General features: G+C 71.2%; 103 protein-coding genes and 1 tRNA gene (2 of these 104 running past the window's edge). 10 read left to right on the top strand and 94 right to left on the bottom strand.

What is annotated here, in order from left to right; translation table 11 throughout:
• Together CRP27_RS01550 and polA are read right to left on the bottom strand one after the other, a co-directional pair.
• Positions 1 to 1,388, bottom strand: the 5' portion of a protein-coding gene (locus CRP27_RS01550; protein WP_097179021.1) for a DUF885 domain-containing protein. The gene continues 292 nt to the left of window position 1, outside the view; the window shows 1,388 of its 1,680 coding nt (coding positions 1-1,388); its start codon is at positions 1,386 to 1,388; its stop codon lies off the left edge, out of view.
• A 319-nt stretch (positions 1,389 to 1,707) separates the two neighbouring features.
• Complete coding sequence (polA, locus tag CRP27_RS01545) at positions 1,708 to 4,380, bottom strand: DNA polymerase I (protein WP_097179020.1); 2,673 nt, start codon at positions 4,378 to 4,380, stop codon at positions 1,708 to 1,710.
• A gap of 100 nt (positions 4,381 to 4,480) precedes the next feature.
• Between polA and CRP27_RS01540 the strand changes: the two genes are divergently transcribed.
• Entirely contained in the window at positions 4,481 to 4,849 is a 369-nt protein-coding gene (locus CRP27_RS01540) for a PaaI family thioesterase (RefSeq protein ID WP_079238910.1), read from the top strand.
• 29 nt (positions 4,850 to 4,878) lie between these two features.
• Complete coding sequence (locus tag CRP27_RS01535) at positions 4,879 to 5,253, top strand: VOC family protein (protein WP_097179019.1); 375 nt, start codon at positions 4,879 to 4,881, stop codon at positions 5,251 to 5,253.
• Between the two features lie 13 nt (positions 5,254 to 5,266).
• On the opposite strand, the gene CRP27_RS01530 is transcribed toward CRP27_RS01535, so the two are convergent.
• The 8 genes from CRP27_RS01530 to CRP27_RS01495 form a co-directional block, all read right to left on the bottom strand.
• Positions 5,267 to 5,737: a GNAT family N-acetyltransferase gene (locus CRP27_RS01530; RefSeq protein WP_141399650.1), complete on the bottom strand. Its 471-nt coding sequence runs from the start codon at positions 5,735 to 5,737 to the stop codon at positions 5,267 to 5,269.
• 170 nt (positions 5,738 to 5,907) lie between these two features.
• Positions 5,908 to 6,513 (bottom strand): ANTAR domain-containing response regulator, encoded by a 606-nt coding sequence (locus CRP27_RS01525; protein ID WP_079236134.1) that lies wholly within the window; start codon positions 6,511 to 6,513, stop codon positions 5,908 to 5,910.
• A 91-nt stretch (positions 6,514 to 6,604) separates the two neighbouring features.
• Positions 6,605 to 6,685 (bottom strand) — tRNA-Leu (locus tag CRP27_RS01520).
• A 39-nt stretch (positions 6,686 to 6,724) separates the two neighbouring features.
• Positions 6,725 to 7,285 (bottom strand): MOSC domain-containing protein, encoded by a 561-nt coding sequence (locus CRP27_RS01515; protein WP_097179017.1) that lies wholly within the window; start codon positions 7,283 to 7,285, stop codon positions 6,725 to 6,727.
• An 87-nt stretch (positions 7,286 to 7,372) separates the two neighbouring features.
• A complete protein-coding gene (locus CRP27_RS01510) occupies positions 7,373 to 8,548 on the bottom strand; it encodes a GAF domain-containing protein (RefSeq protein ID WP_097179016.1) in 1,176 nt (391 codons plus the stop codon).
• Between the two features lie 47 nt (positions 8,549 to 8,595).
• Complete coding sequence (locus CRP27_RS01505; RefSeq protein WP_097179015.1) at positions 8,596 to 9,012, bottom strand: DUF779 domain-containing protein; 417 nt, start codon at positions 9,010 to 9,012, stop codon at positions 8,596 to 8,598.
• A gap of 99 nt (positions 9,013 to 9,111) precedes the next feature.
• Entirely contained in the window at positions 9,112 to 10,653 is a 1,542-nt protein-coding gene (locus CRP27_RS01500; RefSeq protein WP_097179014.1) for an aldehyde dehydrogenase family protein, read from the bottom strand.
• Positions 10,654 to 10,708: 55 nt separating this feature from the next.
• A complete protein-coding gene (locus CRP27_RS01495; RefSeq protein WP_097179013.1) occupies positions 10,709 to 11,953 on the bottom strand; it encodes an acyltransferase in 1,245 nt (414 codons plus the stop codon).
• Positions 11,954 to 12,045: 92 nt separating this feature from the next.
• Here CRP27_RS01495 and CRP27_RS01490 point away from each other — a divergent pair, with 92 nt between their 5' ends.
• Entirely contained in the window at positions 12,046 to 12,585 is a 540-nt protein-coding gene (locus CRP27_RS01490; protein WP_176505424.1) for an HdeD family acid-resistance protein, read from the top strand.
• Here the strand turns inward: CRP27_RS01490 and CRP27_RS01485 are convergent.
• From CRP27_RS01485 to fmt, 18 genes are all read right to left on the bottom strand, one after another.
• Complete coding sequence (locus tag CRP27_RS01485; protein WP_097179011.1) at positions 12,582 to 13,661, bottom strand: VIT1/CCC1 transporter family protein; 1,080 nt, start codon at positions 13,659 to 13,661, stop codon at positions 12,582 to 12,584. The genes CRP27_RS01490 and CRP27_RS01485 overlap by 4 nt on opposite strands.
• Before the next feature lie 166 nt (positions 13,662 to 13,827).
• Positions 13,828 to 15,273, bottom strand: coding sequence for a pyruvate kinase (gene pyk / locus CRP27_RS01480; protein WP_097179010.1), 1,446 nt, complete (start codon positions 15,271 to 15,273; stop codon positions 13,828 to 13,830).
• Between the two features lie 146 nt (positions 15,274 to 15,419).
• Positions 15,420 to 16,877 carry a glutamate synthase subunit beta gene (locus CRP27_RS01475; RefSeq protein WP_079236142.1) on the bottom strand — a complete coding sequence of 486 codons (1,458 nt, stop codon included), beginning with the start codon at positions 16,875 to 16,877 and terminating at the stop codon, positions 15,420 to 15,422.
• A complete protein-coding gene (gene gltB / locus CRP27_RS01470; protein ID WP_097179589.1) occupies positions 16,870 to 21,387 on the bottom strand; it encodes a glutamate synthase large subunit in 4,518 nt (1,505 codons plus the stop codon). Before gltB ends, CRP27_RS01475 begins: the two co-directional genes overlap by 8 nt.
• A 284-nt stretch (positions 21,388 to 21,671) precedes the next feature.
• Positions 21,672 to 22,670: a prolipoprotein diacylglyceryl transferase gene (lgt, locus tag CRP27_RS01465; RefSeq protein WP_097179009.1), complete on the bottom strand. Its 999-nt coding sequence runs from the start codon at positions 22,668 to 22,670 to the stop codon at positions 21,672 to 21,674.
• A gap of 125 nt (positions 22,671 to 22,795) precedes the next feature.
• Positions 22,796 to 23,560, bottom strand: coding sequence for a tryptophan synthase subunit alpha (gene trpA / locus CRP27_RS01460; protein ID WP_217990689.1), 765 nt, complete (start codon positions 23,558 to 23,560; stop codon positions 22,796 to 22,798).
• A 41-nt stretch (positions 23,561 to 23,601) separates the two neighbouring features.
• Complete coding sequence (gene trpB / locus CRP27_RS01455; protein ID WP_079236146.1) at positions 23,602 to 24,816, bottom strand: tryptophan synthase subunit beta; 1,215 nt, start codon at positions 24,814 to 24,816, stop codon at positions 23,602 to 23,604.
• A 75-nt stretch (positions 24,817 to 24,891) separates the two neighbouring features.
• Positions 24,892 to 25,677: an indole-3-glycerol phosphate synthase TrpC gene (trpC, locus tag CRP27_RS01450; protein WP_097179588.1), complete on the bottom strand. Its 786-nt coding sequence runs from the start codon at positions 25,675 to 25,677 to the stop codon at positions 24,892 to 24,894.
• 16 nt (positions 25,678 to 25,693) lie between these two features.
• Positions 25,694 to 25,933 carry a DUF6704 family protein gene (locus CRP27_RS18080; protein WP_097179007.1) on the bottom strand — a complete coding sequence of 80 codons (240 nt, stop codon included), beginning with the start codon at positions 25,931 to 25,933 and terminating at the stop codon, positions 25,694 to 25,696.
• On the bottom strand, positions 25,930 to 26,646 hold the full coding sequence (locus tag CRP27_RS01440; RefSeq protein ID WP_097179006.1) for a Trp biosynthesis-associated membrane protein: 717 nt from the start codon (positions 26,644 to 26,646) through the stop codon (positions 25,930 to 25,932). Before CRP27_RS01440 ends, CRP27_RS18080 begins: the two co-directional genes overlap by 4 nt.
• Positions 26,643 to 28,187, bottom strand: a complete 1,545-nt coding sequence (locus CRP27_RS01435) for an anthranilate synthase component I (RefSeq protein ID WP_097179005.1) — start codon at positions 28,185 to 28,187, stop codon at positions 26,643 to 26,645. The genes CRP27_RS01440 and CRP27_RS01435 overlap by 4 nt, the downstream gene beginning before the upstream one ends.
• Positions 28,184 to 28,582 carry a phosphoribosyl-AMP cyclohydrolase gene (gene hisI / locus CRP27_RS01430; protein WP_097179004.1) on the bottom strand — a complete coding sequence of 133 codons (399 nt, stop codon included), beginning with the start codon at positions 28,580 to 28,582 and terminating at the stop codon, positions 28,184 to 28,186. The genes CRP27_RS01435 and hisI overlap by 4 nt, the downstream gene beginning before the upstream one ends.
• 7 nt (positions 28,583 to 28,589) lie before the next feature.
• Positions 28,590 to 29,354, bottom strand: coding sequence for an imidazole glycerol phosphate synthase subunit HisF (gene hisF / locus CRP27_RS01425; RefSeq protein ID WP_097179003.1), 765 nt, complete (start codon positions 29,352 to 29,354; stop codon positions 28,590 to 28,592).
• A complete protein-coding gene (gene hisG / locus CRP27_RS01420) occupies positions 29,351 to 30,190 on the bottom strand; it encodes an ATP phosphoribosyltransferase (protein ID WP_079236152.1) in 840 nt (279 codons plus the stop codon). Before hisG ends, hisF begins: the two co-directional genes overlap by 4 nt.
• A 63-nt stretch (positions 30,191 to 30,253) precedes the next feature.
• Entirely contained in the window at positions 30,254 to 30,517 is a 264-nt protein-coding gene (locus CRP27_RS01415) for a phosphoribosyl-ATP diphosphatase (RefSeq protein WP_079238914.1), read from the bottom strand.
• A 56-nt stretch (positions 30,518 to 30,573) separates the two neighbouring features.
• Positions 30,574 to 31,233: a ribulose-phosphate 3-epimerase gene (gene rpe / locus CRP27_RS01410; protein WP_097179002.1), complete on the bottom strand. Its 660-nt coding sequence runs from the start codon at positions 31,231 to 31,233 to the stop codon at positions 30,574 to 30,576.
• 88 nt (positions 31,234 to 31,321) lie between these two features.
• The gene (locus tag CRP27_RS01405) at positions 31,322 to 32,863 is read right to left on the bottom strand and encodes an RsmB/NOP family class I SAM-dependent RNA methyltransferase (RefSeq protein WP_097179001.1); all 1,542 of its coding nucleotides are present in this window, start codon (positions 32,861 to 32,863) and stop codon (positions 31,322 to 31,324) included.
• Positions 32,860 to 33,795, bottom strand: a complete 936-nt coding sequence (fmt, locus tag CRP27_RS01400; RefSeq protein WP_097179000.1) for a methionyl-tRNA formyltransferase — start codon at positions 33,793 to 33,795, stop codon at positions 32,860 to 32,862. Before fmt ends, CRP27_RS01405 begins: the two co-directional genes overlap by 4 nt.
• A 161-nt stretch (positions 33,796 to 33,956) precedes the next feature.
• On the opposite strand from fmt, the gene CRP27_RS01395 reads away from it, so the two are divergent.
• Positions 33,957 to 34,415 carry a DUF4383 domain-containing protein gene (locus tag CRP27_RS01395; RefSeq protein ID WP_176505423.1) on the top strand — a complete coding sequence of 153 codons (459 nt, stop codon included), beginning with the start codon at positions 33,957 to 33,959 and terminating at the stop codon, positions 34,413 to 34,415.
• Here CRP27_RS01395 and CRP27_RS01390 read toward each other — a convergent pair.
• The 16 genes from CRP27_RS01390 to CRP27_RS01315 all read right to left on the bottom strand — a co-directional run bounded on the left by CRP27_RS01390 (position 34,402) and on the right by CRP27_RS01315 (position 53,190).
• Positions 34,402 to 35,607, bottom strand: a complete 1,206-nt coding sequence (locus tag CRP27_RS01390; protein ID WP_097178999.1) for a glycine C-acetyltransferase — start codon at positions 35,605 to 35,607, stop codon at positions 34,402 to 34,404. The two genes, CRP27_RS01395 and CRP27_RS01390, sit on opposite strands and share 14 nt — an antisense overlap.
• Positions 35,607 to 36,662, bottom strand: coding sequence for an L-threonine 3-dehydrogenase (gene tdh, locus CRP27_RS01385; protein ID WP_097179587.1), 1,056 nt, complete (start codon positions 36,660 to 36,662; stop codon positions 35,607 to 35,609). Before tdh ends, CRP27_RS01390 begins: the two co-directional genes overlap by 1 nt.
• Before the next feature lie 281 nt (positions 36,663 to 36,943).
• The gene (locus CRP27_RS01380; RefSeq protein WP_097178998.1) at positions 36,944 to 38,926 is read right to left on the bottom strand and encodes a hypothetical protein; all 1,983 of its coding nucleotides are present in this window, start codon (positions 38,924 to 38,926) and stop codon (positions 36,944 to 36,946) included.
• A gap of 8 nt (positions 38,927 to 38,934) precedes the next feature.
• Positions 38,935 to 40,149, bottom strand: coding sequence for a methionine adenosyltransferase (gene metK, locus CRP27_RS01375; RefSeq protein ID WP_097178997.1), 1,215 nt, complete (start codon positions 40,147 to 40,149; stop codon positions 38,935 to 38,937).
• 5 nt (positions 40,150 to 40,154) lie between these two features.
• The gene (gene rpoZ / locus CRP27_RS01370) at positions 40,155 to 40,418 is read right to left on the bottom strand and encodes a DNA-directed RNA polymerase subunit omega (protein ID WP_022906709.1); all 264 of its coding nucleotides are present in this window, start codon (positions 40,416 to 40,418) and stop codon (positions 40,155 to 40,157) included.
• A 57-nt stretch (positions 40,419 to 40,475) separates the two neighbouring features.
• Positions 40,476 to 41,390, bottom strand: a complete 915-nt coding sequence (gene gmk, locus CRP27_RS01365; RefSeq protein WP_079236159.1) for a guanylate kinase — start codon at positions 41,388 to 41,390, stop codon at positions 40,476 to 40,478.
• Entirely contained in the window at positions 41,387 to 42,271 is an 885-nt protein-coding gene (pyrF, locus tag CRP27_RS01360; RefSeq protein ID WP_255257396.1) for an orotidine-5'-phosphate decarboxylase, read from the bottom strand. Before pyrF ends, gmk begins: the two co-directional genes overlap by 4 nt.
• A gap of 11 nt (positions 42,272 to 42,282) precedes the next feature.
• Positions 42,283 to 45,561, bottom strand: a complete 3,279-nt coding sequence (gene carB / locus CRP27_RS01355) for a carbamoyl-phosphate synthase large subunit (protein WP_097178995.1) — start codon at positions 45,559 to 45,561, stop codon at positions 42,283 to 42,285.
• Positions 45,561 to 46,760, bottom strand: coding sequence for a glutamine-hydrolyzing carbamoyl-phosphate synthase small subunit (gene carA / locus CRP27_RS01350; RefSeq protein ID WP_097178994.1), 1,200 nt, complete (start codon positions 46,758 to 46,760; stop codon positions 45,561 to 45,563). The genes carB and carA overlap by 1 nt, the downstream gene beginning before the upstream one ends.
• Positions 46,760 to 47,302, bottom strand: a complete 543-nt coding sequence (locus CRP27_RS01345; RefSeq protein ID WP_097178993.1) for a hypothetical protein — start codon at positions 47,300 to 47,302, stop codon at positions 46,760 to 46,762. The genes carA and CRP27_RS01345 overlap by 1 nt, the downstream gene beginning before the upstream one ends.
• Positions 47,299 to 48,657 carry a dihydroorotase gene (locus tag CRP27_RS01340; protein WP_097178992.1) on the bottom strand — a complete coding sequence of 453 codons (1,359 nt, stop codon included), beginning with the start codon at positions 48,655 to 48,657 and terminating at the stop codon, positions 47,299 to 47,301. Before CRP27_RS01340 ends, CRP27_RS01345 begins: the two co-directional genes overlap by 4 nt.
• Positions 48,654 to 49,625, bottom strand: a complete 972-nt coding sequence (locus CRP27_RS01335; RefSeq protein ID WP_097178991.1) for an aspartate carbamoyltransferase catalytic subunit — start codon at positions 49,623 to 49,625, stop codon at positions 48,654 to 48,656. The genes CRP27_RS01340 and CRP27_RS01335 overlap by 4 nt, the downstream gene beginning before the upstream one ends.
• Positions 49,622 to 50,326 carry a bifunctional pyr operon transcriptional regulator/uracil phosphoribosyltransferase PyrR gene (pyrR, locus tag CRP27_RS01330; RefSeq protein WP_097178990.1) on the bottom strand — a complete coding sequence of 235 codons (705 nt, stop codon included), beginning with the start codon at positions 50,324 to 50,326 and terminating at the stop codon, positions 49,622 to 49,624. Before pyrR ends, CRP27_RS01335 begins: the two co-directional genes overlap by 4 nt.
• 24 nt (positions 50,327 to 50,350) lie before the next feature.
• Positions 50,351 to 50,827: a transcription antitermination factor NusB gene (gene nusB, locus CRP27_RS01325; RefSeq protein ID WP_097178989.1), complete on the bottom strand. Its 477-nt coding sequence runs from the start codon at positions 50,825 to 50,827 to the stop codon at positions 50,351 to 50,353.
• An 11-nt stretch (positions 50,828 to 50,838) separates the two neighbouring features.
• Positions 50,839 to 51,402, bottom strand: a complete 564-nt coding sequence (gene efp, locus CRP27_RS01320; protein WP_097178988.1) for an elongation factor P — start codon at positions 51,400 to 51,402, stop codon at positions 50,839 to 50,841.
• 96 nt (positions 51,403 to 51,498) lie between these two features.
• A complete protein-coding gene (locus CRP27_RS01315) occupies positions 51,499 to 53,190 on the bottom strand; it encodes an AarF/ABC1/UbiB kinase family protein (protein WP_097178987.1) in 1,692 nt (563 codons plus the stop codon).
• 436 nt (positions 53,191 to 53,626) lie between these two features.
• Between CRP27_RS01315 and CRP27_RS01305 the strand changes: the two genes are divergently transcribed.
• On the top strand, positions 53,627 to 53,821 hold the full coding sequence (locus CRP27_RS01305; RefSeq protein ID WP_097178985.1) for a hypothetical protein: 195 nt from the start codon (positions 53,627 to 53,629) through the stop codon (positions 53,819 to 53,821).
• Positions 53,822 to 53,831: 10 nt separating this feature from the next.
• Here the strand turns inward: CRP27_RS01305 and CRP27_RS01300 are convergent, their stop codons facing one another.
• The 10 genes from CRP27_RS01300 to CRP27_RS01255 form a co-directional block, all read right to left on the bottom strand.
• Complete coding sequence (locus tag CRP27_RS01300; RefSeq protein ID WP_097178984.1) at positions 53,832 to 54,446, bottom strand: deaminase; 615 nt, start codon at positions 54,444 to 54,446, stop codon at positions 53,832 to 53,834.
• Positions 54,447 to 54,511: 65 nt separating this feature from the next.
• A complete protein-coding gene (aroB, locus tag CRP27_RS01295) occupies positions 54,512 to 55,594 on the bottom strand; it encodes a 3-dehydroquinate synthase (RefSeq protein ID WP_097179586.1) in 1,083 nt (360 codons plus the stop codon).
• A 20-nt stretch (positions 55,595 to 55,614) separates the two neighbouring features.
• Positions 55,615 to 56,202 (bottom strand): shikimate kinase, encoded by a 588-nt coding sequence (locus CRP27_RS01290; RefSeq protein ID WP_255257395.1) that lies wholly within the window; start codon positions 56,200 to 56,202, stop codon positions 55,615 to 55,617.
• Entirely contained in the window at positions 56,199 to 57,419 is a 1,221-nt protein-coding gene (aroC, locus tag CRP27_RS01285; protein WP_079236173.1) for a chorismate synthase, read from the bottom strand. The genes CRP27_RS01290 and aroC overlap by 4 nt, the downstream gene beginning before the upstream one ends.
• Positions 57,420 to 57,464: 45 nt before the next feature.
• Positions 57,465 to 58,952 carry an endolytic transglycosylase MltG gene (mltG, locus tag CRP27_RS01280; RefSeq protein WP_255257394.1) on the bottom strand — a complete coding sequence of 496 codons (1,488 nt, stop codon included), beginning with the start codon at positions 58,950 to 58,952 and terminating at the stop codon, positions 57,465 to 57,467.
• A gap of 96 nt (positions 58,953 to 59,048) precedes the next feature.
• Positions 59,049 to 59,492: a Holliday junction resolvase RuvX gene (gene ruvX, locus CRP27_RS01275; protein WP_176505468.1), complete on the bottom strand. Its 444-nt coding sequence runs from the start codon at positions 59,490 to 59,492 to the stop codon at positions 59,049 to 59,051.
• Positions 59,493 to 59,500: 8 nt separating this feature from the next.
• Entirely contained in the window at positions 59,501 to 62,158 is a 2,658-nt protein-coding gene (gene alaS / locus CRP27_RS01270; RefSeq protein WP_097178982.1) for an alanine--tRNA ligase, read from the bottom strand.
• 44 nt (positions 62,159 to 62,202) lie between these two features.
• On the bottom strand, positions 62,203 to 62,385 hold the full coding sequence (locus tag CRP27_RS01265) for a hypothetical protein (protein ID WP_097178981.1): 183 nt from the start codon (positions 62,383 to 62,385) through the stop codon (positions 62,203 to 62,205).
• Between the two features lie 130 nt (positions 62,386 to 62,515).
• Positions 62,516 to 63,145, bottom strand: a complete 630-nt coding sequence (rpsD, locus tag CRP27_RS01260) for a 30S ribosomal protein S4 (protein ID WP_022905490.1) — start codon at positions 63,143 to 63,145, stop codon at positions 62,516 to 62,518.
• Positions 63,146 to 63,369: 224 nt separating this feature from the next.
• Positions 63,370 to 64,746 carry a replication-associated recombination protein A gene (locus tag CRP27_RS01255; RefSeq protein WP_079238921.1) on the bottom strand — a complete coding sequence of 459 codons (1,377 nt, stop codon included), beginning with the start codon at positions 64,744 to 64,746 and terminating at the stop codon, positions 63,370 to 63,372.
• 128 nt (positions 64,747 to 64,874) lie between these two features.
• Between CRP27_RS01255 and CRP27_RS01250 the strand changes: the two genes are divergently transcribed.
• Positions 64,875 to 65,690 (top strand): peptidylprolyl isomerase, encoded by an 816-nt coding sequence (locus tag CRP27_RS01250; protein WP_097178980.1) that lies wholly within the window; start codon positions 64,875 to 64,877, stop codon positions 65,688 to 65,690.
• A 113-nt stretch (positions 65,691 to 65,803) separates the two neighbouring features.
• The gene (locus tag CRP27_RS01245; protein ID WP_097178979.1) at positions 65,804 to 67,036 is read left to right on the top strand and encodes a DUF349 domain-containing protein; all 1,233 of its coding nucleotides are present in this window, start codon (positions 65,804 to 65,806) and stop codon (positions 67,034 to 67,036) included.
• A 202-nt stretch (positions 67,037 to 67,238) separates the two neighbouring features.
• On the opposite strand, the gene CRP27_RS01240 is transcribed toward CRP27_RS01245, so the two are convergent.
• From CRP27_RS01240 to CRP27_RS01220, 5 genes are all read right to left on the bottom strand, one after another.
• Positions 67,239 to 68,201, bottom strand: a complete 963-nt coding sequence (locus CRP27_RS01240) for a bifunctional riboflavin kinase/FAD synthetase (protein WP_097178978.1) — start codon at positions 68,199 to 68,201, stop codon at positions 67,239 to 67,241.
• A 9-nt stretch (positions 68,202 to 68,210) separates the two neighbouring features.
• A complete protein-coding gene (locus tag CRP27_RS01235; protein WP_097178977.1) occupies positions 68,211 to 68,654 on the bottom strand; it encodes a hypothetical protein in 444 nt (147 codons plus the stop codon).
• A gap of 71 nt (positions 68,655 to 68,725) precedes the next feature.
• Entirely contained in the window at positions 68,726 to 69,091 is a 366-nt protein-coding gene (locus tag CRP27_RS01230; protein ID WP_097178976.1) for a hypothetical protein, read from the bottom strand.
• Positions 69,088 to 70,029 carry a tRNA pseudouridine(55) synthase TruB gene (truB, locus tag CRP27_RS01225; protein ID WP_097178975.1) on the bottom strand — a complete coding sequence of 314 codons (942 nt, stop codon included), beginning with the start codon at positions 70,027 to 70,029 and terminating at the stop codon, positions 69,088 to 69,090. The genes CRP27_RS01230 and truB overlap by 4 nt, the downstream gene beginning before the upstream one ends.
• A gap of 28 nt (positions 70,030 to 70,057) precedes the next feature.
• Positions 70,058 to 70,504 (bottom strand): hypothetical protein, encoded by a 447-nt coding sequence (locus CRP27_RS01220; RefSeq protein WP_079236181.1) that lies wholly within the window; start codon positions 70,502 to 70,504, stop codon positions 70,058 to 70,060.
• A gap of 61 nt (positions 70,505 to 70,565) precedes the next feature.
• Between CRP27_RS01220 and CRP27_RS01215 the strand changes: the two genes are divergently transcribed.
• On the top strand, positions 70,566 to 71,468 hold the full coding sequence (locus tag CRP27_RS01215; protein WP_217990673.1) for an A/G-specific adenine glycosylase: 903 nt from the start codon (positions 70,566 to 70,568) through the stop codon (positions 71,466 to 71,468).
• A gap of 9 nt (positions 71,469 to 71,477) precedes the next feature.
• Here the strand turns inward: CRP27_RS01215 and rbfA are convergent, their stop codons facing one another.
• The 12 genes from rbfA to CRP27_RS01155 form a co-directional block, all read right to left on the bottom strand.
• Positions 71,478 to 71,936 carry a 30S ribosome-binding factor RbfA gene (gene rbfA / locus CRP27_RS01210; RefSeq protein ID WP_097178974.1) on the bottom strand — a complete coding sequence of 153 codons (459 nt, stop codon included), beginning with the start codon at positions 71,934 to 71,936 and terminating at the stop codon, positions 71,478 to 71,480.
• A gap of 89 nt (positions 71,937 to 72,025) precedes the next feature.
• Positions 72,026 to 74,872, bottom strand: coding sequence for a translation initiation factor IF-2 (infB, locus tag CRP27_RS01205; protein ID WP_097178973.1), 2,847 nt, complete (start codon positions 74,870 to 74,872; stop codon positions 72,026 to 72,028).
• A gap of 74 nt (positions 74,873 to 74,946) precedes the next feature.
• Positions 74,947 to 75,261 carry a YlxR family protein gene (locus CRP27_RS01200; protein WP_079236184.1) on the bottom strand — a complete coding sequence of 105 codons (315 nt, stop codon included), beginning with the start codon at positions 75,259 to 75,261 and terminating at the stop codon, positions 74,947 to 74,949.
• A gap of 66 nt (positions 75,262 to 75,327) precedes the next feature.
• Entirely contained in the window at positions 75,328 to 76,323 is a 996-nt protein-coding gene (nusA, locus tag CRP27_RS01195) for a transcription termination factor NusA (RefSeq protein WP_079236185.1), read from the bottom strand.
• 173 nt (positions 76,324 to 76,496) lie between these two features.
• Complete coding sequence (locus CRP27_RS01190; RefSeq protein ID WP_097178972.1) at positions 76,497 to 78,248, bottom strand: proline--tRNA ligase; 1,752 nt, start codon at positions 78,246 to 78,248, stop codon at positions 76,497 to 76,499.
• 236 nt (positions 78,249 to 78,484) lie between these two features.
• Positions 78,485 to 79,615, bottom strand: coding sequence for a flavodoxin-dependent (E)-4-hydroxy-3-methylbut-2-enyl-diphosphate synthase (gene ispG / locus CRP27_RS01185; protein WP_079238924.1), 1,131 nt, complete (start codon positions 79,613 to 79,615; stop codon positions 78,485 to 78,487).
• A gap of 57 nt (positions 79,616 to 79,672) precedes the next feature.
• Positions 79,673 to 80,233: a cysteine hydrolase family protein gene (locus CRP27_RS01180; RefSeq protein WP_097178971.1), complete on the bottom strand. Its 561-nt coding sequence runs from the start codon at positions 80,231 to 80,233 to the stop codon at positions 79,673 to 79,675.
• Positions 80,230 to 81,675, bottom strand: coding sequence for a cytosine permease (locus CRP27_RS01175; RefSeq protein ID WP_097178970.1), 1,446 nt, complete (start codon positions 81,673 to 81,675; stop codon positions 80,230 to 80,232). Before CRP27_RS01175 ends, CRP27_RS01180 begins: the two co-directional genes overlap by 4 nt.
• Before the next feature lie 34 nt (positions 81,676 to 81,709).
• Positions 81,710 to 83,044, bottom strand: a complete 1,335-nt coding sequence (locus CRP27_RS01170) for an RIP metalloprotease (RefSeq protein WP_176505421.1) — start codon at positions 83,042 to 83,044, stop codon at positions 81,710 to 81,712.
• 174 nt (positions 83,045 to 83,218) lie between these two features.
• Positions 83,219 to 84,337 carry a 1-deoxy-D-xylulose-5-phosphate reductoisomerase gene (dxr, locus tag CRP27_RS01165; protein ID WP_097178968.1) on the bottom strand — a complete coding sequence of 373 codons (1,119 nt, stop codon included), beginning with the start codon at positions 84,335 to 84,337 and terminating at the stop codon, positions 83,219 to 83,221.
• Between the two features lie 3 nt (positions 84,338 to 84,340).
• Complete coding sequence (locus CRP27_RS01160) at positions 84,341 to 85,312, bottom strand: FKBP-type peptidyl-prolyl cis-trans isomerase (protein ID WP_097178967.1); 972 nt, start codon at positions 85,310 to 85,312, stop codon at positions 84,341 to 84,343.
• A 6-nt stretch (positions 85,313 to 85,318) separates the two neighbouring features.
• A complete protein-coding gene (locus CRP27_RS01155) occupies positions 85,319 to 85,795 on the bottom strand; it encodes an OsmC family protein (protein WP_255257393.1) in 477 nt (158 codons plus the stop codon).
• Positions 85,796 to 85,828: 33 nt separating this feature from the next.
• Between CRP27_RS01155 and CRP27_RS01150 the strand changes: the two genes are divergently transcribed.
• Positions 85,829 to 86,821, top strand: coding sequence for an asparaginase (locus CRP27_RS01150; protein WP_097178966.1), 993 nt, complete (start codon positions 85,829 to 85,831; stop codon positions 86,819 to 86,821).
• Positions 86,822 to 86,873: 52 nt separating this feature from the next.
• On the opposite strand, the gene CRP27_RS01145 is transcribed toward CRP27_RS01150, so the two are convergent.
• The 22 genes from CRP27_RS01145 to CRP27_RS01040 form a co-directional block, all read right to left on the bottom strand.
• Positions 86,874 to 87,560, bottom strand: coding sequence for a hypothetical protein (locus tag CRP27_RS01145; protein WP_097178965.1), 687 nt, complete (start codon positions 87,558 to 87,560; stop codon positions 86,874 to 86,876).
• A gap of 101 nt (positions 87,561 to 87,661) precedes the next feature.
• Entirely contained in the window at positions 87,662 to 89,416 is a 1,755-nt protein-coding gene (locus CRP27_RS01140; protein ID WP_141399648.1) for a zinc-ribbon domain-containing protein, read from the bottom strand.
• Positions 89,413 to 91,899: a transglutaminase domain-containing protein gene (locus CRP27_RS01135; protein ID WP_097178963.1), complete on the bottom strand. Its 2,487-nt coding sequence runs from the start codon at positions 91,897 to 91,899 to the stop codon at positions 89,413 to 89,415. The genes CRP27_RS01140 and CRP27_RS01135 overlap by 4 nt, the downstream gene beginning before the upstream one ends.
• Positions 91,896 to 93,167, bottom strand: coding sequence for a DUF58 domain-containing protein (locus CRP27_RS01130; RefSeq protein ID WP_255257392.1), 1,272 nt, complete (start codon positions 93,165 to 93,167; stop codon positions 91,896 to 91,898). Before CRP27_RS01130 ends, CRP27_RS01135 begins: the two co-directional genes overlap by 4 nt.
• Before the next feature lie 140 nt (positions 93,168 to 93,307).
• Entirely contained in the window at positions 93,308 to 94,279 is a 972-nt protein-coding gene (locus CRP27_RS01125) for a MoxR family ATPase (RefSeq protein WP_097178961.1), read from the bottom strand.
• A gap of 68 nt (positions 94,280 to 94,347) precedes the next feature.
• Positions 94,348 to 100,233 carry an Ig-like domain-containing protein gene (locus CRP27_RS01120; RefSeq protein ID WP_141399647.1) on the bottom strand — a complete coding sequence of 1,962 codons (5,886 nt, stop codon included), beginning with the start codon at positions 100,231 to 100,233 and terminating at the stop codon, positions 94,348 to 94,350.
• The gene (locus tag CRP27_RS01115) at positions 100,206 to 101,618 is read right to left on the bottom strand and encodes a serine/threonine-protein kinase (protein WP_097178959.1); all 1,413 of its coding nucleotides are present in this window, start codon (positions 101,616 to 101,618) and stop codon (positions 100,206 to 100,208) included. The genes CRP27_RS01120 and CRP27_RS01115 overlap by 28 nt, the downstream gene beginning before the upstream one ends.
• A 129-nt stretch (positions 101,619 to 101,747) precedes the next feature.
• A complete protein-coding gene (locus CRP27_RS01110) occupies positions 101,748 to 102,569 on the bottom strand; it encodes a PP2C family serine/threonine-protein phosphatase (protein WP_255257391.1) in 822 nt (273 codons plus the stop codon).
• A gap of 3 nt (positions 102,570 to 102,572) precedes the next feature.
• Positions 102,573 to 103,304 carry a hypothetical protein gene (locus CRP27_RS01105; RefSeq protein WP_097178958.1) on the bottom strand — a complete coding sequence of 244 codons (732 nt, stop codon included), beginning with the start codon at positions 103,302 to 103,304 and terminating at the stop codon, positions 102,573 to 102,575.
• A 55-nt stretch (positions 103,305 to 103,359) separates the two neighbouring features.
• A complete protein-coding gene (locus CRP27_RS01100) occupies positions 103,360 to 103,908 on the bottom strand; it encodes a hypothetical protein (protein ID WP_141399646.1) in 549 nt (182 codons plus the stop codon).
• A 113-nt stretch (positions 103,909 to 104,021) separates the two neighbouring features.
• Positions 104,022 to 104,786: a YaaA family protein gene (locus CRP27_RS01095; RefSeq protein WP_097178956.1), complete on the bottom strand. Its 765-nt coding sequence runs from the start codon at positions 104,784 to 104,786 to the stop codon at positions 104,022 to 104,024.
• Positions 104,787 to 104,791: 5 nt separating this feature from the next.
• Positions 104,792 to 105,055 carry a F0F1 ATP synthase subunit epsilon gene (locus CRP27_RS01090; protein WP_022905458.1) on the bottom strand — a complete coding sequence of 88 codons (264 nt, stop codon included), beginning with the start codon at positions 105,053 to 105,055 and terminating at the stop codon, positions 104,792 to 104,794.
• Position 105,056: 1 nt separating this feature from the next.
• Positions 105,057 to 106,511, bottom strand: a complete 1,455-nt coding sequence (atpD, locus tag CRP27_RS01085; RefSeq protein ID WP_022905457.1) for a F0F1 ATP synthase subunit beta — start codon at positions 106,509 to 106,511, stop codon at positions 105,057 to 105,059.
• A 47-nt stretch (positions 106,512 to 106,558) separates the two neighbouring features.
• Positions 106,559 to 107,461, bottom strand: coding sequence for a F0F1 ATP synthase subunit gamma (locus CRP27_RS01080; protein ID WP_071296243.1), 903 nt, complete (start codon positions 107,459 to 107,461; stop codon positions 106,559 to 106,561).
• Positions 107,462 to 109,090, bottom strand: a complete 1,629-nt coding sequence (atpA, locus tag CRP27_RS01075; protein WP_097178955.1) for a F0F1 ATP synthase subunit alpha — start codon at positions 109,088 to 109,090, stop codon at positions 107,462 to 107,464.
• A gap of 107 nt (positions 109,091 to 109,197) precedes the next feature.
• The gene (locus CRP27_RS01070; protein WP_097178954.1) at positions 109,198 to 109,992 is read right to left on the bottom strand and encodes a F0F1 ATP synthase subunit delta; all 795 of its coding nucleotides are present in this window, start codon (positions 109,990 to 109,992) and stop codon (positions 109,198 to 109,200) included.
• A 2-nt stretch (positions 109,993 to 109,994) separates the two neighbouring features.
• Positions 109,995 to 110,549 (bottom strand): F0F1 ATP synthase subunit B, encoded by a 555-nt coding sequence (locus CRP27_RS01065; protein ID WP_079236206.1) that lies wholly within the window; start codon positions 110,547 to 110,549, stop codon positions 109,995 to 109,997.
• 9 nt (positions 110,550 to 110,558) lie between these two features.
• Positions 110,559 to 110,795 (bottom strand): ATP synthase F0 subunit C, encoded by a 237-nt coding sequence (gene atpE / locus CRP27_RS01060; protein WP_027465781.1) that lies wholly within the window; start codon positions 110,793 to 110,795, stop codon positions 110,559 to 110,561.
• A 67-nt stretch (positions 110,796 to 110,862) separates the two neighbouring features.
• Entirely contained in the window at positions 110,863 to 111,675 is an 813-nt protein-coding gene (atpB, locus tag CRP27_RS01055; RefSeq protein WP_097179580.1) for a F0F1 ATP synthase subunit A, read from the bottom strand.
• A gap of 152 nt (positions 111,676 to 111,827) precedes the next feature.
• A complete protein-coding gene (locus tag CRP27_RS01050) occupies positions 111,828 to 112,307 on the bottom strand; it encodes a hypothetical protein (protein ID WP_255257390.1) in 480 nt (159 codons plus the stop codon).
• Entirely contained in the window at positions 112,304 to 113,530 is a 1,227-nt protein-coding gene (locus CRP27_RS01045) for an MraY family glycosyltransferase (protein WP_079236207.1), read from the bottom strand. The genes CRP27_RS01050 and CRP27_RS01045 overlap by 4 nt, the downstream gene beginning before the upstream one ends.
• Complete coding sequence (locus CRP27_RS01040; RefSeq protein WP_097178953.1) at positions 113,527 to 114,201, bottom strand: L-threonylcarbamoyladenylate synthase; 675 nt, start codon at positions 114,199 to 114,201, stop codon at positions 113,527 to 113,529. The genes CRP27_RS01045 and CRP27_RS01040 overlap by 4 nt, the downstream gene beginning before the upstream one ends.
• Positions 114,202 to 114,237: 36 nt before the next feature.
• On the opposite strand from CRP27_RS01040, the gene CRP27_RS01035 reads away from it, so the two are divergent.
• The gene (locus CRP27_RS01035; protein ID WP_101685994.1) at positions 114,238 to 114,891 is read left to right on the top strand and encodes an HAD family phosphatase; all 654 of its coding nucleotides are present in this window, start codon (positions 114,238 to 114,240) and stop codon (positions 114,889 to 114,891) included.
• A 238-nt stretch (positions 114,892 to 115,129) separates the two neighbouring features.
• Here the strand turns inward: CRP27_RS01035 and prmC are convergent, their stop codons facing one another.
• Positions 115,130 to 115,343, bottom strand: partial view of a peptide chain release factor N(5)-glutamine methyltransferase gene (gene prmC / locus CRP27_RS01030; protein ID WP_255257436.1) — the 3' portion only. It continues 620 nt past the right edge of the window; the window shows 214 of its 834 coding nt (coding positions 621-834); its start codon lies off the right edge, out of view; it ends in the stop codon at positions 115,130 to 115,132.

Here is a 115,343-nt window from a genome sequence, read left to right as displayed (position 1 = left end):
TGCACACCGATGTCGAGCACCACGCGCGCGGCCCGCATCCGCTGACCGTCGAGCATCCCGAGTCGGTCGCCGTCGTCGTCGAGGAACCCGAGCTGCTCCATCAGTCGCTCGGCGTAGAGCGCCCAGCCCTCGACGTGGCCGGACGACCCGGACAGCTGCCGGCGCCAGGTGTTCAGCTCGCCGCGGTTGTAGACGCCCTGGCTGATCTGCAGGTGGTGCCCCGGGACGCCCTCGTGGTACACCGTCGTCTTCTCACGCCAGGTGCCGAACTCGGTGACGCCCTGCGGCACGGACCACCACATGCGGCCGGCACGGGAGAAGTCGTCGGACGGGCCGGTGTAGTAGATCCCGCCCTCCTGCGTGGGGGCGATCCGGCACTCGAGGCGCTTGATCGGGTCGGCGATGTCGAAGTACTTGCCGTCCATCGCCCGGATCGACTCGTCGCTCGTCTCCTGCATCCAGCGCTGGAGGGCGTCGGTGCCGTGCAGGACGCGGGCGGGATCGGTGTCGAGCACCTCGATCGCCCGGGCGACGCTCGCACCGGGCTCGATGCGGTCGGCGATGCGCTCCTGCTCGGCCCGCATCCGCGCGAGCTCCTCGATCCCCCACTCGTACGTCTCGTCGAGGTCGACGACCGCGCCGAGGAACCGCCGGGAGTGCAGCTCGTACGCCTCGCGCCCGACGGCGTCCACCGGGGTCGCCAGGGGCAGGAGCTCGTGCTCGAGGAACTGCCCGAACGACCGGTACGCGGCCGCCGCGACCTCGGCCCCGCGGGCGAGGTCGGCACGGAGCGACTCCGGGACGGAACCGCCGCCTTCGAGTGCCGCGCCGTCGACCAGCTGCCGGAAGACGCCGTCCTCGGCACCGTTGCGGGCGGCCTGCTCGGCGATGAGCGCGACCTGGCGCTTCGCGGGCGTGACGTCCTCGCGCGTGCCCTCGAGCAGCGTCTCCCGGATGCCCTCGAGCGCGTCGGGCAGGGCCTGCAGCCGGCTCGCGATGTCCTGCCAGTCCGACTCGGTCCCGGTCGGCATGAGGTCGAGGATCTCGCGGACGGACTGCGCCGGGCTCGCGATGACGTTGAGGTCGCGGAGGTGGAGCTTCCGGTCGTACGACTCCTGGACGAGGTCGAGCTCGGCGCCGAGGTCGGTCTTCGTCACGCGGTCGACGGCGTCCACCGCGTCGGCCGCGTCGAGGGCGCGCTTCGCTGCTCGTGCGGCGTCGGCGAGGGCGGCGGCGCCGGCGGGCGAGGTGTCGCCGTACTCCCCCGTGCGGCCGGGCACACCGATGTACGTGGCGACGGTCGGGTCGAGGTCGACGAGGGTGGTCACCCAGTCCTCGGCGACACGGTCGACGGCGGACGGCTGGCGGACGGGACGGTCTTCGGTCATGCTCCCGACCCTATCGAGCGCGGCGCGCCAGGTCGCCACCCCGGGGGCGAGACGCCGCGCCTCCCGCGAGACGCCGCGCCTCCCGCGAGACGGCCGGCGGCGCGAGACGCCGCGCCTTCCGCGACACTCCTCGCCGCCGGCGAGACGCCGCCGCTTCCGGCGGCGTCTCGCGGGCGCGGCGGCGTCTCGCGGGCGCGGCGGCGTCTCGCTGCCGCGGCGGCGTCTCGCAACCACGCCCGCGCCCTGGTCCGGACGAAGGACGGACTGGAGGCACGGTGCCAGCTGGCACCGTGCCTCCAGTCCGTCGGACGGTCGCGCGTCAGTGCGCCGCGGCCTCCCAGTTCGGGCCCACGCCCACCGACACGTCCAGCGGAACGCTCAACTCGGCCGCGCCGCCCATCCGGGTGCGGAGGATCTCCTCGACGCGCTCCTGCTCGCCGGGCGCGACCTCCAGGATGAGCTCGTCGTGCACCTGCAGCAGCAGGTGCGACCCGAGGTCGCCCTCGCGCAGGTCCTCGGCGACGCCGAGCATCGCGATCTTCATGATGTCCGCCGCCGACCCCTGGATCGGCGCGTTCAGCGCGGCGCGCTCCGCGTTCTCGCGGAGGACGCGGTTCGGGCTCTTGAGGTCGGGGAACGGACGGCGGCGGCCGAAGATCGTCTCGGTGTAGCCGTCCTCACGCGCCTGCTCGACGACACCGCGGAGGTAGTCGCGGACCGAACCGAACCGGGCGAAGTACTCGTTCATGAGCGTCCGGGCCTCGGACTGCTCGATGCGGAGCTGCTTCGAGAGGCCGAACGGGCTGAGGCCGTACGCGAGGCCGTACGACATCGCCTTGACCTTGGTGCGCATCTCGGGGGTGACGTCCGCCGGCTCGACCGAGAACACCCGCGCGCCGACGAAGCGGTGCAGGTCCTCGCCCTCGTTGAACGCCTGGATGAGCCCCGGGTCGCCCGACAGGTGCGCCATGATCCGCATCTCGATCTGCGAGTAGTCGGCCGTGATGAGCGTCGTGTACGGCTCGGCCACGGCGAACGCCGAACGGACCCGACGGCCGACCGCGGTCTTCACCGGGATGTTCTGCAGGTTCGGGTCGGTGGAGGAGATGCGGCCCGTGCTGCTGCCGGTCTGCTCGTAGCGCGTGTGGATGCGCCCGTCGACGACCGCGGCGTCGAGGGTGTCGACGATCTGCCGCAGCTTCGTCGCGTCGCGGTGCTGGAGCAGCAGGCCGAGGAACGGGTGCGGGTGCTGTTCCTGCAGGTCGGCCAGGCTGGCGGCGTCGGTCGAGAACCCGGTCTTCGTCTTCCGGGTCTTCGGCATCGCGAGCTCGGTGAAGAGGACTTCCTGCAGCTGCTTCGGCGATCCGAGGTTGACCTCGTGCCCGATCTCGGCGAACGCCTGCTGCGCGAGCTCGGCCGCACGCTCGCCGAGGTCGTGCGAGAGCCCGGTCAGCACGGGGCGGTCGATGCCGACACCGATGGTCTCCATGCCGGCGAGGACGGGGACGAGCGGCAACTCGATGTCGTCGAGTACGCGCAGCGAGGACTCGTCGATCCGGGCACGCAGCGCCGTGGACACACGGAGCACGAACCAGGCGTGCACACCGACGTTCACCGGGTCGGTCTCGGGGACGAGCTGGTTCGGGTCCGCCGTCGGGAGTTCCTCGCCGAGCTCCTGGTAGACGAGGTCCGTCAACGGCTGCCCCTGCTTGCCCGGCTGTGCGAGCCATCCGGTGATGCGGGCGTCACCGGCGATGCCGTTCACCTGGATGCCGACCCCCGCGAGTGCCTTGATGGCTTCCTTCGCGTCGTGGAAGTGCTTCGGGGCGTCCGAAGCGAACCACGCCGACAGCTGCTCGTAGTCCTTCGCACCGCTGCCGCCGGGCACCAGGACCGCGTCGTCGTGGGTGGCGATGCCGATCGCGCTGAGGCGGCCGTCGATGACCTCGACCGCGACGCCGTAGCCGTTCGCCGCCTCGGACGCGTTGCGACGCTCGAGCCAGTACCCGAGTTCCTCGTCGATCAGGGTCTTCACCGGCGGCGGGGTCGGCGCACCGCTGTCGACGGAACCCTCCACCGCGCTCGGCTCCGACGGCTCGCCGGAGCCCGCGACCTTGAACACCCGGTCGAGCAGCGTGCGGAACTGCAGCTTCGCGAAGAGCTCGCGCACCGCGGTCTCGTCGAGCGGGCGGAGCGCGACGTCGGCGGGGCCGACGGGCAGCTCGACGTCGTCGACGAGCCGGTTGAGCTTGCGGTTCCGGATCGCCCGGTCCTTCTGCTCGCGGAGGTTGTTGCCGACCACGCCCTTGATCTCGTCGGCGTGCTCGAGGACACCGTCGAGCGAGCCGTACGCCGTGACCCACTTCACCGCGGTCTTCTCGCCGACCTTGTCGATGCCGATCAGGTTGTCGCTGGTCTCACCGACGAGTGCGGCGATGTCCGGGTACTGGTGCGGTTCGATGCCGTAGCGCTCGTACACCTTGTCGCGGTCGTAGCGGGTGAGCTCCGAGACGCCGCGGACCGACGGGTAGAGCAGCGTGACGTCGTCGTTGACGAGCTGGATCGAGTCGCGGTCACCGGAGACGACGTACACCTGGTAGCCCTGCTCGGACCCCTGACGGGCGAAGGTGGCGAGGATGTCGTCGGCCTCGTAGTCCTCCTTCGTGACCGTCGTGATGCCCATCGCCTCGAGCGCCTGCTGCAGCAGCGGGATCTGCCCCTTGAACTCGGCCGGGGTCTCGGAGCGGGTGCCCTTGTAGTCCTCGTACTCACGGGTGCGGAACGAGAACCGGGAGATGTCGAACGCGACCGCGAGGTGAGTCGGCTTCTCGCGCTGGAGGAGCATGAGCAGCATCGAGATGAAGCCGTGGATGGCGTTCGTGTGCTGCCCCTCGCGGTTCACGAAACTGTCGACCGGCAGCGCGTAGAAGGCCCGGAAGGCGAGCGAGTGGCCGTCGATGACCATGAGGGTAGGCTTTGCGGAGTCCGACACCCGGACAGCCTACCGACGCCATCCGACACGGGAGTCCGCCAGCGTGACCGACGAAGCCACCACCACCCGGACCGTCGACGATCGCCTCGCCGACCGCGGCATGGGCGAGCTCGCCGAGAAGATGGGCATGGTCATCACGGAGCTCTCGGCGGAACGGGCCGTCGGTACCATCCCGGTCGAGGGCAACCGCCAGCCGGTCGGTCTGCTGCACGGCGGCGCGTACGTCGTCCTCGCCGAGAGCCTCGGGTCGATGGCCGCGAACGTCCACGCCGGTCCCGGCCGGTACGCCGTCGGCATCGAGCTGAACGCCTCGCACTCGCGGAGCGCCACGAGCGGCCTGGTCACCGGCACCTGCACGGCGCTGCACCTCGGCGGCACGCTCACCACGCACGAGATCGTCCTGACCGACGACCAGGGGCGGCGCTGCTCCACCGTGCGCATCACCAACATGATCCGCGAGGCCCGCTGAACCCCTCGCACCGAAGCAGGGAGTCCGTCATGGACTGGAAGATCGAACTCATCATGGTCCCCGTGAGCGACGTCGACCGCGCTCGCGAGTTCTACGAACGCATCGGGTTCACCATCGACCACGACCAGCGCGTGTCCGACGAGGTGCGGTTCGTCCAGGCGACCCCGCCCGGCTCGGCGTGCTCGATCGCGTTCGGCGAGGGCATCATGTCCCCCGACGTGGCGCCCGGCTCGCTCAAGTCCATCCAGGTCGTCGTGCCCGACGCCGACGAGGCCCTCGCACACCTGCAGGGACTCGGCGTCAACGCGGTCGGTGTCGACGAGATGGCCTGGGGACGGTTCGTCTTCTTCACCGACCCCGACGAGAACGCCTGGACGCTCCAGCAGCTGCCCGCCCGGAGCTGACCACCGGACCGGTTCAGTCCTCCGGCGGGCGTTGGAGCAGGAGCCGCGCATCGCCGAACCCGAGCCGACGGTAGAGCGTCTCGCCGTCGACGCTCGAGTGCACCGACGTGCGCTCCACCCCGAGGTCGTCGGCAACGTCGAGCAGCGCCGTGACCAGCCGCTTCGCGACGCCGCGGCCGCGCAGGCCCGGGTGCACGTACACGGTCTGCACGTCGGCGGTGCGGCGGCGCCCCGGGCGGTCCGGTGTCGGTGGCCGGGCGACGAGTCCGAGCCACGCCATGCCGAGGACACGGCCCTCGTGCTCCGCGACGACGCAGCGGTGCGTCTCCGGGTGCGCAGCGGCGAAGGCCGTCATTGCCTCGCGGTACGCCTCCGGGCTCACGCCCGGCGTCGCGCCGCCCTCCTCCACGCTCCACCGCCATCGCAGGTCGGCCACCGCGGGCATGTCGTCAGGCCTGGAGGCACGGATCACCACGTCGTCCACGACCCCAGTCAAGCAGGTGGCCGGCCCGGTGCGCGCCCGGACGACGTCTGCGCGTGGTCCAGCGCGCGCACATGTCGCCACGGTGCGCGGTGCACGCGGGAGGCGCCTGGGAACGCAACAGCGCCGCCGGACACCGGGTCCGGCGGCGCTGCGTGAGCGTCGGTGAGCGACTACTTCTTGGCGCTGAGCTGCTCGATGATCGCCTTCGCGACGTCGTGCATGGTCAGGCGGCGGTCCATCGACGCCTTCTGGATCCAGCGGAACGCCTCGGGCTCGGTGAGGCCCATCTTCTCGTTGAGCAGCCCCTTGGCGCGGTCGACGAGCTTGCGGGTCTCGAAGCGCTCGACGAGGTCGGCGACCTCGGCCTCGAGCGTGATGATCTGCTGGTGCCGCGAGAGGGCGATCTCGATCGCGGGCAGCAGGTCGTTCGGCGTGAACGGCTTGACGACGTAGGCGAGGGCGCCGGCCTCGGTCGCACGCTCGACGAGGTCCTTCTGGCTGAACGCCGTGAGGAGGACCACCGGAGCGATGTGGTTCTTCGAGAGCTTCTCCGCCGCGGAGATGCCGTCGAGCTGGGGCATCTTGACGTCCATCACGACGAGGTCGGGACGGAGGTCGGTCGCGAGCTGCACGGCGGTCTCGCCGTCACCCGCTTCGCCGACGACGTCGAACCCGTTGTCGCGGAGGATCTCCACGATGTCGAGGCGGATGAGCGACTCGTCCTCGGCGACGACGACGCGACGGGGTGCTGGTGCAGTTGCTTCTGTGTCACTCACAGTCAGAAGCCTACTAGACCTCGGAAGTCACAGTTGTACGAGTGGCGGGACGCCTGGACCGGAACTGTCCCGCGCGCCGTGAGCCGCGTTGTACGAGTGGCGGGACTCGAACCCGCACGCCGTGAAGCAGAGCATTTTGAGTGCCCCGTGTCTACCATTCCACCACACTCGCAGAGGACACCAGGCTACAGGAGCCGCGACGGCCTGACGATCACACCGGGGCGAGGGGGACGTGCGTGCCCGTCGGCAGCTCGACGTCGATCCGGTCGCCGCCGCGCACGGTGCCACCGGCGACGACGACGCTCATCACGCCGCCCTTCCGCTCGACGGTGCCGTCGTCCGCGCGGCCGAGGACTGCCCGGAGGAGCCCCGGCTCGAAGTCGTTGATCTGCTGGCACGGGTTGCGGAGGCCGGTGACGCGGACGACCGCGTCGTCGCCGAGCCGCAGGAGCGTGCCCTCCGGCAACCCGAGCAGGTCGACGCCGCGGGTGGTGACGTTCTCCCCCATCGCCCCGGGTGCGACGTCGAAGCCGTCCTGCGCGACCTCGTCGAACACCTCGGCGTGGAGGAGGTGCACCTGCCGGAGGTTCGGCTGGGACGGGTCGCGGGCGACACGGGAACGGTGCTGCACGGTGGTGCCGGCGTGGGCGTCGCCCTCGATGCCCCAGCCCTCGACGAGCACGATCTCGTCGACGACCGGTTTGCTGAAGCGGTGGGTGCCGTCGCGGCTGACCGACACCACCCTTGCCTGGTCCTGTGCCCCGTTGATCATGCTCCGACGCTACCGTGTGGCTCCGCCCTGCGGGAGGCGCAGTCCGCCGGCCGACCGGTCGACGCGAGTCGTGCCTCCAGGCCGTCGTCACCGACCTCCGAGCGCCTCGATCGCCGCCACGAGACCGGCCCGTCGCGGCGACCGCCGCGGCAGCACCGCGAGCAACGCTCGCAGCACCTGCTCGTCGGCACCGCCGTCCGCGGTGCGCGCCCACGCCTGCAGGGCGTCGGCACCGCCGTCGGCGACGAGCGCCTCGCGGAACCGGAGCCGCACGCGGTCGCGCAGGTCGTCGACGCCGGGTGACGCCGATCCCGGCAAGACCGGTCCGGTGTACCCGTCGACGGCCTGGAGGCGCGCCCCGCGTTCGAGCGCGGACAGCACCGCATCGACGTCGGTGCGGATGCCGTCGAGGCGGTACGGCCGCGACGTCAGGGTCGCGCCCGGCGCGTGCTGGGCGAGGACGCGGCGCAGGCGCACGACCTCCGCGCGCAGGGTGGTCACCGCGCGGCGGTCGCCGTAGACGGCGGCCGCGAGGTCCTCGGCGGCGAGCCCGGCGGGCGTCGACGCCAGGACGGCCGTGATCTCGGAGTGCCGCTCGGAGAGCCGGACCGCGTGGTCGCCGGTCCGGAGCGTCGCCGTGTCCGATCCGAGCAACACGAGTTCGGAGCCGGGCAGCGCCCGCGCAGCAGGACGCCGGGGGTGCCGCAGCGCCGCGAGGGCGAGCTCTGCCTCGGCGGCCGCGACGGTGGCGGTCAACAGTGGCAGCGTGTGCCGCTCGACCGCCCGGTCGTCGCCCGTGATGTCGACGGCTCCGACCACCTGTCCGGTGACGTCGCGGAGCGGGACCGCGGTGCACGAGAACCGCTTCACGGCGTTCGCGTAGTGCTCGTCCGACCGGATCTGCACGCCACGGCCGAGCCGGAGGGCCGTCCCCGGCGCGCTCGTCCCGGCGCGGTCCTCCGCCCAGTCCGCGCCGGCGACGAAGCCCATCGCCTCGGCCGCGCGCCGTGCGCTCGACGCGCCGTCCACCCACACGAGCCGCCCCGACGCGTCGGTCACGGCGGCGATGCACCCGGCGGCCCGGACATCGTCGAGCAGCAGCCGGCGGACGACCGGCAACGCTGTGCCGAGCGGGCCCCGTTCCCGCGCCGCCTCGAGTTCGTCGCCGTCGAGCGCGAGCGCCGGGACGCCGTCCGGGTCGACACGGGCCGAGCGCTGCCAGGACTCGGCGACGAGCGGGCGGATCGTCCGGGGTGCGCGCATGCGTCCTCCGTCCGGGTCGGCCCGCCGCGTCGGTGCGTCGGGTGCCGTCAGCCTACGTCCGCCGACGTGCGCGGGCCAGGGGCTGCTGGCACCAAGCCGAGATCCGCGAGCTCGGCGTCGTCGAACATCCGGGAGCGGGTGAGGAACCGCTTGCCCTCCGGCACCTCGACCGAGAACCCTGCACCGCGACCGTCGACGACGCCGATCGTGAGGTGGGTGTACTTCCAGTACTCGAACTGGGACTTCGACATGTACACCTCGACGGGGTCGATGCCCTCGACCTCGAGCGCACCGAGGAGCACGTCGCCGGAGCCGGTCGTGAACATGCCGACGGGGTAGCACATCGGGCTGGAGCCGTCGCAGCACCCACCCGACTGGTGGAACATGAGCGGGCCGTGCCGGGCGGCGAGGGAGCGCAGGAGCTCCCCCGCCGCCGGCGTGACCGCCACGCGGTCGGTCGTCATCAGAACAAGCCCCGTTCCGGAGGGGCGCCCTCGGCGTGCCGTCTCGTCATCAGAACAAGCCCCGTTCCGGAGGGGCGCCCTCGGCGTGCCGTCTCGTCATCAGAAGAAGCCCATCGGGCCCTCGGCGTAGGACACGAGGAGGTTCTTCGTCTGCTGGTAGTGCTCGAGCATCATCTTGTGGTTCTCGCGCCCGATGCCGGACTGCTTGTAGCCGCCGAACGCCGCCCCGGCCGGGTACTGGTGGTAGGTGTTCTCCCACACGCGTCCGGCCTGGATGTCCCGACCGGCGCGGTACAGCGTGGTCGCCTCACGGCTCCAGACACCGGCGCCGAGGCCGTACAGCGTGTCGTTGGCGATCGAGATGGCCTCGTCGTACCCGCTGAAGCTCGTGAGTGCGAGGACCGGGCCGAAGATCTCCTCCTGGAAGATCCGCATCGAGTTGTCGCCCTCGAAGACCGTCGGCGTGACGTAGTAGCCGCCGGACAACTCCCCGCCGAGGTCCGCTCGCTCACCACCGGTCAGGAGCTTCGCACCCTCCTGCTTGCCGATGTCGATGTAGCTCAGGATCTTCTCGAGCTGGTCGTTGGACGCCTGCGCACCGATCATCGTCGACAGGTCGAGCGGGTGCCCCTGCTTCACGGCGCGGACCCGGTCGAGGCCGTCGGCGACGAACCCGTCGTAGATCTCCTTCGCGACGAGCGCCCGTGACGGACACGTGCATACCTCGCCCTGGTTGAGGTTGAAGAACGCGAAGCCCTCGAGTGCCTTGTCGTAGAAGGCGTCCCTGTCCTGGGCGACGTCCGCGAAGAACACGTTCGGGCTCTTGCCGCCGAGCTCGAGCGTCACGGGGATGAGGTTCTGGGACGCGTACTGCATGATCAGTCGGCCGGTGGTGGTCTCGCCGGTGAACGCGACCTTCCGGATGTCCGGGTGCTGCGCGAGCGGCGCGCCGACCTCGATGCCGAAGCCGTTCACGACGTTCAGGACGCCGGCGGGCAGGAGGTCCTTGATCAGGTCGATGAGCACGTGGATCGACGCCGGCGTCTGTTCGGCCGGCTTCAGGACGACGCAGTTGCCCGCGGCGAGGGCCGGTGCGAGCTTCCACACCGCCATCAGGATCGGGAAGTTCCACGGGATGATCTGGCCGACGACGCCGAGCGGTTCGTGGAAGTGGTACGCCACGGTGTCGTGGTCGATCTCCCCCGTCGACCCCTCCTGGGCGCGGATCGCCCCGGCGAAGTAGCGGAAGTGGTCGATCGCCAACGGGATGTCGGCGCCGATGGTCTCGCGGATCGGCTTGCCGTTCTCCCACGTCTCGGCGACCGCCAGGGCCTCGAGGTTCTGCTCCATCCGGTCGGCGATCCTGTTGAGGATCCCGGCACGCTCGGCGACGCTCGTCCGGCCCCAGGCCGGGAACGCCTTCCACGCTGCCTCGACGGCGCGATCGACGTCGGTGGAGTCACCGCGGGCGATCTCGGTGAAGACCTTGCCCGTGACGGGCGTCGGGTTCTCGAAGTACTGGCCCCCGGCCGGCGGGACATACTCGCCGCCGATGAAGTGGTCGTACCGGGAGCGGTACGAGACGAGCGAGCCCTCCTCGCCGGGGGCGGCATAGGTGGTGGGCGAGGGTGCGATGGTCATGGTGGACACCTTTCGACGACTCTGTCGGGGCGCTGGGTCCGCGCCTGCCCGCACGCTACGTCGCGGTGCGTTGCATCCGGTTGCGACCCGGTCGCTTCGGGAGGAGCTCGGTGAGCTGGGACCGTTGGTGGCTGTTCATGAAGGGCCGCTCGAAGAGCCAGGCGAACACCACCGACAGCCCGAACACGAGCGGCACCACGACCAGCAGCTGCACCGCGAGGGCCGCAGCGGTCGGCATGCCGGCGGCGATGTACCCGAGGTTCACGGCGGCGAGGATCGGTCGGTGGATGAGGTAGGCGCTGTACGAGACGAGACCGAGCCGACGGAGCAGGAGCGGGGTGAACACCCGACGCACCCGCCTGGTCAGTGCCGTGTCACTGCCGTGCACCTCGCGGTCGGTGAGCACGGCGATGAGCACGGCCCCGCCCGCTCCGGAGAGGACCCACCGCGCAGCGTCGGTGGGCACGGTGATCGCTCCGGTCGAGGACAGCCAGCCGAGCGCGATCGCTCCGACGAAGAGGACGACGGCCAGTCCGACGAGCACGAACGGACGGTCGAACCCGAGCCGAGCGAGGCGGGGTCGGCGTTGCTCGAGCACACCGTCACGGCCGTGCGTCAGGTGGGCGACGTACATGCCGAGGCCGAAGAGACCGAGCGCGAACGGGGCCGACCACTTCAGGACGCCCGTCACGCTCGACGCAGCGGAGAGTGCGAACATCGCCGCGACCACCCACGCCGGGTCGATCCGTCGCCAGGCGACGAGGACGAGCGGGAGGAGCAACCCCAGTTGCCATTCGACGCCGAGGCTCCACCACGGTCCGACGATCGAGAAGATCGTGTCGGGGAACAGGTTGTGGACGAGCAGCGCATGCGTGACGACCGACTGCCAGGTCACCGGGAGGTGCAGGGACCACGAGGACACCTCGTCCTCGCGAACCGCCGGCACCACCGCGATGAGGAGCAACGTGAGGACCAGCGCGATCAGGTACGGCGGGACCAGCCGCCGGGTCCGACGCACGACGTGCCCACGCCACCCGCCCTTCAGCCGCGACCGCGGGTCCATGGACACGGCGATCATCAACGAGTAGCCGGAGAGGACGACGAACACGGGGACACGGATCTCGATGGCCCCGAGGAGCGGCGGCAACCACGGGATGTCACGCTCGAGCGCGCCGATCGCCCCGACTCCGGCAGCGTGTCCGACGACGACGAGCAGGACGAGCACGCCCCGGAGTCCGTCGAGGAAGTCCAGGTCGTGGCGCGGCGACGACTTCGGGCGAGATCGTATCTGGTGCTGCACATATCAAATATAACGTGCGTCAGGGTATTCCGGAAGGACGGCCACGATCGAGGTAGCGTCGGGACGAGCAGGTCCGACAGGGAGGAGTGCTCGTGGACTCTCGTGCCGTCCGCACGTTCCGCGTGTTCGTCATCGTCACCGCGGTCGTCGCCATCGCCCTCGGGGTGGTCGCGATCGTCTGGCCGCGCCCGTCGCTGGTCGTGGTCGCACTGCTGTTCGGCGTGTACCTCGTCGTCGCCGGCGCGCTCCGCGTGTTCGCGGCCGTGCGGGGACACGGCACGCCTGCGGTCTGGCGGTGGACCTCCGGGATCGTGGGTGCGCTCGTCGGGGTCGCGGGCCTGGTGACGCTGCTCGACCCGGCGATCCCGCTCGTGGTCTACGCCGTGCTCGCCGGCATCGGGTTCATCGTCGAGGGGTTCGCCTCGCTCGTCGGCGGCTTCGTCGGACACCCGGGGTCCTCTCGCGTCCCGACGATCGTCAGCGCGGTGCTGTCGGTCCTGGGCGGCGTGGTCGTCCTCGTCGCGCCGGGCCTGGCGCTGACCGTGTTCATGGTCTTCTCCGGCATCGCGCTCATCGTCGTCGGGGCCGCGGCACTCCTGCTGCTGCCGCCGCGAGCCGCGGTCCGCCGTTAGGCGCTCCCGGTCCCGAACAGCAGGCCGAGCCCGTAGGTGACGGCCGCGGCGCCGAACCCGATCGCGAGCTGCCGCAGTGCCCGACGGATCGGGGACGCTCCGCTGAGCACGCCGACCACCGCGCCGGTGCCGAGCAGGGCGATGCCGACGAGCGTGGCCGCGACGGCGATGGCCGCCCAGCCCTGCAGTCCGAACAGGTACGGCAGCACGGGGATGATCGCACCGGAGGCGAAGAAGCAGAAGCTCGAGATCGCCGCGCTCATCCCGTTGCCGATCGCCTCGTGGTCGTCGGCCGGCGCCGGAGCCGTCACGGTGGCGCCGCCGAGGACCTCGTCCGCGTGGGACTGCGCGTCGGACTCGCTCATGCCCCGAGCCCGGTAGACCAACGCGAGCTCGTTCGCGTCGACGTCGAGGTCCGCCACCGCCCGGCCCGCCTCGGGGTGCGGGGCGGACGCCGTGAGCAGTTCGCGCTGCGACCGGACCGAAACGTACTCCCCCGCGCCCATCGACAGCGCCCCGGCGAGCAGCCCGGCGATGCCGCTCAGCAGCACGAAGTGCCGATCCGCGCCGGACGCACTGACACCGATGATCAGGGCCAGGTTCGAGACCAGCCCGTCGTTGGCGCCGAAGACCGCCGCCCGGAAGGTGCCGGAGAGCCGCATCCGACCGCGGTTCGCGAGCCCCCGGACGACCTCGCCGTGGATCCGCTCGTCGGCCGCCATGCTCGCGGTCGCGTCGGCGTCGTCGGCGTACGGCGAGCGGTCCTCCGCACGCTGCATGAGCGCGAGGACGAACACCGACCCGAACCGTTTCGCGAGTGCGGCGAGCACCCGGGTCCGGAGGCTCCCCCGCTGCGGTCGTCCGACGTCGTCCCCGAGGAGGTCGAGCCAGTGCTGCTCGTGCCGCCCCTCGGCCTCGGCCAGGGCGGACAGGATCTCGCGTTCCTCGCCGGACCGACGAGCGGCGAGGTTGCGGTACACGGCCGCCTCGGCACGTTCGTCAGCGAGGTAGCGGCGCCATCGGCGCACGTCGGCGCGCTGCGCCGTGGGTCCGGTCTGGAGGCTCACACCGGCCATCCTGCCGCCTCCGGCCGACGTCGGGCCGGGTCCACGGCGTTCTGTGGACGCACCACGTCGGGTCGCGACGTGTGGAGGGAGAACGCGACGGGGCGCGGACCGGCGGCCGACGACGCTGCTGCGCCGTGCCTCCAGTCCGCGCCCCGTCGGACGTCGGACGCCGGGATCAGTCCCGCACGTAGGCCGGTGCGGCCTCGGCGTGCGCGTCACCGACGCGGTGCACGCGGAGGTCGTTCGTCGACCCCTCGATGCCGGGAGGGGACCCCGCCGTCACGATCACGCGGTCGCCGGGGGCGGCCAGGCCGTTCTCGAGCAGGACGTCGTCCACCTGCGAGAACAGCTCGTCGGTGTGCGTCTTGCGCTCCACGAGGAACGAGCGGACGCCCCAGGTGAGCGCCATGCGACGCCGCGTCGCCTCGTTCGGGGTGAACGCGATGATCGGCAGGCCGTGGCGCAGGCGGGACATGCGTCGGGCCGAGTCGCCGGACTCGGTGAAGACGCAGAGGTACGACGCCTCGGTGAACTCGGCGATCTCGACGGCGGCGAGGGTGATCGCACCGCCGAGCGTGCGCGGCTTCGTGCCGAGGGGCGCGATGCGCTCGAGGCCGTGGTCCTCGGTCGACTCGACGATGCGCGCCATCGTGCGGACCGTCTCCACCGGGTACTCACCGACGCTGGTCTCGCCGGAGAGCATGACCGCGTCGGCACCGTCGAGAACGGCGTTCGCGACGTCGGAGGTCTCGGCGCGGGTCGGGATCGGCGACGAGATCATCGACTCGAGCATCTGCGTCGCGACGATGACCGGCTTCGCCATGCGGCGGGCGAGCTCGACGGCGCGCTTCTGCACGATCGGGACCGCCTCGAGCGGGAGCTCGACACCGAGGTCACCGCGGGCGACCATGATGCTGTCGAACGCGTCGATGATCTCCTCGAGCGCGTCGACGGCCTGGGGCTTCTCGATCTTCGCGATGACGGGGAGGCGCTTGCCCTCCTCGTCCATGATCTCGTGGGCACGCTCGACGTCGGCGGCGTTGCGCACGAACGACAGCGCGATGAGGTCGGCGCCCTGACGGATGCCCCAGCGGAGGTCCGCCTCGTCCTTCTCGCTCAGCGCGGGGACGTTCACGGCGACGCCGGGCAGGTTGATGCCCTTGTTGTTCGACACGGTGCCGCCGACGACGACCTCGGTGCGGACGCGCACGCCGTCGGTGTCCAGCACGCGGAGGCGGACACGGCCGTCGTCGATGAGCAGCGGGTCGCCGGGCTTCACGTCCTGCGGGAGGCCCTTGAACGTCGTCCCGCAGATCTCCTTCGAGCCGGGGACGTCCTCGGTCGTGATCGTGAACACGTCGCCGACCGCGAGGTCGTGGGGGCCGTCGGCGAACTTCGCCAGGCGGATCTTCGGACCCTGCAGGTCGACGAGGATCGCGACGGGCTTGCCGAGTTCCTCGGCGGCGCGACGGACGTTCACGTAGTTGGCCTCGTGGACGCTGTAGTCACCGTGGCTGAGGTTGAGGCGGGCGACGTCGACGCCCGCTTCGATGATCTCCTTGACGGTCTCGTACTCCGACGTTGCCGGTCCGAGCGTCGAAACGATCTTTGCGCGTCTCAATGGATTCCTTCGTGGTGGTGGATGGTGCTTGGGTTTCCGCGCTGTGGGGCCGCGCGGAACGAAGCGAGGCCACCAGCACCCTATCGAGTGCTGGTGGCCTGGCGCTCACTGGTCGGTCGGGGTTCCCGATGCGTTCACGTCGGACCTCAGACCGTGATCGCGCGGTCGGTGGCCTTCACCGGTGCCGGCAGGATCGTCGAACCCTCGAGGTACTCGTCGACCTTGGCGGCGGCGGCACGGCCCTCGGCGATCGCCCACACGATGAGCGACTGCCCACGGCCCGCGTCGCCGGCGATGAACACGCCCGGCTCGTTGGTCGAGTAGTCCGCCTGTCGGGAGACCGCACCGGACACCGTCGTCGGCAGGCCGAGCTGCGGCTCGAGCGTGTCCGTCTCCGGACCGGTGAAGCCCATGGCGATGAGGACGAGGTCCGCGGGGATCTCGCGCTCGGTGCCGGCCTTCGGGACGCGGCGGCCGTCGAGGTACTCGGTCTCGGCGACGCGCAGGGCACGGACCTCGCCGGCCTCGTTCGCCAGGAACTCGACGGTGGACGCCAGGTAGTGCCGCTCGCCGCCTTCCTCGTGGGCACTCGTGACCTCGAAGACGGTCGGGAACATCGGCCACGGCTGGTCGGACGGACGCTCCAGCGGCGGCTGCTTGCCGATCGCCAGGTTCGTCACGCTCAGCGCACCCTGCCGGTGGGCCGTGCCGATGCAGTCCGCACCGGTGTCGCCGCCGCCGATGACGACGACGTGCTTGCCCTCAGCCGTGATCTGGTTGTCGACCGTGGTGCCCGCGTTCGCCTTGTTCTGCTGGACGAGGTAGTCCATCGCGAAGTGCACGCCGTCGTGGTCGCGGCCCGGGATGGGCAGGTCGCGCGGCACCGTGGCGCCGGTCGCGACGACGACCGCGTCGTAGCGGGACTTCAGGTCGTCCCAGGTGATGTCCCGACCGATCTCGACACCGGCACGGAACCTGGTGCCCTCTGCCTGCATCTGGGCGAGGCGCGCGTCGATCTGGCGCTTCTCCATCTTGAAGTCCGGGATGCCGTAGCGGAGCAGACCACCGATGCGGTCGTCGCGCTCGTAGACGGCGACCGTGTGACCGGCGCGGGTGAGCTGCTGCGCGGCGGCGAGCCCGGCGGGGCCGGACCCCACGACGGCGACGGTCTTGCCGGTGAGTCGCTCCGGCGGGTGCGGCGTGACCCACCCGTTCTGGAAGGCCTCGTCGATGATCGAGACCTCGACCTGCTTGATGGTCACGGGCGGCTGGTTGATGCCCAGCACGCATGAGGCCTCGCACGGCGCCGGGCAGAGCCGACCGGTGAACTCCGGGAAGTTGTTCGTGGCGTGGAGGCGCTCGATCGCCTGGCGGCCCTCGCCGCGCCACGTGAGGTCGTTCCACTCCGGGATGAGGTTGCCGAGCGGGCAGCCCTGGTGGCAGAACGGCACGCCGCAGTCCATGCAGCGGCCGGCCTGGCGCTTGAGCGCGCCGGACTCCTGCTGCTCGTAGACCTCTTTCCAGTCCATGAGCCGCACGGGTACGGGTCGACGGGCCGGGAGCTCGCGCTCCTGGACCTTCAGGAATCCCTTGGGGTCAGCCACCGGTCACCTCCAGAATTCTGTTCCAGACGACGTCGCCGTCCGGGTCGAGGCCTTCTTCCACGGCCTGCTGTCGTGTCTCGAGCACCGCCGCGTAGTCACGCGGCAGCACCTTGACGAAGTCGCTCAGGTCACCGGACTCGAGCAGTTCGGCCGCGAGCGTCGACCCGGTCTCCGCCGCGTGGCGGGCGAGCAGGTCGTTCACGATCTCGACGTCGGCGCTGTCGAGCGACTCGAGCCGCAGTTCGCCGGACGCGAGCGAGTCGGTGTTCACGTGCTCCTCCCGGAGACCGCGCACGTACGCCGTGCCGCCGGACATGCCCGCACCGAGGTTCCGCCCCGTCTCGCCGAGGATGAGCGCGAGGCCGCCGGTCATGTACTCGAGCGCGTGGTCGCCCACGCCCTCCACCACCGCGGTCGCGCCGGAGTTGCGCACCAGGAACCGTTCGCCCACGATGCCGCGGATGAACATGCTGCCCTGGGTCGCGCCGTAGCCGATGACGTTGCCGGCGATCACGTTCTCGGCCGGGTCGAATCCAGAGCCGGCGTCCGGACGGACGATGACCTCGCCGCCGGACAGGCCCTTGCCGACGTAGTCGTTGCTGTCGCCGATGAGCCGCAGCGTGATGCCCGCCGGCAGGAACGCGCCGAGCGACTGCCCGGCCGAACCGCGCAGCGTGACGTCGATCGATCCGGACGGCAGGCCGTTCTCACCGTGGCGGAGGGTGACCTCGTGCCCGAGCATCGTGCCGACCGCCCGCTCGGTGTTCCGGATCGGGAGGTCGAGCGCGATCGTGCCGCCGTGCTCCAGGACGTCGGAGGTCTGCTGGATGAGCTGCACGTCGAAGTGCTGCTCCAGCTCGTGGTCCTGGTCGCGCTGGTGGCGACGGGGCTCGTCGGCGTCGAAGCGCGGGCCCTTGAGGACCGGCTCGAGGTCGAGACCGGAGGCCTTCCAGTGCTCGACGGCGCGGTCGACGTCGAGCGTGTCGGCGTGACCGATCGCTTCCTCGAGGGACCGGAAGCCGAGCTCGGCGAGGAGCTCGCGCACCTCCTGCGCGATGAACTCGAAGAAGTTCACGACGAACTCGGGCTTGCCGCTGAACCGCTTGCGGAGCTCCGGGTTCTGCGTCGCGACGCCCACCGGGCAGGTGTCCAGGTGGCAGACGCGCATCAGGATGCAGCCCTCGACCACGAGCGGCGCGGTCGCGAAGCCGTACTCCTCGGCCCCGAGCAGCGCGGCGACGACGACGTCACGGCCGGTCTTCATCTGCCCGTCGACCTGCACGACCACACGGTCGCGCATGCCGTTGAGCATGAGGGTCTGCTGCGTCTCGGCGAGGCCGATCTCCCACGGTGTGCCCGCGTGCTTGAGCGAGTTCAGCGGGGAGGCACCGGTCCCACCGTCGTGCCCGGACACGAGCACGACGTCGGCGAGGGCCTTCGTCACCCCCGCGGCCACGGCCCCGATGCCCGACTGGCTCACGAGCTTCACGTGCACGCGAGCGGACGGGTTGGCCCGCTTCACGTCGAAGATGAGCTGCTTGAGGTCCTCGATGGAGTAGATGTCGTGGTGCGGTGGCGGCGAGATGAGACCGACGCCGGCGGTCGCGTGCCGCGTGCGCGCGACCCACGGGTACACCTTCGTCGGCGGCAGCTGCCCGCCCTCGCCCGGCTTCGCGCCCTGCGCCATCTTCAGCTGGATGTCGGTCGCGTGCGTCAGGTACATGCTCGTGACGCCGAAGCGCCCTGACGCGACCTGCTTGATCGCACTGCGGCGCTCGGGGTCGAGCAGGCGGTCGACGTCCTCGCCACCCTCGCCCGTGTTCGACCGGCCGCCGAGGCGGTTCATCGCGATCGCGAGCGTCTCGTGGGCTTCCTTCGAGATGGAGCCGTAGGACATCGCGCCGGTGTTGAACCGCTTGACGATCGACTCGATCGGCTCGACCTCGTCGAGTGCCACGGGCTTGCGGGCACCGTTCTTGAAGCGGAACAGGCCGCGGAGCGTCATGAGCTGCTCGGACTGGTCGTCGACCGCCTTCGAGTACTCGCGGAAGATGTCGTACCGGCGCGAGCGTGTGGCGTGCTGCAGCCGGAACACGGTGTCCGGGTTGAACAGGTGCGGCGGACCCTCGCGCCGCCACTGGTACTCGCCGCCGGTCTGCAGGCGCTCGTGCGAGAGCACCGCGCCGTCCTGCGGGTACGCCTGGGCGTGACGCTCGGCGTTCTCCTTCGCGATGACCTCGATGCCGACGCCGCCGAGGATCGACGACGTCCCGGTGAAGTACCGGTCGACGAACTCCTGGCTGAGCCCCACGGCCTCGAACGCCTGGGCGCCGGCGTAGCTCGACACCGTCGAGATGCCCATCTTCGACATGATCTTCAGCACGCCCTTGCCGAGCGCCTTGATCACGTTCTTGACGGCCTGCTCCGGGGTGACGCCGCTGATCATGCCCTGTCGGACGAGGATCTCGCAGGTCTCCATCGCGAGGTACGGGTTGATCGCCGAGGCGCCGTAGCCGATGAGGGTCGCGACGTGGTGGACCTCTCGGACGTCGCCGGCCTCGACGATCAGGCCGACCTTCATGCGCTGCTCGGTGCGGATCAGGTGGTGGTGCACCGCGGCCAGCAGCAGGAGGCTCGGCACCGGCGCCTGCTCGGCGTTGCCGTCGCGGTCGGACAGCACGATGAACTGCTTGCCAGACTCGATCGCGGCGTCGACCTCGTCGCACACGGCAGCGATGCGCTTCTGCATCGCCTTCTTGCCGGCGTCGACGCGGTACAGGCCCTTGATCGTCACGGTCAGGTGTCGGCCGGAATCGGTCTCGAAGTGCTGGATCTTCGCGAGCTCGTCGTTGTCGATGACCGGGAAGTCGAGCGTGATCTGCTTCGCGTGCTCGGGGCCTGCGGTGAGCAGGTTGCGCTCCGGACCGAGTCCCATGCCCATCGACGTGATCACCTGCTCGCGGATCGAGTCGAGCGGCGGGTTCGTCACCTGGGCGAACTGCTGCGTGAAGTAGTCGAACAGCAGGCGAGGACGCTGGGACAGGACGGCGATCGGCGTGTCCGACCCCATCGCGCCGAGGGGCTCCGCACCGGTCTGCGCCATGGGACGCAGCAGGATGCGGACCTCTTCCTCGGTGTAGCCGAAGGCGCGCTGCCGGCGGGTCACCGACGCCGGGGTGTGCACGATGTGCTCGCGGTCCGGCAGGTCGCCGAGGTTGATGCGGCCCTGCTCGAGCCAGGCACCCCAGGGGCCGGAGGTCGCCAGCTCGCGCTTGACCTCGTCGTCCTCGATGATGCGACCGGCCTCGGTGTCCACGAGGAACATGCGGCCGGGGCGCAGACGGCCCTTCCGCACGACCTTGCCCGCGGGCACGTCGATGACACCGGTCTCCGACCCCATCACGATGAGGCCGTCGTCGGTGACGAGGAACCGACCCGGGCGCAGGCCGTTACGGTCGAGGGTCGCGCCGACGACCGAGCCGTCGGTGAAGGTGATCGCCGCCGGTCCGTCCCACGGCTCCATGAGCATCGAGTGGTACTCGTAGAACGCCCGGAGCTCCGGGTCCATCCCGACCTGGTTCTCCCAGGCCTCCGGCACCATCATCGACACCGCGTGCGGCAGCGACCGGCCGGTCAGGGTGAGCAGCTCGAGGACCTCGTCGAACGAGGCCGAGTCGCTCGCACCGGGGCTGACGATCGGCAGCAGCGGGGCCATGTCGCCGAGGAGTTCGCTCTGCAGCTGCGACTGGCGCGCTCGCATCCAGTTGCGGTTGCCACGGACGGTGTTGATCTCACCGTTGTGCGCGAGCGTGCGGAACGGCTGGGCGAGCGGCCACGACGGGAACGTGTTCGTCGAGTAGCGCGAGTGCACGATCGCGAGCTTCGACGCGAAGCGCTCGTCGCTGAGGTCCGGGTAGAACGGCTCGAGCTGGAGCGTCGTGACCATGCCCTTGTAGACCATGGTCCGGCTCGACAGCGACATGAAGTACACCTCGGCGTCGTGCTCGGCACGCTTGCGGAGGCGGAAGGCCTGCCGGTCGAGGGCGATGCCGCTCCACGACTCGCCGTGCACGTCGTGCCGGATCGAGGCGACGAAGAGCTGCTCGAACGCGGGCATCGCCGCGCGGGCCAGGGTGCCGAGGACCTCCGGGCGGACCGGGACCTCGCGCCAGCCGAGGACCCGCAGGCCCTCTTCACGTGCGAGGCGCTCGACGGCACCCTTCACCGCGTGCCGGGCGTCCTCGTCGACGGGCAGGTACGCCGTACCGACCGCGTACTCCCCCGCCGCCGGCAGGTCGAACGGGACCTCGGCGCGGAAGAACTCGTCCGGAACCTGGCACAGGATGCCGGCGCCGTCGCCGGTGCCGGCGTCCGAGCCGACCGCACCGCGGTGCTCGAGGTTGCGCAGGGCACCGAGTGCGGCGTCGACGATGTCGTGACCGGCCGTGCCGCGGAGCGTCGCGACCATCGCGAGCCCGCACGCGTCCTTCTCGTTCGCCGGGTCGTACATGCCGGCGGCGTCGGGAACCGCCGAGAACCGGCGGTGCGGTGGCAGGAGGCCTGCGGCCTGGGGTGGCTGGAGCGCCATGGGGAACCGTCCTCACGAGGAAGTGGAACAGGGACAGCGGTGGCCCGGTGGTGCGTTCCGCCCGAAGGGGCGGGACTGGTGCCCGTGCCCACCGTCAGCGAGTTGCCCTGACGGCGAGCGAGGTGTCGGACCCGGTTGTGGTGGGTCCTGGAGGTGCTGCTGGCACTCGTGCCCGATCGGGATCGGTCACGCAGGAGGGGTGCTTCCTAGGCGCGGCCAGCGGTGCTCGTGGTGACCGGATCGGAGTCGGCGACGGCCGCCGGAGCGTCGTCGTCGGTCTCCGACCAGGTGTCGTCCGAGTCTACCCCGGACTTCGAGCGGGGCTCGCGACCGGGCAGGTACGGGCTCGGCTCCTTGCCGAGGTGCCGCTTCGACTGGACGAGGAAGATGATGATGCCGAGCAGGATCGCCGCGAAGGACATCCACACGTTCGTCCGGATGCCGAAGAACGTCTCGCTCGTGTCGACGCGGATGGACTCGAGGACCGAGCGACCGACGCCGTACCAGATCAGGTAGAGCGACAGCACCTTGCCCCACTGCAGGCGGAACTTCTTGTCGAGGAGCAGGATCACGACGACGCCGACGACGTTCCAGATGATCTCGTAGAGGAACGTCGGGTGGAACAGCGTGCCCTCGGGCAGCCCCTTCGGGAACGCCGGGTTCGAGGACTCGATCTGCAGACCCCACGGCAGGCTCGTCGGCATGCCGAACAGCTCGTGGTTGAAGTAGTTGCCGAGGCGACCGAACGCCTGGGCGAGCAGCACACCCGGCACCACGGCGTCGATGAACGCCGTGAAGCGCAGGCCGACCTGGCGGCAGCCGATGTAGGCGCCGACCGAACCGAGGATGAGCGCGCCGAAGATCGCGAGGCCGCCCTCCCAGATGTAGAGGAAGGACAGCGGGTCACGGCCCGGTCCGAAGTAGTCGCTGACGTGCGTGAAGACGTGGAACAGGCGACCGCCGATGATGCCGGCCGGGACCGCCCAGATCGCGATGTCGATGATGATCCAGCGCTCGACACCGCGCGCGTTCAGGCGGCGGTTGGCGAGCACGACCGCCGCGACGATCCCGAGCAGGATGCAGATCGCGTAGGCGTGGATGCGGAAGTCGAGGGGCAGCGACCAGCCGAACACGTCGCGCAGCCAGGCCGTGAGGTCGAAGTACTGCCAGGCCGTGCTCGGGCTCGGGATGCTCAGGAGGGGCATGGAGGTGCTGTCGCCTTTCGGTACTGGCTGGGCGCGGTGCCGACGTGTCGTCGGCCCCGCTCACTGTAGCGCGGGACGTGCGTGCTTCAGGAACGCGGACGGCGCTCCTGTGGGAACTGTGACCGTCAGCGGCGCTGCGCGCCGGTGGTGAGGTCCGCTGCCCGGTCGGCCACGCCCTGGACGCCGAGGTCGGCCAGCGCCCGCACGAAGGCGGACCCGACGATCGCGCCGTCCGCGTACTCGAGGACCTCGCCCACCTGCTCGGCGGTCGAGATCCCGAGACCGACGCACGTGCGTGCGACCCCGGCGTCACGGAGCCGCGACACGACGGTGCGAGCCGCGACGTCGACGCCCTCACGAGCACCGGTCACGCCCATCGTCGAGACGGCGTAGACGAACCCGCGGCTCGACTCCACCGCCTGCTGCATGCGTGCGTCCGACGAGGAGGGGGCCGCGAGGAACACCCGGTCCAGGCCGGTGCGCTCGGACTCGCGGATCCACTCGGCACCCTCGTCGGGGATGAGGTCCGGCGTGATGAGCCCGGCGGCACCCGCGGCGACGAGGTCGTCGGCGAACCGCTCGACCCCGTAGCGGAGCACCGGGTTCCAGTACGTCATCACGAGCACGGGCACGTCCGCCCGCTCGGTGATCTGGTGCACGGCGTCGAACACCTGCGCGACGCGGAAGCCGTTCGCCAGGCTCTCCTCTGCGGCGCGCTGGATGACCGGGCCGTCCATCACCGGATCCGAGTACGGCAGGCCGAGCTCGATGACGTCCACGCCGTTCTCGGCGAGGGCCACCGCTGCGTCGACGCTCGTCTGCACGTCGGGGTACCCGGCGGGCAGGTAGCCGATGACGGCACCCGCGCGCTCGGCGTTGGCGGTGTCGATCGTCGTCGCGACCGTGCGGCCGGCGTTCGTCTGGGCGTTGGTCACAGCTGCACCGCGTTCTCGTCGAGGATGCCGAAGTAGCGACTGGCGGACGCGACGTCCTTGTCGCCGCGGCCGGAGAGGTTCACCAGGATGACGCCCTCGGGGCCGAGTTCCTTGCCGAGCTTGATCGCTCCGGCGAGGGCGTGCGACGACTCGATCGCCGGCAGGATGCCCTCGGTGCGGCTCAGCAGGCGGAACGCCTCCATCGCCTCGTCGTCGGTGATGGGCTCGTACTTCGCGCGGCCGATCGACGCCAGGTAGGCGTGCTCCGGTCCGACGCTCGGGTAGTCGAGCCCGGCGGAGATGCTGTGGCTCTCGATCGTCTGGCCGTCCTCGTCCTGCATGAGGTAGGACTTCGTGCCCTGGAGCACGCCCTCGCGGCCGAGCGTGATGCTCGCGGCGTGACGGCCGGTCTCGACGCCGTCCCCGCCGGCTTCGTAGCCGTGCAGCGCGACGGACTCGTCGTCGAGGAACGCCTCGAAGATGCCCATCGCGTTCGACCCGCCACCGACGCACGCGGCGACGGCGTCGGGCAGCCGACCGACCTTGTCGAGGACCTGCTGGCGGGCTTCCTCGCCGATCACCTTGTGGAACTCGCGGACCATCTCGGGGAACGGGTGCGGGCCCGCGACGGTGCCGAGCAGGTAGTGCGTGGAGTCGACGTTGGCGACCCAGTCGCGCAGGGCGTCGTTGATGGCGTCCTTCAGCGTGCGCGAACCGGTCTCGACCGGGATCACCTCGGCGCCGAGCAGTCGCATCCTGGCGACGTTCAGCGCCTGACGCTCGGTGTCGACCGCGCCCATGTAGACGACGCAGTCCATGCCGAACAGCGCCGCCGCGGTCGCCGTCGCGACACCGTGCTGTCCGGCACCGGTCTCGGCGATCAGGCGGGTCTTGCCGAGCCGCTTCGCGACGAGGGCCTGCCCGAGCACGTTGTTGATCTTGTGCGAGCCGGTGTGGTTGAGGTCCTCGCGCTTGAGGATGATCCGGGCGCCGCCGGCGTGCTTGGCGAACCGGGGCACCTCGGTGATGATCGACGGCCGGCCGGTGTAGTCGCGCTGGAGGTCGTCCAGCTCCTGCCGGAACGCCGGGTCCGCCCAGGCCTCGCGGAACGCCGCCTCGAGCTCGTCGAGCGCCAGGACGAGCGACTCGGGGACGAACCGCCCGCCGAAGTCGCCGAAGTACGGGCCGTGCAGGTCACGGAGTGAGGTCACGATGGGTCTCCCGGAACACGCCCGCCGGAGCGGGCTGGGACGTGCCCGGCGAACCGGGCGGGATGGGCGCCGTCGTCAGCCGCGGTCGGCGGCTGCGATGAACGACGCGAGTGTGGCGGCGGGGTCGTCGCCCGTCACGAGCGCCTCCCCCACCAGGACGACGTCGGCACCCGCGGAGCGGTAGTGCGAGACGTCGGCAGGACCGGCGACAGCGGACTCGGCGACGCGGACGACCCCGTCGGGGATCCGGTCGGCGAGCGATCCGAACAGGTCGCGGTCGAGCGAGAAGTCCGTCAGGTCGCGGGCGTTCACGCCGAGGATCCGTGCGCCGGCGTCGAGGCCACGCGAGACCTCGTCGCCGGAGTGGGCCTCGACCAGGACGCGCATGCCGAGCTCCTCGGCCAGGGTGTGGAGCTCGACCAGCTGCTGCTGCTCGAGCGCCGCCACGATGAGGAGCACGACGTCGGCGCCGGCCGCGCGTGCCTCGATCACCTGGTACGGGTCGGCGATGAAGTCCTTGCGCAGGACGGGCACGCCGACGCGGGCCTTGACGGCTTCGAGGTCGGCGAGGCTGCCGAGGAACTTCCGCCCCTCGGTGAGCACGCTGATCGTCGACGCCCCGCCGCGCTCGTAGTCTGCGGCGAGGGACGCCGGGTCCTCGATCGGAGCCATCGACCCGCGGGACGGGCTGGCGCGCTTGACCTCGGCGAGGATCTTCACCCGGTCGCCCGGAGCCAGGAACTCGAGGGCGTCGAGCGGGGACGCGACACGGTCCAGGTCGCGTTCGACGTCCGAGTAGGGACGGTCGACGCGACGGGCCGCGGCGTCCTCGAGCGCGCCCGCGACGAGGGTCTCGAGCACGTTCGGCATGCCGGACCTACTCGGAGTGGTGCTTGGGGACGAACTTCGGGCCGTTCACGCCGTAGCCCGCCTTCGCCATCACGGCGCCGACGATGAGCCCGACGAGCACGACGGCCGCGGAGGCCCAGACGCCCGCGGCGATGTCGAACCAGAAGAACAGCGTGCCTGCCGCGAATCCGATCAGCATGATCACGACGGCGGTCCAGGCGGCCGGCGAGTGGCCTTCGCCGAGTTCTGCGGGCTCAGTGTTGCTCACGGTGCTCCTCGTTCTGCTCCGGCGCCGTCGTTCGACTGGCGCCCCTTCGATCCTACCGGGTCGTCCCCGGGTGCACCGGCACCCGTGTCGGCCGCGGTGTCGTCCGCAGCGGTCGGGTCGACCCCGGCGCTGAGGTCGTCCCAGTCGACGACGGCGTCCCGCTCGACGGGTGCCGCGGCGCGTGCCTGGGCGGCGGCACCGGCGGTCGCCGCACCGTACTTGCGACTCGGGCCCGGCCACGAACGCTGCACGAACAGCACGACCACGCCGAGCAGCACGGCGAGCACGCCCCCGGCGATCCCGACGACGGGCCAGGCGGTGACGTCCACGGTCGACACGACGCGCCGCACCGCGGTCAGGTCACTGACGCCGGCGACCTCGCCGACGGCCCCCTTGGCCGCGGCGACCGGGTCGGCGAGGGCGGTGATGCCGGACGCGACCACACCGAGTCCCAGCAGGACCTCGACGCACGCGAGCACGATCCGCACGACCCGCCCCGCGATGGTCATCGCCAGGAAGAGCGCCAGGCTCGCGATCGCCAGCGCGGTGTACGACGGGACGGCAGCCGCGCCGTCGGCGTCCACCGTCGAGGTGACCGCGGCACCGGCGTGCAGGTGCACCGTGAACCACGTCTGCGTCCACGACAGCATGATGATGCCCGCGACGGCCAGTCCGGCGACGACGACGAGCGGACGGGAGCGGCGGGCCGTCACGCCCGCACCTCGCGCATCCGGTTCGCCGTCGCGACGGCACGCAGGGGCGCCGCGGCCTTGTTGATCGCCTCGACGTGCTCGGTCTCGGGGTCGGAGTCCGCCACGAGGCCCGCGCCGGCCTGCACGCGCGCGACCCCGTCCTTGATGAGGGCCGTGCGGATCGCGATCGCGAGGTCGGCGTCGCCGGCGAAGTCGAAGTAGCCGACGACCCCGGCGTACGCACCGCGCTTGGCCGGCTCGAGCTCGTCGATGATCTCCAGGGCACGCGGCTTCGGCGCCCCGGAGAGGGTGCCCGCGGGGAACGTCGCGCGGAACACGTCGATCGCCGAGGCACCAGGACGCACCGCGCCCTCGACGCTCGACACGAGGTGCATGATGTGACTGAACCGCTCGACCGTCATGAACTCGGTGACCGCCACGGTGCCCGGCTCGCAGACCTTCTGCAGGTCGTTGCGGGAGAGGTCGACGAGCATGAGGTGCTCGGCGCGCTCCTTCGGGTCCTCGAGCAGGTCCTCTCCCAGGCGGACGTCCTCCTCCGGGGTCGCACCACGTGGACGCGAACCGGCGATCGGGTGCGTGATCGCGCGCCCGGCCTGCACCTTCACGAGGGCCTCCGGCGAGGCGCCGACGATCCAGAACGGGTCACCGGCGGTGTCGGCCAGCGACAGGAAGTACATGTACGGACTCGGGTTCAGGGTGCGGAGCACGCGGTAGACGTCGAGCGGGTCGGCCGTCACCTCGTGGTCGAACCGCTGCGAGATGACGACCTGGAACACGTCGCCGTCGCGGATGAACTCCTTCGAGCGTTCGACCGCGGCCTGGTACTCCGCCGGGGTCGACCGGTGCGTCGGGTCCGGCTCGGCGATGTCGAACGCCTCGGCCACGGTCGCGATGCTCGGCGTGACGAGGTCGGCCTGCATGCGGTCGAGCCGGGTCTGCGCGTCCGACCAGAGCGTCTCGGCGTCGTCGGTGCCGTCGTTCAGCACGCTCGCGACGAGCAGGACGAGTCCGGTGCGGTGGTCGAGCGCGGCGAGCTCCGACACGAACGAGAGCGCCTGGCCGGGAACGTCGAAGTCGGCCGGGGGCACGTTCGGCAGGTGCTCGAGCTGACGGACTGCCTCCCACCCGATGAACCCGACGGTGCCGCCGACGAGCGGCGGGGTGCCGGGGATGCGCGGGGTTGCCCAGCGCTCGTGCAGCCGTGCGAGGACCTCGAGCGGTTCGCCGTCGAGCGAGTCGACGGCGCGCGACGCCGGGATCCCGGTGTCGATCCACGCGGCGCGGTCGCCGTCCTGCGTCAGCACGCCGAAGCTGCGGACGCCGACGAACGACCACCGCGACCACAGACCGCCCTGCCCGGCCGACTCGAGCAGGAACGTGCCGGGTCGGCCGTCCGCGAGCTTGCGGTAGACACCGACGGGCGTCTCGCTGTCGGCGTAGAGCGCGCGCACGACAGGGACGACGCGGTGGTCGCCCAACAGGGCGTCGAACTCCGGTCTGGAGGTGGTGTGCGGCTTGTCGGAGAGCGTCGCCGTGGTCATCGGGTCGCCTCCACTGCCCCGCTCGCCGGAGCGGATGCCGTCACGGGGTCGAGGGGGTCGACGTCGAAGCAGCGGTGGGCACCCGTGTGGCACGCGGCACCGACCTGCTCGACGGTCACGAGGAGCGTGTCCGCGTCGCAGTCGAAGGCCGCGCCGCGCACGTACTGGGCGTGGCCCGACGTGTCGCCCTTGCGCCAGTACTCGTTCCGGGAGCGGGACCAGAAGGTCACGCGTCCCTCGGTGAGGGTGCGGCGAAGGGCTTCCCGGTCCATGTAGCCGAGCATGAGGACGTCCTTCGACGATTCCTCCTGCACGACGGCGGGGAGCAGCCCGTCCGCACCGAACCGCGCGCGGTCGAGGACCGCGTCCGTGCTGGTGCTGGTGCTGTCGGTCATGAGACTCCTAGCGTACGGCGTGACCGGACGCTCGCAGCGCGTCCTTGACGTCCCCCACCGTCATCTCGCCACGGTGGAAGACGGACGCGGCGAGGAGGGCATCCGCACCGGCGTCGACGGCGGGGGCGAAGTGCTCGAGCCGACCCGCGCCTCCAGACGCGATGACCGGAACCGAGGACACCGCACGGACCGCGGCCACGAGCTCGAGGTCGAACCCGTTCTTCGTGCCGTCGGCGTCGATGGAGTTGACGAGGAGCTCCCCCGCTCCGCGCTCCACGACCTCGCGTGCCCAGGCGATCGCGTCGAGGTCGGACTCGGTCCGCCCGCCGTGCGTCGTGACGACGAAGCCGGACGGCATCCGGTCGGACCGCTTGACGTCCAGCGACAGCACGACGGCCTGTGCGCCGAACCGGTCCGCGATCTCGCCGACGAGGTCCGGGCGGGCGATCGCGGCGCTGTTCACGCCGATCTTGTCCGCGCCGCACTGCTGGAGCCGCGAGACGTCGTCGACGCTGCGGACCCCGCCGCCGACCGTCAGCGGGATGAAGACCTGCTCGGCCGTGCGCGTCACGGTGTCGTACATCGTCGCGCGGTTCTCCACCGTCGCGCCGACGTCGAGGAACGTCAGCTCGTCCGCTCCCTGCTCGTAGTAGCGGGCCGCGAGCTCGACCGGGTCACCGGCGTCCTGCAGGTCGAGGAAGTTCACGCCCTTGACGACGCGACCGCCCTGGACGTCCAGGCACGGGATGACCCGGACGGAGACCCCGCTCACAGCCGTGCGGCGTGGATCGGGCTGACGAGGATGGCGCGGGCGCCGAGGTCGTACAGCGCGTCCATGATGAGGTTCGCGTCCTCGCGCGGGATCATCACGCGCACCGCGGACCAGTCACGACCGTGCAGGGGCGACACCGTCGGGGACTCGATGCCCGAGGCCACCGCCGTTGCCTGCTCGAGCAGCGCCGTCGGGATGTCGTAGTCGAGCATCACGTAGCCGCGGGCGACGAGCACGCCCTGCAGCCGGCGACGGAGCACGTCGATGCCCGGGATCGACTCGTCGGTCGAGACGAGCAGCGCGGTCGACTCGAGGATGACCGGGCCGAAGATCTCCAGGCCGGCCTGCCGCAGCGTGCTGCCGGTCGAGACGACGTCGGCGACGGCGTCCGCGACACCGAGGCGCACGGCGCTCTCGACCGCGCCGTCGAGCTTCACGAGTGTCGCGGTGACGCCGTGCTTCGCCAGGAAGTCCCCGACCAGTCCGGGGTAGCTCGTCGCCACCCGCACGCCGTCGAGGTCCTGCAGGGTGCTGAACCGACCGGGCGTCCCGGCGAACCGGAACGTCGAGTCGGCGAAGCCGAGCGCGTCGACCTCGTGCGCCGCCGACCCGGAGTCGAGCAGCAGGTCGCGCCCGGTGATGCCGACGTCGAGGGCACCCGAGCCGACGTACGTGGCGATGTCACGCGGCCGGAGGAAGAAGAACTCCACCCCGTTGCGCTCGTCGAGGAGGTGGAGCGCCTTCGGGTCGCGGCGACCGGCGTACCCGGCCTCCCGCAGCATCTCGGAAGCGGTCTCGGACAGGGAGCCCTTGTTGGGCACGGCGATGCGGAGCATCAGGTGGTCTGCTTTCTGTGGGAGTGGTCCGGGACGGTCTGGGCCGGCGCGGGACGCGCCTTCCTACAGATGTCGCCAGACGTCCGCCGGGGTGAGGCCCTTCGCGATCATGAGCACCTGCAGGTGGTACACGAGCTGCGAGATCTCCTCGGAGGTGCGCTCGTCACCCTCGTACTCGGCCGCCATCCAGACCTCGGCTGCCTCTTCCACGATCTTCTTGCCGATCTGGTGCACGCCGGCGTCCAGTTCGGCGACGGTGCCGGAGCCCTCGGGGCGCGTGCGCGCCTTCTCGGTGAGCTCCTGGAACAGGTCGTCGAACGTCTTCACGCGGACCAGGCTACCGTCCTCGGACGCGGAGGCAGCCGTACCGTCCGGACGGGTGCTCACGCTCGGGCCCGGGCTGCCGCTTCGCGGAGGTCCGCGATCCGTTCAGCGGGCTCGCCGCCGTACACCGCGGAGCCCGCGACGAGGGTGTCCGCGCCGGCCGCGACGGCCTCGGGCACCGTGTCGACCGCGATCCCGCCGTCGACCTCGAGCCAGACGTCCAGGCCGGAGGCGTCCACCGCGGCACGTGCGTCGGCGAGCTTCGGCATCACGGACGGCATGAACGACTGCCCGCCGAAGCCCGGTTCGACCGTCATGAGCAGGATCATGTCGTAGGCGTCGAGGTGGTGCAGGACCTGGGTGATCGGCGTGCCCGGCTTCACCGCGACGGCGGCACGGGCCCCGTTCGAGCGGATCGCCGCAGCGGTCGCCACCGGGTCGTTCGCCGCCTCGAAGTGGAACGTGACGCTCGACGCCCCGGTCTCGGCGTACTTCGGCGCGTTCGCGTCGGCGTCGGTGACCATGAGGTGGACGTCGAGCGGGACCGGGGAGACCTCCTGCAGGCGCTGCACGATCGGCAGGCCCAGCGTGAGGTTCGGGACGAAGTGGTTGTCCATCACGTCGACGTGCACCAGGTCGGCGGTCTCGATGCGGTGGAGCTCGCGCTCGAGGTTCGCGAAGTCGGCGGACAGGATGCTCGGCGAGATGCGGATCGTCACCCGACAACCCTACCGGCGGCCGGGCTCCGCTACCGGCGGCCGGGCTCCGCGAGACTCGGCATCGCGGCACGCCGCGTGACGCAACGCCTCAGGCGGTGCGTCGGAACAGGGCGATGAACATCGCGTCCGTGCCGATGCGGTGCGGCCAGAGCTGCGCCGTGGTGCCGTCCGCGACCTTCGGGTCCCGAACGGCGACGGACCGCACGACCGACGCGGTGTCGAGCTGCTCGAGCACGCCCCCGTGCCGCGCCATCAGCGCGTCGACCTGCCCGCGCGTCTCCGCCAGGTGCGGCGAGCACGTCACGTAGGCCAGGGTCCCGCCCGGTGCGAGCACCCGTACCGCGGCGTCGAGCAGTTCGGCCTGCAGGGCGGCGAGCTCCGGGACGTCCTCCGGCTGCTTCCGCCAGCGGGCCTCGGGGCGACGACGGAGCGCACCGAGGCCGGTGCACGGCGCGTCGAGCAGGATCCGGTCGAACGTCACGCCGGCCCCGTCGCGCCCGAAGCGTCGACCGTCGCCCTCGACCACGGTCACGCCGTCGCCGAACCCCGCGAGGGCCTTGCGCACCAGTCCGGCCCGCGCCGGCACGAGTTCGTTCGCCACGAGGACGGCCCCGCCCTGCGCCGCCTCGGCCGCGAGCAGCGCGGCCTTGCCGCCGGGTCCGGCGCACAGGTCGAGCCAGCGCTCCCCCGGCCTGACCGCGGAGGACCGGCTCAGTGCGAGGGCCGCCAGCTGCGAGCCCTCGTCCTGCACGCGGAGCCGCCCGGCGCTGACGCCGGGCACGCGGGCCGGGTCGCCGCTGATCCCGCGGATGCCGACGGGCGAGACCGGCAGGTCCGCCTCGGGATCGGTGGGTCGGCCGGGAGGCGCGACCTCCGTGTCGTCGTCGGCTGCGGTTCCGTGGGCGGCCGGTGCCGGCTGGTCGGTGGGAGCGTCGACGGCATCGGTCACGTCGTCGACGGCCGCGGCGTGGGCCGTGGCGGCGGCGACGTCCTCGGCGGTGGCGAGGCCGGGCAGCGCCGCGAGCTGCACACGGGGTGCGACGTTGTCGGCGGCCAGGAGCGCGGCGAGCTCGTCCCGCGAGCGTTCGGCGGCCAGGGCGTCCCGGAGCGCGGAGACGACCCACACCGGGTGCGACCAGCGGGCCGCGAGGAGGGCGTCGCCACCCCGCCCCTCGGTGATGAGCGCGTCCCACTCGTCGTCGGTCCGGGCCCCGACCTTGCGCAGCACGGCGTTGACGAAGCCGGTGGCGCGGTGGGCGCCGACCTCTCGGGCGAGTTCGACCGTGGCCGAGACCGCGGCGTGCGTCGGGGTGCGCATGCCGAGCAGCTGGTGGGCGCCGAGCCGCATGACGTCGAGCACGTCGGACTCGATGTTGTCGATCCGGCGTCCCGAGGCGAGGGCGACGATCGCGTCGTACCGGCCGAGCATCCGGATGGAGCCGTACGTCAGCTCGGTGGCGAACGCGGCGTCACGCGCGGAGAGGCCGGCCCGACGGATGCGCGTCGGCAGGAGCAGGTTCGCGTAGGCGTCGTCGACCTGCACGGCGCGGAGCACGTCGAACGCGACCCGCCGAGCGCTGGTCTGCCGGGGCCCGTGCTTGCGGCGCTGCCCCGTGGTCGTGCCGCTCATGCGAGGACCTTCCCGTCGAGCTCGCCCAGGCCGCGGGCCCAGGCGGCGGCGTCCATCGCCTTCTTGCCGGCGGGCTGCACCTCGGTGAGCACCAGCGGGTCGTCGGCGGTCCCGACGACCAGCCGGCCGCCCTGGACGGCCAGTGCGCCGGGGGCGAGGGACGGGGCGGGGTCTGCCGCGCCTCCAGGCAGTCGATGGCTGCGGAGCAGCTTCACGCGGGTGTCGCCGAGGTGAGCGTACGCACCGGGCTCGGGCGTGACCCCTCGGAGGCGGGCGTGGACCGCGGCGGCGGGCGCGGCGAAGTCGATGCGGCCGTCGTCGATGGTGAGCTTCGGGGCGAGGGTGGGCTCGCCGGTCTGCTCGGTGGCGACGGCGGTGCCGGCGGCGATGTCGTCGACGACCCGCGCGACGGTCGACGCGCCGGACTCGGCCATGGCGGCGAGGACCTCGCCGGAGGTGGCCTCCGGGTCGATGTCGAACGGGTCGCTCGCGTACACGGGACCGGCGTCGAGCGCCTCGACGAGCTGGAAGACCGTCGCGGCGGTCCGGGTGTCGCCGGCCATCACCGCGCGCTGCACGGGGGCGGCGCCGCGGTACTGCGGGAGGTCCGAGAAGTGCAGGTTGACCCAGCCGTGGCGCGGCGCGTCGAGCGCCGGGCGACGGAGCAGTGCGCCGTACGCGACGATGACCCCGAGGTCGACGCCGAGGCCGGCGATGCGGGCGGTGACCTCGTCGTCGACGCGGGAGGCCTCGATCACCGGGAGGCCGAGCTCCTCGGCGACCAGGGCGACGGGGGTCGGGGTGAGGACGCGCTTCCGGCCCTGCGGGGTCGCCGGACGGGTGAGGACCGCGGCGATCTCGTGCTCGGACGCCGCGAGGCGGCGGAGGGTGGGGACGGCCGCAGCGGGGCTGCCGGCGACGACGAGACGCATGGGTTCGATCCTCCCATGTCCCGCACGCGCTGCGCGTCCGCCCACGGCTTCGGTGCGAGGTACCGGACACGGTGGGAGCGTCGGTGCGTCCCACGGTGCGCGGAACCTCGCACCCTCCGGCCGGGGTACCGTCGCCCACAGCCGAACGAGGAGGAACCCCCATGACCGACGTCACCACCCCCACCGACCGCTACGCGGGCTCGAGCATCCAGAAGGCCGCGCTCGTGGTCGGCATCGTGTTCCTGCTCGTCGGGATCGCCGGGTTCGTCCCCGGCCTCACCACCGGCGACCTGGGCGGCGCGGGGCACGGCTCGATGGCGATGCTGCTCGGGCTCTTCCAGGTGTCGGTGCTGCACAACGTCGTGCACCTGCTGTTCGGCGTCGTCGGGCTGCTGGCGGCCGGGTACGCGACCGGATCCCGCATGTACCTGGTGATCGGCGGCGTCGTCTACTTCGTGCTGTGGGTGTACGGGTTGTTCACGGCGGGGCACGACTTCGGGGCGAACTTCGTGCCGCTGAACTGGGCGGACAACTGGCTCCACCTGGTGCTGTCGATCGGGATGGTGGCGCTCGGCGTGGTCTTCCCGCGCGAGCGCCGCCGCCCGGTCAGCGCTGCGTGACCGCGGCGGTGCCGGTGTCGGCTGCCGCCCGGGCCTCGGTGAAGGCGGTCACGCAGCGCCGCACCTGGTCCTCGGTGTGCGCTGCCGACAGCTGCACGCGGATCCGCGCCCGCCCCTTCGGCACCACCGGGTAGCTGAACGCCGTGACGTAGATCCCGCGCGCCTGCATCTCGTCCGCGATCCGTGCGGTGAGCGCGGCGTCGTGGAACATCACCGGGACGATCGGGTGCTCCCCCGGCAGCAGGTCGAACCCGGCCTCGGTCATGAGCGACCGGAACAGCGCGGCGTTCTCGCGCAACCGGGCGCGGGCGTCGTCCGAGCGCTCGATGAGGTCGAGGGCGGCGACGGTCCCCGCCGCGATCACCGGGGCGAGCGAGTTCGAGAACAGGTACGGGCGGGACCGCTGCCGCAGCAGGTCGACGATCTCCCGGCGGCTGGCGACGTACCCACCGCTCGCGCCCCCGAGGGCCTTGCCGAACGTGCCCGTGTACACGTCGACGCGGTCCGCGACGCCGCAGAGTTCCGGCGTGCCCCGGCCGTGCTCGCCGACGAACCCGACGGCGTGCGAGTCGTCCACGATCACGAGCGCGTCGTACCGGTCGGCGAGGTCGCAGATCTCCGCCAGGGGCGCGATCGACCCGTCCATCGAGAACACGCCGTCGGTGACGACCGCTCGGAAGCGCGCGTCCCCTGCAGCGATCAGCTGCACCTCGAGGTCCTGCACGTCGCGGTTCCGGTACCGGAACCGCTGCGCCTTCGACAGCCGCACGCCGTCGATGATCGAGGCGTGGTTCAGCTCGTCGGAGATGATCGCGTCCTCCGCTCCGAGGAGCACCTCGAACAGACCGCCGTTCGCGTCGAAGCACGACGAGTACAGGATCGTCGCCTCGGTGCCCAGGAAGGACGAGACCCGTCGTTCGAGGTCGAGGTGCAGGTCCTGCGTGCCGCAGATGAACCGCACGCTCGCCATGCCGTAGCCCCACCGGTCGAGGGCGTCCTTCGCGGCCTCGACCAGGTCCGCGGAGTCGGCGAGCCCGAGGTAGTTGTTCGCGCAGAAGTTCAGCAGGTCGACGCCGTCCGCCTCGATCGCCGCGCGCTGCGGGCCGGCGATGCCGCGCTCCCGCTTCGTCAGCCCGGCGTCCTCGATGCCCGCGAGCTCCGCGGCCAGGTGGTCCTTGATCGCGCCGTACATCAGATCTCCGTCCAGTCGATGACGACCTTGCCGCCGTCCGCACTCGCCGCCGCGGCGAACGCCTGTTCCCAGTCCCGGGCGGCGAACCGCGCCGAGACGATCGAGCCGATGCGGTCCCGCAGCACCTCGCTGGTCTGCAGCATCGAGCTCATGGTCTGCCAGGTCTCGAACATTTCGCGCCCGTAGATGCCCTTCACGGTGAGCATGTGGGTGACGACCTTGCCCCAGTCGACCCCGATCTCGCCCGTCGGCAGGCCGAGCATCGCGATCCGACCGCCGTGGTTCATGGTGTCGACCATCGACGGCAGGGCCGTGGGGGCACCGGACATCTCGAACCCGACGTCGAAGCCCTCGCGCATGCCGAGCCGCTCCTGTGCACTGCGCAGTGCGGTGACACCGTCGCCACCGCTGACGTCGACGCCGAGGTCGGCACCCATCGCCGTCGCCATCGCGAGCCGGTTCGTGCTGACGTCCGTGCCGACGACGAACCGGGCGCCGGCGTGCCGTGCGACCGCGATCGCCATGAGCCCGATCGGACCGCACCCGGTGACGAGCACGTCCTCCCCGACCACCGGGAACGCGAGCGCCGTGTGCACGGCGTTGCCGAGCGGGTCGAAGAGCGCGCCGACGTCGGGGTCGACGTCGGTGTGGTGCACCCAGACGTTCGCGCCGGGCAGGGTCAGGTACTCCGCGAACGCGCCGTCGCGCTGGACCCCGAGCCCCTTCGTGCGGATGCACATCTGGCGTCGGCCGGCCCGGCAGTTCCGGCAGGTGCCGCACACGATGTGCCCCTCGCCGGATACCCGGTCCCCGAATGCGACGTCACGGACGGCGGCGCCGACCTCGACCACTTCGCCGAAGAACTCGTGTCCGGGGACGAGCGGGGCCGTGACCGCCGAGGCGGCCCAGTCGTCCCACCGCCGGATGTGGAGATCGGTCCCGCAGATCCCGGTGCGGTGCACCCGGATGAGGACCTCGTCCTCCGTCGGGACCGGCACCGGCCGTTCCGTCATGGTCAGTCCCGGAGCAGCGTCCGGCTTGTACAGCGCCCTCATCGGCGTCATCCGCGTCACCTCGTCGTGCGTGATGTGTGTCCGTGGCGGCTCGTGACCGCCGTCGTCCAGCCTGGCACACCTCGCGTGCCGCGGCCGTGCATGTCGTGTGCACGGCGGGGGCGGTCGGCGGATGCGCGTGCATCCTTCGACGAACCACGCGTCGATCGACAGGTGCGTTGTCGGAACCTGCGCGCGCGGGCAGCGCGCGGCGCGGCAGGCAGCCTGGAGGCACGGTGCGGGTCCGCCCCGTCCCTGCGGCCACGGGCGCGCAGCCGGCCGGGTCAGACCTCGCTGAAGGGCTCCGCGTCGTCGAGCCGCACCCGCAGCGCCGGCGCCGCCCGACGTCGGTTCCCGCCCGGCAGCACCCGACGGGTGGACGAGCGTCGGATCACCTCGGCCTTGAGGGTCGCCGCGACCTCGGCCCCGTGCGCGTACGGGAAGCGCACGATCGCGCGGACGGTCCCCGGGAGCGCGTCGTCCTCGACGGGCACGGGTCCGAGCACGGGTCCTGCGGTGAGCCCCTCGAGCGCCTCGACCGCGGCCGTCACGGCCTCGTCCGTGCCGGTCAGCGTCGCGACTCGCACCGCCGGCGGGAAGTGCAGTTCACGCCGATCGATGAGTTCGTCGTGCGCGGGCCCGTCGAGTCGCCAGAGCGCCAGGGCCGTCGCGAGCTTGCCGCCGATGCCGACGAGGTACGCCTCGGCCCCCGGTGCGCCCTTCGCGGCGGCGTTCGTCCAGAAGCGCAGGACGTCCTCCTGCACACGGAGTCCCTCGCGGGCGAGCATGCGCTCCCCGTCGAGCAGCAGGACGCAGGCGTACCCACCGGGCACACTCGGCTCGGCCCCGCGGGTCGCGACGACGACCGACGGCCGGTCCGGGACCTCGTCGAGGGGTCGGGAGCCGTCGGCGACGACGATCCGTGTCCCCGGGAAGGCGCGTCCGAGCTCGTCAGCGGTGCGCTGGGCTCCCTGTCCGACGGGCTTCACGGTGCCGTTGCCGCACGTCGGGCAGCGGAAGCCGACGGCGAGGGCACCGCAGAACCGGCACTGCGGCGTCGCGCCCCGGTGCGGACTGCCGAGCGGCCCGCCGCAGATCCGGCAGTGCGCCCGCTCGCCGCACTCGGCGCACACCAGGCCCGTGCCGAACCCCGGACTGGCGACCTGCACGAGCACCGCGCCGTGCTGGCTGGCCTCGCGCGCCGCACGCCACGCGGAGCTCGGGATGCGGGCCTGCGCGGCGTAGCCCTCCGCGCCGGTCTGCTGGACGGTCGGGATGACCTTGGGCGTCGTGACCCGGTACGGCGTGACCTCCTGCAGCCAGTGCAGCTCGACGAGCCGTTGCACGTCGGTGCTCCGGGCGTGCGACAGGAACAGCAGCGCGGCCCCCGACTGGGCAGCGCGGACGAGCGCGACGTCCCGGGTGTGCACGTACGGGGCACGGGGCTCGATGAACGAGGCGTCCCCGTCGTCCCACATCGCGATGAGGCCGAGCTGGGTCGCCGGGGCGTACATCGCGGTGCGGTTCCCGATCGCGACGACCGCGTGGGTCCGGGCCTGCAGCAGGGCCTTGGCGCGCTGCCCGTTCGTCTGCTTGGCGTCGAACCGCACCACCCGTTCGGCGGGGAGCACCGCGAGCAGCGCCCGTTCGAGGTCGGTGACGTCGCGGAAGTCCGGCACGGCGATGACGGCGGACTGCTCGGCTGCGACGGTGTGCGCAGCAGCCTGGGCCAGCGTCGCCGCCCACCCGGGGACCCAGACCGGCGCGTCGGCGGCACCGAGCGCGACCGGGTGGGGGACGGCGGCGACCGCAGCGCGACCGTGGTCGGCGACCACTGCCTCCAGGACGCCCTCGGCGTAGCCGGTGACGGGCGGGGGCTCGACCGCCGGTGGCGACCACGCCGTGTCGCGGGCCAGCCAAGCCTTCTCGGCGCGGACCTGACGCGTCGGGACGGCGAGCCGGAGCACGTCCGACGCGACCCCGGCGGCCCGGTCGGCCACGGCGCGCGCGAGTGTCCAGATCTCCGGCGCGAGCACCGGCACCGGGGAGACGACCGTCTCGACGTCGCTGAGCTCGCCGGGGTAGTCACCCTCGGTGACGAGCTCGACGACGTACGCGTCGGACATCCGCGCACCTGTGCGGAGCGGGACCTTCACGCGGACCCCCGGCGCGCAGTCGTCCTCGAGCCCGTCCGGCACCCGGTAGTCGAACAGACGGTCCAACTGCGGGAGCGGCGAGTCGAGGACGACGCGCGCGACGGTGGTCACGCGGTGGCTCAGACGGTTGCGGCGACGAGTCCTGCGGCGGCGCGGAGTTCCTCGACGCGGTCGAGCTGCTCCCAGGTGAACCCGGGGAGCTCACGGCCGAAGTGCCCGTACGTCGCGGTCTTCGCGTAGATCGGACGGAGCAGGTCGAGGTCGCGGATGATCGCGGCCGGACGCAGGTCGAACACCTCGGTGATCGCTGCTTCGATCGTGGCGTCGTCGACGTGTCCGGTCCCGAACGACTCGACGTACAGCCCGACGGGCTTCGCACGGCCGATCGCGTAGGCGACCTGCACCTCGAGCCGGTCCGCGAGGCCCGCCGCGACGGCGTTCTTCGCGACCCAGCGCAGGGCGTAGGCGGCCGAACGGTCGACCTTCGACGGGTCCTTGCCGCTGAACGCGCCGCCACCGTGGCGGGAGGCCCCGCCGTACGTGTCGACGATGACCTTGCGTCCCGTGAGCCCGGCGTCGCCCTGGGGACCACCGATCTCGAACCGACCGGTGGGGTTCACGATGACGTCGACGTGCGACGAGTCGAGGTCCACCAGGTCGAGGACCGGGCGGATCACGTGCTCGGTGATCGCTGCGGTGAGTTCGTCGAGCGTCACGGAGGGCGCGTGCTGCGTGGAGAGCACGACGGTCTCGACGGTCTTCGGCACGACGCCGTCGTAGCCGACCGTGACCTGGGTCTTGCCGTCCGGGCGGAGGAACGTCAGCTCGCCGGACTTGCGGACCGCTGCCAGCCGCTCGGCCAGACGGTGCGCGAGCCAGATCGCGACGGGCATGTACTCGGGGGTCTCGTTCGTCGCGAAGCCGAACATGATGCCCTGGTCGCCTGCACCCTGACGGTCGAGCGGATCCACTCCGGCGCCGGAGCGCGCGTCGAGGGACTCGTCGACGCCCTGGGCGATGTCGGGCGACTGCGCACCGATGGAGACCTCGACGCCACAGGTGCGGCCGTCGAAGGAGACCTCGGACGAGTTGTACCCGATGCCCGTGATGACGTCACGGACCAGCTTCGGGATCTCGACGTAGCCGGAGGTCGTGACCTCGCCGGCGACGTGCACCAGTCCGGTCGTGACCATCGTCTCGACGGCGACGCGCGCGTGCGGGTCCACCGTGAGCAGTGCGTCGAGGATCGTGTCCGAGATCTGGTCGCAGATCTTGTCGGGGTGCCCCTCTGTGACCGACTCGGACGTGAAGAGGCGCAGGTTGCTGCTCGTCACCGCGATCAGTCGGTGGGCTGCTGCTGCTTGGTGACGGTGAGCTTGTCCTCGTTGATCTCGTGCAGCGCGACGGACAGCGGCTTGTCGTCGATCGTCGAGTCGACCAGCGGGCCCACGTTGTCGAAGAGCGAGCCCTCGTGCAGGTCGGCGTAGTAGTCGTTGATCTGGCGCGCACGCTTCGAGGCGAAGATGACGAGCGCGTACTTCGACTCCACCTTGGCGAGCAGGTCGTCGATGGGCGGGTCGATGATGCCCTGGGGGTTGGCCATGGTGTCTCCTGTCGACGGAAAGATCGGTCGCACCCGGCGGGGCGCAGGCGCGCCCGGCTAGGGCGCAGTGAACAAGTCTACGACCTCGCGCGCCGCGGTGCCGACATCGGAGTTCACGATGCGCACGTCGAACTCGTCCTGGGCGGCGAGTTCGACCTTCGCGGTGTCCAGGCGGCGGGCCTGTTCCTCGGCCGATTCGGTGCCGCGGCCGATGAGCCGGCGGACCAGTTCCTCCCACGACGGGGGCAGCAGGAACACCAGGACGGCCTCGGGCATGGCGTCACGCACCTGCCGGGCGCCCTGCAGGTCGATCTCGAGCATCACCTTGTCGCCGGCGTCGAGCGCGCGGTCGATCGGTGGCCGGGGCGTGCCGTACCGGTACGAGTTGTGGACCGTCGCCCACTCGAGCAGCTCGCGGTCGCGGATCATCCGGTCGAACTCGGCGTCGTCGACGAAGTAGTAGTGCACGCCGTCGACCTCGCCCGGACGGGGCTTCCGGGTCGTCGCCGAGACGCTGAGGTTCACGTCGGGGTACTGCTCGCGGATGAACGCGCTGACGGTGCCCTTGCCGACCGCGGTGGGCCCGGCGAGGACGACGAGCTTCGAGGTGCCGCGCTTCCGGCCGCGGGCGGCGAGCCAGTCGGCCAGTTCCGACCGCTGCCGCGTGCCGAGACCGCCGAGGCGCTTCGACGGCGCGATCCGGAGGTCGCCCATGATCGACTCGGCACGTGCCGGTCCGATGCCGGGCAGGCTCGTCAACAGGTCGCGGACCCGCAGGGACTTCTCGGCCGGGGCCTCGGCGTCCGACCACGCGAGCCGGGCGACCTCGAGCGCGGACCGCTCCCCCGAGGCGACGGCGGCCTTCACCGCGGCTCGGGCACGTCGTGCCGCCACGGCTGCCGCTGCCGCTGCGACACGGTCGACCTCCGGCGGGTTGCGGTGGGCGGGCAGGGCGTCGCGGTCCGACGTCATGCGGCCGCCCCCAGCGCGGTGCGGATCCGGTCGGCACGGTCGGCGACGAGGGCCGCGACGCCGTCGGGTCCGTCGGACAGCAGGCCGCGGGACTCACTCACGAGCACCTGCTCGGCACGGGTGCCGTAGAGCGCACGGAGGTCCTCGATGCGGGCGCCCTGGGCACCGAAGCCCGGGGCGAGGACCGGCGCCGTGCCGATCGAGTCCCGGTCGATGCCGAAGTCGTCGAGGGCGAGCGTCGCGCCGAGCACGAGCCCGATGTCGCCGAGGGGCTGGTCGCCGCCGGCCCGGTTGTCGTCTGCCACGTCCAAGACCATACCGGCAGCCACGGACCGGCCGGCCCACGGCCCCTCCGCGAGCACCGCGGTCTGCAGCACCCGGGCCTCGGGGTTGCTCGTCGCGGCGAGCACGAACACACCGGCGCCGTTCTCCCGTGCGACCGCGACCGTCCCCGCGAGGGACCCGTACCCGAGGTACGGCGAGACCGTCATCGCGTCGGCCGCGAACGGCCCGTCACGATCCAGCCACGCGAGCGCGTAGTCGTCACCCGTCGACCCGATGTCGCCGCGCTTGACGTCGGCGACGACCAGGAGGCCCGCATCACGTGCCCGACGGATCGTCGCGTCGAGCGCTCGGTAGCCCGCGACCCCCGCCGCCTCGAAGAAGGCGATCTGCGGCTTCACGATCGCGGCGCGGCCGGCGGCCGCGTCGACCAGGGTCGCGCCGAAGGCGGTCAGGCCCTGCTCGTCGCGGCCGAGCCCCCACGCCGCCAGGGTGGCGGCGTGGGGGTCGATGCCGACGCAGAGGGCGGAACGCGACCCGATGGCAGCGGCGAGTCGGACACCGAAGGAGGCCGTGCCTCCAGGCTGCTCGGTCCCCACGCTGGAAACGGTCACCAGGTCGCGCGCTCGAGCGCGTAGTCCTGCAGGCTCCGCACGCTGTGCGGCGACCCGATCGTCTCGATCGCCGCGACCGCGGCCCCGAGCTGCGCGATCGTCGTGAACAGCGGCTTGTCCGCCGCGACCGTCGCCGCACGGATCTCGTACCCGTCCGCACGACCGGCGGCACCCGACGGCGTGTTGATGACGATGTCGACCTCGTTGCGGGCCAGCAGGTCGACGACGCTCTCGCCGCCCTCGCTGTACTTGCCGACGATCGTGACCTCGATGCCGTTGCGGCGGAGCACCTCGGCGGTGCCCTCGGTCGCGGTGATCGTGAAGCCGAGCTGCTGCAGGCGGTGCACCGGCAGGACGACCTGGCGCTTGTCGGTGTCGGCGACGCTCACGAACACGGTGCCGCTCGTCGGGAGTCCGCCGTACGCGGCCTCCTGCGACTTGAGGAACGCGCGCGGGAAGTCGCGGTCGATGCCCATGACCTCGCCGGTGGAGCGCATCTCGGGGCTGAGGACCGAGTCGACGACCTGGCCGTCGTGGGTGCGGAAGCGACGGAAGGGCAGCACGGCCTCCTTCACGGCGATCGGCGACTGCATCGGGACGAAGGCGCCGTCACGGGCGGGCAGCATGCCCTCGGTGACGAGCTCGGCGACGGTGCTGCCGGTCATGATGCGGGACGCGGCCTTCGCGAGGGGGATGCCGAGCGCCTTCGACACGAACGGGACGGTGCGGCTGGCGCGCGGGTTCGCCTCGAGCACGTAGAGCACGCCCGCGCCGATGGCGAACTGCACGTTGAGCAGGCCCTGGACACCGATGCCGCGGGCGATCTTCTCGGTCGCGTCGACGACACCCTGGATCTCGGCGCGGCCGAGGCCGACCGGGGGCAGGGTGCACGCGGAGTCGCCGGAGTGGATGCCGGCTTCCTCGAGGTGCTCCATGATGCCGCCGATGTAGAGCCGCTCGCCGTCGTAGAGCGCGTCGACGTCGATCTCGACCGCGTCGTCCAGGAAGCGGTCGACGAGCAGCGGGAGCTCCGGGCCGATGATCGCCTGGTCGGCCATCCGGTCGAAGTAGTCGGCGAGGGTCGCGGAGTCGTAGACGATCTCCATGCCACGGCCGCCGAGCACGAACGACGGGCGGACGAGGACCGGGTAGCCGATCTCCTCGGCGACCGCGGTCGCGCTGGCGAGGTCGTGCGCCGTGCCGTTCCGCGGTGCGAGCAGGCCGGCGGCGTCGAGGATGGCGGAGAACTGGCCGCGCTCCTCGGCGGAGTCGATCGCCGTCGGCGACGTGCCGAGGATCGGGATGCCCGCGGCCTCGAGCGGCTTCGCGAGCCCGAGGGCCGTCTGACCGCCGAGCTGCACGACGACGCCGACGAGCTCGCCGGACGCCGCCTCGGCCTCGATGACCTCGAGGACGTCCTCGGTGGTCAGCGGCTCGAAGTACAGGCGGTCGGAGGTGTCGTAGTCGGTGGAGACCGTCTCCGGGTTGCAGTTGATCATGATCGTCTCGAACCCGGCGGCGCTCAGCGCGAAGGACGCGTGCACGCAGGAGTAGTCGAACTCGACGCCCTGCCCGATGCGGTTCGGGCCGGAGCCGAGGATGACGACCTTCCTGCGGTCGCTCGGGGCGACCTCGGTCTCGGCGTCGTAGGACGAGTAGTGGTACGGCGTCAGGGCCGGGAACTCGCCGGCGCAGGTGTCGACCGTCTTGAAGACGGGGCGGATGCCGAGCGCGTGACGGGCGTCACGGGCCTCCTGCTCGGTGATCCCCCGCAGGCTGGCGATCTGGATGTCGCTGAAGCCGTGCTCCTTCGCCCAGCGGAGGGTGTCCGCGTCGAGGGCCTCGGCGTTCCTGACCTCCTGCGCGACCTCGTTGATGAGGACGATCTGGTCGATGAACCAGGGGTCGATCTTGGTGGCCTCGAAGACCTCGTCCGCGGTGGCGCCGGCGACGAGCGCCTGCTGCACCGTGACGATGCGGCCGTCGGTCGGGATGGACGACTTCGACAGCAGGGCGTCCTTGTCGAGCTCGGCCGCCGGGGTGTCCCAGTGGAACGACGAGCCGCGCTTCTCGAGCGACCGGAGCGACTTCTGCAGCGCCGTGGCGTAGTTGCGGCCGATCGCCATCGCCTCGCCGACGCTCTTCATCGTCGTGGTGAGCGTGGCGTCGGCGGCCGGGAACTTCTCGAACGCGAACCGCGGGGTCTTCACGACCACGTAGTCCAGCGTCGGCTCGAAGCTCGCCGGGGTGACCCGGGTGATGTCGTTCTCGATCTCGTCGAGGCGGTACCCGATGGCGAGCTTCGCGGCGATCTTGGCGATCGGGAAGCCCGTCGCCTTCGACGCCAGCGCCGACGAGCGGGACACGCGCGGGTTCATCTCGATGACGATGACGCGGCCGTTCGACGGGTCCACGGCGAACTGGATGTTGCAGCCACCGGTGTCGACACCGACCCGACGGATGATGTCGATGCCGATGTTCCGCATGTTCTGGTACTCGCGGTCGGTCAGCGTCAGCGCGGGGGCGACGGTGATCGAGTCGCCCGTGTGGACGCCCACCGGGTCGACGTTCTCGATGGAGCAGATCACGACGGTGTTGTCGTAGTTGTCCCGCATGAGCTCGAGCTCGTACTCCTTCCACCCGAGGATGGACTCCTCGAGCAGGACCTCCGTCGTGGGGCTGGACTGCAGCCCGTCACCGACGAAGCGGACGAGTTCCTCCTCGTTGTAGGCGAAGCCGGAACCGAGGCCGCCCATGGTGAAGGACGGGCGGACGACGAGCGGGTAGCCGAGGTCCTTCGCGAACTCCTTCGCTTCCTCGAGCGTGTGCGCGATGTGGCTGCGGGCCACGTCGGCGCCGGACTCGAGCACGAGCTCCTTGAAGAGCTGGCGGTCCTCACCACGCTGGATGGCGTCGACCTTGGCGCCGATGAGCTCCACGCCGTACTTGTCGAGGATGCCCTCGGCGTCGAGCTTGATCGCGGCGTTCAGCGCGGTCTGGCCACCGAGGGTCGGCAGCACCGCGTCCGGCTGCTCGATCTTGATGATCTCCTCGAGCGAGGCGCTCGTGATCGGCTCGATGTAGGTCGCGTCGGCGAAGTCCGGGTCGGTCATGATCGTCGCCGGGTTCGGGTTGACGAGGATCACGCGGACGCCCTCGGCACGGAGGACGCGGCACGCCTGGGTGCCGGAGTAGTCGAACTCGGCGGCCTGGCCGATGACGATCGGGCCGGAGCCGATGACGAGGACGGAGTTGATGTCTGCGCGCTTCGGCATCAGTTGGCTTCCTTGGTGATGTCGGCGGCCGGGGTGGTCGCGGTGGCGGTCGCGGGGTCGAGCGGTTCGCCGGCGCGGCGCTCGCGCACCAGGTCCGCGAAGCGGTCGAACAGGTACATGGAGTCGTGCGGACCGGCCGCCGCCTCGGGGTGGTACTGCACGCTGAACGCGGGCACGTCGAGCGCGCGGAGGCCCTCGACGACGTTGTCGTTCAGCGAGTAGTGCGAGACCTCGACGCGGCCGAAGCCGGCCGGCGACTCGAGGACCTCGCCGAGCGGCGCGTCGACCGCGAAGCCGTGGTTCTGGCTCGTGATCTCGACCTTGCCCGTCGTCGTGTCGAGCACCGGCTGGTTGATGCCGCGGTGCCCGAACGGCAGCTTGTAGGTGCCGAAGCCGAGCGCACGGCCGAGCAGCTGGTTGCCGAAGCAGATGCCGAAGAAGGGCCGACCGGTCCGAAGGCTGTCCTGCAGCAGTTCGACCTGGGCGTCGCTGGCCGCGGGGTCTCCGGGGCCGTTCGAGTAGAACAGTGCGTCCGGGGCGAGCGCCTCCAGCTCGGCCGCGGTGATGTCCTGCGGCACGACGTGCACCTCGAACCCACGGGCGGCGAGGTACCGGGTGGTCGAGGCCTTCACCCCGAGGTCGAGCACGGCCAGCCGGCCGATCTGCTCGCCCACCGCGGGGACCACGTAGGTCTCGGGGGTGGAGACGATCGACGAGAAGCTCGCGCCCGCCATCGTGGCCTGCCCCCGGACCGCGTCCAGCTGCTCCGACCCGGACAGTGCCGCGTCGGCACCGCTGAACACGCCGCCCTTCATGGCACCGGCGTCGCGGATCCGGCGGGTGAGGGCCCGGGTGTCGATGCCGGAGATGCCGACGATGCCGTCACGCACGAGGTGCTCGTCGAGCGAGGCGTTCGCGCGGTGGTTCGACACGACGCGGCTGGGGTCGCGCACGACGTAGCCGGCGACCCAGATGCGACGGGACTCGGGGTCCTCGTCGTTCACACCCGTGTTGCCGATGTGCGGCGCGGTCTGCACCACGATCTGCCCGGCGTACGAGGGGTCGGTGAGCGTCTCCTGGTACCCGGTCATGCCGGTCGCGAAGACCACCTCGCCGAGCGTGCGCCCGCGGGCGCCGTAGGCCCAGCCGTCGTACCGGGTGCCGTCCTCGAGGACCAGTACGGCCCGTTCGCGTGTCATCAGTTCGTCCCTTCGCCCGCGGTGTGCGGGTGTTCGTGCTTCGTCGACAGTCCCTGCAGGGCGACGAGCGCTGCCGCGTCGCCCTCCGGGAACCGGAAGTAGGTGTCGAGATCCGTCGCACCTGCGGCGCCGGTCGCCGTCCATCGCAGACGGACCAGTCCCCCGGGCTCGACCACACGGTCGATGGCCCAGGTGGCGCGGTCGGCGCCGCGGACGGCGTCGGCTGCGATCCACCGGTCGGGGGTGCCGGCGTGGTGCAGCACCACGCCGGTGTCGTGGACGGTCACGCCGCCGCGGCCCCGGAAGCCGAGACCGCCCGCCGTGATCCGCTCGAGCGGCTGGTCGGCGCGGGTCGTCGCGACGGTGAACCCGTCCCACGCACCGGCTGCCGGTGACAGGTCGGCGGGGACACCGACTGGAGGCACGGCTTCCGCCTGCTTCCTGGCCCGCGTCCGCCAGGTGCGTGCCATCGCGACGAACAGCGCGACGACGAGGGCGAGGATGATCCCGCCTTCGAGCCAGCGCAGCGCGTCACCGCTCATGCCGACGCCCCGATCCGGGTCGCGCGGGCGTGCTCGGCGATCGTCTCGGCGTCGACGAGGTCCCCCGCCAGGACCGTGGGGTACCCGTGGTGGAAGGTCGCGACGACCCGGCCGGGCAGCTGCATGCCGAGGTACGGCGAGTTCTGCGACTGGCCCGCGAGGTCGGTGACCGCGAACTCCCGGCGCACCGACGGGTCGTACAGGGTGATCTCGGCGGGAGCGCCCTCGGCGAGGCGCTGCCCGTGCCCCTCGACCTGCCCGATCCGGGCTGGTGCCTCGGACAGCACGCGGGCGACGTCGGCCCAGTCGAGCTGGCCGCTCTCGACCACGGCGGCCTGCACGACGCTCAGCGCCGACTCGAGACCGACCATGCCGTTCGCCGCCGCGGGCCACTCGCAGCACTTCGCGTCGGCGGTGTGCGGGGCGTGGTCGGTCGCGACGATGTCGATCGTGCCGTCGGCCAGGGCGGCCCGGAGCGCGTCGACGTCCTCGCGGGAGCGCAGCGGTGGGTTCACCTTGTAGCGGGCGTCGTACCCCGGGGCGCCGTCGTGCCCCGCGATGAGGTCCTCGGTCAGCACGAGGTGGTGGGGCGTGACCTCGGCCGTGACGTCGATGCCGCGGGACTTCGCCCAGCGGATCACCTCGACGCTGCCGGCGGTCGACACGTGGCAGACGTGCAGTCGGGCTCCGACGTGGTCGGCGAGCAGGACGTCGCGGGCGATGATCGCCTCTTCCGCGACGGCCGGCCAGCCCGCGAGCCCGAGCTCCGACGACAGCCGGCCCTCGTTCATCTGGGCGCCGATCGTCAGCCTCGGCTCCTGCGCGTGCTGTGCGAGCACCCCGCCGAAGCCCTTGATGTACTCGAGCGCCCGACGCATCAGGAGCGGGTCGGACACGCACGAGCCGTCGTCCGAGAACACCCGGACCTTCGCCCGGCTCGTCGCCATCGCGCCGATCTCGGACAGGTGCGTTCCCTGCAGCCCCTGCGAGACCGCACCGATCGGGCGGACCGTGACGTACCCGGCGTCGTCGCCGAGCGCCTGCACCTGCTCGACCACGCCGGCGGTGTCGGCCACCGGCGACGAGTTCGCCATCGCGTTCACGGCGGTGAAGCCGCCGGCGGCCGCGGCACGCGAGCCGGTGAGCACCGTCTCCGACTCCTCGAAGCCGGGCTCGCGCAGGTGGGTGTGGAGGTCCACGAGACCAGGGAGGGCGATCAGCCCGTCCGCGTCGACGACCGTGGCGCCGGCCGCGTCGAGACCGGACCCGACCGCGGTGATGCGCCGCGCCTCCAGGCGAATGTCGGCACGCGAGCCGTCGACCAGCTGCGCGCCGCGGATGAGGTGGGCGGTCATGCGACGGGCTCCTTCGTTGCTGCGTTCGGTTCGGACCCGGTGAGGGCCAGGTAGAGCACGGCCATCCGGACCGACACCCCGTTCTCGACCTGCTCGACCACCGTCGAGCGCGGGTCGTCGGCGGCGACGCCGGCGATCTCGAGGCCACGGTTCATCGGACCGGGGTGCATGATCAGGGTGCGCTCGTCCAGCCGAGCGAAGCGACTCGCCGTGAGCCCCCAGTGCCGGGTGTACTCGCGGGGGTTCGGGAAGAACGCGTCGTTCATCCGCTCCTGCTGGATGCGCAGGGTCATCACGACGTCCGGGTCCTCGGCGAGGGCGACGTCGAGGTCGTGGTGGACCGCGGCCCCGAACGGCGTCGTCGTCGCGGGCAGCAGCGTCGGCGGCGCGGCGAAGGTCACGCTCGCGCCCAGGGTGCGGAGCAGCCACGCGTTGCTCCGCGCGACCCGGCTGTGCAGGACGTCGCCGACGATGAGCACGCGCACGCCGTCGAGGCCCTGGCCGCGGCTGCCCGCACCGTGCAGGCGACGGCGCATCGTGAACGCGTCGAGCAGTGCCTGCGTGGGGTGCTCGTGCGTGCCGTCGCCGGCGTTGACCACGGGGACGTCGATCCAGTCGGCGTCGGCGAGGACACGGGGCGCCCCGGACGCGCCGTGGCGCATGACGATGCCGTCGATGCCCATCGCGCCGAGGGTCTGCACGGTGTCCTTGAGGGATTCGCCCTTCGAGACGCTCGAGCCCTTCGCGGCGAAGTTCAGGACGTCCGCGGAGAGGCGCTTCGCGGCTGCCTCGAACGAGATGCGGGTGCGCGTGGAGTCCTCGAAGAAGAGGTTCACGACGGTCTTGCCGCGGAGGGCGGGGAGCTTCCGGACCTCGCGGGTGTTGACCTCGGCCATCTCCTCGGCGACGTCGAGGATGTGGATCGCCTCGGCGCGGGAGAGGTCGGCGGTGGAGAGGAGGTGCTTCACGCCGTCCCCCCGTCGCGCAGCGTCTCGCGCTGCGTCTCGCCCTGCGTCTCGCGTTGCGTCGCGCGCTGCGTCTCGCGCTGCGTCTCGCTCTGTTCGATGACGACCTCGTCGGTGCCGTCCGTCTCGGTCAGGCGGAGCGTGACCCGCTCGTCCGAGGCCGTCGGCAGGTTCTTGCCGACGTGGTCCGCACGGATCGGGAGCTCGCGGTGGCCCCGGTCGACCAGGACCGCGAGCCGGACCGCACGAGGACGGCCGATCCCCTGCAGCGCGTCGAGCGCCGCCCGGACCGTGCGGCCGGAGTAGAGGACGTCGTCGACGAGCACGACGACCTTGCCGTCGATGCCGCTCGCCGGGATGGTCGTCCGGTGCGGTGCCCGGCCGATCCCGTGTCCGAGGTCGTCACGGTGCATCGTGACGTCGAGCGTCCCGACGCGGTGCGACCGGCCGGGCGTCGACGGGTCGCCGCCGGTCGCGGTCGACTCGCTGGTCCACTCGGGTTCGATGTCCGCCAGGATGCGGTCGAGCCGATCGGCCAGGACGGCACCCCGTGTCGGGATGCCCAGGAGCACGAGGTCCGAGGCACCGTGGTTGGCCTCGAGGATCTCGTGCGCGATGCGTGTCAGAGCACGCGTGATGTCGGGGTGCTGCAGAACCGTTCTGGTTCCCACGCCGACCTCCTTCCCCGCCTCACCGGACGGCATTAAAGGATGCTGACGTGGTCAACCCTACCGGGACTCCTGGTCCTCTGCGACCGTCCGACCGGACGGTGCACCGCTCGACTTCTCGCCGGGTGCGCGCCCGCCGGCGACCGCTCCGAGCACGCCGTTGACGAACCCGGCTGACTCCTCCGTCGAGAGCGACTGGGCGAGCTCGACGGCCTCGGCGATCGCCACCGCGTCGGGCACCTCGGGGTTGCAGCGGAGTTCCCAGACGCCCATGCGCAGGATGCAGCGGTCGAGCACCGGCATCCGGGCGATCGACCAGCCCTGGGCGTGCTCGACGATCACCTTGTCGAGCTCGGCCCGGTCGTCGTCGACACCCGTCACGATCTGCCGTGCGTAGTCCCAGCTGGAGGCGCGCTCCGGCTGGTCCAGGTGCCGCACGGTCTCGGTCGCGAGGACGTCCGAGATCGGCAGCTCCCGCACCTCGGCCACGTACAGCATGTCGAGGGCGCGCTTGCGGGCCTTCGAACGAGCACTCATACGGTCAGCGCCTAGGAGTTGACGCGGCCGAGGAAGCTGCCGTCGCGCGTGTCGATCTTCACCGTGGTGCCGTTCTCGAGGTACAGCGGGACCTGGATGCGGTGGCCGGTCGCGATGATGGTCGCGTCCTTGGTGCCACCCGACGAGCGGTCGCCCTGCAGGCCGGGCTCGGTCTCGACCTCGGTGACGATCGACGTGGGGAGCTCGATGTACAGCGGGTTGCCCTCGTTCATCGCGATGGTGACCATCGCGGACTCGAGCAGGAAGTTCTTGGCGTCGCCGACGACCGTCGCCGACACCGGGATCTGGTCGTACGTGTCCGTGTCCATGAACACGTACGAGTCGCCGTCCTCGTAGAGGTACTGGTAGTCGCGACGGTCGACGACCGCGGTGTCGATCTTCGCGCCGGCGTTGAAGGTGCGGTCGACGACCTTGCCCGACACGACGTTCTTGAGCTTGGTGCGGACGAACGCACCGCCCTTGCCCGGCTTGACGTGCTGGAACTCGACGACCGACCAGAGCTGCCCGTCGATGATGAGAACGGCGCCGTTCTTGATGTCAGTGGTACTGGCCATGAGTGTTCGATGTCCCGTTCGTCGTGTTGTGAAGGTCTGCGGGCGTGGGGGCCCGGTCTGCGGGCGAGAACGCCCCGGACGAGTGTAGCGGACGGCTCATTCGCGCTTCCGCGCGAGCACCGAGTCGATCGCGGCCCAGCCGAGCAGCACCACCGCCGCTCCCCCGAGCAACGCGCCGGCGACACCGGTGGAGATCACGGCGGTCGGCCGGGCCGGTGACGCCAGGTACACGATCGCCAGGATGCCCGCACCGGCGCCGAGCAGCACGAGCAGCACCCGACGGACGACGCCGTTCAGGGTGCGTCGGTCTCGTCGGTCCGCGAACAGCCGGATGTTGACCGAGAGCTTGCCGGTCTCGATCGCCTCACCGATCCGGTCCACGCGCCGGGGCAGCCGCCGTGCGGCGGACACCGCCCCGAACAGCTCGCGCACGGCAACGTCCCGGAGCTTCCCGGGGCGGAGCTGGTCCCGGATCTGCTCGCGGGCGAGGCCGCGCGACTCCTCGAGCAGGTCGAAGGACGGCGCGAGCGTGCGGAGCGTGCCCTCGAAGATCGCGAGTGCCCGGGCCGCGGCCACGAAGTCCGGCGGCGCCGTCAGCCGGTACCGACCGAACACCTCGACGGCGTCGTCCACCGTCTCGACGCCGATCCGCGCACCGGGTCCGAGCTCGTCTGCCACGAAGCGCGCGATGTCCCGGCGGAAGTCCGGCTCGTCCTGCGGGTCGCGGACCGGCGCCATCCGGAGCACGGCGTCCGCGATGCGGGAGGTGTCGTCCTGCAGGTACGCGGCGAGCAGGTCCTGCACGACGTCCCGCAGCCCGGGGTCGAGCCGGCCGACCGACCCGAAGTCGATCAGCGCGGGACGGCCGTCCGGGAGCAGGATGACGTTCCCCGGGTGGAGGTCGGCGTGGTAGATCCCGTCGAACACCACCTGCCGGAGGAACGCCCGCAGGATCGCCCGCATCGGCTCGTCGAGGTCCCGGTCGGACCGCTCGGCGCGCAGGGCACTCAGGGTGTCGCCCTCCAGGAACTCCATCACGAGCACGCGACGCCCCGACAGCTCCTCGTGCGGTGTGGGGAACACGATCTCGTCCGGCCGGGCGCTCCGGGCCTGCGCCGCCCGCAGTGCCGTCAGGTTCCGAAGCTCGGAACCGAAGTCGACCTGCCGGACGAGGTCGGCCGCGTACTGCGCCGCGACCTCCGGCACGCCGACCTGCCGCGCCTCGGCGGACCACCGAGCCATGAACCGGACGACCCGCAGGGCGATGTCGACGTCGCGCCGCACGGCGTGGTCGATCCCCGGCCGCTGCACCTTCACGGCGACCTCGGTGCCGTCCTGCAGCCGGGCGCGGTGCACCTGCGCGATCGACGCCGCGGCGACGGGTACCGGGTCGAAGGAGCGGAAGACCTCGTCGACCGGGGCGCCGAGTTCGCGTTCGAGCAGCGCGGCGACCTCGTCAGCCGGTGCCGGGGTGACGCTCCGCTGCAGGTGCGCGAGGCCCTCGGTCCACTCCTCGGGGAGCAGGTCGTCGCGCGTCGACAGCAGCTGCCCCATCTTCACGAAGCCACCACCCGCTTCCTCCAGGGCCCGGCGCAGGTGGTCGGCCTGCCGGGTCCGGAGCGCGGCGGTCGCCGGGTCGTGCGAGAAGTCGAGGCGGCGGAACGGCAGGAGCTCGTGGCGGCGGGCGATGGCGAGGAGTTCGGCGAACCGTCGGCCGCGGGACCGGAGCGTTCCGGCCGCGACGTCCGGCGAGCCGCCGAGGTCGCTCAGGCGGGGCGGGGTGGGCACGGGTCCAGTGTGCTCCCCCGGCCTGCGTGGTCGGTTCGCGTGTGGTCTGGTCCTCCACAGCCTGGAGGCGCGGCTCGGCTTCCACAGATCGGCTGACGCCCGGCGTCGGTGCGCCCCCACCGCGTCAGGCTGTCTGCATGGAGACAGCACTCATCGGGGCGGTGATCGCCGCCGCCGCGGCGGTCCTGGCGGCCGTGGTCAGTTGGTTCGGGGCGTTCCAGAACCGCCGGACCGCCGATCGCGACCACACGTGGCGGCGCCTCACGTGGGCGATCCGGCGCGCCGAGACGCAATCGGAGTACGACATCTCGAGAACTGTGCTCGAGCGGCTCATGAACGTACCGTGGGCAACGAAACCCGATCGGAACCTCGCCCGACGTGCCCTTCGGCGGCACCGGTTCGAGGCCGCCCCAGACCGAGAACCGGAGGCAGACTGATGCCGCTCTTCCGCCCGTTGCCCGATGCCCCACAGTTCAAGATCGACGGCACCGAGGAAGACGACGCGATCCTCGACGCCTGGGTGGACGGCGCGACCGTCGCGGAGTGGTACGAGGTGGAACGAACGGGCATCGTCCCGCTGTCGTTCCGGGTGAAGTGGTGGTGGCGGCGCACCCGCCGCGTGCTGCGGTGAGCCCGACGGGTCAGGCCCCGTCGCCGTTGTAGCGGGCGGTGACCCCGGACTCGACGAGCTCCCGGAAGCGGTGCAACGCGTGCTCCGCCCCGACACCGTGCTCCTGGTGGACGTCGATGCCCCTGGCGCGCAGCTGCTCCTGCCAGTCGGACGGCACCGGCCCCTCGTCGAACCCGGTGATGCGCTCGACCGTGGCGCAGTCGGCCGCGAACTCCACGGCCGACACCCCCGACCACAGGAGCGCGCCGAGGCACATCACACAGGGCTGCGCGTTCACCACGAGGGTGCGGCGCCGCCCGACGTCACGGCCGAGGTTCCACGTGCCGACCCGGGCGTGTGCGAGGCCGATCGTGACGACCTCCGCGTGCATCGACGAGACGTTCGAGTGCAGGACCAGGTTGGTGCCGATCGACAGGACGTCGCCGGACTCCTCGTCGACGACGAGCGCGGCGAAGGGGCCTCCGGTGCCCTCCTCGACGTTCCGGGTGGCCAGGTCGGTCACGAGGGCGAACCGCTCGGCGCGACCGTGCAGCTGCGTCGGTGCGGCGAGCTGCGCCGCACGGAGCCACTCGGGGACGCCGACGCGGAGCTCGGTGGGGAACGGGGCGAGGGCGGGTGCGGTCATGGCGAGGACGCTAGCGACACCCGGTTTCGCGGGTGTTTCGCGGGCGAGACGCGCCGGGAACAGTCCTAGACCCCGACCTCCTGGTAGGCGGTGAAGAGCAGGTGGTCCTCGGGGCCCTCGAGCGTGACCGGCTTGCCGACCCCGTCCAGGATGATGAACCGCAGCATGCCGGCGCGGGCCTTCTTGTCACGGCGCATCGTGGCGAGGAGGCCCTCCCAGCGGCCGAGTCCGTACGAGGTCGGGAGCTCGAGCGATTCGAGGATCGACCGGTGCCGATCGACCGTCGCGTCGTCCAGGTGGCCGGTGAGGCGCGCGAGCTCCGCGGCGAAGACCATCCCGACCGCGACCGCTGCACCGTGCCGCCACTGGTAGCGCTCCGCGTGCTCGATCGCGTGCCCGAGGGTGTGTCCGTAGTTGAGGATCTCGCGGCGGCCCTGCTCGGTGAAGTCGTCGGAGACCACCTGCGCCTTGAGCTCGATCGCGAGCTCGACGACCCGACGGAACTCCGGTGTCGACGGATCGGTGGCGCGGGCGACGTCCGCTTCGACGATGTCGAGGATCTCCGGCACGGCGATGAACCCGGCCTTCACGATCTCGGCGAAGCCGGTGAGGATCTCGTTGCGGGGCAGCGTGCGGACGAGGTCGATGTCCGCGACGACGGCACGGGGTGCGTAGAACGCGCCGACGAGGTTCTTGCCCTCGTTCGTGTTGATGCCGGTCTTGCCGCCGACGCTGGCGTCGACCATGCCGAGCACGCTCGTCGGGATCGCGACGTACGGGACACCGCGCAGCCAGGTCGCCGCGACGAAGCCGGCGAGGTCGGTGACCGCGCCCCCACCGAGCCCGATGACCGCGTCGGTCCGCGTGAAGTCGGACTGGCCCATGATCTGCCAGCAGAAGGCGGCGACCTCGACGCGCTTGGCCCCCTCGGCGTCGGGGACCTCGGCGATGAGGGCTTCGAGACCGGCGTCGACGAGCAGCTGGCGGAGGTCGTTCGCCCTCGCACCGAGTGTCGGCGCGTGCACGATGAGGACCTTCGCCACACGCGGCCCGAGCAGCGCGGGCACGGAGCCGAGCAGGCCGTTCCCGACGGCCACGACGTACCCGTCGTCCCCGCCGACGCGGATCTCGGTGGTGCCCTCCGGCAGGATCGACGGGGTCGACTCGGTCACGGTGCTCCTTCGTTGGTGGTGCTGGACGGTCCGGCGGGCCCCTCGGCCAGCCGCAACCACGCCACGACGTCGTCGACCACGTGCGACATCGGCCGGCGCGAGGTGTCGAACACCGCGTGCGCGAGCTCGGCGTAGGTGGCCGCCCGCTCGTCCATGATGGTCTGCCAGGCGTCGATGCCGCCGTTCGCGAGCAGGGGTCGGTCGCTGCCGGCGATGCGGTCGGCGACGGCCTCGGGCGAGACGGTGAGCAGGACGACGGCGGCCCCGGCCATGGCCTCACGCGTGGCTGCGTGCGTGACGGCCCCGCCGCCGACGGCGATCACGCCCCCGGTCGCCATCGCGGCCCGGACGGCCCGGGCCTCGAGCTCGCGGAACGCCGGCTCGCCGCGGTCGGCGAAGATCCCCGGGATCGGTCCGTGCTCGCGGACGATGACCCGGTCGGTGTCGGTGAACGGCACGCCGAGCGCCTTCGCGACGCGCTTGCCGACACTGGACTTGCCGGCGCCCATCGGCCCGATGATGACGACCGGTGCTGCGGGACCGGCCGACGGCGACGCCGCCGCCGGCTCGGGTGTGTGCGTCACCAGGCCGAGGTGTGCTCGGCGGCCTCGGTGCGCCGGGTGCGCAGCGTCTCCGGGATCGACGCGAGGTACGCGTCGAGGTTCCGCTTCGTCTCCACGACGTTGTCGCCGCCGAACTTCTCGAGCACGGCGTCGGCGAGGACGAGGGCGACCATCGCCTCGGCCACGACACCCGCTGCCGGGACGGCGCAGACGTCGGAACGCTGGTGGTGCGCCGAGGCGTCCTCACCCGTGGTGACGTCGACGGTGTGCAGCGCGTGCGGGACCGTCGCGATCGGCTTCATCCCGGCCCGGACGCGGAGCACGGTACCCGTGGACATGCCCCCCTCGGTGCCGCCGGCGCGGTCGGTCGTGCGGTAGATCTCGCCGTCCTCGCGGAACAGTTCGTCGTGCGCCTCGGACCCGCGACGAGCCGCGGTCGCGAAGCCGTCGCCGACCTCGACGCCCTTGATCGCCTGGATGCCCATGATCGCCGCGGCGAGCCGGGCGTCGAGACGGCGGTCCCACTGCACGTGGGAGCCGAGCCCCGGGGGCACGCCGTAGAACAGGACCTCGACGACGCCGCCGAGGGTGTCGCCGTCCTTCTTGGCCGCCTCGACCTCGGTCACCATGCGGGCCGAGGTCTCGGCGTCGAAGCAGCGCAGCTGGTCGTCGTCGAGCCGGTCGACGTCGTCGGGCAGCGGCAGCGCGGTGCCGTCCGGGACCCGGACGGTCCCGACCTGCAGGGTGTGCGCGACCGACCGGATGCCGAGCTCGGCCAGGAAGGACTTCGCGACGGCACCGAGCGCCACCCGGGCCGCGGTCTCGCGGGCAGAGGCGCGCTCGAGGATCGGCCGGGCCTCGTCGAAGCCGTACTTCTGCATGCCGACCAGGTCCGCGTGTCCGGGACGCGGTCGGGTCAGCGGTGCACTGCGACCGCGTGAGATCTCGGTCTGCTCGACGGGCTCGGGGTTCATGACCTCGACCCACTTCGGCCACTCGGTGTTGCCGATGCGGATCGCGATCGGGCTGCCCAGGGAGTACCCGTGACGGACGCCGCCGGAGACGTGGAGTTCGTCCTGCTCGAACTTCATGCGGGAGCCGCGGCCGTAGCCGAGCTTGCGACGCGCGAGATCGGTACGGATGGACTCGAACGACACCGGGACACCCGCGGGCAGACCCTCGAGCATCGCGATCAGTTCGGGTCCGTGGGACTCACCAGCAGTCAACCAACGAAGCATGGTGTCCATCTTCCCACAGCGCCGACCCGTGCGACGCGCCCCCGACTACTGGTAGTCGGGGTGCGCGCGCAGCCATGCCTGGAACTCCTTCACGGCCACCTGGTGCTGGGCGTAGGTGTCCGAGAAGACCGTCTCGCCCGTCTCGAGGTTCACCGTCACGAAGTACTCCCAGTTGCCCGTCGCCATCTTCGTCACGGCGTTGATCGCGACGTCGCCGGGGTTCGAGATCGGTGCCGGCGGGAGGCCCTCGTGCACGTAGGTGTTGTACTTGTTCGACGCGTCGGCGCGCTCGGCGTCGGTGGTCGTGACGGTGTGCGTGTTGCCGGTGCCGTACGCCACGGTGGCGTCGGACTGCAGGAGCATCCCCTTGTCGAGGCGGTTCTGGAAGACCCGCGCGACCTTCGGGTAGTCGGCCGCGAGTCCGGCTTCCTTCTGCACGAGCGACGCGAAGACGATCACATGCTCCTGGTCGGCCTCGGCGACACCGGCAGCGGCGAGGTGCTCCTTCATCGTGTCGACCATCGACTTGAAGTACTGCGTGGCCGTCCACCCGGGGTTGATCGGGTAGGTCGCGGGGAACAGCCAGCCCTCGAGCGTCGTGACGTTCGCCGGCAGGCCGTAGGCGGAGAGGTCCTTCGCCGCGGCGTCGACCTCGGCCGCCGTGAGTCCGGCCTTCGACACCATGCCGGCCTCGATGTCCTTGAGGGCCGTGCCCTCGGGGATGACGATCGACGCCTGCACGTGGTTCTTCGAGTCCTGCAGCGCTGCGAGGGCCGACTTCGAACTCATCTCCTTCTTGAGGGAGTACGAACCCGGCTGGAACTGCACGTCCGGCGACGCGAGCAGCAGCTTGTAGAAGACCTTCGAGTCCTTCACGACGCCGCTGCGCTGCAGCGTCTTCGCGACGTCCTCGCCGATGTCGCCCTCCTTGATCGTGATGGTCACCTTGCTGGTGCCGCTGCCCGTGTAGTCGTCGGGCTCCTGCTTGCCGCTGATGGCGGCGATGACCTGCTGCACCTTCGGCGCCGCGAACGCGTACGCCGAGACGCCGGCGCCGAGGACCACCGCGACGATCACGATGCCGGCGACCAGCGGCCCGCGGCGGCGGCGACGCGGCTCACGGGGCTCGCGGGGCGCCCTGGAGGCTCCCTCGCGTCCGCCGCGACCGCCGCGTCCGTCGTCTCCCGTGCCTCCAGGGCCGTCGTCACCCTGGTCAGGTCCGCGCGTGCCCGTGTCGTCGGTCGTGCTGCCGCTCGCGGCAGCGCGCTGGTCGTCGTCGACGTGCAGTTCACCGGTGAGCAGCGCGTGCACCTCCGGGTGGAGGCCCGCGGGCGTCGGAGCGGCGGGCGCCGCGTCGGCCGGAGCCGGTGCGTCGGCGGCACGTGTCCGAGCGGCCTCAGCCGCGGCCTCGGCTGCTCGGGCCTCGCGGCGGGACATCGGTCGTGCGGTGGCCTCGCGGGCGGAAGTCGTCTTCCGCCCCTCGGCGTCGTTGCCGGGCGCGATGATCGCGTTCCAGTCCAGGTCGTCTGCCAACGGTCCTCGGTCTCTCGGTCGGGAACTCCGCCTGGGCTACGGTGCTGGGCGACGGTGTGGCAGCCGCGGTCAGGGGAACGGTGCTGGGACGCACTGTCAGGGGAGCGTGGCCCCCGGTGGGGCACTGGACGCACGCTCGTGGTCGAGCGCGTGTTGCAGAATGATAACAGCGGCCGCTTGGTCGATCACGGCGCGGGACTTCTTGGTGTTCTTGCCGGCCTGGTGCAGGCCCCGCTGCGCCGTCACCGTCGACAGCCGTTCGTCCACGAGCCGGACGGGCCGGTGCTCGGCGAGACGCTCGGCGAACGCGCGCGCGTCGGCCGTCGACGGGGTGTCCGCGCCGGACATCGACAACGGGAGGCCGACGACGATCTCGAGGACGTCGTACTCCTCGGCGATCTCGGCGATCCGCCGCACGTCGGTGGCGTCCTTCCGGGCGACCGTCTCGACGGGCGTCGCGAGGAGTCCGTCACGGTCGCACACGGCGACACCGATCCGGGCCCGTCCGACGTCGACGCCGAGCCGGCGCCCGGATCGGATCGCCACGGTCAGGCCGCGAGCCGGTCGGTCACCGCACGCAGCGCGGCCGGGAGCGCCGACGCGTCGGTGCCACCGCCCTGCGCGAGGTCCGGCTTGCCGCCACCGCCACCGCCGAGGACGCCGGCGGCCTCCTTCGCGAGCGGACCGGCCTGGACGCCGGCCGCACGGGCAGCGTCGTTGGTGGCCACGATGACCACGGGCTTGTCGTTGATGACGGCGCCCAGGACGACCACGGCAGCGCCGTCACCGAGCTGACCGCGGACGCCGGTCACGAGCGCGCGGAGGTCGTCGCCGGACTGCAGGCCGTCGACCGACTCGGCGACCACGGTGGTCGCGCCGACGGTCGTGGCCTGCCGTGCGATCGACGGCACGCGCTGCTGCAGGTTCGCCGACTCGAACTCGGCGATGCGCTTCTGCGCGGTCCGGAGGTCCTCCATCAGGGACTGCACACGGGTCGGGAGGTCGGCACGAGGGGCCTTGAGGGCGCTCGACAGCTGCGACACGATGGTGCGCTCGACGGCGAGGTCCCGGAAGCCCTCGAGTCCGACGAGGGCCTCGACGCGGCGGTTGGTCGACCCGACGCTCGACTCCCCCACCAGGTTGACGAGACCGACCTGCGCGCTCGACGCCACGTGCGTGCCACCGCAGAGCTCGCGCGACCAGGGGCCGCCGATGTCCACCATGCGGACCTCGGAACCGTACTTCTCGCCGAACAGCGCCTGCGCGCCGAGGGACTTCGCCTCGTCGAGCGGGAGCACCCGCGTCGAGACCTCGAGGTCGGAGCGGATCGCGGTGTTCACGACCTCCTCGATCTCGGAGCGGGTCTCGGTGGAGACGGGCTGCGACCACGAGAAGTCGAGGCGCATGTAGCCGGACTTGTTGTAGGACCCGGCCTGGAGCGCCTCCGGGCCGAGGATGTCGCGCAGTGCGGCGTTCACGAGGTGCGTCGCCGAGTGGGCCTGGGTCGCACCGCGGCGGTACTCCGCGTCGACGACGGTGGTCGCCGGGGCGCCGACGGCGACCTCGCCGGAGCGGACCTGCACGGTGTGGCTCCAGAGACCCGCGACGGGACGCTGGACGTCGAGGACCTCGAGGTCGAACCCGTTGCCGACGATCGAGCCCTGGTCGGCGTCCTGGCCGCCGGACTCCGCGTAGAGGGAGGTCTCACCGAGGATGACCTCGGCGATGTCGCCCGCCACCGCACGGTCGACGCTGACGCCGCCCACGATGATGCCGAGCACGTTCGTCTCGGCCTCGAGTGCGTCGTAGCCGAGGAAGACCGTCTCGCCCTTCGCCCGGAACGCGCTGTACACGCTGAGGTCGGCGAGGGCCGTCTTCTTGCTCTTCGCGTCCGCCTTCGCGCGGGCACGCTGCTCGGACATGAGGGTCTCGAACGCGGAACGGTCGACCTGCACGCCCGCTTCCTCCGCCATCTCCATCGTGAGGTCGATGGGGAAGCCGAAGGTGTCGTGGAGCAGGAACGCCGTGTCGCCACCGATCGACGGCGCACCGTCCTGCTTGGCGCGCTCGACGGCGACGTCGAGGATCGTGGTGCCCTGCGCGAGCGTGCGGAGGAAGGTCTCCTCCTCCGCGTAGGCGATCCGGGCGATGCGGTCGTAGTCCGACGCGACCTCGGGGTACGCCTCGCGCATGGCGTCACGCGACGCCGGGAACAGGCGGGGGAACGTCGCGTCCTCGACGCCGAGCAGGCGCATCGCGCGCACGGTCCGGCGGAGCAAGCGGCGGAGGATGTACCCGCGGCCCTCGTTCGACGGGCTGACGCCGTCGGCGATGAGCATGAGGGACGACCGGACGTGGTCGGCGATGACGCGCATGCGGACGTCGTCCTCGTGCACGGCACCGTACTGCCGGCCGGAGATCGCCGCGGCCTGGTCGAGGACCGGACGGACCTGGTCGATCTCGTACATGTTGTCGACGCCCTGCTTGATGAACGCGACGCGCTCCAGGCCCATGCCGGTGTCGATGTTCTTGTTCGGCAGCTCGCCCGTGATCTCGAAGTCGTACTTCGAGCGGACGTCGGCGATCTGGTACTGCATGAACACGAGGTTCCAGATCTCGACGTAGCGGTCGTCGTCGGTCGCCGGGCCGCCGTCGATGCCGTACTCGGGACCGCGGTCGAAGAAGATCTCCGAGCAGGGACCCGCCGGGCCGGGCTGCCCGGTCGACCAGTAGTTCGTGTCCTTGCCGAGGCGCTGGATGCGCTCCTCGGGCAGCGACGAGTGCTGCTTCCAGAAGGCGATCGCCTCGTCGTCGTCCTCGTAGACGGTCACCCACAGGTCGTCGGGCGAGAAGCCCAGGCCGCCGTCGGACTCCGGCTTCGTCAGGAACTCCCAGGCGAACTGGATCGCCTGCTCCTTGAAGTAGTCGCCGAACGAGAAGTTGCCGTTCATCTGGAAGAACGTGCCGTGCCGCGGGGTCTTGCCGACCTCTTCGATGTCGTTCGTGCGGATGCACTTCTGCACGCTCGTCGCACGCGGGTACGGCGCGGGGACGAGCCCGGTCAGGTACGGGATGAACGGCACCATGCCGGCGACCGTGAACAGGAGCGACGGGTCGTCCGAGACGAGCGAGGCGGACGGGACGACGGTGTGGCCGCGGTCACCGAAGAACTGGAGCCAACGGCGGCGGATCTCTGCGGTCTGCATGGTGCTTCCTGGTTTCAGGTCGTGTGCGTGGGAGAGGGCGTCGGTCAGGCGTCGGTGCGGAGCTCGGCCTCGCGAGAGCGGTAGCCCTCGGCGACGGCACCCCGGAAGGCTTCCGCGCGAGCGTTCACGTCGGCGAAGAACCGTGCACCACCGGGGGTGTTCGCGACCTTGTGCGCGACGGCGAACCCGATGACGACGCCGACGGCGACGAAGAACAGCTGCTTCACGGTGCCTCTCCCTCTTGTGCACGCGAGCGGTGCGTGCCCAGACGATCTTACCGACGACACCGGCCGCGAACGCCGAACGGCGGGCCGCCCTCGTGAGAGGACGACCCGCCGTTCGGGTGTGATCAGTGGATCAGCGAGCTGCGTAGTACTCGACGACGAGCTGCACTTCACAGGTCACGGGGACCTCGGCGCGCTTCGGACGACGGGCCAGGCGAGCCTGGAGCTTGTCGATCTCGACCTCGAGGTAGCCCGGGACCTTCGGCAGGACTTCCTGGTGCCCACCGGCGGCGGCGACCTGGAACGGCTCGAGGGACTCGGAGCGCTGCTTCACGTGGATGAGCTGCCCCTCCTTCACGCGGAAGGACGGACGGTCGACGAGCTTGCCGTCGACGAGGATGTGACGGTGCACGATCAGCTGACGTGCCTGCGCGGTGGTGCGGGCGAAGCCGGCACGGAGCACGAGGGCGTCGAGGCGCTGCTCGAGGAGCTCGACCAGGTTCTCACCGGTCAGGCCCTTCGTCTTGCGGGCCTCTTCGAAGACGATGCGGAGCTGCTTCTCGCGGATGCCGTACTGGGCGCGCAGACGCTGCTTCTCACGGAGACGGACGGCGTAGTCGCTGTCCGCACGACGGCGGGTGCGGCCGTGCTCACCGGGGCCGTAGGGGCGCTTCTCGAGGTAACGGGCCGCCTTCGGCGTCAGCGGGATGCCGAGCGCGCGCGAAAGGCGGGTCTTGCTGCGGGTGCGTGACTTGGTAGACACAGGGTCCTTTTCTCTGTACTGAACTGAACTGATCGCCGGCCACCGCACGCGCACGTGTGGTCGAACCCGACGAAGGGATCCAGAGGGATGAGCCTGTGGGATCGGACGGCTACAGTCCGAACCTCTGCCCCCGTGCCACCGGAGTGACACTCTGTCCTCGACGCAGCCGTGCTCGAGGACCAGGACGTAGGCCCGGTAATGCTAGCAGGAACTCGACCCGCGTACTACTCGCCCCGGGTGATCTTCCGGAGCCGTTCGAGCCGCGGACCGACCTCGCGCTCGAAGCCGTTCGCCGTCGGGGTGTAGTACTCGGTGCCCTCGAGCGCGTCGGGGAGGTACTGCTGCTCGGCGACCCCGTGCTCGGCGTCGTGCGAGTACACGTAGCCCTTGCCGTGTCCGAGCCGCTTCGCCCCGGGGTAGTGGGCGTCCCGGAGGTGCATCGGGACGACCCCGAGCCGTCCGGCCTTGACGTCGGCGATGGCGGCGTTGACCCCGTTGTACGCGGCGTTCGACTTCGGCGCGGTCGCCAGGTACACGACGGCCTCGGCCAGCGGGATCCGTCCCTCGGGCATGCCGATGAGCTGGACGGCCTGCGCCGCGGCGACGGCGATCGGCAGCGCCTGCGGGTCGGCCATGCCGATGTCCTCCGACGCGGAGATGATGATCCGCCGCGCGATGAACCGCGGGTCCTCGCCGGCCTCGATCATCCGGGCAAGGTAGTGCAGCGCGGCGTCGACGTCGCTCCCCCGTACGGACTTGATGAACGCGCTGATGACGTCGTAGTGCTCGTCGCCCTGCCGGTCGTAGCGCAGGAGCGCACGGTCCACCGCAGCCGCGACGGTGTCGGCGTCGATGACCGGGACGGTGTCCACGCCGTCGAGGGCGTCGTCGCCGTCGTCGTCGGCCTGGGCGGCCACGGCCGAGGACGCTGCGGCCTCGAGTGCGGTGAGGGCCCGTCGGGCGTCGCCCGACGACAGCCGGACGATGGCACTGCGGGCCTCGTCCCCGAGCACGACCGACCCGCCGAGCCCGCGGGGGTCCTCCACCGCACGGTCGACGAGCATGCCGAGGTCCTCGTCGGTGAGGGGCTTGAGCGTCAGCAGGAGGGACCGGGACAGCAGCGGCGAGATCACCGAGAACGAGGGGTTCTCGGTCGTCGCGGCGATGAGGATCACCCAGCCGTTCTCGACGCCGGGCAGGAGTGCGTCCTGCTGGGCCTTGCTGAAGCGGTGGATCTCGTCGAGGAACAGGACCGTGGTCGAGCCGTAGAGGTCGCGGTGCGTGAGGGCCTTCTCCATGACCTCGCGCACGTCCTTCACGCCGGCGGTCACCGCGGAGAGCTCCACGAACTCGCGGCCGGACTGCCGGGCGATCGCCTGGGCCAGGGTCGTCTTGCCGGTGCCGGGCGGCCCCCAGAGGATCACCGAGACACCGCCGGGGTTGTCGCGCGTGCCCGTCGCGAGCTGCACGAGCGGGCTGCCACGGCCGAGCAGGTGCTGCTGGCCGGCGACCTCGTCGAGGCTGGTCGGGCGCATCCGGACCGCGAGCGGGACGGAACCCTGCGCGAGCCCGGCGCGACCGCCGGTGGTGGGCGCACGCATGCCCGAACGGTCCGCTGCCATGCACCCAATCGTAGGCCGACCCACTGACAGGGGCGTGCCTCCAGGGCTGTGACGGTGCGGGTTCTAGTACGCTCGTCGCACACTCGACGAGAGGTACGACCAGCACCGTGGCACCGAAGAACCAGGCGCGTGACAACCGCGAGGCGCGCGAGCGCCTCCGCCTCTACAAGGCCCGTCAGGGGCTGCACGACCGGCAGCGGCGCCGTCGCCTGCGGGACAACCTCGTCGGTGCAGGGGTGCTCGTCCTCGTCGCCGCCCTGGCCACCGGGTCGCAACTCGCGTTCGCCGGCTCGCAGGGGTCCGGCAAGAAGACCGACGCCAGCGCCAGCGCGACGGCCACGCCGACCCCCTCGGCCAGCGCCACCGCCGCGAACACCGGCGACGTCCCGAGCAAGTCGATCGCGAAGGACTCCACCTGGACCGGGTCCCTCACGCTCAACAAGGACGTGAAGCTCGGCATCGAGCTCGACGGGAAGAAGGCACCGCAGGCGGCGAGTGTCGAGATCAAGCTCATCCAGGAGCAGTTCTACAACGGCACCACCTGCCACCGGCTCGCCGACAGCGACGGGTTCCGGTTCCTGCAGTGCGGGTCCGCGAACGGCGACGGCACGGGCGACGCCGGGTTCCAGTACGGCCCGCTCGAGAACGTCCCGAGCGACGGCGAGTACGAGAAGGGCACCATCGCGATCGCCCGCAGCTCGTCCGCGTACTCGCAGACGACGCAGTTCTTCATCGTCTACGGCGACACCACGCTCGACGGCTCGACCGGCGGGTACACCGTCGTCGGGAAGGTCACGAGCGGCCTCGACGAACTCGAGTCGAAGATCACGTCGAAAGGCATCTCCTCGGCCGGCAGCGACGGCACCGGCGAGCCGAAGGTGACGACGAAGATCACCGGCGCGACGATCGAGCAGGAGAAGTAGTCCACAGGCGCGCTGTCCGGGCGGGTCGCAGAGGCCGTCCGTGCAATAGGCTGACGACCTGACCGTGCCGACGGCGACGTCGGTGATGCACTACCACGATCGAGGCGAGACCTGTGGGATCTGACGAAGCAACGACCTGGGGGCGGGTCGACGAGAACGGGACGGTGTACGTCCGGTACGAGGACACCGAGAAAGCCGTCGGTGAGTACCCGGACGCAACGCCCGACGAAGCCCTCGCCTACTTCGCGCGGAAGTACGCCGACCTCGAGGGGCAGGTGAAGATCGCCGAGCAGCGCGTCCAGCGCGGAGCATCGGCGAACGACGTCGCCCGCACGGTCGAGCACCTCCAGGCCCTCGTGGCCGAGGCCCGCGTCGTCGGTGACCTCAAGTCGCTCGAGACCCGTGTCGGCGCACTCACCGAACAGCTCGGCTCCCTGACCAAGGAGCAGGCAGAGCAGGCACAGCAGGCCCTGGCCGACGCGCTCGCGCACCGTGCCGCACTGGTCGAGGAAGCCGAGGCACTGGCAGCCGTCGACCCGGCTCGTGCGCAGTGGAAGCAGATCACCGCGCAGCTCGACGACGTGTTCGCCCGGTGGCAGCAGCACCAGCACGACGGCCCGCGCATCCCCAAGAACGAGGCGAACGAGCTCTGGAAGCGGTTCCGTGCCGCCCGCTCGACGGTCGACCAGCACCGTCGCGCGTTCTACTCGGAGCTCGACGCCCAGCACCGTGACGCACGCAACCGCAAGCAGGAGCTCGTCCAGCAGGCCGAGGCGCTCGCACCCCGCGGTTCGGACGCGATCCCGGCCTACCGGGAGCTCCTCGACGACTGGAAGCAGGCGGGTCGCGCCGGCAAGCGCCACGACGACGCGCTCTGGGCCCGGTTCAAGGCCGCGGGTGACGTGCTGTTCGAGCAGCGTCACGCCGAGAGCGCTGCCGAGAACGAGGAGTTCTCCGGCAACCTCGAGGCCAAGCAGGCCCTGCTGACCGAGGCCGAGCCGCTGCTGCAGGCGACCGACCGGGTCGCCGCGCGTCGCACCCTCACGGACATCCAGCGTCGCTGGGACGAGATCGGCAAGGTCCCGCGCGGCGACGTCCGCCGCATCGAGGACCGGCTGCGTGCCGTCGAGGACCACGTGCGCTCGCTGGAGGACCAGCACTGGAAGGCGTCCGACCCGGAGCGCAAGGCCCGTCAGACGGGGCTCGCGAGCCAGCTCGAGGACGCGATCGGCAAGCTCGAGTCGGAGCTCGCCGAGGCCCAGGCGTCCGGCGACGCCCGCAAGATCAAGGACGCGCAGGAAGCGCTCGACGCCCGCAAGATCTGGCTCGACGCGCTCGGCGGCTGATCCGACCCCGTACGACGAAGCCCCCGCGACCGGCCGGTCGCGGGGGCTTCGTCGTACGGCGAGGCGCGCGGCGCGCGGCATGCGCAGTGTGCGAGGTTCCGTGCACGGTACGACCCAGATGCCCTCGCACGATGCGCGGAACCTCGCACCGTGGCGGAGCGACCGCGCACAGCACCGGAGCGACCTGCGAGCCCGCCCGGTGTCAGACGACCGCGGGCAGGCCCAGGAGCGTCCGGATGTCGCGGTCGTCCTGGCGCATCTGCGCGGCGAGCTCGTCCATCGAGTCGAACTTCACCATGCCCCGGACGTAGGAGACGAACAGGACGGAGATCGTCTCGTCGTACAGGTCGATGTCGACGTCGAGCAGGTGCGCCTCGATCTGCTTCGCCGGCACCCCCTCGAACGTCGGGTTGTTGCCGACCGACACCGCTGCCGGGTACACCGTGCCGTCGTGCAGGACCCGGGCGGCGTACACACCGTCGGCCGGGACGAAGCCCTCGCACGCCGGGTCGAGGTTGGCGGTCGGGTACCCCATCGCCCGACCGCGCTCGTTGCCGTGCACGACGACGCTGCGGACGGCGTGCTCGCGACCGAGGAGCCGTGCGGCCTCGGCGACCCGGCCGTCCCCGAGGAGCTCACGGATCCACGTCGACGAGACGCGTCGCTCGCCGTCCGGCCGGACGTCGTCCACCAGGTCGACGTCGTCGATGAGCTCGACGGTGAACCCGTGCTGCTCCCCCAGCGCGCGCAGCAGGGTGACGTCGCCGGCACCCTTGGCGCCGAAGCGGAAGTCGCTGCCGACGAAGACGAGTCGGGCGTGCAGGGTGTCGACGAGGATCTCGGACACGAACGCCTCTGGCGCCTTCGACTGCAGCTCGTGGTCGAAGCGGAGGAGCAGCGTGGCGTCGACCCCGACCTCGTCGAGGAGCTCACGGCGCTGCGCGATGCTCGTCAGGGCTGGCGGCACCTTGCCCGGCTCGATGACGCTGAGCGGGTGCCGGTCGAACGTCACGACCGTGGACACGAGGTCGTGCTCTCGGGCGGCGCGCTCGAGGTGGGCGATGACCGCGCGGTGTCCCACGTGCACGCCGTCGAACTTGCCGATGGTCACGGCGCTCGGCCCGAAGCCCTGCGCCACGTCGGCGATGTCGTCGTAGTACTGCATGCCGCTCCCCTACTCGCCGGCCGTCACGCCGGACGGCGCCGGCTCGGTGGCGACGGCGGTCCGGTGGTGCTTCCGCAGCCACCACAGTCCGGCCGCGGGCAGCACGAGCGGGGCGAAGGCGTAGCCCATGCCGTAGTAGGACCAGATGGTGTCGTCGGGGAACAGCGCACGGTCGAACAGCGACAGGGTCCCGATGACGAGCACACCGGTCATCTCGAACACGATCGTCACGCAGGCGACCCGGTACCAGAAGCGCCCGGGGGCGATGAGGGCGATCATCGCGACGATGTACACCACGGCCGCGATGGCGCTCAGCGTGTACGCGAACGGCGCGAAGTCGAACTTCTCGATGATCTGGACGACGCTGCGTCCGGTCGCCGCGAGCGCGAGGATGCCGTACACGGCGATGAGGACGCGGCCGATGCCCGTCGCGAGTGAGGATCTGGTCGCCATTGCACCGATTCTACCGACGCCGGGCGGGACGGATGACGCACCGCGACGATCGGCTCGACCCGGCCCCGGGGTCAGTTCAGGGCGAACCAGATCTGGTACATCCGGTAGACCATGACCGCGACGGTGAACGCGCCGGCACCGAGGACGACGGTGCTCCACTTCGTCCGGTCGATGAGCGCCCAGACGATGGTGGCCGGCGGCACGAGCAGCACCGACACCGCGTACACGCCGAACTCGAGGCCGTTGCCCTTCGGCGCACTGCCGACGGCGGGGAGCACGAGGGAGATGACGCCCTGCGCCAGCAGGAGCAGCTCGACCAGGACGAGCGACCCGACCGTGTAGTCGTTGGGCTTCCACCCGATGAAGCCGACGACCACCGCGAACAGGCCCGCCACGACCGCGATGACGAGCTGCACCCACATGAACCACTCGATCACGCGCGCACCCCCGTCGGGGTCGGGAAGTTCGTGATGACCCGGAGCAGCCCGCGCCGGACGGACACGAGGCCGACGAGGCGGTCGTCGTCCGCGGCGACCGCGGCCACGGGGCCGTCCGAGTCGGGGTGGTCGGCGGCGACGCGCTTGCCGTCGGTGAGGTCCTTCGCCGCCGCGGCGTCGAGGGTCACCGACGAGAAGAGGCGTCGGGCGACGTCGGCGGGACGGGCGAGGGCAGCCCGGACGTCGACGGACTCGTCCTCCAGGTCGATCGCGTCGTCGACGTCGAACGGCCCGACCTCGGTGCGCCGGAGCGCGGTCAGGTGGGCACCGGTGCCGAGCGCGGCGCCGACGTCACGCGCGAGCGCCCGGACGTAGGTGCCGGAGGAGCAGGTGACGACCACGTCGAGGTCGACCACCGCCACGTCGGCGCCGTCCACCGAGACGACCCGGTCGTTCCGACCGGTCACGTCGAACCGGGAGACCGTCACCGCGCGCGACTTCATGACGACGTCCTCGCCCTTGCGCGCGAGGTCGTACGCACGCCGGCCGTCGACCTTGATCGCACTGACCGTCGACGGCACCTGCTCGATCGCACCGCGCTGCGCCGCCACGGCCGTCTCGACCGCGGCGTCCGAGACGTCGGCGGACGCGGTGCCGACGGCCACGGTCGGCGTGCCGTCCGCGTCGTCGGAGTCCGTGGAGACGCCCAGGCGGATCGTCGCCGTGTAGGTCTTGCCGAGGCCGACGAGGTGCGTCAGCAGTCGGGTCGACGAGCCGATGCCGAGGAGCAGCAGGCCGGTCGCCATCGGGTCGAGGGTGCCGGCGTGGCCGACCTTCTTCAGACCCAGCCGACGCCGTGCGATCGAGACGACCCGGTGGCTGGAGATCCCCTGCGGCTTGTCGACGAGGAGGATGCCGTCGGGCGCGGTTTCGAGCACCAGAGGAGATTACCAGCGGTCGGGCCCGTCAGCAGGCGTCGTTCCACTCCCGGCGGGGGTGCTCGGGGTCGGTGACGTCGAGCACGGCGGAGGCCGCGATCTTGACGTCCGCCCGGCGCTCGAGCCGGCCCGACTCCTGCTCGACCCACAGCGACCAGCGCCAGAGCCGGTGGGCACCGTGGGCCAGCACCCCGTGCCCGTGCACCACGAGGACACCCGGGCCCTCGCCGGTGGACCGGAACGGCGCGACGAGGTCGGATCGCAGCGCGTCGACGTCACTCGACGGGGCGGCGGCGGCCATCGCGGACACCCCGTGCTGCTGGAAGCCGTCGACGAGGCCGGACGCCACGCGCTCGAGGTCGACGCCGTCCTGGCCGTCGATGCCGACGACGGTCCGGTTCGTGCCGACCTGTGCGATCACCTCGGCCGCGATCGCGGCCATGGTGTCGGTCTCCTGGGGTGCCCAACGTGCCATGTGTCCACCGTAGGCTGTCGTGGTGAACGCGAGTCGTGCCTCCCGACCGAATGTGGACAACGTGCCCCGTCCACAGGACGCGACCCCGGCACCGGACATCGCGACACCGCTCATCGCCTGGTTCCGCGCCGAGGCGCGGGACCTGCCCTGGCGCCGCGCCGGTTTCCCGGCGTGGGGCACGCTGGTCAGCGAGATCATGCTGCAGCAGACGCAGGTGGCGCGCGTCATCCCCCGCCTGGAGGCATGGCTCACCCGGTGGCCGACGCCTGCGGACCTCGCGGCCTCACCCCCGGCGGACGCGGTGCGCGCCTGGGACCGGCTCGGCTACCCGAGACGGGCGCTCGCGCTGCACGCGGCCGCGACCGCGATCGCCGAGCAGCACGCCAACGTGGTGCCCCGCGACGTCGCGGCGCTGCTCGCGCTGCCCGGCATCGGCGACTACACGGCTCGCGCCGTCGCGGTCTTCGCGTACGGCGACCGGCACCCGGTCGTCGACGTGAACGTCCGACGGGTGCTCGCGCGCGCCCTGCTCGGCCAGGGCGAACCCGGCCCGGCGAAGGTGAAGCAGGACCTCCCGCTGATGGAGTCGGTGCTGCCGGACGACCGCGACGACGCCGCAGCGACGAACGCCGCCGTGATGGAGCTCGGCGCACTCGTCTGCGTCGCCCGCTCCCCCGCGTGCGACGCGTGCCCGATCGCGGACCGCTGCGCGTGGCGGGCCGCCGGGTACCCGGAGCACGAGGGACCGCGGGCACCGAAGCAGGCGAAGTTCGCCGGCAGCGACCGGCAGGTGCGCGGCCTGATCATGGCAGAGCTCCGCGCGAGCGACGTCCCCGTCACGCGGGACGAGATCGAACCGGTCTGGCCCGACGCCGAGCAGCGGGACCGGGCGCTCGCGTCGCTCCTGCGCGACGGACTGGCCGTCGGGGACGACGCGAGCGGCTACCGGTTGCCCGAGGGCTGACCGGACGGGTCAGGCGCGCGCCTCGTCGGCGTCGTCCTCGTCCTCGTCCTCGTCGTCGTGCTTGTACGGATCGGCGTCACCGGCGTAGCTCGCACCGGCCGCGGCGGCACGGACCTGCTCGTCGCGCACCTGGGCCTGCACGAGCAGGTCCTCCATGTGCGCCGACGTCTCCGGCAGGGCGTCGGCGATGAACTCGAGCGACGGGGTGAGCCGCGCCGTGATGTTCTTGCCGACCTCCGAACGGAGCATGCCCGTCGCGGCCTTGAGTGCGGCGGCCGAGTCGGCACGCTCCTCGTCGGTGCCGTACACCGTGTAGAAGATCGACGCGTGCTGCAGGTCACCGGTCACGCGGACGTCGGTGATCGTCACGAACCCGAGCCGCGGGTCACGCAGACCCTTGTCGAGTCGGCGTGCGACGACTTCCTTGATGCGGTCCGCCATCTTGCGTGCGCGCTGCGGATCGGCCATGGGTGCCTCCTGTGGAGATGTCTTGCTCTGGAACGGGGCTGGGCCCCGGCCTCCCGTGAAGGAGACCGGGGCCCAGGGTACTCACGCGACTAGTCGCGCGGCTTCTCGACGAGCTCGGTGGTCTCGATCTCGTCGCCGATCTGGATGTCGTTGAACTTGCCCAGACCGATACCGGCTTCGAAGTCCGTGCGGACCTCGGTCACGTCGTCCTTGAAGCGACGCAGCGACTCGATGGCCAGACCATCGGCGAGCACCACGCCTTCGCGGATGACGCGCGCCTTGGCGTTGCGCGTGATCGTGCCGGAGCGGACGATGACACCCGCGATGTTGCCGAACTTGGAGGAACGGAACACCTCGCGGATCTCGGCGACGCCCGACTGGACCTCTTCGTACTCGGGCTTGAGCATGCCCTTGAGGGACTGCTCGATGTCCTCGAGTGCGTTGTAGATGACCGAGTAGAAGCGCACGTCGATGCCTTCGCGCGCCGCACGCTCGCGGGCCTTGACGTCCGGGCGGACGTTGAAGCCGACGACGATCGCGTTGTCGATCGTGGCCAGGTCGATGTCCGACTCCGTGATCGCACCCACACCGCGGTGCAGGATGCGGAGCTGGACGCTGTCGTCGACCTCGATGTCCAGGAGCGACTGCTCGAGTGCCTCGACGGCACCGGAGACGTCACCCTTGATGATGAGGTTGAGCGAGTCGACCTTGCCCTCTTCGAGTGCGCGGGTGAAGTCCTCGAGCGAGATGCGCTTGCGGGCCTTGGCCAGCTGGGCGTTGCGCTCGGCGGCTTCACGCTTCTCGGCGATCTGACGTGCCGTGCGGTCCTCTTCGGTGACGAGGAACGTGTCACCGGCGCGGGGCACCGAGGACAGACCCTGCACCTGGACCGGGCGGCTCGGCGTCGCGGCCTTGACCGCCACGCCGTTCTCGTCGGTCATCGCACGGACGCGGCCGTAGGCCGTGCCCGCCACGATGGCGTCGCCGACGTGCAGCGTTCCGGACTGGATGAGGACGGTCGCCACCGCACCACGGCCCTTGTCGAGCCGTGCTTCGATCGCGACGCCTCGGGCGTCCTTGTCGGGGTTCGCACGCAGGTCGAGACCGGCGTCGGCGGTCAGCAGCACGGCGTCCAGGAGCTCCTGGATACCGATGTTCTGACGAGCCGAGACGTCGACGAACATGACGTCGCCGCCGTACTCCTCGGCCACCAGGTTGTACTCGGTGAGCTGCTGGCGGACCTTGGCCGGGTTCGCGCCTTCCTTGTCGATCTTGTTCACCGCGACCACGATCGGCACGTTCGCCGACTGGGCGTGGTTCAGCGCCTCGATCGTCTGGGGCATGATGCCGTCGTCCGCCGCGACCACGAGGATCGCGATGTCGGTGACCTGCGCACCACGGGCACGCATGGCCGTGAAGGCCTCGTGACCCGGGGTGTCGATGAACGTGATCGGACGCTCGATGCCCTCGTGCTCGGTGACGATCTGGTACGCACCGATGTGCTGGGTGATGCCACCGGCCTCGCCCTCGACGACCTTCGAGTTCCGGATCGCGTCGAGCAGGCGGGTCTTGCCGTGGTCGACGTGACCCATGACGGTGACGACCGGGGGACGCTGCTGCAGGACGGAGTCGTCCTCGTCGGCGTACTCGGCGTCGATGTCGATGTCGAAGCCCTCGAGGAGCTCCTTGTCCTCGTCCTCCGGCGAGACGATCTGGATCTTGTAGCCCAGCTCGTCGCCGAGGACCTCGAACGTGGCCTCGTCCAGGGACTCGGTCGCGGTCGCCATCTCACCGAGGTGGAACAGCACCGTCACCAGGTTGCCGGGGCTCGCGTCGATCTTGTCCGCGAAGTCCGAGATGCTCGCACCACGACGGAGTCGCACGACCGTGTTGCCGTCACCGCGAGGGACCTGCACACCGCCGAGCGACGGTGCCTGCCGCATCTCGTACTCGGCGCGCTTCGTCCGCTTCGACTTGCGGGCACGGCTCTTGCCGCCACCGCGACCGAACGCACCAGCGGTCCCGCCGCCGGGGCCACGACCACGGCCACCGCCACCGGCGGGACGCGGGCCGCTGAAGGCCGGACGCGGGAAGCCGCCACCGGCACCACCGGCACCGCCCGGACGACCACCGGGGCCGCCACGACCGCCGCCACCCTGGCCCGGGCGCTGCCCGAAGCCGTTCGGACGGTTGCCCTGACCGGGCCCACCGGGACGCGGGGCACCCGGACGGGGAACGCCCGGACGCGGCGGAGCCGGGCGCGGGATGCCGTTGCCGCCACCGGCGCCGCCGGCGGGGCGCTGGCCCATGCCCTGGTTGGACGAGTACGGGTTGTTGCCCGGACGCGGCGGGCGCGAGCCCATGCCCTGGCTCGACGCGTAGGGGTTGTTGCCCGGGCGTGCGCCCGGCTTCGGGCCACCAGGCTTCGGACCGGCTGCTGCACCGGGCTTCGGAGCGCCACCGGGCTTGACGGCGTCGCTCTTCGCCTCGGGGGCTGCGCCGTCACCGGCGTCGCCGGACTGCTCGGCGGCAGCCTTCTCGGCAGCAGCGGCCTTGCGCGCAGCCTCGGCCTCGGCCTGTCGCTGTGCGACGGACTTCGGCGCGGCCGGCGTCGGCACGTCGGCGGCGGGCGCCTGCACCTCGGGCTCGGGGGTGGGTGCCGGACGTGCCGGACCCGGGCGGGGGCCGCCCGGCTTCGGCGCGCTCGACTTGGGTGCAGCCGCCGTGGCGGGTGCACTCGGGGTCTGTGCCGCGGCGGGCTTCGACGCCGAGGCGCCGTCAGCCTGCAGCGCAGCGCGGAGCTTGCGTGCGACGGGGGGTTCGACGCTGGAGCTCGGGCCCTTGACGAATTCGCCGAGTTCCTTGAGCTTCTCCATTGCGGTCTTGCTGTCGACACCGAGTTCGGATGCGATCTCGTGTACGCGTGGTTTTGCCACTGTTCTCCTTCACGGGTCCCACCCCGTGGAGGGGCAGGACTCAATGGATGACGGGTCTCATTTCGAGCCGCTCATCAGTTGTCCATAAGCCGTTCAGCCTGTTCTGTCGTGTCCTGGTGTCCGCCCGACTGCGCGGCTTCGAGGCCGTGCAGGTGGTCGAGCACTGCGGACGTGTCGGGTTCGCGATCCAGCCGGAGCGCCCGACGGAACGCCCGGCGCTTGACGGCCAGCTCGTAGGCTTCGACGGTCGGGGTGAGCCATGCTCCCCGGCCCGGCATGACTGCCTTCGGATCCGCCACGACTCGCCCATCGCTCAGGGCGACGACACGGAGGAGGGAGGATCGGGGAGCGCGACGACGACTGCCGATGCACGTTCTGACGGGGACCACCTTACTCCTTGCCTCGGATCGACGCGATCCGGCACGCCCGGACCGGACGTGCCGGCAGCGAAACCGTCAGTCCTCGCCGTCCAGGATCGAGTCCGGCTGGATGTCGATCCTGGCGCCCGTGAGCTTGGCGGCGAGGCGGGCGTTCTGTCCCTCTTTCCCGATCGCGAGCGACAGCTGGTAGTCCGGCACGAGGGCGCGGACGGCCTTCGTCGAGGCGTCGAGCACGAACGCGCTCGTCACCTTGGCGGGCGACAGGGCGCTCGCGACGAACGAGGCGAGGTCGGACGAGTAGTCGACGATGTCGATCTTCTCGGCGCCGAGCTCCGTCGTCACGGCACGGACACGAGCACCGAGCTCGCCGATGCACGCCCCCTTCGCGTTCACGCCGGGCTCGTTCGCCTTGACCGCGATCTTCGTGCGGTGGCCGGCCTCCCGAGCGAGCGAGGTGATCTCGACGACACCGGACGCGATCTCCGGGACCTCGAGCGCGAACAGCTTCCGAACCAGGCCCGGGTGCGTGCGGGACACCGTGATCTGCGGGCCCTTGGCACCGCGGCCGACGCTCGTGACGTACACGCGGATGCGGGACCCGTGCTTGTAGTCCTCGCCCGGCACCTGCTCCTCCGGCGGCAGGATCGCCTCGACCGTGCCGAGGTCGACGTGCACCATCTTCGGGTTCGGGCCCTGCTGGACCACGCCCGCGACGATGTCGCCTTCCTTCCCGCGGAACTCGCCGAGGATCTTGTCGTCGCCGATGTCGCGCAGGCGCTGGTTGATGACCTGCTTGGCGGCGAACGCGGCGATGCGGCCGAAGTCGCTGGGCTGGTCGACGGCCTCGCCGATCACGGTGCCCTCGTCGTCGCGCTCGGGCACGTAGACGGAGACCTCGCCCGACTTGCGGTCGAGCTCGACACGGGTCTGCGCGTCGACGGGCTCCTCGTTCTCCGTGCGGTGCTTCTGGTACGCCGTCAGGATGGCCTGTTCGATGATCTGGACGAGTTCGTCGAACGGGATCTCCCGCTCACGCTCCATGAGTCGCAGGACTGCGAGATCGATCTTCACCGAGGGCCTCCGTATTCAGATGAGTCGCTCCCGCGGATGGAACCGCGCGGAAGTCGGCGACCAGACTACCGCACTGCGGGTCGCGGACCCGGCCTGACGACGGACTGGAGGCGCAGCGCCAGCTGGCACCGCGCCTCCAGTCCGTCCTGCTGTCGCGTCGAGGACGCGACCCGCTAGATCGCGCGCACCGCGTCGAGCAGCTCGGCGACCGGCACGTCGCGGCGTTCGCCGCTCGCGCGGTTCCAGAGCTCGACGACGCCGTCGGCGGCGCCGCGACCGGCGACCACCACGATCGGCATGCCCAGGAGCTCGGCGTCGCGGAGCTTCACGCCGGGCGAGACCTTCGGACGGTCGTCGTACACGACCTCGAACCGTTCGCCCTCGAGCTGCGCGACGAGGTCCGCCGCCAGCTCGTAGGCGACCTCGTCCCTGCCGGTGGCGACCACGTGCACGTCGAACGGGGCGACGTTCTTCGGCCAGGCCAGGCCCTTCTCGTCGTTGTGCGCCTCGGCGAGGATCGCCAGGATGCGCGTGACGCCGATGCCGTACGACCCCATCGTGACCGTGCGGAGCTTGCCGTTCTCGTCCTGCACCTTGAGGCCGAGCGCCTCGGCGTACTTGCGGCCGAGTTGGAAGACGTGCCCGATCTCCATGCCACGAGCGGTCTCGAGCGGGCCGGAGCCGTCCGGTGCCGGGTCGCCCGCACGCACGTCGGACACCTCGGCCACGCCGTCGGCCACGAAGTCACGTCCGGCGACCAGGCCAGAGACGTGCACGCCGCGTTCGTTCGCGCCCGTGATCCAGGCGGTGCCGTCGACCACGCGCGGGTCGACGAAGTAGCGGATGCCGGTCGCGCTGTCGGCACCGAGGACCTGCGGGCCGATGTAGCCCTTGACCAGGCCCTTGTGCTTCCGGAAGTCGTCGTCGCCCGCCGCCTCGACCTCGGCCGGTGCGAACGCCACCTCGGCGCGCTTCAGGTCGACGTCGCGGTCGCCGGGGAGCCCGACGACGACGACCTCGCGGGTGCCGTCCAGGTGGGTCAGGGCGAGCACGACGTTCTTCAGCGTGTCGGCCGCGGTCCACGGCGCGCCGTCGCGCGGGGCGACCTCGTTCGCGTGGGCGACGAGCGTCTCGATCGTCGGGGTGTCCGACGCGGGCAGGAGCACGGGCTCCGGCTGGCCGTCGATCGGCAGCGCGTCCGGCACCGGCGTGACGTAGGCCTCGACGTTCGCGGCGTACCCGCCGGCGCTGCGGACGAAGGTGTCCTCGCCGACGCCGATCGGGTGCAGGAACTCCTCGGACTTCGAGCCGCCCATCGCGCCGGCATCCGCCTTGACGATGACGTACTCGAGGCCCAGCCGGGCGAAGATCTTCTCGTACGCGTCGCGCATGACCTGGTAGCTGCGCTCGAGGCCCTCGTCGGTGAGGTCGAACGAGTACGCGTCCTTCATCGTGAACTCGCGACCGCGCAGGAGGCCGGCGCGGGGACGGGCCTCGTCGCGGTACTTGTCCTGGATCTGGAACAGCGTGACCGGCAGGTCCTTGTAGGAGCCGTAGAGGTCCTTCACGAGGAGCGCGAACATCTCTTCGTGCGTCGGCGCGAGCAGGTAGTCGGCGCCCTTGCGGTCCTGCAGGCGGAACATGCCGTCGCCGTACTCGGTCCAGCGGTTCGTCGCCTCGTACGGCTCGCGCGGCAGGAGCGCCGGCAGCAGGACCTCCTGCGCTCCGGCGGCCACCATCTCCTCGCGGATGATGTGCTCGATGCGCGCGCGGACCCGCAGGCCGAGCGGCAGCCAGGCGAAGATGCCCGGGGCCTGGCGACGGACGTACCCGGCGCGGACGAGCAGCTTCGCGCTCGTCACCTCGGCGTCGGAGGGGTCGTCGCGGAGCGTACGGAGGAACAGATGCGAAAGCCGTGTGACCACGGGGCAAGCCTAGCGGCGCGCGGAGCCGGTGCTGCGTGGGGGGGGCGGGTCGGGCCCGTGCGGGTCGGCGTGTGCGTGGGCGCGCGCCCGCGCTCGCGCCGTGCGAGGTCCCGCGGTGGACGGTGCGGGGTTCCGTGCAGTGTGCGAGGCACGTGGCCTCGCACACCGCGCGGAACCTCGCACACTGCCTCGGGCGCTGGGCGCCACCTCGCACCGTGCGACGGCGCGCGCCGGTGCTAGGACGTGACGACGAGGGGCTTGCCGGTGCCGGCCGCGGGACCCATGTCCTCGGCGAGACGGTTCGCCTCGGTGATGAGCGTCTCGACGATCTCGGCTTCCGGAACGGTCTTGATGACCTGGCCCTTGACGAAGATCTGCCCCTTGCCGTTGCCCGACGCGACGCCGAGGTCGGCCTCACGGGCCTCGCCCGGGCCGTTCACGACGCAGCCCATGACGGCGACGCGGAGCGGGACGGTCATGCCCTCGAGCCCCTTGGTGACGTCGTTCGCCAGCTGGTAGACGTCGACCTGCGCACGGCCGCAGCTCGGGCAGGAGACGATCTCGAGCTTGCGCTCGCGGAGGTTCAGGGACTGCAGGATCTGCAGGCCGACCTTCACCTCTTGTGCAGGCGGGGCGGAGAGGGACACGCGGATGGTGTCGCCGATGCCCTCGGCCAGCAGGATGCCGAACGCGGTGGCGCTCTTGATGGTGCCCTGGAACTCCGGACCGGCCTCGGTCACGCCGAGGTGCAGCGGCCAGTCCCCCGCCGCGGCGAGCTGTCGGTAGGCCTTCACCATGACGATCGGGTCGTTGTGCTTGACCGAGATCTTGAAGTCGTGGAAGTCGTGCTCCTCGAACAGGCTCGCTTCCCAGACGGCTGACTCGACGAGTGCCTCTGGCGTGGCCTTGCCGTACTTCTGGAGCAGGCTCGGCTCGAGCGATCCGGCGTTGACCCCGATGCGCAGCGAGACGCCGGCGTCCTTCGCGGCACGGGCGATCGCACCGACCTGGTCGTCGAACTTCCGGATGTTGCCCGGGTTCACACGGACCGCGGCGCACCCGGCGTCGATGGCCTGGAAGACGTACTTCGGCTGGAAGTGGATGTCCGCGATGACCGGGATCTGCGACTTCTTCGCGATGATCGGCAGCGCGTCGGCGTCGTCCTGCGTCGGGACCGCCACGCGGACGATGTCGCAACCGGAGGCCGTGAGCTCGGCGATCTGCTGCAGCGTCGCGTTGATGTTCGTCGTCGGCGTCGTGGTCATCGACTGGACGGACACCGGCGCGTCGCCGCCCACGAGCACCTTGCCGACCCGGATCTGCCGGGACTTGCGGCGCGGGGCGAGGGTTTCCGGGACTTTCGGCAGACCGAGGTTCACTGCAGGCACGAGGTGCACTCTACGCGCAGTGGTCGGGCGTTCGGATCAGACGACCGTGATGAGCGGCGCGTAGAGCCGCATCGTCGCGAGCGCCCGCTCGTGGTCGTCGTCGCTCGCGCCGGCGCACGCGTCCGCCACGACGGTCACGGTGGCACCGGTGTCCGCGGCCGCCAGCGCGGTGGACAGGACGCAGCAGTCGGTCGATACGCCGACCAGGACGAGGTGCGGGTGGTCGCCGGTGACGGCCCGGAGGCTCGTCCCCCACTTGCCGAAGGTCGTCTCGGTCACGACGGGGTCGCGTCGGTCGGCCGCGGCGGTCCGGAACGGTTCGGTCAGGTCCCAGAGCGGGTCGGTGTCCGGTACGAGTGCGAACGGCCAGTCGCGGTAGTACGGCACCCAGGCACCCTGCGGGTGCTCCGGTGCGACGAAGCGGGTGAAGACCGTGCGGCCGGTGAACCGTGGGAGCAGCCGCTCGATGCCCGCGGCGGCGTGGTCGTAGCGCGGAGTGGCCCAGGGACTGTCGCCGGTGAAGACCTCCTGCATGTCGACCACGACGAGCCATGCGTCGTCGGGCACACCCGCGACCGCCGCGTCGACCGCGCTCATGCCTGCTCCTGCCGGCGGACCGACCCCCGCGCGAAGAGCAGGGTGCCGAGGAACCCGACGACGAGTGCCACGAGGACGCCGAGGTTCGCGTACGCCCACGCGCCGGTGCGCCCGCCGAGGCCGAACGGCTCGAGGAGGTACCCCTGCCAGTTCAGCCAGGCCGGCACGCCGTAGGTGTTCGTCACGAGCCCCCAGCCGAGCGCGGTCCCGACGACGACGAGGCCGACGGCGAGCCACCGGACGTCGCCGTAGCGCCCGCGACGGTCCTCGAGCTCCCGCTCGGCGTACGGCGCCCGACGGATCACCACGTCGGCCACGAACACCCCGCACCACGCGGCGATCGGGACACCAAGGGTGACGAGGAACGCCTGGAACGGCTGGATGAACGAGTCGGCGAAGAACACCACGTAGACGGCGCCGGCGACCATGAACACGCCGTCCACCCCGGCCGCCACCGGGCGCGGGATACGGATGCCGGCACTCAGCAACGCCAGCCCGGAGCTGTAGATGTCGAGCACGGCGCCGCCCACGAGCCCGAGCACCGCGACGAGCGCGAACGGGATGAGGAACCAGACCGGAAGCACAGTCGTGAGCGCACCGATCGGGTCGACGGCGATCGCCGCGTTGAGGTCCTTCGACGAGTCGGCGAGCAGGACGCCGAGCACGACGAGGACGATCGGCGCGAGTGCACCGCCGAACGTGGTCCACCAGACGACCCCGCGGGTCGATGCCGAGCGCGGCAGGTACCGGGAGTAGTCCGCCGCGGCGTTGACCCAGCCGAGCCCGAACCCGGTCATCACGAGGACGAGCGCCCCGACCACGTTCTGGGCACTCCCGGACGGCAGCGCGGCGATCGCACCGAGGTCGATCGAGGGCAGCGCGAGCGCGACGTAGACGATCGTGAGCACCGCGGTGATCACCGTGATCCAGGTCTGCAGGCGCATGATCACGTCGAACCCGGCGATCCCGGCACCGACCACCAGGGCGGCGACCACCACGAGCGCGACGAGCTTCGTCAGGACGCCGCCGTCCCAACCGAGCTCGCGGAACACCGTCGACGTGGCGAGGACCGCGGCCGACGCGAGCGCGGTCTCCCACCCGACCGTGAGGATCCAGCTGAGGAACGCCGGCAGGCGGTTGCCGCGGACGCCGAACGCCGCCCGGCCGAGGACCATCGTCGGTGCAGAACCCCGCTTGCCGGCGATCGCGACGATCCCGCACAGCAGGAACGAGAACGCCACCCCGATGACGGAGACGATCGTGGCCTGCCCGAAGGAGATGCCGAACCCGAGGACGAACGAGCCGTACGACAGGCCGAGGACCGAGATGTTCGCGGCGAACCACGGCCAGAAGAGGTCCCTCGGGCGTCCCTTCCGGTCGGACTCGGCGATGACGTCGGTGCCCTGCCGCTCGACCGTGCGGACTTCCGGAGCTGTGCTCATGGACTGAGCGTAGTGCTCCGTCCGCGCCGCCTGGCTAGCCGAACAGGTTCACGGGCCGCACGATGTCGGCGTAGATGAGCAGCGCGCTCATGCCCGCGAGGAGGACCACCACGACCATCGTCAGCGGCATGGTCTTCGCGAGGTCGATCGGCCCGGGATCCGCCTTGCCGACGAGTTTGAAGGAGCGACGCTTCACGGCCTCCCAGAGGGCACCGGCGATGTGCCCGCCGTCGAGCGGCAGGAGCGGCACCATGTTCAGGACGAACAGCCCGATGTTCAGCGACGCCAGCAGTCCGAGGATCGTGTAGGCCTTGTCGATCACCGGCACGCCGCTCATCGACGACACCTCGCCGATCGCCCGCCCGACGCCGACGACCGAGACCGGGCTGTCCTGCGATCGTTCCTGCGCCCCGAACGCCGCGTTCCAGACGGCGACGAGTCGCTGCGGCAGGTCGATGATCAGGTGCGCGGACGCCGAGATCTGCGCACCCGTGGCCGGCAGCACCGTGGCGGGCGACTGCCGCACCAGCGACTGCCCGATGCTCACCCCGACCACGCCGACCTGCTGCGTCTTCGTGCTGCCGTCGTCGTTCTTCGCGACCGTGCCGTCGGCGGTGTAGACGTCACGCGTCGCGGTCGTCGGCGTGATGTGCAGCGTCTTCTCCGCACCGTCCCGTTCGACGACGACGGCGACGTCCTTGCCCGCGGACTCCTGGAACACCTCGGAGACCTCGGTGATGGTCGGGTCCTGCTTACCGTTGACCGACAGCACGACGTCGCCGGGACGGATGCCGGCCTCCTTCGCCGGCGACACGGCATCGCCCGGGGCGCACGTGGTGGCCTGGCTGGTCGGCAGGACGCAGTCGACGCTCGACGTGAAGGTGGTCGTGGGCGCACCGAACCCGACGAGCAGTACCCCGAACAGGAAGATGCCGATCACGAGGTTCATCGCGGGACCGGCGACCATCACGATGATGCGCTTCCACCAGACCAGCCGGTAGAACGCCCGGGAGTCGTCGCCGCCCGAGTCCGCGATCTGCTCGGCGCTCGCCTGCCGGGCATCTTGCACGAACGCGCCGTACATGCCGGTGTTCGTGATCGCGTTCGGTCGCCCCGAGGCCCGCGGCTTGAGCATGCCGACCATCGAGATGTAGCCACCGAGCAGGATCGGGCGGATGCCGTACTCCGTCTCGCCCCGCTTGAACGACCACATCGCCTTGCCGAAGCCCAGCGAGTACTGCGTCACCTTGACGTTGAACAGCTTCGCGAAGGACAGGTGCCCCAGCTCGTGGAGTCCGATCGAGACCAGCAGGCCGATGATGAAGACGACCACGCCGAGGACGAAGAGCAGGACGGATTCGACGGTCACCGGGAAAGGGTACGGGACCGATCCCATGACGGAGCCGAGCGAGCCCTGGGAGGTGAGTCGTGCCTCTCCCCACCGGCACGGCCGGCCCGCCGCTGGCGCGTCGCGCCGGAACCGGTGGTGTGGGCCCAGTCCGTCATGTCGTCACCACGGGACGGACTGGAGGCGCGACTCGCGTCAGCGGGACAGCGCGCGGTCCGCCGCCGTGCGCGCCCAGCGCTCCGCTGCCAGCACGCCCTGCAGGGAGGACTCCCCCGCGGTGTGCTCCCCGACCACACGCTCGACGGTGTCGACGATGTCGAGGAAACCGATCGCGCCCGCGTGGAACGCGGCGACGGCCTGCTCGTTCGCGGCGTTGAACACCGCCGGGAACGTGCCGCCGAGCTCGCCGACGCGCTTCGCGAGGGCGACCGCGCCGAAGGCCTCGGTGTCGAGCGGCTCGAAGGTCCACGTGCTCGCCGTCGTCCAGTCGAGCGGGACGCCGACGTGCGGAACGCGGTCCGGCCAGGCGAGCCCGAGCGCGATCGGCAACCGCATGTCGGGTGGTGAAGCCTGCGCGATGGTCGAACCGTCCACGAATTCCACCATCGAGTGCACGATCGACTGCGCGTGCACCGTCACGTCGATGCGGTCGTACGGGACGCCGAAGAGCAGGTGTGCCTCGATGACCTCGAGTCCCTTGTTGACGAGCGTCGCGGAGTTCGTCGTGACGACCAGGCCCATGTCCCACGTCGGGTGCGCGAGTGCCTGCGCCGGCGTGACGTCGCGGAGCTCGGCGCGCGAGCGACCACGGAACGGACCGCCGCTCGCGGTGAGGACCAGCCGGCGGACCTCGTCAGGAGCCCCGGAACGGAGGGCCTGGGCGATCGCGGAGTGCTCGCTGTCGACGGGGACGATCTGCCCGGGGGCCGCTGCGGCCTGCACGAGCGGGCCGCCGACGATCAGGCTCTCCTTGTTCGCCAGGGCGAGCGTCGCGCCGGACTCGAGCGCGGCCAGGGTGGGACCGAGGCCGACCGAGCCGGTGATGCCGTTCAGGACGACGTCGGCCTCGACGCTGCGCACCAGGCGTTCCGAGTCCTCGGCGCCGAACGCGGTGTCACGGACGCCGTGGCGCTCGGCCTGCTCGGCGACGAGGTCACGGTTGCTGCCGGCGGTGAGGCCGACGACCTCGAAGCGGTCCGGGTTGCGGTCGACGACGTCGAGTGCCTGTGTGCCGATCGAACCGGTGCTGCCGAGGATGACGATGCGGCGCTTCGCGGACGCCGCTGGGCGGTCGGGGGCGCCGGTCGCCGTCACGGGTCAGCCCTTGGCGAGGATGTCGACGACGAACACCAGCGTGGCGTTCTTCGGGATGCCCGACCCCTCGGCCGGGTTCGCTCCGTAGCCGTCGTCCGGGGTGACGACGATGAGGACCTGCGACCCGATCTTCTGGCCGACCAGGCCCGTCACGAAGCCCTTGATGAGCGAGCCCTCGGAGATCGTGAACGTCGTCGGAGCGCCCTTCGACCACGAGGAGTCGAACTCCTTGCCCGTGTCGTACACGACGCCCTTGTACTGGACCAGCGCGGTGTCGCCGTCGGCGATCGCGGCGCCGGTGCCCTGCTTGATGACCTCCGGCGTGGTCTTCGTCGGCGCGGCGACGCCCTTCGGGATGGTGATCTCCGGCTCGCCGTCGGCCTTGTCCGTGACGGTCGGGAGCTTCGGGTCCTGCGTCTGCGGGGTGCCGTTCGACTTCGTCGGGGTCTGCGCCACCACGTCGGCGACGACGACGATCTCGCCGCCGGTGTTGAAGCCGAGCGCCGAGGACTGGCCGATCGCGGCGATGCGGTCGCCGACGTTCGCGCACGCCAGCAGCGCGCCGAAGCCGGTGCCGCCGACCGAGAGGACCTGCGGGTTGCCCTGGTCGAAGCCGACCGTGCCGAGCTTCTTCGCGTCGGAGGCCTGGTACACGCTGTAGGACACCTGCGCGTAGTCGCCGTCCTTGAGCGCCGTGCCCGTGCCCTGCACGACCGTGCTGGCCTGCGGCTTCTTCGCCAACAGCCCCTTGTCGAACTTCACGGTCGGGGCGGTCGTGCCACCGAACGCTCCGGTGACGTCGATCGCCTTCGAGGCCGAACCGGGGTCCGGGCAGGACCTGATCGCCGCCGCCGTGGCGCTCGACGACGCGCTCGGCGTGGCCGAGGAACCGGACGAACCGGATCCGGAGCACGCGGCGAGTCCCAGCACGACGGCGGGGACGAGGGCGATCGGGAGCAGACGCAGACGCTTCACGAGGACCTAGTCTGCCGCACGCACCTTGGTGTGCGGCGCGTGGTGCACGGGAAACGCGACGGACCGGGCGATGAAGCAGAGGTTCGACGCCGTGGCGTGCGCTGCCTCGGCGTCGGCGACGCGGTCCGCCTCGAGGATGGTCACGACCGGGTGCAGGGTCGCCTCGGTCAGCTCACCGGAGCCGTCCCGGTTGAGGTTGAGGCTCGCCGTCGCGCGGTCCTCGTAGTCGACGACGGTGAAGCCCTGCGTCACGGCGACGTGCAGGTAGCTGAGCATGTGGCACTGCGCGAGAGCGGCGACGACGAGCTCCTCGGGGTTCCACCGGTCGCGGTCACCGCGGAACGTCGGGTCGGCGGAACCCGCGATGTCGGGCTTGCCCGTTGCGAGGACGTCGTGGTCACGGCCGTACTCGCGGTAGCCGCTCGTGCCGGTGCCGCGGTCGCCGGTCCAGCGGACGGAGACCTCGTAGGAGTGGTCGGTCACGGTGCGGCCCCTTCGGCTCGGTACGATTGCGGCATGACGGTGAGCCCCGACGTCCGCACTGATCGCCATCCTCTCACCGCCGACGGGTCGGTCGAACTCGCGGTCCTCGACCGCAACGGGTTCGACGAGAGCCGCCACGTCGGCGCCGGTGTGGTGGTGTCCGCCGACGGCACCGTCATCGACTCCGTCGGCGACGTGCAGGCGAGCATCTACCCCCGATCGACGATGAAGCCCTTCCAGGCACTCGCCGTCCGGCGTGCCGGGGCGGTGTTCTCCGGCGAGGAGCTCGTGCTCACCACGGCGAGCCACGCCGGCACGGCCGCGCACCAGGCGATCGCGCTCCACATGCTCGAGTCGTTCGACCACGTCGAGGCGGACCTCGGCTGCCCGCCGGACCTGCCGTTCGACCGGGCGACCGCCCGCACCATGACCGAGCCCCGACGGCTGGCGATGAACTGCTCCGGCAAGCACGCCGGCATGCTCGCGGCCTGCCGGGTCAACGGATGGGACGAGGAGACGTACCTCGACATCGCGCACCCGCTCCAGCAGCGCGTCCGGTCGACCGTCGAGGAGTTCACGCACGAGACGGTCGACGTCGTCGGCACGGACGGGTGCGGCGCCCCGGTGTTCCCGCTCACCCTGGCCGGACTCGCGCGCGGGTTCGCCGGCGTCGTCGCACGTGCCGAGGCCGACACCGCGGCGCTCACCGACGCGGTGCTCGACCACCCGTGGGCGATCGACGGCATCGGGCGCGCGAACACCGTGACGATCGAGCGGCTGCGGGTGCTCGCGAAGCTCGGGGCCGAGGGTGTCATGGTCATGGGCCTCCCCGGTGGAGCAGCCGTCGCGGTGAAGACCCTCGACGGCGCGCAGCGTGCCGGGACCCTCGCCGCGCTCACCCTGCTCGAGCGCAACGGCCTGGTGGACGCGGACGGTGTCGCCGACGTGATGGCGGCGACGGGCGAGAAGGTCCTCGGCGGCGGCGTCCCGGTGGGCGTCCTGCGCGCCGGCGACGGGCTCCGCTGACCGGTCCTGACCGGCCCGGCCCGGTCCTGTCCGGTCCTGTCCGGTCCGCACGTCACGGGTCGAGCTCCGGGAGCACCGGTGACACCGGGACGCCGGTCGTCTCGTCGCGCCGACGGACGGTGCACCCGTAGCGGGTGACCTCGACCAGGAGGTCCCACGCCCTCGGCACCTGACCGGGTCCCGGCACGAGCACCGCCGTGGTCGGGGCACGCGCACCGACGTCGCCGACGACGGCCGCGGTGCCGTCGGACATCGGCGGGCAGGGCTCGTCCGGGTTCGCGAGGAGGGTCCGCAGCTCCGGCGCGCTCGCGACCCGGATCGGTGTCCCCGAGGCCGCCGCCGCCGTGCGGACCTGTGCGGCGACCGCACGGAAGACCGCCGCAGCGAGCACGCCGGTGCCGACGACCGCGATGTGGGTGGGCCCGCGCCCTTCGACGGCGATCGTGCGCCCCTCGTCCGTCGAACCGAGCACGATCGTGGGCCGCGCAGGCGGCCCGGCGTCGTCCGACGGTCCCGGCACCACCGCCACGGGGCCGATCGTCGTGACGGCGGCGGCGTCGGTCGGCCGCGCCGCCTCAGCCCGCGTGGCACGGACGAGCAGGACGTCGATCACCGCGCAGCACGTCGCCGCGACGAGGAGCACCGCTCGTGACGGGCCCGGTAGCGGGGCCACGACGCCGGCGACGGTCGCGGCGACCGCCGCACCGACGAGGACGCATCGAGCGGCGAACGGTGTCATCCCGTCAGCGCACCACAGCGCGCCCGAGCGTCAGGGGCACCCGGCCTCAGTTGTGCACAGGACCGCACGGGGCTCCCCTGTTGAGGAGGAGCCCCGAAGCGTCACTGCACGAGGAAGAACTGCTCCCCGATGTCCACGCGTGCGCCGCGCTCCACCCGGTACCGACGACCCGGCTCACAGCGTCGGATCGAGCCGTCGATGTGCCGGACGACGGTGCCGTTGCCGGAGAACCGATCGGACACCCACAGGTCGTCACCGTCGCGACCGAGCTCGAGGTGGGTCTTCGAGACCGACTTGCCCGGGTCGTGCACGGTCAGCAGGTCGTCGAACCGCTCACCCGGCTGCGGACGCGGGAGCCGGCCGACCAGGCCCGTCCCGTGCACGCCGAACCGCTCACCCGTGCTGAAGTGCAGCACGAAGGGCGCACGGGTCGGGGTCTTGGTGACGATGCGGGTCTCGTCGACGTCGTCCTCGAGGTCGCCGTCGGCACTGGTCGGAGCAGCGTCGGTCGTCGGGAGCGGCAGCACGGGGCCGGTCATGCCCGGCACGGGTGGGAGCGGGGCTGCGACCGGGACCCCGATCGCGGCGGTGTCCGGGGCGGACGGCGCCGATGACGGGTGCGTCGCGGACCCGGGTGCCGTCGGAGGAGCGTCCGGGGCGTCAGCGGGCGCCTCGTCGGCGGTCGGGGCCGCGTGGACACCACGCTGCCGGAGCGGGGTGCGCGGGGTCTCCTCCGGCACCTCGCCCACGGTGTCCGACGGGATGTCGACGGACTGCGCGGAGGCCGGCTCGACGACGTCGTCCGAGCTGGCCTCGTCGGCGCTGGCCTCGGCCGCGTCGGCGCTGGCCCCGTCTGCGTCAGCCTCGTCTGCGTCTGCGTCTGCGGAGTCGTCCGCTGCCCAGTCCGGCCGGTCCATCGGCAGCGGGACGATCGGGCCGGTGAAGGCAGCCGTCACGGCGGGACGCACCGCACCGCACTCGGCGCAGAAGATGTCGTCCGGCTCGAGCTGGTGACCGCACACGTGGCACGTGGTGACCTGGTTCACCGGGTTCACCAGGGGTGTCGGGCGGAGCGGGCGACGGTCGACGAGGGGCTCGACGACGGCCGTGTCGTTCGCCTGCGGCGGCGAGGCCACCTCGGGCGCTCCGGTCCGCTCGGCGCTGGCGTCCTCGACGGGCTCGGCGGCGGCCTGTGTGCCCGGACGTCCGACCCACCAGGACGGGCCGGCGGGGGCTGCGGGCGGTGCCTGCTCCTCAGGGCGGCTCCACACCGGCGCAGCGGTCGGCGCCTGGTCCTGGTGGACGGGTGCCGCCGACTCGGACCGTTCGGCGAGGCGGGTCACCTCGGGGTCCTCTGGCTCGGAGGGGTAGGCGTTCGGGTCGAGCGGCGGCTCCACCGGCTCCGGCGCGAAGGGCTGCTCCGGTGCCGCGGGCGCGTGCGGAGGCTCCGGCTGTGCGGGAGCTGGCGGGACGTCGGCGCCGCGCTGTCCCTGACCGGCCCAGTCCGTGAGACCGGAGCCGGCTCCGTGCACGTGCGTCGGGGCGGTGCGCGGGGCGTGATCGTCGGGACGCTGGACCGGGACGGCCGCCGGCGGCTGCTCGTCGGAACGGTCGGTTCCGGTGAGCCACGCGCGGGTGGCGGGGTCGAGGGTCGCTTCCGGCAACCAGGCGTCGGTGGCGGGGTCCTGGCGACGCCCGTGCACATCGGGCTGCTGCAGCGGCGGCGGCGGGGCCTGTTCGACCGGCGGCTGAGCGGCTGGGCGTCGGCTCGCCGCAGCGGTCACCGCACGCCCGCACTCACCGCAGAAGATCGCTCCGTCCGGGAGCATCGATCCGCAGTGTTCGCATCTGATCACGGGTTGCCTCTGTCCTCACTCGGCCGTCCACGACGCTCGCCGGCCTGCAGGCCATCGTAGTCACGAGGCTCCCCCGGACCCTGGCCACGACCGGCGTTCGTCCGGCGTCGGGCGACGACCGAGGCCACGGAGGCTCCAGCGGTCCGCGATGCATCACCGATCCGCAGGGACCGGAGCGACACCGCTGCGCGGATTCGTTCCTTGCGTGTTCGTCCCGTCCGCAGGCTCGCGATCGCGTCGTCCGCGGCGGACCACATCCGGTCGGCCGCGGTCACGTCGGCGTCGTTCGGCCCGAACACCGAGCGGTCAGCGAGCGCAGCCAGTCCGGTGCCACCGTCACCCGGCGCGCCGGCGACCGCTTCGCGTCGGGTCGCCGAGCGTCCGACGTCGTGGCCGCGGTCGACGAGAGCGTCACGGTACTCGTCCCACGCGCCGACGATGCGCGCCCGCGGGGTCGGCGCCCGACGTCGTCGCCGGCGTCGGATCCGCTTGAGGAGCACGATCACGCCGAACGGCAGCAGCACGAGGGCCACGAAACCGAGCGTCGCGAGCACCCACGGCAGCGCCGCGAGCAGGATCTGCAACCAGAGCGGCTGGACCGGCGGCGTGTTGCGGTCACTCTGCGGCGGTGCCTGCTGCGACTGGTCCTGCTGCTCGGCCGGAGGCGGCGGGACGACGGTCTCCGGTCGTGTGACCGGCTGCGGCGTCTGCTGCTGCTCGTCCGGGATGTCCCGGACGGTCGGGTTCGGGTCGATCATGACCCACCCCCACTGCGCCGTGTCGACCTCGATGCGTGCGGTGACGTCCGACCCGCGGAAGGTGGTCGTGCCGCCCGAGGTCGTCCCTTCGGCGGCACTTCCTCCGGCGTCACCCCCGGCCGAGAACCCCATGACCACGCGGGCCGGGAACCCGAGCTGGTTCGCCATCAGCGCCGCGGCGGTCGCGTACTGCTCCTGGTCGCCGATCATCAGCGGGGACGTGAGGAGTTCCTGGATCCGGTCCGCACCGTGCCCCGAGCGACTCGCACGGTCGTCGCCGACCCCGTGGCTGACGTACCCGTTCCGCTTGAGTTCCTGGACCATCGCCACGAGCTTCGCGCCGTCGGTCTCGGCGTCCCCGGTGTACGCATCCACCGTGTCGCGGACCGCGTCCGGCACCGACCGCGGTGTCGGGATCGAGGCGCTGCCGGGACGCGCGGAGGCGAGCTGGTCGTCGGTCGGCTGGTCCGGCACCACCGCGGTCAGGTCGTAGCGGGTGCCGTCGCCGACACCGCCCACGACCGCGCCGGTCGCGGTGGAGCCGTTGTAGAAGAACGCTCCACGTTCCTGCTCGGCGCCCGACCCGGAGAACTCCACCCGTTCGAGGTCGCCCACGGTGGGCAGCCACACACCGCTGTACCCGTCGACGGTCACGCCGACGCGCACCGTCGTCCCCTGCACGCCGCGGACGTCGACGGACGTCGGGACGCGTTCGAAGGTCCCGGATGTGGTCGAACCGTCGGAACCGCCGACGCGGTAGACGACGCCGTCGTACGTGTCGAGCGTCGCGATCCGCACGAACCCGTTCGCGGGCAGGCCGGTCACCCGCAGCTGAGCGGTGTCGGACTCGGTCTGCTCCTCGTAGGCACGGAACCCGCTCAGGGGACTCACGTAGTCCCGCGGGTCGAAGGGCTTCACGACGTCGGTCCGCGCGACGGTGCGGCCGACCGAGGGCGGCGCGATGAGGCCCAGCCCGGTCGCGACGACGGCTGCGGCGACGATGGTGCCGGTCCCCACGAGCGCGGGCCGGAGGACGGACCGCACGAGCGGGACACGCGCACCGATGGTCGACGCCACGGCTGCGGCCCGGCGTGCGTGCCGCACGGTCAGCGCCCACACGAGCGCGATCCCGGTGAGTGCGACGGCCGTCACGATGGACGTGTCCAGGCGGCTCGGCCCGATCACGACACCCGCTGCGAAGAGCACCAGCGCCGGGATGCTCGCCAGTTCCTGCCTGGAGGCACGGGTCGCCACGCTCACGGCCGTCACCGTCGCGACGAGCAGCGTCACGAAGAACGGCACGAGCAGGGCTTCGTAGGAACCGACCGGCAGGCTGATGGTCACCAGCCGCTTCCAGCCGAGGGCGACGCCGGCGAAGAGGTCGACCAGGCCCTGCCCGGTCGGGAGGATCCCGTTGGCCTGGCCCGGGACGGCAGCCGGCACGCCGGTGAGGGCGAACACCGCGACGGTCGCGACGGCGACGACCGCGGTCGGGAGCCGGAACACCGTGCCGACGAGGGCGACCAGGGTGCCGAACACCACCGCCGTCACCGCGGCCACGACCATGGAGTCGTCGCGGTAGACGGGCCACCACGCCACACACGCCACGGCGAGGAGCAGCCAGGTCGCGAGGGTCCCGCCGACCAGCCGCGACGGCGCGAGCCGACGGGCGTCGCGGCGGACCGTCTTCCGGGCCCGCGTCTCCGGGGGTGCAGCGACGCTCATGCAGCGGCCGCCGATCGGTGCAGGGCGTGGCGCAGGTCGTCGAGGTAGCCGATCGTCATGACGGTGAGTCCGGCGACACGGAGGAACCGCGGCTGGGCCTCGGGTTCGCAGATGACGGCGACGACCTCGACGCCGACGGGGAACCGCGTCGCAGCCAGTCGCAGTGCTGGCAGCTCGACGGTCGACCCGACGACGAGGAAGGCGACCGAGATCCCGGCGGTGTCGCTGCCCACGATGCGCGACACCTCCGCGATCGGCAGACAGGCGTCCGCGAGTCCCACCGACGCGAAGTCGTCGAGCAGTCGTGTCGGGGTCACCGTGGGCAGCGACCGCACCGCGTACACCGCGCGCTTCGCGAACTCGGGCGTGCGCTCGGAGACGACGACCGAGACCTCACGGCCGTCCCGGATGGCCCGTGTCCCGAGGGAAGCCGCAGCGCTGACCGCGAGCTCGAACTCCTCGTCGTCGGCGAACTCGGCTCGCGAGAGTCCCAACGCGACCACCAGGTGCGATCGTCGGGTGTCCTCGAACTGCCGGACCATCAGCGCACCCGACTTCGCCGTCGACTTCCAGTGGATCGTGCGCGGGTCGTCGCCGGGCATGTACTCGCGGATGGCGTGGAAGGCGATGTCCGACGGTGAGAGGTCCGTCGTCGCCTGGCCCTCGAGGTCGCGGACCAGCCCCGTGCTCGTCGACGGGATCGCGATGGTCCGCGGGTGCACGATCACCTGCTCGCGCGCGGTCCACACGATCTCCCGGCGCACCAGCCCGACGGGGTCCGCGCGGACACCGGTCACCGGACCCACGTCGAGCACCCCGCGTCGGACGGTCGGCACCGGGACCTCCTGCTCGAAGGTCCCCCGGGAACCGATCGACGGGATCGCCACGTCGACGAGCCCAGCCCCCACCGGGACCTCGACGGTGATCGGCACCGACGGCAGACGGACCGGGTTCTCGGCGGTGACGACGACACCAGCCGGGTCTCCCACCGCCACGCGGTGCTGCGGCAGCCGCATCCGGATCACCAGACGTGAGCGTCCGATGAGCGCGACGGCCGCGACGACCACCAGGAGCGCACCCGCGAAACCGACCACGACGACCTCTCGCAGCCCGAAACGGTACCCGAGCACGAACGCGACGAGCGTGAGTGCTGCCACCGTCCATCCCAGGCCGGTGACCACGGCCGAGACCTCTGCCCACCCACGCTTGACGAGCCTCCAGGCCGTCGACCAGGCCCTGGCGAGACCCACGACAGCATCCGCTGCCACGCCCTCACGGTCCCCGACCAGCCGTGTGCGGACGTTCGTGAGGCCGGCGACCGTCCCCGTGCGCTCGTACGCCGTCGTCCCGCGACGCGACCGCGTCGAGGACGGGCGGCGCGACCGCGTCGAGACGGGCCGGCGGTCGGTCACGACGCGGCCCGGTCCGCCGGCGGCGGCGTCTCGACCAGCAGCTGCGCGATGACGCTCGTGGCGCTGACGCCGTCGAACTCCGCCTCGGCGTCGAGCACCAGACGGTGCGCCAGGATCGGCACCGCCAGCGCCTTCACGTCGTCGGGCGTGACGTAGTGCCGCGCGTTCAGCGCAGCGAACACCCGCGAAGCGCGCATCAGCCCCATCGCGCCGCGGACGCTCACGCCCAGGCGGACCTCGCTGGCCGAGCGCGTCGCGTCGACCAGGCGCGCGACGTAGTCCGCGATCACCGGGTCGACGTGCACCGAGCGGGCGAGCGTCGCCATCTCGGTGATCGTCGCGGCCGGCACGACGCTCGCGAGCGGGACCGAACTCGACGGCGCCGAGGAGGTCTCGAGGATCTTCACCGTCGCCGCGTGGTCCGGGTACCCGATCGACGCCTTCATGAGGAACCGGTCGAGCTGCGCTTCGGGCAGCCGGTACGTCCCCGCCTGCTCGACGGGGTTCTGCGTCGCGATGACCATGAACGGCGCGGCGAGCTTGTGGTTCACGCCGTCGACCGTGACCGCGGACTCCTCCATCGCCTCGAGCAGCGCCGACTGGGTCTTCGGGCTCGCGCGGTTGATCTCGTCGGCCAGGACGATGTTCGAGAAGACCGGGCCGCGGTGGAAGTCGAACTCCTGCGTCTTCTGGTCGTAGACGCTGATGCCGGTGATGTCGCCCGGCAGCAGGTCCGGCGTGAACTGGATGCGGTTCGTCGACCCCTGCACGCTCTGCGCCATCGCCCGGGCGAGGCTCGTCTTCCCCGTGCCGGGGACGTCCTCGAGGAGGAGGTGGCCCTCGCTGAGCATCGCCGTGACCGCCAGGCGGATCACGAACGTCTTCCCGAGGAGCACCTGCTCGACGTTGGTCACGATGCGGCCTGCGACGTCGGCGAACCAGGTGGCCTGCTCCGGGGTCATGCTCATGCGGTGTCGTTCCTCGTTCTCGGGGATGGCGGTAGGGGCAGCGTACGGTGAGCGGCGGCGGTGAGTCGTTACTCGGACGGCGCGGTGGACGGGTCCGTCGCGGGCGGATCCGCGGGCGCCACTGCCACCGCGGCGGACAGGTCGCCGGTGGTGGTCAGGCTCGATCCATCGCCGAGCGACAGCGTCAGCGTGGCTTGCACGCGAACCGAGCCAGCGAGCAGTGGCGGACTCGGTGCCGGGGCTGATGCGTCCCACGAATCAGTCGTGAACAGGCCGCTACCGTCGTCGCTCCCGTACCAGCGCGCCGTGTACCGAACGCTCATTCCGGCACCAGATGGTCCGTCGACCGCGATCGGGGTGCCCTGCTTTGCTGCGTCGACCGAAGCAGTTGCGTCGAGAGCGGCCGCACGCACCTGTTTGGACTGCGCATCCTGCGTGCAGAACGACGTGCCGGGACCGCCGCAGGCCCGAAGCGACACGGTCACAGGGACGTTCCGAGCACCGCCGCCGGGTACACCGCTCCAGGACTGGCCCGGTTGCAGGGTGACGGGGGTGCCGCTCCCGGTCTCGAGCAGGTAATGGTCGACGTCCGTTCGCGGCGCGGTGATCAGCGCGTTGGGCAAGCTGGAACTCTCAGACGTCAGCGCGACAGTCGGGGTGTCCGTGCCGTCCGGTCGTTGGTAGGCCGTGGTCTCGGTGTACTGGACGTTGCAGAAGAAGCCGTTGGACACGGTCACGGCGAAGGTGCGCTTCCCGCCGCCCACGCCGGTCACCGTCGTCGGGCTGGACGAACCCAACGACCCTCCGGGCGGGTTGTTGCAGTCGACGTTCCCGGACTGGAACACGCCGTAGCTGGTCGACGGGCCCCCGGCTGCGTCCGCGGCCCCCCACGTGACGGTGACCACGGACTTCCCGGTGCCGTCGTCGTTGCTGCCGACGTTCGCGGAGACGTTCGCGGGCTTGCCCGGCATGCCGACAGCGGCACCCGTGGCCGACGCCGAGTTCCACTGCACCACGGTGTTGTTGCGGTCCGCGCCGTTGCGAGCGGACACGGTGACCGTGTACTGCGCAGCACTCTGCGCACCGGTGAACGACGTGTTCGTGGCCGTCCCGACGTTCCGCGACGTGGACAGCCCGGGGCCCTGGATCGTCACGACGTAGTTGTCGACCGCGGTCCCGTTGTTCGGGGCGTCGACCTTGTTCCAGCTCACGTCGAGCTGGTTCGGCGTGCTCTTGCTCGGTGTGACGCTGATGCCCTTCGGCGGTGCGGGGACGAAGTCGGCGCTGATCGGTGCGGACTCCCCCGACGCCTTCGAGTCGCCGATCGCGTTCGTCGCCACGACCGTGAACCGGTACGAGCCCGCCGGGTCGAGGCCCGTGATCGTGCAGACGGTCGCGGTGCCGCAGTCCTTCGCGACGCCGTTCGTGCCCTGCAGCCGGTACCCGGTGATGGGCGAGTTGTTCGCCTGCGGGGTCGACCAGGTCAATGTGGCCTGACCGCCCTCGTAGGACCCGGTGCGGCTCGGGGCTCCTGGCGCGTCGGGGACGTCCTGCACGGAGATCGTCACGTCGCCCCAGACGTACCGGTCGGGATCGTCGGTGGCGTCGGCGACCTGGTACTGCAGGTGTGCGTCGACGGGCTTGGCGTTCGCGGAGACGCTCACCTGCAGGCGGGACTTGTCCGCGCTCGGCGTGACCGTCACACCGCCGGGCAGACCGCCGGACAGCCCGCGGATGTTGACGACGCGGAGTCGCTGCTCGGGGAACGGGTTCGTCGGCTGGTCGTTGGCGAGGACGTCGATCGTGGTGGTCGCGCCGCGCTTCGTGATCGACTTGTCCGCACCCGGCTGGACGAGCGGCCGGGTGGACGCGACCACGTCGACGTCCACGACGCCGCTCCGGCCCTGGTTCGCGTCGTCGGCCACGCCGATGCCGATCGCGGCGGTGGTGTTCTTCTTCGCGGTGTCGGCGACCGTCACGGTCAGCTTCTGTCCCGAGATCGTCGCGGTCGTGCCGTCGGAGGGCTTGCTGACGACGGAGTAGCGGAGCTCCGGCAGGTCCTTCGGGTACGGGTAGTCCGTGAGCTTGGTGAGGTCGATCGTGCGCGACTCCCCCGGCTGCATGTCCACCGCGGACCCGGTGAACGCGGGCGGCTGATTGGACCGGGGCGTCACCTTGATCGGCAGCACGAGCGTCGCGACGCGGCCCTTCCCGCCGTTCGCGTTCGATCCGTCGGTGACCTCGAACGAGATCGACGCGTTGCCGTAGTAGAGCTTCGACGACGTGAACTGCAGGTTCGACGAGTCGACGACGAGGTCCTGCCCGTTGGCGTGCGTCGCCTTCACGGTGCCGTCGTCGGTGATCTTCGCCGTCTGTCCGTTGGCCGTCACCACGTACTTCGACAGCGGGATGCGGACGGTGGCCTCGCTCTTGACCGTGATCGCGCCAGCGGTCCGGTTGACCTGGGGCAACGCGTCGTCGAACCCGGGGACGTGGATGAACCCGTAGGACACGATGTCCGGGTGGTCGACCCGTGCGACCGAGAACGGGATGACCTGCGAGTCGTCGGTCAGGCGGACGACGATCCGCTGGTCGTCCGTCGTGCGTGCGGTGTCGCCGTAGCCGTCCACCACGCCCACCTTCAGGTCGGCGGTGGTGCCCTCGGCGAAGAACACGTTGTCGAGCACGTCGACGGTGACGCTCTGCCGGTGCAGGATGTCCTGCAGGTCGAGCGTCGTGTCGTCGACCTCGGGCCGCAGGGGTTGCGCGTCCGGGTCGACCGTGACGGTGAGGAACGCGGTGCTGGCCCCGCCGTTCTCGTTCGCGACCGTGTACAGGACGGCGTAGTCGCCGTCCTTCGCGGTCTTCGGTGGCGTGACGCGGATCTGCTGCTTCTGCAGGATCTTCGCCGTGACGTCCTTCGCGGTGGGCTGCGCGTCGGTGACGGTCAGCTGCCCGCCCTCGGGGTCGGAGTCGTTCTGCAGGACACGGACGGTGACGGAACCGCCGGGTCGGATGGTGACGTGGTCGGCCTCGGCCACGGGGTTCGACGCCTGTTCCGCACGCGGCGCGATGCCGACGCGGACGGTGCCGGTGGCGCGGGCACCGAGGGCGTCGACGACCGTGTAGGTGAACTCGTCGGTGCCGGCCGAGTAGTCGCCCGCCTCGTAGGTCAGGGAGTCGGAGGCGACGTCGCTGACCGAGCCCTTGTCCGGGTTCGACGCGACGCCGACGAGTTGCACGGAGTCACCGTCGGGGTCGATGCCGTTCAGCGGGATCGACACCCGGACGGACTGTCCGGCGACGACCCGCGCGGTGACGGTCTGCGGGACGGGCGGGTTGTTCGTCGCTGCGTCCTGCTCCCGAACGGAGATCGAGACGGTCGCGTCGGCGTACTGCCCGTCGGGCCCGGCGACCCGGTACACGGCGGTGTAGCTGCCCGGTGTGGTCGGCGCGAGGTACCGGAGGTGGTCGCCCGACGCGAAGAGCAGCCCTCCGTCACCCGGGACGTTCTGCACGAGCTCGGGCTGCAGGGTCAGCGGCTCACCCTCGGGCTGGGTGTCGTTCGCGAGCACGTCGATGTTCGCGACGTCGCCGACCCGCACGGTCGCGGTGTCCGGCTGGGCGACCGGGGGCTGGATGCGGTCCGGCTTGGGGATCTCGACGACGGTGATCGTGCCCGTCGCCGAGGCGAGTCCGTTCGTCTCGGTGTAGCCGAACGACACGGGCCCGTCGAGTGGCGCCGTGAGCGTGACGCGGACGGTGTGCTGGTCGAGGATGCTCGCCTGGACGCCGGAGCCGCGTTCCGGCCCGTCGAGCGCGGTCACGAGGAGCACGCCGCCGGCTGGGTCGATGTCCGTCGCGGTGACGTCCGTGTCCTTCGTCGACAGGGTGTTGACGAACACCGTCTTCGGAGTGGTGATCGGCGCGGTCGAGGCGTCCGGTGGCGCCAGGATCGTGATCCGCACGATGCCGCTCGTGGTCTTCGTGCCGTCCGTGACGGTGTACTCGAGCTGGTGGTCGCCGGCGCCGGCGCCCAGGACGCGGAAGGTCCCGGCGTCGTAGCTCGGCGTGACGGTCAGCCCCGACGCCGAGGAGACGCTCGTCAACGTGACGGTGCCGTTGCCGCCGCGCACGTGGTCGAGCGGGTCGACGCTGAAGGCCTTGCCCGCGTAGCCCTGCACCGGGAACGGGTCGGCGTACAGGGGCACGCTGCCCTGCTTCGCGACGTGCACGGTGACGGCACCGCGGCCGTCGGCCCGGCCGTCGCTGACCACGAGCTGGACGGCCCGGTCGCCCGTCCGCCCGCTCGCGTTGCGGTAGTCGAGGAGCCCGTCCGGCGTCGTCGACACCCGGTCGCCGTCGGACGCCGTCGCCGACTTCAGGTACACGGGATCGCCGTCGGGGTCCACCCAGTCGCCGAGCACGTTGGTGACGACGTGACCGTTCTGCACGACGTCCGCTGACGTGTCCCGCACCTGTCGTGGTGGATCGTTCGCCGAGTCGGGACGAACCGTCACCTTCACGATGGCCGTGTCCGACCCGCCGTTGCCGTCCGTGATCGTGTACGGGAACGACACGGTGCCGCTGGCACGAGCCGACAGCGTGATCTGCAGGCGCTGACCGTCGCCGACGATCGCGACGTCGCCGACCGCGTCGTCGACGCGGCCGACCTCGCCGATGACGATCGGGTCACCGTTCGGGTCGTAGTCGTTGAGCAGGACCGGGAGGCTCGTGGTGCGTCCCGGACGAGCGCCCAGGTCGTCGTCGACCGCGACCGGCGGCTTCTGGTCCTTGTCGACCTCGGGGTCGTCGTCGGACACCTGCTCCTGCTGCTGGTCGTCGTCCTTCTTGATGAGGTCGGACCAGTTGTCGATCAGCTGACCGCTGCGGTCGATCGCCCAGGAACGCCCGCTCTGGGGGTCGTTCGCGACGACGGTCTCGCCGTTGTGCAGGATCTGGAGGTCGCTCGTACCTGCCGTGTCCGCGAGCCGCTGGAGCGCGTTCCCGCGACAGGTGTCGATCGCCTGCCCACCGGCCCACGCAGCGTAGGTGCAGGACCCGACGACGGTCGGCCGAGCCGCACGTCCGGACACCTGCAGTGCGGTGGCGTCGACGCTGCCCGACGCCGAGACGCGGACGAGCCCGGCGGTCCCCGCGACGACGACCTCGGACGCGTCGTCGGTGGACCGCTGGAGCGACGGGGACGTGCCGACGCGGTCGCCGAGGTCCACCGTGTCACCGTCGACGGACACCTCGCCGGTCGTCCGGTCGAGCACCGCGACGTGGTTCCCGAAGGACGCGACCTGGAAGTCGTCGGCGCGGTCCATCTTGACGGTCCAACGCTCGGCCACGGTCAGGGTCGTGCCGACGTCGACGAGCGACGCCGTGCCGGTCTTCGGTGAGTAGACGGCCACGTGCTCGTCGGATGCGTCGAAGACCGCGTCGGCGCCGAGCGTGAGGTCCGCCTTCGTGGACGCGTCGAACTCGCCGAGGTCCTTCGCCGGTGTCGCCCAGAGCTCGCCGGTGTCGCCGTTGCCGATGACCGCGGTGGAGCCGGCGAAGAAGACCTGCGGCGACCCGGCGGGCAGGGTCACCGGGTCGGCGACGGTCGCGTCGGCGACGTCGACCTTCGCCACGGTCCCCTTCGTGTCGTCCACGCTGTACACGGTCGAGCCGCGCTGCAGCACGGAGAGGCTGTCACTCGCGGTCTCGACGGCCGTGTTCAGCTGCAGGACGCCGGTGTTCGCGCGGCCCACCGCGCCGTACTCGGCGGACGGCACCCACACGGTGCCGTCTCCGAGCTCGACACGCTGCGTGTGGTAACCGGTCGAGGCGACGGCCGCGGTCGCGACGACCGCCCCCACGACGATCGAGGCACCGACGGTCACCGCGGCTGAACGGTGCTTGGCGAGGAGCGCCCGGATCACCCGGCGCTCCCGATCGTGGCGCACTTCTGGGCGCTCGCCACGCCGGTCTTGCCGTCCCGGTTGACCGCGACGGCGATGCACTCCTCGTCGCCCTTCTTCCCGGAGACGACGAACCGGGCACCGGTCTGCTGGCTGGCCGCACCGTTGGAGGAGATCACGTAGGTGTCGCCGTTGCGGAGCCCCGGGTCGTCCCAGGTGAACGTGACGGACGACGCGGTCGTGGCTGCCTGAACGTCCGACACGACGGGGATCGCACCACTGCCCAGGCGTCCGACCACGACCACGGTGGCGATCGCGAGCGCTGCCACGACGACCACGGCCAGGGACGTCGCCCACACCAGGGTGGAACGGGACCGGCGTCGAGCGCGGGTCACGGAACCGGTGCGGTGCACGGTGCCGACGCTCTGCGCCGCGGCGGCCGACGAGCCACCCTGGATCGCCTTGCGGGTCCGGCGTCGCGCCCCGACACGCGTGGGCGGCTGGAGCTCCCGGATCATCGTGCGGTCGCCGTCCGGCGTCGGCGTCGCGACCGCCCAGGCCTCGACCGCGACGTCGGCTGTGGTCTGCGGGATGCCGAGCTCCGCCTCGACCTGCTGGAAGCCACGGACGAGTTCCATCACGGTCGACGGTCGCCCGGCGACCTTGCGCGACATGGCCGCAGCGAGCAGTCGTTCGAGCGACGGCGGGACGTCGGTGCGCCCCGTGGACTTCACACCGCCCTTGTCGATGCGGCTCATCAGGTCGGCGGCGCCGTTCTTGCCGCCGCGGACCTCGAAGGGGCTGCGACCGGCGAGCAGCGAGAACACGGTCGCCGCGAGGGAGTACACCTCGGACTGGATGGTGCCGCGGGACTCGTCGATGAGGACCTCGGGAGCCGACCAGGGGATCGACATGCCGACGGGCTCGTCGGGGTCGGTGCCACCGATCGTCGCAGCGATGCCGAAGTCGGACAGCACGGGGTTGCCGTACGCCGTCACGAGGATGTTCGACGGCTTGATGTCGCGGTGGAGCACGCCCTCGCGGTGCGCGGTCTCGAGTGCGGAGCCGATCCGGATGCCGGTGGAGAGCACCTCGGACACCGGGATCGGCTCCCGGCGGTACCGCTCGCTGAGCGAGGACGAGCACAGCTCCATCACCAGGTACGGACGCCCGTCGGACGCCACGCTCGCCTGGAAGACGGTGAGGATCGACGGGTGCGTGCTGAGGCGGGCCATCAGGTTCGCCTCGGCCTGGAACATCTGTCGGACGCGGTCGTCGACGACCTCGTCGAGGAGCACCTTCACGGCGACCTGCCGGCGCGGCATGTCCTGCTCGTAGAGGAAGACGTCGGCGAACCCGCCGGAACCGAGGACGTGCACGGGACTGAACCCCGGGATCACGGGCGGGGTGGACGGCAGGCGTCGCGCCATCGTCCTCTCCTCCCCGGCCGAGCGGCCAGCTCTCTCGTCACGGCCCTGCCATTGTACGAACCGTGGGTGACCGACATTCCGCACACCGCTGCGGGCGGTGGGTCAGCGCTCCCCCAGTTCGGGGGGCACTCAGTGGCGCGGGAGCGTGTCTTCCACGTCTCCGTCGTCCGGCGCGTCGTCGACCTGCAGCACGACGACCGTCACGTTGTCGCGACCGCCGGCCACGACGGCGTCGCCCACCAGGCGTTCGGCCAGACCCTGGGCGCTCGGCTCGCGCGCGGCGATGCGACCGATCCCGCCGTCGCCGAGTTCCTTCGTCAGCCCGTCCGAGCACACGATGTAGCGATCACCGGCGCGGAGCGGCAGCGTCCACCAGTCGGGCTCCGGCGGTTCGCCGAACCCCACGGCGCGCGTGATGACGTTGCTGTCGGGGTGGCGTTCGGCGTCCTCGGCCCGCAGCAGGCCGGCGTCCACCATCTCCTGCACGACCGAGTGGTCGACGGTCACACGACGGAGCACGCCGTCCTCGATCCGGTACGTCCGCGAGTCGCCGACGTTGAACACGAGGGCGGCCGGCTGCCCGTGGGACGCGACGAGCGCGATCCCGGTGACGGTCGTCCCGGCGCCGATCGCGTTGCCGCCGGCGGCCCGCTCGATGTCGGCCGTGGCGAGCAGGAGCGCCCGCTGGATGGCCTGTCGCGACGAGAAGGCGCTCTCGGTCGCCTGCTCGAGGCGACGCACGACGGCGTCGCTCGCACGGTCGCCCGCGAGGTGACCCCCCATCCCGTCGGCGACGACGAAGAACGGGGCTCCGACGATGTAGCTGTCCTCGTTGTGGTCACGACGGCGACCGACGTCGGTCGCGGCTCCCCACGACAGCGTCAGGGTGGCACCGTCGGCACCGGGGACGTCGATGGCGTGCGCAGTCGCTGCTCGGCCGAGTTCGGTCACGGTTCAGGATCGCTCTCTGGGGGTTCGGGGCGTGCCGGCTGGTGGATCGGACGGCCACACGGGGAGTGGCGGGATGTCCCCCGCCGTCGGTGCGACCCGGTGGTACGGCGAGAGGACCTCGATGACGTTGCCGTCACCGATCTCGACAACCGTACCCGTCAGGACGACGTTCGAGGCACCCGACGGCATCCGGAACGGAGCCGCGCCCGCCGGCCGCACCACCGTGCCGTTGGTCGACCGGAGGTCGTCGACGACCGTCGCCTCGCCCTCCGCGTGCACGAGCACGTGCGAGGAGGACACCTGCCCGGTCGCCGACGGAACCGTAACCAGTTCCGGCGCCGCACCGCGCAGGATCCGCGGCATCGTGGGCCGCCGGCCGACGATCACGGGGTGGTCGAGCCGGAGCACCCGCTCCCCGATCCGGATCGAGGGAACCCTGGTCTGCGGTGCGGGTGGGACGGCCTGGAGGCGCGGCTCGGCTCCGACGGACGCGCTTGCGCTGTCGTCCGGTCGCGCCGGCACACGCACGATCGTGTCGTCGAGACCGTCGTCGGTCGGGCGCGGCGCGGCGACCGGACGGATCACGGTGTCGTCGTCCGCGTCGGCGTCCGGCTGGGCGGGGGCCGTCGGTGCGGCCCGGATGACCGTGTCGTCGAGCGCGTCGCCCACACGGTCGCCGGAGAGCTGCGCCCGCGGTCGTCGGATGACGGTGTCGTCGATGTCGTCGTCGCGCAACCGAGCCCTCCAAGCGTGGTCGCACACCACCGTAGACGATCCTGTCCCCCGGTCGTCATCGGCGCTCCCACGCCGGCCCGCTCCCGGCACGCACGGAGCGCAGGACGACCGCAGCGAGCGGGTCGCTCGCACACGTGTCGAGCGCGTGCTGCGCGCGGGTCTGCGCACGCGCCGTCGACCCGAGAGCCCACGAGCACCAGGAGGCGATGGCGAGCGCACCAGCCGCGCCGGACCCGGTGTCGGCGGACGGGTCCTCGCTCCGCCACCACTGCCAAGCCTCGGCACACCGGTCCCCCGCGATCCGGATGCGTGCCCGGTCCGGTTCCGGTCCCCAGCCACGCAGCGCCGGCGGGGTGTCGTCCAGGAACGGGTCGAAGGCGGCGACGCCACGCGGATCGGGATGGTCGCGTGCCGCGAGGAAGTCGATCAACGCGAAGCGGGGTGCGAGCGCAGCACACGCGGTGAGCACCGCGACCGCAGCGGTGCGGGGCAACGGCCCATCGTGGGGCGCGACGAGTGCCGCGCACGCGGCCGGCAGTGTGACCGCAGCTGCGATCTCACGCGGGTAGCGCACAGCGGCTTCGTCGAGGGTTCGTGTCGTCACGGGGATCATGTCGACATCGAAACGCACGCCGCGCCTCCAGGCCGCCCTGAACCGGCCGTCTGTGGAGGGCGACTCGCCCCACCCGACCTGTGGAGGGACGGGCGGGGCAGAGGTCAGACCGCGGCGGGCTCGAGGCTCTCGGCCACGAGGTCCCAACCAGTGTCGTGCTGCTCGAACGCGACGCCGTGCTCCGACGCCCACTCGACGAGCTCGACCATCGAGGACACCTGTGCACCGGTACGGCCGAGCAACGCCACCAGGCGGCCCTTCGCGGTCTTGTTCCAGTGGTTCAGTGCCTTGCGTCGGCCGGCGCCGTCCACGCTCACCACGCGCGGCGCCACGGCGTCGGCCACGGGGCCCAGCTGCCGGTAGCCCTCGGACCGGAGGTCGAGCACGAGACCTCCCGCCGAGTGCTCTGCGAGGACACGCGACGACGCAGCCGGCCAGTGCGAGGCGAGCCGCACGCTGCCGAGCCGGGAGTCGTGCGAGAGCCGGTACGCCGGGATTGGATCGCCGCCGCCGAGGGGGCCGAACATCGCGGACTGCACCACCACGTGGTCGAACCACCACGCGCGGGTCGTGGCGTCCGCGTCGAGGGCCCCGAGCGGGTCGTAGAGCACCCCCGTGTACCGGTCGATCGCCGGCATCGTGCCCGAGGTCTCGAGCGCGAGGTTGCGGAACCGCTCCTCGATCGACTTCGGGCCGAGCTTCAGGGCCGTCCGGGCAGAGGACTCCTCAGAACTGACGGAACGGGCCGCGGTGATCACCGCGGCCCGTTCAGCAGCCAGTTCTGGGAACGACAGCGCACGCAGGTCGAGCGTGCGGTCCGTGTCCCCGCCCTCCCGCTTCGTCTCCGAAGGCGGGAGGAGGACGGTCAGTCCGGTCAGGACGCCAGCGCGGCCTGCCGCGCCACGATCGTGACCGTGTCGTGCTCGACCGACAGGAAGCCGTCCTCGGCGTCCGCCGCCACCGTCGAGCCGTCGGCCCGGGTGATGCGGACCTGACCCTGCGCGAGGGTCGCGAGCAGAGGCTCGTGTCCCGCGAGGATACCGATCTGGCCCTCCGTCGTCCGAGCGACGACCATGGTGGCGTCTCCCGACCAGACCTCGCGGTCGGCCGAGACGACGCTCACGGTGAGTGCCGCCATGTCAGCGGTTCTCCTTCTGGATCTGCGCCCACTTCTCTTCGACGTCGTTGATGCCACCGACGTTGAAGAAGGCCTGCACGGCCACGTGGTCGAACTCGCCGTCCGCGATCGCACGGAAGGACTCGATGGTGTCCTTCAGCGGCACGGTCGAACCCTCGACACCCGTGAACTTCTTGGCCATGTAGGTGTTCTGCGAGAGGAACTGCTGGATACGACGAGCGCGCTCGACCGTGATCTTGTCCTCTTCGGAGAGCTCGTCGACACCGAGGATGGCGATGATCTCCTGCAGCTCCTTGTTCTTCTGGAGGATCTGCTTGACGCGCGTGGCCGTCTCGTAGTGGTCGGCGCCCAGGTACCGGGGGTCCATGATCCGCGACGTGGAGGTCAGCGGGTCGATGGCCGGGTACAGACCCTGCGACGCGATCTCGCGGGAGAGCTCGGTCGTGGCGTCGAGGTGCGCGAACGTGGTCGCCGGCGCCGGGTCGGTGTAGTCGTCAGCCGGCACGTAGATCGCCTGCAGCGAGGTGATCGAGTGACCACGCGTCGAGGTGATGCGCTCCTGGAGCACACCCATCTCGTCGGCGAGGTTCGGCTGGTACCCCACCGCGGACGGCATGCGGCCGAGCAGCGTGGAGACCTCGGAACCGGCCTGCGTGAAGCGGAAGATGTTGTCGATGAAGAGGAGCACGTCCTGCTTCTGGACATCGCGGAAGTACTCCGCCATCGTCAGCGCCGACAGGGCCACGCGCAGACGCGTTCCCGGCGGCTCGTCCATCTGGCCGAACACGAGGGCGGTCTTGTCGAAGACGCCCGCCTCTTCCATCTCGCCGATGAGGTCGTTGCCCTCACGGGTGCGCTCGCCGACACCGGCGAACACCGACACACCACCGTGGTCCTGCGCGACGCGCTGGATCATCTCCTGGATGAGGACCGTCTTGCCGACACCAGCACCACCGAAGAGGCCGATCTTGCCACCCTGCACGTACGGGGTGAGGAGGTCGATCGACTTGATGCCGGTCTCGAACATGGACGTCTTCGACTCGAGCTGGTCGAAGGCCGGGGCCTTGCGGTGGATCGGCCAACGCTCGGTGATCTCGAGCTTCTCGTCGGTGTTGAGCACGTTGCCCAGCACGTCGAAGACCTTGCCCTTGGTGACGTCGCCGACGGGGACCGAGATGGGAGCGCCCGAGTCACGGACCTCCTGGCCACGGACCAGACCGTCGGTCGGCTTCAGGGAGATGGCGCGGACGAGGTCGTCGCCGAGGTGCTGTGCGACCTCGAGACCGATCTCCTGCGACGAATCACCGATGGTGATGGTCGTGAACAAGAGGTTGTACATCTCGGGGATGGCGTCGTGCGGGAACTCGATGTCGACGACGGGGCCCGTGACACGGGCGATCCGGCCGACACCGGGCGCCGACGACGTCTCGACCGCGGTGGTTGCGGTGTCGGTCATGGCTGGTGCCTTCCTGAGGGTGGGTAACTGTCCGCGAACGACGCGGACTACTTCTTCTTCGACGAGAGGGCGTCGGCGCCGCCGACGATCTCGGAGATCTGCTGGGTGATCTCGGCCTGTCGGGCGTTGTTCGCGAGACGCGTGAAGTCGCGGATCAGCGAGTCGGCGTTGTCGCTCGCGGCCTTCATCGCCTTCTGGCGGGCGGCGTGCTCGGAGGCAGCCGACTGCAGCATGGCGTTGAAGATGCGGCTCTCGATGTAGACCGGGAGCAGCGCGTCGAGCACCGCGTCGGCGTCCGGCTCGAACTCGTAGAGCGGCAGCGGCTCGTCGTTCGACGGTGCCTCGACCCCCTCGACGACCTCGAGCGGGAGCAGCCGGACGACCTGCGGCTCCTGCGTGGCGAGGCTCAGGAAGCGGTTGAAGACGATGTGGATCTCGTCCACGCCACCCTCGGCCGTGTCCTGCAGGAACTTCGCCACGACGGCGTCGCCGATCGACTTCGCCGTCGAGAACTCCGGCTGGTCGGTGTTGCCGACCCACTGCTGCTCCGACGCGCGCTCACGGAACGCGAAGTACCCGACGGACTTGCGCCCGACCAGGTAGAACACGACGTCCTTGCCCTCGCTGCGGAGCAGGGAGGCGAGCTCCTCGCCCTGCTTGAGGACGTTCGTGCTGAACGCACCGTTCAGGCCGCGGTCCGACGTGAACAGCACCACGGCTGCCCGCGTCGACGACTCCGGCTCGGTGGTCAGCACGTGGTCGACGTTCGAGAACGTCGCCACGGCCGACACCGCACGCGTCACGGCCCGCGAGTACGGACCCGACGCGGCCATGCGGGCCTGCGCCTTCTGGATCCGCGACGCCGAGATCAACTCCATCGCGCGAGTGACCTTCTTCGTGGTCTTCGCGGACTTGATTCGCTGTCGGTAGACCCGGACCTGCGCTGCCATCTAGCGACGACCCTTGACGATCTGCTCCTGGTCGACGTCCTCGGCCGAAGCGGCCTCGAACTGCTCGGACCCGAGCGTCTTGCCGTCGCTCGTCTGGAAGCTCTTGGAGAACTCGTCGATCTGCTTGCCCATCTCGGCGACGGTGTCGTCGCTGAGCTGGTTCGTCTCGCGGAGCGTCGTCAGGACGTCCGAGTTGCGACGCAGGTGGTCGAGCAGCTCCGACTCGAAGCGCAGGACGTCGGCCACGGGGACCTCGTCAAGCTTGCCGTTCGTGCCGGCCCAGATCGAGACGACCTGCTCCTCGACCGGGTACGGCGAGTACTGCGGCTGCTTGAGGAGCTCGGTCAGGCGGGCACCGCGCTCGAGCTGACGACGCGACGCCTGGTCGAGGTCGGACGCGAACATCGCGAACGCCTCGAGCGAGCGGTACTGCGCGAGCTCGAGCTTGAGCGTGCCGGAGACCTTCTTGATCGACTTGACCTGTGCGTCACCACCGACGCGGGACACCGAGATGCCCACGTCGACGGCCGGACGCTGGTTCGCGTTGAACAGGTCCGACTGCAGGAAGATCTGGCCGTCCGTGATGGAGATCACGTTGGTCGGGATGTACGCCGAGACGTCGTTCGCCTTGGTCTCGATGATCGGGAGACCCGTCATCGAACCGGCGCCGAGCTCGTCGGACAGCTTCGCGCAACGCTCCAGCAGACGGGAGTGCAGGTAGAAGACGTCACCCGGGTAGGCCTCGCGGCCCGGCGGACGACGCAGGAGGAGCGACACCGCACGGTAGGCCTCGGCCTGCTTCGACAGGTCGTCGAAGATGATGAGGACGTGCTTGCCCTGGTACATCCAGTGCTGACCGATGGCCGAGCCGGTGTACGGGGCGAGGTACTTGAAGCCGGCGGGGTCGGAGGCCGGGGCGGCGACGATGGTGGTGTACTCCATCGCGCCGGCGTCCTCGAGCGCACCCTTGACGGAGGCGATCGTGGAGCCCTTCTGGCCGATGGCGACGTAGATGCAGCGGACCTGCTTGTCCTCGTCGCCCGACTCCCAGTTGGCCTTCTGGTTGATGATCGTGTCGATCGCGATGGCCGTCTTGCCGGTCTGGCGGTCGCCGATGATCAGCTGACGCTGACCGCGGCCGACGGGGATCATCGCGTCGATGGCCTTGATGCCGGTCTGGAGCGGCTCGTGGACCGACTTGCGGGCCATGACGCCGGGTGCCTGCAGCTCGAGGGCACGACGACCCTCGGCCTGGATCTCGCCGAGACCGTCGATCGGTGCGCCGAGCGGGTCGACGACGCGACCGAGGAAGCCGTCGCCGACGGGGACCGAGAGGACCTCGCCGGTGCGGGTGACTTCCTGGCCCTCTTCGACACCGGCGAACTCGCCGAGCACGATGGCGCCGATCTCGTCCTCGTCGAGGTTCTGCGCGAGGCCGAGGGTGCCGTCCTCGAAGCGGATGAGCTCGTTCGCCATGACGCCGGGGAGGCCCTCGACGTGCGCGATGCCGTCACCGGCGTCGATGACGTGCCCGACCTCGGCCGTGGAGGCCTTCGTCGGCTCGTAGTTCGAGACGAAGTCCTTCAGGGCATCACGGATCTCATCGGGGCTGATGGTGATGTCTGCCATGGGATTTTCCTTGTTGGTTTCCGGGGCCCTTCGGCTCCGAGAGGGTGACGCTGCCTGACTCGGCAGTTCCCGTTGTGGACTTGGGAGGAGCGGCTTCGACGGTACGCCTAGCCGGCGAGCTGGAGCCGGAGCTCCGAGAGTCGCGTGGACACGGTGCCGTCGATGACGTCGCCGCCGAGCTGCACCCGGACCCCGCCGACGACCGACGGGTCGACCACGTGGTTGATGCTGATGTCCTTGCCGTGCTGCTGCGCGAGCGCCCGGGCGACACGAGCCGCCTGGCCGTCCGTGAGCGGCGTCGCGGTGATGACCGTCGCGACGAGCTTGCCGGCCTGCTCGGCCACGATGCGCGAGGCGTCGCGGACGAGTTCGCCGATGCGACGACCACGGGGCTGCTGCACGAGGTGCGACAGGATCACGATGGTCTGCTCCGACGCCTTGCCGCCGAGCAGCCGCTCGACGAGTGCGCTCTTCTCCGCCGGGCTGCCGAGCTTCGTGCCGAGCGCCAGCTCGAGGTCGGCGTCCGAACGGACGGCGGTCTCGAAGGAGAACAGTTCGGCCTCGATCGGCGTCCCGGAGGCCGCGGTGGCGGCGACGGCGCGGATGCCCGCGTCCTCGATGCCGACGAGCAGGTCCTGGTGCGAGGACCAGCGCGAGCCGGCCACCGCGGTCAGGACCGCACGCGTCGCGGCCGACTGACCGGCGAAGACGCGGTCGATGACGACCTTCTTGCCGGCCGGGTCGGCCGTCGGGTCGGACAGCAGACCGAGCAGCTGCGGCGCACCGGCGATCGCACGCCCTGCGGCGAGGATCTCGGCACCGGCGGCGAGGTCGGCCGCACCGCCGAGGTCGGCGAGCACCGCCCTCGTGGACGCCAGTGCTTCCCTGGTGGCGCTGCGCATGCTCAGTGCTCCCCGGTCTTCTCGGCCTGCGAGGCCTCGAGGTCAGCGAGGAACCGGTCGACGACCGCGTTCGACTTGGCGTCGTCCTTCAGGGACTCGCCGATCACGCCGGACGCGAGGTCGAGGGCAAGGGTGCCCACCTCGGACCGGAGCGACTGGAGAGCGCTCTGACGCTCGGCCTCGATCTGCGCCTGCGCGTTGGCGGCGATGCGTGCTGCATCGGCCTGCGCCTGCTCGCGGAGCTCGTTGCCGATCGCGTTCGCGTCGGCACGGGCCTGCTCGCGGATCCGCGACGCCTCGGCACGGGCCTCGGCGAGCTGCTTGTTGTACTCCTCGAGCGCAGCAGCGGCCTGCTCCTGAGCGGCCTCCGCCTTCTTGATGCCGCCTTCGATGGCCTCCGTGCGCTCATCGAGCATCTTCGTGATGCGCGGCGTGACGACACGCCAGAACACCAGGAAGATGATGACGAAGGCAACCAGCGACCACACGATGTCGTACACCGGCGGGATCAGCGGATTGTGCGTTTCCTCCGCCGCGATGATGAGTGCGTTCTGCATCGAGGAACCTTAGTTGGTGAAGATGAAGTACGTGGCGATACCGATGAAGGCCAGGGCCTCGGTGAAGGCGATACCGATGTACATGAGGGTCGTCAGACGGCCCTGGAGCTCGGGCTGGCGAGCGACGGACTCGATCGTCTTGCCGACGACGATGCCCACGCCGATGGCCGGGCCGATCGCTGCGAGGCCGTAGCCCACGGTCGCGATGTTGCCGTTGATCTCCGCGAGAACGGTCGTTGCGTCCACGTGTTTTCCTTTCAAGATGCGGCCCGGCGGATGCCGTGCCGTATTGGGGGTCAGTACAGGTCGGTGGTCAGTGCTCGTCAGCCAGCGCGAGCTGGATGTACACAGCGGTCAGCAGCATGAAGACGTACGCCTGCAGCAGCGCGACCAGGATCTCGAAGAAGCTGAACGCGATGCCGAACGCGAGCGTCCCGACTCCGAAGAGGGCGAAGAGGTTGCCGCTCTCGAAGAAGAAGAACTGCGTGGCTGCGAAGAACAGGACGAGCAGCAGGTGGCCGACGACCATGTTCATCAGGAGTCGCAGCGTCAGCGTCACCGGACGGAGCACGAAGGTCGAGACGAACTCGATCGGCGTCACGATGATGTAGAGGAACCACGGCACACCGGGCGGGAAGAGCGCGTTCCGGAGGAACGTCCCGGGATGCTTGCGCAGACCTGCGTAGATGAAGGCGAGGTACGCGACGACCGCGAGGATCAGGGGCATCGCGATACGGCTGGTACCACCGAGGTTCAGACCCGGGATCAGACCCGTGAGGTTCATGAACAGCACGCCGAAGAAGATCGTCGCCAGCAGCGGCAGGAAGCGCTTGCCGTCCTTCTCTCCGAGGTTGTCGAAGGTGTTGCGACGGACGACGTCGAACGCGTACTCGATGAATGCCTGACCGCGGTTGGGCACCAGCTTCAGCGAGCGTGTCCCCACGAAGGCGAACACCAGCAGAACGGCGACCGCGATGAAGCGGATGATGACGACGCGATCGATCTCGAAGGGCGTCCCCGCGAAGAAGATCGCATCGGGGAAGAACTCGTTGATCGACGGACCATGGAACTCGGCGGCCTTGCTGCTCCCCGCCGCAACGGTGTTACCCGCAGCGGTGAGGGACAGGGGAAGAGCGTGGGATAGCAGCGCTGTCTCCTGTGTCGGCGCGCGCACGCATGGCACGCGATGGTGGACGTTGTGGAGGCTTGCCCGCTCCGAGCAGTGCTCCGGACGCGGACTCCGAGAAGCCTATCAGGTGCGAGAGGCTTCCCGGGCTCTCAGTTGCGGGGTGCGTCCTTCTCAGGAGACGCGGAGTCTCCGGGGAGGGACACCCCGATCGGGATCCGGGCCTTGGCCACCGCGACGACGTCGATCACGAGGGACCCGACGACGCCGACGATGATCACGATCGCGAGGACCGGGAAGTCCACCCACGCACGGTCCCGCAGCAGGACCAGCACCACGATGAACACGATGAACTTCAGGAGCCAGGTGCCCATCACGATGCCGAAGAAGGCACCCGAGATCATCTGCCCCTTCGAGACGCGCAGCGCGACGAGCACGCTCACCGCGGTCAGCCCGAGGAACACCACGCTCAGGACGGCACCGAGCAGGCCACCCACGAGCCCGGGCGTGCCGGCGACGAGCAGGCCGACGACTCCCCCGACCACGGCGAGTCCGACGGCGAGGACCGCCCCCCACGTGATGATGCGGCGGAACACCGGCCGGACGTGGTCGAGCGCGTTCGGTGCGGTCACGTGATGTCTCCTGGGATCGAGCGGTCGTTGGCGGCCCGGTCGAGCGGGTCGAGGCTGGCGTCCACCACCGTGGTGGAACGGGTGGCTGCCTGGGCGGCGAACTCGGCGCGTTTGCGGCCGAGCGGCGCGAAGGTGGCGACGGCGCAGACCGTGAAGCCGACGGCGACGAACACGACGACCCAGTACCAGTCCACGAAGAGGAACAGCAGGCAGCCGACGGCGACCGTGGCCGTCCACGCGTAGAAGATGAGCACGGCGTGGAAGTGCGAGTGCCCCATGTCGAGCAGACGGTGGTGCAGGTGCTTCCGGTCGGCCGAGAACGGCGACTTGCCGGCGCTGAGGCGTCGCGTCACGGCGAGACCGAAGTCCAGGATCGGCACGATGAGGATCGCGAACGGCAGCAGGATCGGGATGAACGCCGGCAGGAGCGCCTGGCGTGTCTGCACCGCAGCGGGGTCGATGTTGCCCGTGACCGACACCGCACTCGTCGCCATCAGGAAGCCGACGAGCAGTGCCCCGGCATCTCCCATGAAGAGCTTCGCCGGGTGCCAGTTGAGGATGAGGAACCCGAAGCAGGCACCGACGAGGACCGCCGTCAGCAGCGACGGCAGGTTGAAGAAGAACTCGGTCTGCACGACCACGCGGTTGATGAAGAACGTGTACAGGAAGAACACGCCGCCGGCGATGATCGCGACACCGGCGACCAGACCGTCGAGCCCGTCGATGAAGTTCACCGCGTTCATCACGAGCACCACGGCCAGCACGGTGAAGATCAGGCTCATGTAGGACGAGCCCACGCCGAGCGTGTTGCCGATCGGCAGGGACACGATCGCCACGCCCTGCCACGCCAGGATGCCCGCTGCGATGATCTGCCCCGCGAGCTTCGTCATCCAGTCGAGGTCCCAGATGTCGTCCGCGACTCCCAGCACCACGATGATGGTCGCTCCCCCGAGCACCGCCAGCACACGGCCGGGTTCGGAGAACACCAGCCGGAAGTAGTCCGTGCCCGCGATCGACGGGAACAGGAACCACGCCGCGAGCAGGGAGACGATGACGCCGATGTACATCGCGATCCCGCCGAGCCGCGGCGTCGGCGTGCGGTGCACGTCCCGCTCACGGACCTTCGGGTACCACTTGTACTTCAGCCCCAGCTTCCACACGATCCAGCTGACGCAGAAGCTCACCACGGCCGCGATGGCCCCGGCGAGCAGGTAGTACTTCATCCGACGAGGTCGGCTCCGACGACCCTGGCGATCTCGTCGTCCGAGATCACGCCGTGACGGACGATCAGGAGCTTCCCGCCGTCGGAGAGCCCCGTGGCGTCCACGATCGTCGAGCCCGTGGAGGCTGCGAACCCGTCGTGCGCCTCGATCGGGCCGCCGTCGAGGTACACGGCGACGCTGTCACCGAGCATCGCCTCGGCCTGGTCGGCGTCCATCGCAGCCGGGTCCCCGGTGGAGTTCGCCGAGGACACCGCGAGCGGCCCGACTTCCTGCAGGAGTTCGAGCGCGATCCGGGAGTCCGGCATGCGGAGGGCGACGGTGCCGCGCGTCTCGCCGAGGTCCCAGTCGAGCGACGGCTGGGCGCGCAGGATCACGGTGAGGCCGCCGGGCCAGAACTCGGCCACGAGGTCGCGCACCTGCTGCGGGATGTCGCTCGCCAGTGCCTCGAGGGTCGGCGGACCGGGGATGAGCACCGGCGGCGGCGACTGGCGGGTGCGGCCCTTCGCGTCGAGCAGACGCTGGACGGCGGACGCGCTGAAGGCGTCCGCGGCCACGCCGTAGACGGTGTCGGTGGGGACGACGACGAGTTCTCCGCGCCCGAGGGCGGCACGTGCGAGCCGCATCCCGGTCAGGAGCCCGTCGGAGTCGGTGCAGTCGTATCGGGATGCCATGACTCGACGATGATAGTGCGACACAATGGTGGCATCGTGAACGAGACGCCTGCGCCCCGACTCCTGTTCCTCTTCGACATGGACGAGGTCCTCGTCCGGTACGACTGGAAGGTGCGGATGGCCGCCCTCGCCGAGTTCACCGGACACGAGTTCCAGGAGCTCCGCCGACGGTGGTGGGACTGCGGCAACGAGCAGCGTGCCGAGGCCGGCGGGTACGCCGACGGCGACGCGTACCTCGCCGCGTTCGAGGCGGCGATGGGCTGCGACGTCCCCGAGGCCGACTGGGCGCGGATCCGCGGCGGCGCGATGACCGAGCTGCCCGACCGCATCGAGGCGGTCCGCGTGGCGAGCGAGCACGGGCGCGTCGGGCTCCTCACGAACAACGGGCCGCTGGCCGGCCGGTGGATCCACCGCTGGGCGCCGTCCCTCCCGCCGCTGTTCGGCGAGCACCTCGACACGACGAGCAACTTCGGCGCGCGGAAGCCCGAGCCCGAGGTGTTCCTCCGCGCCCTCGAGCACCACGGCGTGCCGGCCGAGCGAACGTTCTTCGCTGACGACATGCCGATCAACGTCGAGGGGGCGCGGAGCGTCGGCATCCACGCGGTCCTCGTCGAGGAGCACACCGACCTGCGCGAGGCGGTCCTCGCCTTCGTCGCGGCGCAGGACCGCGCCGCGGCTCCCGCCGCGTAGGAAGCGGAACCGGGCGTACCAGGTCGAAAGGAACCGCCGAGTACGCCCGAAAGGACCAGGCACGCCCGGAACCACACCCCCAGGCCCGCGCCCCGCACGATCCTTCCCATCGCACGCGCGATGGGAAGCGGAACCGGGCGTACCGGGTCGAAAGAACCCGCCGGGTACGCCCGAAAGGACCAGGTACGCCCGGAACGCCCCACCCCGACCCCGGACGGGAGGCGCGGGCCGGCCCGGGCTAGCGGGTCGCGGTGGTCGTGCGGTCGCGTCCCGTCAGGTCCTGGTGCGTCTCCGGGGTACGGAACCCCCGGCGCGCCAGCACGTCACGCACGCCGGCGCCCTGCGGCTCGGCGTGCTCGACCACGAGGACTCCCCCTGGGACGAGCAGGCGCCAGGCCGTCTCGGCCAGGGCACGTACGGCGTCGAGGCCGTCCGGGCCGCCGTAGAGCGCC

Source organism: Curtobacterium sp. 314Chir4.1 (assembly GCF_900215175.1).
Lineage (GTDB): Bacteria > Actinomycetota > Actinomycetes > Actinomycetales > Microbacteriaceae > Curtobacterium > Curtobacterium pusillum_A.
This window is presented reverse-complemented; position numbering and strand designations above follow the sequence as displayed.

Coding starts and splice junctions, on each gene's coding strand:
- CRP27_RS01045 (WP_079236207.1), bottom strand. CDS start 113,530: ATGAAGTACTACCTGCTCGCCGGGGCCATCGCGGCCGTGGTGAGCTTC.
- rbfA (WP_097178974.1), bottom strand. CDS start 71,936: ATGGCCGATCCGCAGCGCGCACGCAAGATGGCGGACCGCATCAAGGAA.
- CRP27_RS01065 (WP_079236206.1), bottom strand. CDS start 110,549: ATGCAGAACGCACTCATCATCGCGGCGGAGGAAACGCACAATCCGCTG.
- CRP27_RS01180 (WP_097178971.1), bottom strand. CDS start 80,233: ATGAGCGCGGTCGACGCGGCGGTCGCGGGTGTGCCCGACGACGCATGG.
- CRP27_RS01090 (WP_022905458.1), bottom strand. CDS start 105,055: ATGGCGGCACTCACCGTGAGCGTCGTCTCGGCCGACCGCGAGGTCTGG.
- CRP27_RS01390 (WP_097178999.1), bottom strand. CDS start 35,607: ATGTACGGCGCGATCAAGGACCACCTGGCCGCGGAGCTCGCGGGCATC.
- CRP27_RS01305 (WP_097178985.1), top strand. CDS start 53,627: ATGCCGCTCTTCCGCCCGTTGCCCGATGCCCCACAGTTCAAGATCGAC.
- alaS (WP_097178982.1), bottom strand. CDS start 62,158: ATGCAGACCGCAGAGATCCGCCGCCGTTGGCTCCAGTTCTTCGGTGAC.
- CRP27_RS01505 (WP_097179015.1), bottom strand. CDS start 9,012: ATGACGACCGACCGCGTGGCGGTCACGCCGGCGGCGGGGGAGCTCCTG.
- CRP27_RS01405 (WP_097179001.1), bottom strand. CDS start 32,863: ATGAGCGGCACGACCACGGGGCAGCGCCGCAAGCACGGGCCCCGGCAG.
- hisG (WP_079236152.1), bottom strand. CDS start 30,190: ATGCTCCGCATCGCCGTGCCCAACAAGGGCTCCCTGTCCGAGACCGCT.
- CRP27_RS01125 (WP_097178961.1), bottom strand. CDS start 94,279: ATGAGCATGACCCCGGAGCAGGCCACCTGGTTCGCCGACGTCGCAGGC.
- CRP27_RS01070 (WP_097178954.1), bottom strand. CDS start 109,992: ATGCGCAGCGCCACCAGGGAAGCACTGGCGTCCACGAGGGCGGTGCTC.
- CRP27_RS01515 (WP_097179017.1), bottom strand. CDS start 7,285: ATGATCAACGGGGCACAGGACCAGGCAAGGGTGGTGTCGGTCAGCCGC.
- CRP27_RS01340 (WP_097178992.1), bottom strand. CDS start 48,657: ATGACCGCCCACCTCATCCGCGGCGCGCAGCTGGTCGACGGCTCGCGT.
- lgt (WP_097179009.1), bottom strand. CDS start 22,670: ATGCCCCTCCTGAGCATCCCGAGCCCGAGCACGGCCTGGCAGTACTTC.
- CRP27_RS01435 (WP_097179005.1), bottom strand. CDS start 28,187: ATGACCACGGCGACGCTCTCCGACAAGCCGCACACCACCTCCAGACCG.
- CRP27_RS01255 (WP_079238921.1), bottom strand. CDS start 64,746: ATGCGTGCGCCCACCACCGGCGGTCGCGCCGGGCTCGCGCAGGGTTCC.
- CRP27_RS01115 (WP_097178959.1), bottom strand. CDS start 101,618: ATGGCGCGACGCCTGCCGTCCACCCCGCCCGTGATCCCGGGGTTCAGT.
- aroC (WP_079236173.1), bottom strand. CDS start 57,419: ATGCTTCGTTGGTTGACTGCTGGTGAGTCCCACGGACCCGAACTGATC.
- CRP27_RS01395 (WP_176505423.1), top strand. CDS start 33,957: ATGACCGACGTCACCACCCCCACCGACCGCTACGCGGGCTCGAGCATC.
- efp (WP_097178988.1), bottom strand. CDS start 51,402: ATGGCCAGTACCACTGACATCAAGAACGGCGCCGTTCTCATCATCGAC.
- nusB (WP_097178989.1), bottom strand. CDS start 50,827: ATGAGTGCTCGTTCGAAGGCCCGCAAGCGCGCCCTCGACATGCTGTAC.
- CRP27_RS01500 (WP_097179014.1), bottom strand. CDS start 10,653: ATGACCATCGCACCCTCGCCCACCACCTATGCCGCCCCCGGCGAGGAG.
- CRP27_RS01135 (WP_097178963.1), bottom strand. CDS start 91,899: ATGAGCGTCGCTGCACCCCCGGAGACGCGGGCCCGGAAGACGGTCCGC.
- CRP27_RS01240 (WP_097178978.1), bottom strand. CDS start 68,201: ATGCAGTACTACGACGACATCGCCGACGTGGCGCAGGGCTTCGGGCCG.
- CRP27_RS01540 (WP_079238910.1), top strand. CDS start 4,481: ATGGGCGAGCTCGCCGAGAAGATGGGCATGGTCATCACGGAGCTCTCG.
- gmk (WP_079236159.1), bottom strand. CDS start 41,390: ATGACGTCGGACCGCGACGCCCTGCCCGCCCACCGCAACCCGCCGGAG.
- fmt (WP_097179000.1), bottom strand. CDS start 33,795: ATGCGTCTCGTCGTCGCCGGCAGCCCCGCTGCGGCCGTCCCCACCCTC.
- CRP27_RS01485 (WP_097179011.1), bottom strand. CDS start 13,661: ATGGCCGGTGTGAGCCTCCAGACCGGACCCACGGCGCAGCGCGCCGAC.
- pyrR (WP_097178990.1), bottom strand. CDS start 50,326: ATGCCGTCCGGTGAGGCGGGGAAGGAGGTCGGCGTGGGAACCAGAACG.
- carA (WP_097178994.1), bottom strand. CDS start 46,760: ATGACACGCGAACGGGCCGTACTGGTCCTCGAGGACGGCACCCGGTAC.
- CRP27_RS01080 (WP_071296243.1), bottom strand. CDS start 107,461: ATGGCAGCGCAGGTCCGGGTCTACCGACAGCGAATCAAGTCCGCGAAG.
- atpA (WP_097178955.1), bottom strand. CDS start 109,090: ATGGCAGACATCACCATCAGCCCCGATGAGATCCGTGATGCCCTGAAG.
- CRP27_RS01150 (WP_097178966.1), top strand. CDS start 85,829: ATGACGGTGAGCCCCGACGTCCGCACTGATCGCCATCCTCTCACCGCC.
- CRP27_RS01040 (WP_097178953.1), bottom strand. CDS start 114,201: ATGGCATCCCGATACGACTGCACCGACTCCGACGGGCTCCTGACCGGG.
- CRP27_RS01300 (WP_097178984.1), bottom strand. CDS start 54,446: ATGACCGCACCCGCCCTCGCCCCGTTCCCCACCGAGCTCCGCGTCGGC.
- rpoZ (WP_022906709.1), bottom strand. CDS start 40,418: ATGGCCAACCCCCAGGGCATCATCGACCCGCCCATCGACGACCTGCTC.
- carB (WP_097178995.1), bottom strand. CDS start 45,561: ATGCCGAAGCGCGCAGACATCAACTCCGTCCTCGTCATCGGCTCCGGC.
- atpD (WP_022905457.1), bottom strand. CDS start 106,511: ATGACCGACACCGCAACCACCGCGGTCGAGACGTCGTCGGCGCCCGGT.
- CRP27_RS01510 (WP_097179016.1), bottom strand. CDS start 8,548: ATGCGCGCACCCCGGACGATCCGCCCGCTCGTCGCCGAGTCCTGGCAG.
- CRP27_RS01145 (WP_097178965.1), bottom strand. CDS start 87,560: ATGACACCGTTCGCCGCTCGATGCGTCCTCGTCGGTGCGGCGGTCGCC.
- CRP27_RS01175 (WP_097178970.1), bottom strand. CDS start 81,675: ATGAGCACAGCTCCGGAAGTCCGCACGGTCGAGCGGCAGGGCACCGAC.
- hisI (WP_097179004.1), bottom strand. CDS start 28,582: ATGACCGACAGCACCAGCACCAGCACGGACGCGGTCCTCGACCGCGCG.
- tdh (WP_097179587.1), bottom strand. CDS start 36,662: ATGAGGGCGCTGTACAAGCCGGACGCTGCTCCGGGACTGACCATGACG.
- CRP27_RS01235 (WP_097178977.1), bottom strand. CDS start 68,654: ATGGCGACCAGATCCTCACTCGCGACGGGCATCGGCCGCGTCCTCATC.
- CRP27_RS01535 (WP_097179019.1), top strand. CDS start 4,879: ATGGACTGGAAGATCGAACTCATCATGGTCCCCGTGAGCGACGTCGAC.
- CRP27_RS01220 (WP_079236181.1), bottom strand. CDS start 70,504: ATGGCACGTTGGGCACCCCAGGAGACCGACACCATGGCCGCGATCGCG.
- gltB (WP_097179589.1), bottom strand. CDS start 21,387: ATGTACGACCCGGCGAACGAGAAGGACGCGTGCGGGCTCGCGATGGTC.
- CRP27_RS01345 (WP_097178993.1), bottom strand. CDS start 47,302: ATGAGCGGTGACGCGCTGCGCTGGCTCGAAGGCGGGATCATCCTCGCC.